The organism is Streptomyces sp. NPDC002640 (assembly GCF_053592575.1).
In genome coordinates this window covers 227,382-322,646 of the sequence record NZ_JBSFVZ010000006.1, presented here as the reverse complement: position 1 = coordinate 322,646, position 95,265 = coordinate 227,382, and the positions used below count along the sequence as shown (strand labels likewise).

Sequence of the window (95,265 nt, the reverse complement as noted above, 5' to 3'; positions counted from 1 at the left end):
GGAAGCTAAGCCTTACAGCGCCGATGGTACTGCAGGGGGGACCCTGTGGGAGAGTAGGACGCCGCCGAACAAATATTGGGAAAGCCCCCGCACCTTTGGTGCGGGGGCTTTCTGTATTTCCGCGGCCTTCCGCTGCCGACAGCTTGCCGCTGTCGGGTCGGGGGTGCCGGCCTCTCTCCGGGCCAATCCTGGACAATTGCGGGCGGAAGAGTACCGCGGCTGTTGGCCGGCCGGCCTGGAGTTGGAATCCGCCCAGGTCGTGGGTTAGTATTCATGTGTCGCCGCGAGGGAAACCTCCGAAACGACAAGGCCCCTATAGCTCAGTCGGTAGAGCGTCTCCATGGTAAGGAGAAGGTCAACGGTTCGATTCCGTTTGGGGGCTCAACGAGAAGAGGTCCCGCCCAGAAATGGGCGGGACCTTTTTCGTATGCCGGCCTGCCATCGACTGCCATCGCCGGCCATGGCCTGGGGGGTGCGTCACGTCCTGGCTAATTCGTTCGCTCCCGCTCCGGTCCGTCCCTAGGATGGAGGGCATGAGTTTCTATACCGCGAAGCCCTGGTTCAGCCGCTGACGGCGGCTGAACCCGACTGATCTCTCGCCGCCGTCCTGGCTTCCCGCCGGGCGGCTCCGCGTGCCGTCCGGCTCCCACGACGAGCTGAGAGACACACGCATGCTTCGCGACGCTTCTTCCTCCCCTGCTCCCTTCCTGTCCCAGAACCTCCCCGCCGGTGCCGTCGCGCACGTGCGCGCCGAGGGCATCGTGGTCCGGCTGGGGGAGCGCACGGTCCTCTCCGGTGCCGATGTCACGATCTCGGCCGGCTCCCGCGTGGCCGTCGTCGGCGAGAACGGCAGGGGCAAGACGACCCTGCTGCACGTCCTGGGCGGCACGCTGACGCCGGACGCCGGCACCGTCTCGCGCACCGGCACGCTCGCGCTGATCGAGCAGACCCTGCACATCGACGACGAGCGCACGGTCGGGGACCTGGTCAAGGCGGCCGTCGGGGAATCACTCACCGCCCTGGACCTGCTCGAGCGCGCTACCGAGGCGCTGGCCCAGGGGACGCCCGGCGCCGAGGACGCCTACGCCCACGCCCTGGAGGTCGCCACGGCACTGGACGCCTGGGACGCCGAACGGCGCATCGACGTCGCGCTGGAAGGCTTGGGCGCCTGCACGGACCGCGGGCGGCGCCTGGCGACGCTGTCGGTCGGGCAGCGCTACCGGGTGCGGCTGGCGGTCGTGCTGGGCTCCAGCACCGATCTGCTGCTGCTGGACGAGCCCACCAACCACCTGGACGCCGACGCGCTCGACTTCCTGGCGCGCAGGCTGCGCGAACATCCGGGGGGCGTGGCCCTGGTCAGCCACGACCGAGCGCTGCTGCGTGATGTCGCCACGGCCTTCCTTGACCTGGACCCGAGCCGCGACGGACTGCCCCGCCTTTACGCGGGCGGCTACGACGGCTGGATCGAGGGCCGCCGGCGTGAACGTGAGCGCTGGGAGCAGGAGCACGCCACCCAGCAGGCAGAGCACGCACAGCTCAGCCGCGCCGCCGAGGAGGCCCGCGGGCGGCTGCAGACCGGCTGGCGCCCGGACAAGGGCACCGGCAAGCACCAGCGCGCCACCCGCGCGGCCGGGGTCGTGCAGGCGTTCAACCGCCGGGTGGAAGAGCTCCAGCGCCACCGCATCACCGTCCCCGAGCCGCCCCGCAGTCTCGCGTGGCCGGAGCTGCCGACCCGGGCGGGGCGACCGGATCTGCACGGGCGGGGCCTCACGGTGCCGGGACGACTGCGGCTGCCGGTGGACGTGACGGTCGGCGGCGGCGAGCGGTTGCTGCTCACCGGGCCCAACGGGGCGGGGAAGTCCACGCTGCTGGGGGTGCTGGCGGGGCAGGTGGTCCCGACCGGCGGCAGCCTGGACGTCCACCACGACGCACGGGTCGTGCTGCTGTCCCGGGAGGTGCCCGCCTGGGATCCGGGGCACACCGCCTACGAGGCGTACCGGGCGCATGTGGACCGGCTCGACCGCGCCGACCTGCGGGAGCGGGCGCCCGCCCTGAGCGGCCTGGGGTTGCTGGACGCGATCACACTGCGCACCCCGGTGGGGCGCATGTCGCAGGGGCAGCAGCGGCGCCTGCACCTGGCGATGTGCCTGGCCGAACGGCCCGACCTGCTGATGCTCGACGAGCCGACCAACCATCTGTCCGCCACCCTGGTCGACGAGCTCACCCAGGCGCTGACCGGCACGCCCTGCGCGGTCGTGGTCGCCACCCACGACCGGCAGATGCTGAGGGACCTGGCCGGCTGGCCCCGTCTGGAACTCCCCGGGCCGCAGCCGGGATGACGCCGGCTCCGCAGGGGCGGGACGGGCGGCGGGCCCGGTCGGATTCCACCGGCCGGGCCCGCTGACCCGGACGTGCCGGGGCCGGGGGTCACTCCGCCTGTCACTCCGCCTGGAGGCCCGGTACCCGCATCGCGAGGATGGCCATGTCGTCCGACGGCGGCTCGGAGGCGAAACGCTCCACGGCGCGCAGGACGCGGGCGGCGACCGCTCCCGCGGTCAGGCCCGTGCAGGTGGTCAGGACATCGGCCAGGCCGTCGTCGCCGAGCATGCGCATGCCCTCGCGGCGTTCGGTGACGCCGTCCGTGACGCAGAGGAGGACGTCGCCCGGGTCGAGGACGCGGGTCTCCTCGTAGAGCTCCAGGTCCTCCATCACGCCGAGCAGCGGCTGCGGCTCGGCGGCGGCCTCGACCGTGCCGTCCTGGCGGAGGCGGAGGGGGAGCGGGTGGCCGGCGCACACCACCTTCAGCAGGGCGCTGCCGTCCTCCTGCGGCCACAGCTCGCCGTAGAGGAGCGTGAGGAAGCGGCTGCGGGCGCCCTCGTCGATGATCGCGGCGTTGAGGCGCTCGAGCACCGCAGGGCCGCTGAGGCCCTCCCTGGCGAGCAGGCGCAGGGCGTGCCGGGCCAGACCGGTGACGGCGGCGGCGTTGGGGCCGGTGCCGCAGACGTCGCCGATGGCGAAGCCGTAGGCGCCGTCGCGGATCGGGAAGAGGTCGTAGAAGTCGCCGCCGACCTCGTTGCCCTCGCCGGCGGCCTGGTAGATGACCTCGACCTCGACGCCCTCGATCTGCGGCAGCTCCGGCGGCAGGAGGCTGCGCTGGAGGGACTGGCTGATGGCCGTGCGCTCCGAGTACAGGCGGGCGTTGTCGAGGGCCAGGGCGGCCCGGCGGCTGAGGTCCTCGGCCAGCTCCAGGGACTCCTGGCGGAAGTGCTCGTCGGTGGGCTTGCCCAGCGTGAGCATGCCGATGACGCGGTTGCGGGCCACCAGCGGCAGGACGACCGTCTCGCCGCCGACCGCCGAGGCGGTGGCGAGGGTGGGGCCGATGCCGGAGGAGACGGTGGTCGGCTCGCCCAGCCCCAGGCTGCGCATGGAACTGCGCAGGGCGGCTTCGTGGGCCGCTTCGAACGGGGCCGTCCAGACACGGGCGCCGGGCGTCGGCACCGGGTCGGGCGGCGAGATCTTGGAGAGCAGGGCCTTGAGGCCGTCGATGCGGTCCTCGTCCTCGTGCAGCACGTACGACAGGTACGGCTCGGAGGAGGGGTCGTTGATGGTGTAGACGGCGCACCAGGTCGCCAGGGTGGGCACGGTCATCTGCGCCATCAGGGCGAGGGTCTGGTCGCGGTCCAGGGTGCCGGCCAGCAGGTCGGAGGCCTCGACGAGGAAGCTCAGCGAGCCGCGGCGGAGCCGCTCCAGCTCGCCCAGGCGGGCCGACTCGACGGCCAGGGCGATACGGTCCGCGGCGAACTGCAGGCGCAGGGCCTCCTCGTTCGAATAGCGGCCGGGGGCCTCCGCGGCGACGCCGAGGGAGCCGGTGAGGCGGCCCTCGACCTTGAGGGGCACGGTCACCACGGAGCGCATGCCGGTGCCGCCGAGGAGCGGGATGGCGCCCGGGGCCGAGGCCAGGTCGTCGTGGACGGCGGGCATGCGGGCCGAGCCGTAGCGGCCGGGACCGGCCTCGACGGGGACGCGGGCGAAGCGCTGGCGGGCCGACGGCAGGCCGGTCGACGCGCGTACCTCCAGCTCCGTCTCGTCGTCGGTGGCCAGCAGCAGGAAGGCGGCGTCGGCGTCCAGCATGTCGCGGGCGCGTTCCACGGTGCGCTGGAGGAGGCCGTCCAGGTCGTCGGGGGCGGGGGAGCCGATGAAGACCTCGAACGGGTCGGAGTCCCGGCCGTCGTGGTGGTGGGCGGTGTCGCCGCCGGAGCCGCGGGAGGGGCTCTGCAGGACGGCGCGCTCCTCGTTGCGGACCAGCAGACAGACCGTGGAGGGCTCACCCTCGGGGTCGCGGACCCGCAGGTGGGAGGCGTAGACGGGGACGACGCGGCCCTCGGCGTCGCGGATGCCGTAGCTGCCCTCCCAGCGGGAGAGCTGCAGGGCCTCGACGATGCCCGTGCTGGTGCCGGGCGTGTGCGGCCAGGCGGCCAGGTCGGTGAGGGGCTTGCCGGTGACGGTGGCGGCCGGGTAGCCGAAGAGTTCCTCGGCGTCCTCGTTCCACGAGCCGACCATGCCGTCGCGGTCGATCTGGACGACGGCGACCCGGACCCGGCCGGCGGCGGCCGGGAGCATCTCGACGGGGAGGGCCGGGCCTGCGGAGCGGGTGCCGACGGCGCGCTCCGGCAGGTCGAGCTGGAACCAGACCTGCTTGCGGGTGGCCGTGTAGTCGACGCCCCACCGGGTGGCGAGGGCCGCGCACAGCTGGAGGCCGCGGCCGCCCTCCTGGTCGGGGCTGCTCACGGTCAGGGCGGCGGACTGGAGCGGGACCTCGCGCTCGGGGTAGCGGTCGGCGACCTCGATGCGGACGCCCTCGTCGGTGCGCAGGCAGACGACGTCGGCGGCGGTGCCCGCGTGGACGACCGCGTTGGTGACCAGCTCGCTGGTGAGGACGACGGCGTCGTCGACGATGTCGGCGAAACCCCAGCCCTGGAGGGTGTCGCGGACGAAGGAGCGGGCCGTGGCGACCGAGCGTCCCACTGGCTCGAAGCTGGCGGCCGCCCGCGCGGTGATCACAGAACTCCTCGTGCGGTCTTGGGCTGGGGGCGGCCCCGGCGGGCCGGTGTCCGGCGCCTGCCGCTGCTGTGCGGGAAACGCGTCCGTCGGCCCGATGTGCTCCGGGGGCTGCTCCCCCGAGATCAGTCCGGTCGTCATGTTCTCCGCGGCCGCCCCTCCGGTGCCCAGATGTTTCGTCTTGCCACCGCCCGGGCCGGACGGGAACGCTCGGCCGGACAGCCTCCTGCAAGGTTACTTACCTTCGGGGTCCGCGCGGATGCCGGTTGACGCCGATTACGTCCGCAGGGTGTGCGGACGGTGTGCGGGCTTGCCGAACAGTTATGGCCTGGTTGGGGCGAGGTGAAACACTGGGCAGGCTTGACGAAAACGCCCATGACACGTGGTGTGGATGAGCGGGCGACGTGAGCGGGCCCCTGTTGGCGGGCACGCGAGCGGCAGTGGTTGGTCGATCCCTGCGGGAGGGACACAGTGGAGTCTGGCGCGGCGACGCGGGGTACGAGGACGCGTGCGAAGGGCGGAGGCACCACGCAGGTGGACACGGCCGCGCTGAACAGGCTGCTGTCCGGTCTGGTGGCGATGCGCGACGGGAACTTCCGCAAGCGCCTCACGGTCTCCGGCGACGACGTCATGTCGGAGATCGCCGCCGTGTTCAACCAGGTCGCGGACCGGAACCTGCACCTGACGGGCGAGCTGGCCCGGGTGCGGCGGATGGTCGGACGTGAGGGAAAACTCACGGAGCGGCTGGAGACCGGGGCCTGCGAGGGGTCCTGGGCGGCGGCGATCGACGCGTCCAACGCGCTGGTGGACGACCTGGTGCGGCCCGTCTCCGAGGTGGGCCGGGTGCTCTCCGCGGTGGCGGAGGGTGACCTGTCGCCGCGGATGGAGCTGCGGACACGGATCGCCGACGGCGGCGGGCATCCGCTGCGCGGCGAGTTCCTGAAGGTGGCGCGGACCGTCAACAACCTGGTCGACCAGCTGTCCCGGTTCACCGACGAGGTGACCCGGGTGGCCAGCGAGGTCGGCACCGAGGGCAAGCTGGGCGGCCAGGCGCAGGTGCGCGGCATGTCCGGCTCCTGGAAGGACCTCACCGAGTCCGTCAACACGATGGCGCACAGGCTCACCCTGCAGGTGAGGGACATCGCGCTCGTCACGACCGCCGTGGCCAACGGTGACCTGTCCCGCAAGGTCACCGTGCACGTCGAGGGCGAGATGCTCGAGCTGAAGAACACCGTCAACACGATGGTGGACCAGCTCTCCGCGTTCGCCGCCGAGGTGACGCGGGTGGCCCGTGAGGTGGGCACCGAGGGCGAGCTGGGCGGTCAGGCGCAGGTGCCGGGCGTGGCCGGCGTGTGGAAGGACCTGACCGACTCCGTCAACCTGATGGCGGGCAACCTCACCGCCCAGGTGCGCGGGATCGCCGAGGTCACCACGGCGGTGGCCAACGGCGACCTGTCGCGGAAGGTGACGGTGAGCGCGCGCGGCGAGGTGGCGCAGCTCGCGGACACGATCAACCAGATGACCGAGACGCTGCGGATCTTCGCGGACGAGGTCACCCGGGTCGCCAACGAGGTCGGCGCCGAGGGCCGGCTGGGCGGCCAGGCGAACGTGCCGGGCGCGGCGGGGACGTGGAAGGACCTCACCGACTCGGTGAACACGGTCTTCCGGAACCTGACGACGCAGGTGCGGGACATCGCCGCGGTGACGACGGCGGTGGCCAACGGAGACCTGTCGCAGAAGGTCACGGTGGACGTGGCCGGCGAGATGCTGGAGCTGAAGAACACCGTCAACGGGATGGTGGACCAGCTCTCCGCGTTCGGCGCCGAGGTGACGCGCGTCGCGCGCGAGGTCGGTGTCGAGGGTGAGCTGGGCGGTCAGGCGCAGGTGCCCGGGGCGGCCGGCACCTGGAAGGACCTCACGGACTCCGTCAACACGGCGTTCCGGAACCTCACCGGTCAGGTGCGGAACATCGCGCAGGTGACGACGGCGGTGGCCAACGGCGACCTGTCGCAGAAGGTCACCGTGGACGTCTCCGGCGAGATGCTCCAGCTGAAGAACACCGTGAACCGGATGGTGGACCAGCTGTCCAGCTTCGCGGACCAGGTGACGCGGATGGCGCGGGACGTGGGCACCGAGGGCCGGCTCGGCGGTCAGGCCCGGGTGGACGGGGTGTCGGGCACCTGGAAGGAGCTCACCGACTCCGTCAACAGCATGGCCGGCAACCTCACCTCGCAGGTGCGCAACATCGCGCAGGTGACGACGGCGGTGGCGCGCGGTGACCTGTCGCAGAAGATCGACGTGGACGCGCGGGGCGAGATCCTGGAGCTGAAGAACACCATCAACACGATGGTCGACCAGCTCTCCGCCTTCGCCGACCAGGTGACCCGGGTGGCCCGTGAGGTGGGCACCGAGGGCCGCCTCGGCGGTCAGGCGCAGGTGCCGGGTGTGGCCGGTGTGTGGCGTGACCTGACGGACTCGGTGAACGGCATGGCCGGGAACCTGACGGCGCAGGTGCGCAACATCGCGCAGGTCGCGACGGCGGTGGCGCGCGGTGACCTGTCGCAGAAGATCGACGTGGACGCGCGGGGCGAGATCCTGGAGCTGAAGAACACCCTCAACACGATGGTGGACCAGCTCTCGAACTTCGCCGAGCAGGTGACGCGGGTGGCCCGTGAGGTGGGCACCGAGGGCATCCTGGGCGGTCAGGCCGAGGTGCAGGGGGTCTCCGGCACCTGGAAGGACCTGACGCAGTCGGTGAACTTCATGGCGAACAACCTCACCATCCAGGTGCGGAACATCGCCGAGGTCACCACGGCGGTCGCCAAGGGCGACCTGTCGAAGAAGATCACCGTCGACGCCAAGGGCGAGATCCTCGAGCTGGTGACCACCGTGAACACGATGGTGGACCAGCTGTCGTCGTTCGCCGAGCAGGTGACGCGGGTGGCCCGCGAGGTGGGCACCGAGGGCATCCTCGGTGGTCAGGCGCACGTGCCGGGCGTCACCGGCATCTGGAAGGACCTCAGCGACAACGTCAACCTGATGGCGAAGAACCTCACCACGCAGGTGCGGAACATCTCGCAGGTGGCGTCCGCGGTCGCCAACGGCGACCTGACGCGGCAGGTGACCATCGAGGCACGCGGCGAGGTCGCGCAGCTCGGCGACACGATCAACATCATGGTGAAGACGCTGTCGTCGTTCGCCGAGCAGGTCACCAAGGTGGCCCGCGAGGTGGGCACGGACGGCATCCTGGGCGGTCAGGCCCATGTGCCCGGTGTGGCCGGCACCTGGAAGGACCTCACCGAGTCGGTGAACCAGATGGCGTCGAACCTCACCGGTCAGGTGCGGAACATCGCGATGGTGACGACGGCGATCGCCAAGGGTGATCTGACCAAGAAGATCGACATCGACGCCCGGGGCGAGATCCTCGAGCTGAAGACGACCATCAACACGATGGTCGACCAGCTGTCCTCGTTCGCCGAGGAGGTGACGCGCGTCGCCCGCGAGGTGGGGACCGAGGGCCGGCTGGGCGGCCAGGCCCGGGTGCGGGACGTCGACGGCACCTGGCGGGACCTGACGGAGTCGGTGAACGAGATGGCCGGGAACCTGACCCGGCAGGTGCGGGCCATCGCCCGGGTCGCCACCGCGGTGACCCGGGGCGACCTCAACCTGAAGATCGACGTCGACTCATCCGGCGAGATCCAGGAACTGCAGGACAACATCAACAAGATGATCGCCAACCTGCGCGACACCACCATCGCCAACAAGGAACAGGACTGGCTGAAGGGCAACCTGGCCCGGATCTCGGCCCTGATGCAGGGCCGCCGGGACCTGGACGACGTGGCGTCGCTGGTGATGAGCGAGCTGACGCCGGTGGTGTCGGCGCAGCACGGGGCGTTCTTCCTGGCCATCCCGCCGGGCGACTCGCAGGAGGTCGGCGCGGTCGACGGGGACGCCTACGAGCTGCGCATGTTCGGCAGCTACGGCTACTCGATGGGCTCGATGCCGACCTCGTTCCGGCCCGGTGAGGGGCTGGTGGGCACGGCGGCGAAGGAGCGGCGCGCGATCCTGGTGGAGAACGCGCCCAGCGGCTACCTGAAGATCGCCTCCGGTCTGGGGGAGGCGCCGCCGGCGCAGGTGATCGTGCTGCCGGTGCTCTTCGAGGGCACGGTGCTGGGTGTGATCGAGCTGGCGTCGTTCACGGCGTTCACGCAGATCCAGAAGGACTTCCTCAACCAGATCGCCGAGATGATCTCGACGAGCGTCAACACCATCTCGGTGAACAGCAGGACCGAGGTGCTGCTGAAGCAGTCGCAGGAGCTGACCGAGCAACTGCGGGAGCGCTCGGCGGAGTTGGAGCAGCGGCAGATGGCGCTGCAGGCGTCGAACGCCGAACTGGAGGAGAAGGCCGAGCTGCTGGCGCGGCAGAACCGCGACATCGAGGTGAAGAACACCGAGATCGAGGAGGCGCGGCAGGTCCTGGAGGAGCGTGCCGAGCAACTGGCCGTCTCCATGCGGTACAAGAGCGAGTTCCTCGCCAACATGTCGCACGAGCTGCGGACTCCGCTGAACTCGCTGCTGATCCTGGCGAAGCTGCTCGCGGACAACGCGGACGGCAATCTCTCCCCGAAGCAGGTGGAGTTCGCGGAGACGATCCACGGCGCGGGTTCGGACCTGCTGCAGCTGATCAACGACATCCTGGACCTGTCGAAGGTCGAGGCGGGCAAGATGGACGTCTCGCCGACGCGGATCGCGCTGGTGCAGCTGGTGGACTACGTGGAGGCGACGTTCCGGCCGCTGACCGCGGAGAAGGGGCTCGACTTCTCGGTGCGGGTGTCGCCGGAGCTGCCGGCGACGCTGCACACCGACGAGCAGCGGCTGCTGCAGGTGCTGCGCAACCTGCTGTCGAACGCGGTGAAGTTCACCGACAGCGGGGCCGTGGAGCTGGTGATCCGGCAGGCCGGGGCGGACGTTCCGTCGGCGATCCGGGAGCAGTTGCTGGAGTCCGGTGCGCTGAGCGGGCCGAACGCCGAGATGATCGCCTTCTCGGTGACCGACACCGGTATCGGCATCGCGGCGAGCAAGATGCGGGTGATCTTCGAGGCGTTCAAGCAGGCCGACGGCACCACCAGCCGCAAGTACGGCGGCACGGGGCTCGGGCTGTCGATCTCGCGGGAGATCGCCCGGCTGCTCGGCGGTGAGATCCACGCCCAGTCCGAGCCGGGCCGCGGCTCCACCTTCACGCTGTACCTGCCGCTGCACCCGAACCAGGCGCCGCCGCAGGGCGCGGGGGAGCACGAGGCGCTGGAGGCCCCGGAGGCGCGGGCGGAGCTGCCGGCGGGCGGTGAGACGCCGGCCGAGGTCAACTCCTACCGGGAGACGCAGAACGGACCGGCGGCCCTGTTCCGGCGCCGCCGTCGCGAGGAGCACGCGCCGGCGCCGCTGCCCGAGGAGCCGTCCGGTCAGGGCGCCGGGGAGGCGGAGCGGGCGTCGGCGCCCGCGGCGGGGTCGCGTCCGGGGGCGCGGTTCCGCGGCGAGAAGGTGCTGATCGTCGACGACGACATCCGCAACGTCTTCGCGCTCACCAGCGTGCTCGAACAGCACGGGGTGTCGGTGCTGTACGCGGAGAACGGCCGTGAGGGCATCGAGGTGCTGGAGCAGCACGAGGACGTGACGATCGTCCTGATGGACATCATGATGCCCGAGATGGACGGTTACGCGACGACGACGGCGATCCGGCGGATGCCGCAGTTCGCCGGACTGCCGATCATCGCGCTCACCGCGAAGGCGATGAAGGGGGACCGGGACAAGGCGATCGAGTCGGGTGCGTCCGACTACGTCACCAAGCCGGTGGACCCTGATCACCTGCTGTCGGTGATGGAGGACTGGATGGACCGGAAGTGATGTGGAAGTGATGCGGAAGTGATCCGTATCCGGAGGTGAGAAGCCGCCGTTCGGGGGTAGGTGGGCTACGGAGGGTGGCCGAGGCCGCGTGGCGTCCGGTGGGCGAATGGCACTACCGGGAACCATTTGGTCTCGCGCCGCGTTTCTGCTGCATGCACAGTGACATCGCAGTGACAGGGTGTGGCGGCGCCCGGGGTGCGGCTACGATGACCGGCACAAGGACGGACGGCGCAAGGGAGTCGTCCTCAAGGGCGGTGTCCCAGGACGCCGCTCCGAGTCCTGCGAACAGGGGCGGCCCCAAGCCGGGGCGAGGAGGACGGGCCATGGTGCAGAAGGCCAAGATCCTCCTGGTCGATGACCGGCCGGAGAATCTGCTGGCGCTGGAGGCCATCCTCTCCGCGCTCGATCAGACGCTGGTCCGGGCATCGTCCGGGGAGGAAGCGCTCAAGGCGCTGCTGACGGACGACTTCGCGGTCATCCTGCTCGACGTCCAGATGCCGGGCATGGACGGTTTCGAGACCGCCGCCCACATCAAGCGACGGGAACGCACGCGGGACATCCCGATCATCTTCCTCACGGCCATCAACCACGGGCCGCACCACACCTTCCGCGGTTACGCGGCGGGCGCGGTGGACTACATCTCCAAGCCGTTCGACCCGTGGGTGCTGCGCGCGAAGGTGTCCGTCTTCGTCGACCTCTACATGAAGAACTGCCAGCTCAAGGAGCAGGCGGCGCTGCTGCGCCTGCAGTTGGAGGGCGGCGAGAGGTCCGAGGGCGAGGCTCCCAAGGAAGGCGCGGCGGGCTCCGGCCTGCTGGCCGAGCTGTCGGCGCGGCTGGCGGCGGTCGAGGAGCAGGCCGAGGCGCTCTCCAAGCAACTGACCGACGAGGCGGCCGACGCGGCCGCGGTGGCGACCGCCGCGCACCTGGAGCGCAAGCTCAACGGGCTGCGCCGCGCCCTGGACGCCCTGGAGCCGGGCACCGCCGCTCCGACCCTGCCGCAGCAGGGCTGACGGCGCTTCCGCGCCCGGCGATGAGCGGACGTCAGCCCGCTGCCGTCATGGTTCCGTTGACCCGCCGGGCGACACGAACGGGTGAAGGCCCGCGCAGGCGTGTCCCCGGGCGCCTCCCCCGGTAACCTCACTCTCATGGCCTCACGACCCTCCGCAGCCAAGAAGCCGCCCGCTCCAGCGAAGGCGTCCTCGGCTTCTAAGGGGCCGAGGACGGCCAAACCGGGCGGGACCGGCAAGCCGGCGGCCAGGAAGGCCCCGGCGAAGAAGGCGCCCGCGAAGAAGACCGCCAAGCCCGCGCCGAAGCCGGCCCCGAGCCCGACCAACGGCGTGTACCGGCTGGTGCGCGCCCTGTGGCTGGGGGTCGCCCACGCCGTCGGCGCGGTCCTGCGCGGCATAGGGACCGGCGCCAGGAACCTCGACCCCGCACACCGCAAGGACGGCATCGCCCTCCTGCTGATCGCGCTCTCCCTGGTGGTGGCGGCCGGTACCTGGGCCGACCTCCAGGGGCCGGTGGGCGAACTGGTGGAGATCCTGGTGACCGGGGCCTTCGGCCGCCTCGACCTGCTGGTGCCGATCCTGCTCGCCGTGGTCGCCGCCCGGTTCGTGCGCCACCCGGAGCAGCAGGAGGCCAACGGACGGATCGTCATCGGCCTGTCCGCGCTGGCGATCGGCGTGCTCGGACAGGTCCACATCGCCTGCGGCTCGCCCGCCCGCAGCGGCGGCATGCAGGAGATAAGGGACGCCGGCGGGCTCATCGGCTGGGCGGCCGCGACCCCGCTGATCTATGCGACCGGCGCCGCGCTGGCCGTCGCGCTCCTGCTGCTGCTCACCGTCTTCGGCCTGCTGGTGGTCACCGCCACCCCCGTCAACGCCATCCCGCAGCGGCTGCGGGCCCTCGGCGTCCGGCTCGGCCTCGTCCAGCCGCCCGTGGAGGCGCCCGGGTACGCCGGGGGCGTGCCGGTGGGGGAGGACGACGAGCGGTACGAGGAGCAGTGGCGCGAGGCGCTGCCGCGCTCCCGGAGCAGGCGGGCGCTGCCCGCGGCCGAGGACGGGACCGACGCGGCCGAGGCGGCGGGCCTGGACACGCCCACCGACGGCCGGGGCCGCTCGCGGCGTGCACGAAGCCGGCGGCCCGACCCGAACCGCCCGCTGGACGCCGTCGACGTCGCCGCCGAGGCCGCCGCCGCGCTGGACGGGGCGATCATGAACGGGCTGCCGCCGTCGCCGCTGGTCGCCGGGCTCACCCAGGGCGTCACCGACCGGGGCGGCCGGGGCGGGACGGAGGACACCGAGCGGTCCGAGCGGTCCGAGGCGTCCGTGCCGACCGCGCGGCCCGAGCCGAAGAACCTGCCCGTTCCCGCGCCCGAGCGCCTCCCGGCCACCTCGGAGACCGTCCCCGACCTCACCAAGGCGCCGCCCACCCGCGAGCACGACCTGCCGCCCCGCGCCGAGCAGTTGCAGCTCGCCGGCGACATCACCTACGCGCTGCCCTCGCTCGACCTGCTGCACCGCGGCGGGCCCGGCAAGTCCCGCACCGCCGCCAACGACGCCGTCGCCGCCGCGCTGGGCAACGTCTTCAAGGAGTTCAAGGTCGACGCCGCGGTCACCGGCTTCACCCGCGGTCCGACGGTCACCCGCTACGAGGTCGAACTGGGACCGGCGGTGAAGGTCGAGCGGATCACCGCGCTCACCAAGAACATCGCCTACTCGGTGGCCAGCCCCGACGTGCGGATCATCAGCCCCATCCCCGGCAAGTCCGCGGTCGGCATCGAGATCCCCAACACCGACCGCGAGATGGTCAACGTCGGCGACGTGCTGCGCCTCGCGGACGCCGCCGAGGACGACCACCCGATGCTGGTGGCGCTGGGCAAGGACGTCGAGGGCGGCTACGTGATGGCCAACCTGGCCCACATGCCGCACGTCCTGGTGGCCGGCGCGACCGGCTCCGGCAAGTCGTCCTGCATCAACTGCCTGATCACCTCGATCATGATGCGGGCCACGCCGGAGGACGTCCGGATGGTGCTGGTCGACCCCAAGCGGGTCGAGCTCACCGCCTACGAGGGCATCCCGCACCTGATCACGCCCATCATCACCAACCCCAAGCGGGCCGCGGAGGCCCTGCAGTGGGTGGTGCGCGAGATGGACCTGCGCTACGACGACCTCGCGGCCTTCGGCTACCGGCACATCGACGACTTCAACGAGGCGGTGCGCAGCGGGAAGCTGCAGACCCCGCCCGGCAGCGAGCGCGAGCTGCAGCCCTACCCGTACCTGCTGGTGATCGTGGACGAGCTCGCGGACCTGATGATGGTCGCGCCGCGCGACGTCGAGGACGCCATCGTCCGCATCACCCAGTTGGCCCGCGCGGCCGGCATCCACCTGGTGCTGGCCACGCAGCGGCCCTCGGTGGACGTGGTCACCGGCCTGATCAAGGCGAACGTGCCGTCCCGGCTGGCCTTCGCGACCTCCTCGCTGGCCGACAGCCGCGTCATCCTCGACCAGCCCGGCGCCGAGAAGCTCATCGGCAAGGGCGACGGCCTGTTCCTGCCGATGGGCGCCAACAAGCCGGTCCGCATGCAGGGCGCCTTCGTCGCCGAGGACGAGATCCATGCCGTCGTCGAGCACTGCAAGGCGCAGATGGCGCCGGTGTTCCGGGACGACGTCGTGGTGGGCACGCAGCAGAAGAAGGAGATCGACGAGGAGATCGGCGACGACCTGGACCTGCTCTGCCAGGCGGCCGAACTGGTCGTCACCACCCAGTTCGGGTCCACCTCGATGCTCCAGCGCAAGCTGCGCGTCGGCTTCGCCAAGGCCGGCCGGCTGATGGACCTGATGGAGTCCCGTCAGATCGTGGGCCCCAGCGAGGGGTCCAAGGCCCGCGACGTCCTGGTGAAGGCGGACGAACTCGACGAGGCGCTCGCCCGGATCCGCGGCGAGTCGCCCGGGGAGTAGAGGACCCGCAGGAGCGCCCGGGACGGCGGGAGACGTGCGGCAACCGAGCGCCCTTCGGGTGGTTTGACCCGAGCCGGACGTGGAACGCAACCGGGATGAGGGATCATCCAGTCGGAGGTCCCGCCGGGCCCGCCCGGCACACCGGTTCTTCGTGACCCTCCTGTGACTGGGGACGGGCAACCGTTCCCCGTCCGCGCACGTCGAACCGGGCAGAGGCGGGAGCCCACCGGCGGCCTACAAACCGCCGTCGCCCGCTTGCCCCACCCTTTCGCACCCCCCCTAGACTGAACCTCCAGCACAGGTGGCCACACCCTCGAAAGGCGCCCCCGTGTCCCTCGGCAACCCCCCTGAAGACGAGCGTCCGTTCGAGGACGAGTCCGGCAAGGACCGCGCAGACCTGCCGCAGATCGGCGACGCCCTGAAGCGGGCGCGCACCGCGGCCGGACTCTCGGTCGACGACATCAGCAACGCCACCCGGGTGCGCGTCGCCATCGTGCAGGCCATCGAGGAGGACGACTTCGGTCCCTGCGGCGGTGACGTCTACGCCCGCGGTCACATCCGCACCCTGGCGCGCGCGGTGGGGCTGGATCCGGCTCCGCTCGTCGCCTCCTACGACGAGAAGCACGGCGGGCGGCCCGCGCCCACCCCCGCGGCGCCGCTGTTCGAGGCGGAACGCCTCCGTCCCGAACGCCGCGGGCCGAACTGGACCGCCGCGATGGTCGCCGCCATCGTCGCCGTGATCGGCTTCGTCGGGTTCACCGCCTTCGGCGGGGACAGCGAGGGCACCGACCGGGCCCAGGTCGCCGAGGGACCCGAGCCGAGCGTCTCGGTGACCGGCAAGGCCGCGCCGGAGCCCGCCGCGCCCGAGCCCACCGAGAGCGCCATCGCCGCCGCGCCGCGCGACAAGGTCGTGGTGAAGGTGAGCGCCCCCGAGGGACGCAGCTGGATCTCCGCGAAGGACCACAACGGGCGCGTCCTGTGGGACGGCGTCCTCGAGGAGGGCGACTCCCGCACCTTCCAGGACGGCACCCGCGTCGACCTGGTCCTCGGCAACGCCGGCGCCCTCGAGCTGCACGTCAACGGCGAGAAGATCGAGGACGACTTCCGCGACGGCCAGGTGGAGCGCCTCTCCTACACCAAGGGCGACCCGGCGGCCGGATGAGGCCGCCGGACGGGGGAAGCGGGGACGCGCGCACACGGGGTCGGCCCGACCGGGCCAACCCCGTCGGCGTGGGACGCCGGTGGAACGAAGTAGTCTAGAGCCCATGCCTGAACGCCGTACCGTCGCACTCGTCACCCTTGGCTGCGCCCGTAACGAGGTGGACTCGGAGGAGCTCGCAGGCCGCTTGGAGGCGGACGGCTGGCACCTCGTGGAGAACGCCGAGGACGCGGACGTCGCCGTCGTCAACACCTGCGGCTTCGTCGAAGCCGCCAAGAAGGACTCGGTCGACGCCCTCCTCGAGGCCAACGATCTCAAGGGTCACGGCAGGACCCAGGCCGTCGTGGCCGTGGGCTGCATGGCCGAGCGGTACGGCAAGGACCTCGCCGAGGCGCTCCCCGAGGCCGACGGCGTGCTCGGCTTCGACGACTACGCCGACATCTCCGACCGGCTGCAGACCATCCTGTCCGGCGGCATCCACGCCGCCCACACGCCGCGCGACCGGCGCAAGCTGCTGCCCATCAGCCCCGCGGAGCGCCAGTCGGCCACCGACGTCGCCCTGCCCGGGCACGGCGACGCCGCCGACGCCCAGCCGGCCCCGGCGGACCTGCCCGACGGCCTGGCCCCGGCCTCCGGCCCGCGGGCGCCGCTGCGCCGCAGGCTGGACACCTCCCCGGTGGCGTCCGTGAAGCTGGCCTCGGGCTGCGACCGGCGCTGCTCCTTCTGCGCAATCCCCTCGTTCCGCGGGTCCTTCATCTCCCGCCGCCCCTCCGACGTGCTCAACGAGACCCGCTGGCTCGCCGAGCAGGGCGTCAAGGAGGTCATGCTGGTCTCCGAGAACAACACCTCGTACGGCAAGGACCTGGGCGACATCCGCCTGCTGGAGTCCCTGCTGCCCGAGCTCGCCGAGGTCGACGGCATCGAGCGGGTGCGGGTCAGCTACCTGCAGCCCGCCGAGATGCGCCCCGGCCTCATCGACGTGCTGACGTCCACCCCGGGCGTCGTGCCCTACTTCGACCTGTCCTTCCAGCACTCCGCGCCCTCCGTGCTGCGGTCCATGCGCCGCTTCGGCGACACCGACCGGTTCCTGGAGCTGCTGGACACCATCCGCGCCAAGGCGCCGGAGGCCGGCGTGCGGTCCAACTTCATCGTCGGCTTCCCCGGCGAGAGCGAGGCGGACCTCGCCGAGCTGGAGCGTTTCCTCAACCACGCCCGCCTCGACGCCATCGGTGTTTTCGGGTACTCGGACGAGGAGGGCACCGAGGCCGCCGGATACGACGGCAAGCTCGACGAGGACGTGGTCGCCGAGCGTCTCGCCCGGGTCTCCCGGCTGGCCGAGGAACTCGTCTCGCAGCGCGCCGAGGAGCGCGTGGGCGAGACGGTCCGGGTGCTGGTGGAGTCCGTCGACGAGGAGGACGGCGTGTACGGGCGTGGGGCGCACCAGGCGCCGGAGACCGACGGCCAGGTCCGGCTGACCGACGCCGTCGGCCTGGAGGTGGGACGGTTCGTCGACGCGAAGGTGGTCGCGACCGAGGGCGTCGACCTGGTCGCCGAGCCGGTGACCGGTCTGCTGCCCGGCGCCCGGACCGCCTCCGCGGACCGGGCGGAGGCGATCGGATGACCGGCGTACCCGCGTCCGCGGCGGGCGCCTCGCCCGAGACGGAGGTCCTGATGGAGGAGCCCGTCGAGCCGCTGGGCGCCAGGCCGACCGCCCGGGGCGGGAAGATCGCGGCCGCCGCGGTGAACGAGGCCAGCCTGTGGAACGTGGCCAATCTGCTGACCATGTTCCGGCTGGTCCTGGTGCCCGGTTTCGTGCTGCTGATGCTCGCCGAGGGCGGGTACGACCCGGCGTGGCGCTCCTTCGCCTGGGCCGCCTTCGCGGTGGCCATGTTCACCGACCTGTTCGACGGGCACCTGGCTCGCACCTACAACCTGGTCACCGACTTCGGCAAGATCGCCGACCCGATCGCCGACAAGGCGATCATGGGCGCGGCGCTGATCTGCCTGTCCTGGCTGGACGAGCTTCCGTGGTGGGTGACCGCGGTCATCCTCGGCCGGGAACTCGGCGTCACCGTGATCCGTTTCCTGGTCATCAGGTACGGAGTCATCCCGGCCAGCCGGGGCGGCAAGCTGAAGACGCTCACCCAGGGCATCGCGGTCGGCATGTACATCCTGGCGCTGACGGGCCCGCTGGCCTCGCTGCGCTGGTGGGTGATGGCGGTGGCGGTGGCGCTCACCGTGGTCACCGGTCTGGACTACGTCCGGCAGGCGGTCGTGCTGCGGCGGCGGGGAATCGCCGAGCGCCGCGCCGCGTTGAGGGGGAGCAAGGCATGACACCCGCGGCCGCCGAGGCCGTCCTGATGCTCACCCACCGCGGGGAGACCGTCGCCGTCGCCGAGTCGCTCACCGGAGGACTGGTCGCGGCCGAGCTGACGGACGTCCCCGGGGCCTCCAAGGCGTTCGTGGGCTCGGTGACGGCGTACGCCACCGAGCTGAAGCACCGGCTGCTGGGCGTCGACGAGCGGCTGCTGGCGGAGCACGGGGCGGTCGACGCACGGGTCGCGGAGCAGATGGCCGACGGCGTGCGGCGGGCGCTGTGCGCCGACTGGGGCATCGCCACCACCGGGGTGGCCGGCCCCGAGCCTCAGGACGGGCAGCCGGTCGGCACCGTCTTCGTCGCCGTCGCGCGAGGTGCGACGGATGGGGAGGACGGGTCCGCGGGCGGGAAAGTCCGCGCTCTGCGGTTGAACGGCACACGGGCGGAAATTCGTATGGAGAGTGTACGGAGCGTACTCGCGCTGCTGATGGAAGAGCTCCTTGACGCCCAGGGAGCGGGGCAGGCGGGCCGACGGCAAGGAAACGAGCGGGCACAGGATACGGAACAGAACGGGGGGATCTGATGTTTGCAGCCCTGAGTGAACACGACATCGCTCCCCGCACGGCCGCGGCGCGAGGCGGTACGGTGGGGCGAGAAGGAAGCGGCTACGCGGTCCGAGGAGGGAGCCACCGATGATTCTGCTCCGTCGCCTGCTGGGTGACGTGCTGCGTCGGCAGCGGCAGCGCCAGGGCCGTACTCTGCGCGAGGTCTCTTCGTCCGCCCGGGTCTCCCTCGGTTATCTCTCCGAGGTGGAGCGGGGGCAGAAGGAGGCGTCCTCCGAGCTGCTCGCCGCCATCTGCGACGCTCTGGACGTGCGGATGTCCGAACTGATGAGGGAAGTGAGCGACGAGCTCGCCCTGGCCGAGCTGGCCCAGTCCGCGGCAGCCACCGACTCGTCCTCCGTGCCGGCTCCGGTGCGCCCGATGCTGGGGTCCGTCTCGGTGACGGGCGTCTCCCCGGAGCGGGTCACCATCAAGGCGCCCGCGGAGGCCGTCGACGTGGTCGCCGCCTGAGTCCCACACGAACGAACCGGTAACGGGGCGTATGCGCACACCGTGCGTGTACGCCCCGTTTGCCGTGCGCGCGGGGTGCGGTCATCGTGGAGGAGCAAGCGGGAGGGACGCGTCGGCTGACGAGGAGCAACGCATGTATGTCGTGAAGAGCCCCCTGCCGGACGAGGACCTCACGGTCGTCCACGGAGCGCTGCAGGGCGCCCTGGTCGACCTGGTGGACCTCTCGCTGGTCGCCAAGCAGGTCCACTGGAACGTCGTGGGCCCCCGGTTCCGGTCGCTGCACCTGCAGCTCGACGACGTGGTGACCAGCGCGCGGGCGCACTCCGACTCGGTCGCGGAACGCGCCTCGGCCCTCGGCGTCTCCCCGGACGGACGGGCCGCCACGGTGGCCTCCGGGTCGGGTGTCTCGACGGTGTCCGACGGCTGGATCAAGGACGGCGACGCGGTAAGGACCATGGTCGACGCGCTGGGCGCGGTCATCGGCCGGATGCGGTCGCGGGTAGAGGAGACCGAGAAGCCGGACCCGATCACGCAGGACCTGCTCATCGGGATCACCGCCGACCTCGAGAAGCACCACTGGATGTTCCAGGCGGAGAACGGGTAGGCCTCCGGGGCGTGAACCGCCGTCCGGGCGGAGCGGGAGGTGCGCCATGGGCGCCATCGGCATGGCGGTGAGAGCGGCCGTCGGACTGGTGTGGTGGTGGGCGGTGCTGCGGCTGGCCCTCGCCCCGCGGGCGTCCGGAGCGGTGGAGGCGGGTGTGGCGCTGGCCGGGTGGAGCGTGAGCCTGCTGCCGGTCCACTGCGTCGCCAAGGAGCGGGCGACGGGGGTCGTCGTCGCCACGGGACGGTGGGTCCGGGTGCTGCGGGGGCGGGGCGCGGGTGGGGGCGGGGTCTGAGGGCCTGAGGGGCGTCGGACGTACGAGTCGGGCGGCGCGGGCGGGGGAGCGGGCCGGTGAACGCCGCGTTCACGGCGTGGGGCCGGCCTGGCAGCGGGGGCACCAGGAGGTGGGACGCCCGTCCTGGTCGGCGACACGGACGGGCGTGCCGCAGCGCAGGCACGGACGGGGCGCGCGCCCGTAGACGTACAGGTTCTGGTTCTGCGCGGCGGTCCGCCCCGTCGTCCGCCGCTGGTGCCGGTCCCGGTTGGCGGCCAGCAGCCGCCGTGCCATCTCCGGCAACGCCTCCGCCCTGTCCTCGGGCAGCAGCCGGAACGGCAGCCACGGCGTCACGCCCAGCAGGAAGCACAGCTCGCACTTGTACACGTTGCCGATCCCGGCCAGGTTGCGCTGGTCCAGCAGCGCCTCGCCGAGCGGGCGGTCCGGGTCACGGGCGAGGTTGGCGAGGGCGACGTCCGGGTCCCAGTCGGGCCCCAGCAGGTCCGGCCCCAGGTGCCCCACGACCTGGTCCTCCTCGGTGGTGCGCAGCAGTTCGAGCACGGGCAGCCGGTAGCCCACCGCCGTGTTCTCGGCCGTGCCCAGCACCGCGCGGATCTGGTGCTGCGGCCCGGGCAGCCGGACGCCGGGGCCGCCGCCGGGCAGGATCTTCCAGGCGCCGTCCATCCGCAGGTGCGAATGGAGGGTGAGGCCGCCGTCCATTCGGGTCATCAGGTGCTTGCCGCGGGGGACGACCTCCAGCACGGCCCGTCCGGTCAGGTCCGCCGTCGCGAACCGCGGGACCCGCAGGTCGCTGCGGAGCAGCACCCGGCCCGCGAGGGCCGTGTGCAGCTTCTTCGCGGTGAGCCATACGGTGTCGCCTTCGGGCATGCCTCAAGGGTGCCCCAGGGGAGGCGCGGCAAGGGTCCCCATGAGCCGCCGGGGCACGGACGGGCTCACGGACGGGCTCACGGACGAGCGGAGCCGCCGGGGCGTCCTCCGCGAGCCGCCGTCACGGACGACCCGGCGGAGGTCAGGCGCGCAGGCGCAGCCCGCGGGGCGTGGCGACGAAACCGGCGGTCTCCAGCACCGTCCCCTGCGGTGCGCCCAGTGCGGGCTCGCCGTTGATCCGCTCCACCGTGACCGTGCCCAGCGAGCCGGACCGGGCGGCTTCGGCGAGCGCCTGGGCGGCCTCCCCCAGCCGGGGGTCGCGGTCGGCCGGGAGATCGGGCTCGGCGGGCCAGGCGAGGAGGGTCTTGCCGCCGCGCTCCATGTAGAGCACCAGTTCGCCGTCGACCAGGACCACCAGGGAGCCCGCCTTGCGGCCCGGTTTGTGTCCCGCGCCGCCGGGCGGTTCGGGCCAGCCGAGGGCCGCCCCGTAGGTGTTGGCGGGGTCGGCGGCGGCCAGGACCACGGCACGGGAGGCGCCGACGTCCCGGCGGCCGCCGCCGAACCGGTCGGCGGGACGGCCGCCGTACCGGCCGGGGCCCCCGGAGGGATCGGCGATCGGGGCGGGGCCCCAGGGTTCGGGCATGCCGTCCTCGCCGCCCGGCGCGCCCCCCGGTGTGCCGCCGCTCCACGGGTCGGCGGGGGCCGGGGCCGCCTCGCCGCGTTCGCGGGCGTTGGCCGTCGCCCGCAGGCGGTCCACGGCGCCCTCCATGGCGAACTGGGCGGCCCCGAGCCCTTCGACCACGTAGCCGCGCCGGGCCTGGCCGACCTCCTCGAGCGCGGCCAGCACCCGGTAGACGGCGGAGAAGCCGCCCTCGACGCCTTCCGCGCCGACCGCTCCCCGGGTCACCACGCCGTGCCGGTCCAGGAGGGTGCGGGCCAGGGCGGTGGAGCGCACCGTGGGGTCGCCCTCCCGGTCCGGCAGCAGCGACCAGCGGCCGGCCACCGTGGGCGGGCCGGTGCGCGAGGCGGTCCGGGCCGCGGCGGTGAGGGAGCCGTACCGCCCGCGGGGCACCGACCGCCGGGCGCGGTGGGCGGTGGACCCGGCCGTGCGGCCGGAGCCGAGCAGGGAGCGCATGGGGGCGAGGGTGTCGTTGGTGAGCCGCCCGGACCAGGCCAGGTCCCAGAGGGCGTCGGCGAGCTGCGGGTCCGTGGCGTCCGGGTGGGTGGTGGCCCGGACCTGGTCGGCGATCTGCCGGAAGAACAGGCCGTAACCGCCGGAGAGCGTCGTCAGCACCGACTCGTGGAGGGCGGTCAGCTCCAGCGGATGCGCGGGCGGGAGCAGCAGGGGTGCGGCGTCGGCGAGGTAGAGGGAGACCCAGCCGTCCTTGCCGGGCAGCGATCCGGCGCCCGCCCAGACGACCTCGCCGGCGGCGGTGAGCTCGTCGAGCATCGCCGGGGTGTAGCCCATGACACGGGACGGCAGGACCAGCTTCTCCAGCGCGGAGGCGGGCACCGAGGCGCCCTGGAGCTGTTCGACCGCCCGGACGAGACCGTCGATGCCGCGCAGGGAGTGGCCCTTGCCGATGTGCTGCCACTGGGGGAGGAACTGGGCGAGCGCGGCGGGCGGGGCCGGCTCGAGCTCCTGCCGCAACGCGGCCAGGGAGCGGCGCCGCAGCCGGCGCAGGACCGTGGCGTCGCACCACTCCTGGCCGATGCCGGCCGGGTGGAACTCGCCCTCGACGACCCGGCCGCCGGCGGCCAGCCGGCGCAGGGCGCCCTCGGTGACGGCCACGCCCAGACCGAGGCGGGCGGCGGCCGCGGCGGAGGTGAAGGGGCCGTGGGTGCGCGCGTAACGGGCGAGCAGGTCGCCCAGCGGATCCTTCACGGGTTCGGTGAAGGCCTCCGGGACACCCACCGGGAGGGCGGTGCCGAGGGCGTCCCTCAGCCGGCCCGCGTCCTCCACGGCGGCCCAGTGGTCGGCCCCGGCGATCCGCACCCGGATGGCGCGGCGGGCGGAGGCGAGTTCGTCCGCCCAGCCGGGCTCGGCGCCGCGTTCGGTCAGCTCGGCGTCGGTGAGGGGGCCCAGCAGCCGCAGGATGTCGGCCACGCCCTCGGGGTCCTTCACCCGCCGGTCCTCGGTCAGCCACTGCAGCTCGCGCTCCAGCTCGGTGAGGACCTCGGCGTCGAGCAGTTCGCGCAGCTCGGCCTGGCCGAGGAGCTCGGCCAGCAGCCGGGAGTCCAGCGACAGCGCGGCGGCCCGCCGCTCGGCGAGCGGCGAGTCGCCCTCGTACAGGAACTGGGCGACGTATCCGAAGAGCAGGGAGCGGGCGAACGGGGAGGGCTCGGGAGTGGTCACCTCGACGAGGCGGACCTTGCGGGACTCGATGTCGCCCATCAGCTCGGTCAGCCCGGGGACGTCGAACACGTCCTGCAGGCATTCGCGGATCGCCTCCAGGACGATCGGGAACGAACCGAACTCGCTCGCCACAGAGAGCAGTTGGGCAGCGCGCTGGCGCTGCTGCCAGAGCGGGGTGCGCTTGCCGGGGTTGCGGCGGGGCAGCAGCAGGGCACGGGCGGCGCACTCGCGGAACCGGGAGGCGAACAGGGCGGAGCCGCCGACCTGGTCGGTGACCAGCCCGCTCACCTCGCCCTTGTCGAAGGCGACGTCCCCGGCGCCCACCGGCGCCTGCTCGCCGTCCCACTCCCGGCCCGCCCGGCCGGGTTCCTGGTCCGTCAGGTCCAGGCCCATCAGGTCCGCGTCGGGCAGGCGCAGCACGATGCCGTCGTCGGCGTGCATCACCTGGGCGTCCATGCCGTACCGCTCGGACAGGCGAGCGGAGAGGGCCAGCGCCCAGGGGGCGTGCACCTGCGCGCCGAACGGGGAGTGCACGACGACCCGCCAGTCCCCGAGCTCGTCCCGGAAGCGCTCCACCACGATCGTGCGGTCGTCCGGGACGTGGCCGCAGGCCTCACGCTGCTCGGTCAGGTACGCGATGACGTTGTCCGCGGCCCAGGCGTCCAGCCCCGCCGCGAGCAGCCGGAGCCGGGCGTCCTCCTCCGACAGGGAGCCGACCTCGCGGAGGAACGCCCCGACCGCCCGGCCGAGCTCCAGCGGACGGCCCAGCTGGTCGCCCTTCCAGAACGGCAGCCGCCCGGGGACGCCCGGCGCGGGGGAGACCAGCACCCGGTCCCGGGTGATGTCCTCGATGCGCCAGGAGCTGGTGCCGAGGGTGAAGACGTCGCCCACCCGGGACTCGTAGACCATCTCCTCGTCGAGCTCACCGACCCGGCCTCCACCCTTTTTGGGGTCCGAGCCCGCGAGGAACACGCCGAACAGGCCGCGGTCCGGGATGGTGCCGCCCGAGGTGACGGCCAGCCGCTGGGCGCCGGGACGGCCGGTGACCGTGCCGTGCACCCGGTCCCACACCAGCCGGGGCCGCAGCTCCGCGAAGGCGTCGGAGGGGTAGCGGCCGGCCAGCATGTCGAGGACGCCGCTGAACGCCGACTCCGGCAGCGAGGCGAACGGCGCCGCCCTGCGCACCATGGCCAGCAGCTCCTCGACCTGCCAGGTGTCGACGGAGGTCATCGCCACGATCTGCTGCGCCAGCACGTCCAGCGGGTTGGCCGGGACGCGCAGCGACTCGATCGCGCCGGTCCGCATCCGCTCCGTCACCACGGCGGCCTGCACCAGGTCGCCGCGGTACTTGGGGAAGACCACGCCCGTGGAGACGGCGCCCACCTGGTGGCCGGCGCGGCCCACGCGCTGCAGGCCGGAGGCGACCGACGGGGGCGACTCGACCTGCACCACCAGGTCCACCGCGCCCATGTCGATGCCCAGTTCCAGGCTGGAGGTGGCGACCACCGCGGGCAGCCGCCCCGCCTTGAGGTCCTCCTCGACCTGGGCGCGCTGCTCCTTGGAGACCGAGCCGTGGTGGGCGCGCGCGATGACCGGGGGCGCGCCCTGGGCGGCGCCGGAGCCGCCCATGAGTTCCGCCGGGGCGTGCTGCTCCGGCATCGCCTCGCCGGTGGCGCGTTCGTAGGCGATCTCGTTGAGCCGGTTGCAGAGCCGCTCCGCCAGACGGCGGGAGTTGGCGAAGACGATGGTGGACCGGTGCGACTGGACCAGGTCCGCGATGCGTTCCTCCACCGAGGGCCAGATCGACGGCCGTTCCCCGTCCTTGCCGGCGTCGGAGGCGGGGGACCCGCCCAGTTCGCCCATGTCCTCCACGGGGACGACCACCGAGAGGTCGAACTCCTTGCCGGACGGCGGCTGGACGATCTCCACCCGGCGCTGCGGGGAGAGGTAGCGGGCCACCTCGTCGACCGGGCGGACGGTGGCCGACAGGCCGATGCGCCGCGCCGGGCGGGGCAGCAGCTCGTCCAGCCGCTCCAGGGAGAGCGCCAGGTGGGCGCCGCGCTTGGTGCCCGCCACCGCGTGCACCTCGTCGAGGATCACCGTCTCCACACCGGCCAGCGCGTCCCGCGTGGCGGAGGTCAGCATCAGGAAGAGGGACTCGGGCGTGGTGATCAGGATGTCCGGGGGCCGGTTGGCCAGCGCGCGGCGCTCGGCGGGCGGCGTGTCGCCGGAGCGGATGCCCACCCGGACCTCCGGCTCGGGCAGGCCGAGGCGGACCGCCTCCTGCCGGATGCCGGTCAGCGGGCTGCGCAGATTGCGCTCGACGTCCACCGCGAGGGCCTTCAGCGGGGAGACGTAGAGCACCCGGCAGCGCTTCTTCGGTTCGGCGGGCGGCGGTGTGGACGTCAGCTGGTCCAGCGCGGCGAGGAACGCGGCCAGCGTCTTGCCGGAGCCGGTGGGCGCCACCACCAGGACGTCCGACCCCTCGCCGATGGCCCGCCAGGCGCCGGCCTGGGCGGACGTGGGCGCGGTGAAGGCGCCCGTGAACCAGCCGCGGGTCGCGGGGGAGAAGCCTGCCAGTGCGGGGTGGGGGGTGCCGGCCATGGATCCATCCTGCACCTCGCCACCGACAGTCGCCCGGGGCTCCGTCCGGGCCGGGCCCGGAGCGCCTTCGGCCGGCCTGCCCGAATATCGAACACGATGAACGGCCGACGAGCGCTTTTCCTAAGGTGCGTGTGTGGCACACGAAACAGCACACGCGGCCTCCTCGGGCCGGCCGGAACCGGATGACGCCAAGCCCGACGCGGCGGTGGTCAGGGACGCCCTCGGGGTCGGCGTCGCCGTGGGGCTCTCCGGTTTCGCCTTCGGGGTGACCTCCGCGGGCGCCGGACTGACCCTGCTGCAGACCTGTCTCACCAGCCTGTTGATCTTCACCGGCGCGTCCCAGTTCGCTCTGGTGGGCGCTCTCGCCGCGGGCGGCAACCCCTTCACGGCCGCGGCCGGCGCGTTCTTCCTCGGGGTGCGCAACGCCTTCTACGGGCTGCGGTTGTCGCAGCTCCTGGCCCTGCGGCGGTCGGTGCGGCCCGCGGCGGCGCAATGGGTGATCGACGAGACCACGGCGGTGGCGCTCGCCCAGCCGACCCGGCGGGCGGCGCGGATCGGGTTCACGGTCACCGGCGTCACCCTCTACGTGCTGTGGAACCTGACGACGCTGCTGGGCGCGCTGGGCGCCGAGGCCATCGGGGACACCGACGCCTGGGGGCTGGACGCCGCCGGGCCCGCGGTCTTCCTGGCCCTGCTGGCGCCCATGCTGCGCGGCGCGGAGGAGCGGTGGGTGGCCGCCGTCGCGGTGGTGCTCGGACTGGGGCTGCTGCCGGTGCTGCCGGCGGGCGTGCCGGTCCTGGTGGCGGCGCTGGCGGCACCGGTGGTGCTGTACGTGCGGGGCCGACGGCGCCCCGGCGCGGAGGGCCCGGCCCACGACAGGGGCGAGGACCGCGCCGAGGGCGGGCTTCGTGACCGTGCCGAGGGTGGGCCCCGTGACCGTGCCGAGGGCGGGGCCGAGGACGAGGAGGGGCGGCCGTGAACGTCTGGATCGCGATCGGGCTGACGGCGGTCGGCTGCTACGCCGTGAAGCTGGCGGGCCTGCTGGTACCCGGTGAGGTGCTGGAGCGGCCGCTGGTGCGGCGGCTGGCCGCGCTGCTGCCCGTGGCCCTGCTGGCGGCGCTCACCGCGCAGCAGACCTTCGCCGACGGGCGGGAGCTGGTGCTGGACGCCAGGGTGGTGGGCGTGGGGGCCGCCGGGATCGCCCTGGCGCTGCGGGCGCCGTTCCTCGTGGTGGTCGGCGTCGCGGTGGCGGTGACCGCGGGGGTCCGGGCACTGATGTGAACTGATGTGACCCGTGAGGGCGGATACTGGACGCATGCGGTTGACGGTCTTCTGGCAGCGGATGGCGGATCACTTCGGTCCGGGGTACGCCGACTCCTTCGCGCGCGACCATGTGATGACGGAGCTCGGCGGACGCACCGTCCACCAGGCGCTCGACGCCGGCTGGGAGGCGAAGGACGTGTGGCGGGCGGTCTGCACCGCGATGAACGTCCCGCCGGAAAAGCGCTGAATCGCCGAGAAGTGTCCGAACACCCGCGAGGTGGGCGAGACTTGGCCCGTGACAGGGCCTGAGGGGACAGCGAGCAGCAAGGAGACGGACGCGCCGGCGGAGACCGCGGGCGCGGGGGTGCCACCGCAGCGGGACGCGGCCGGAGCCCCGCCCGCCGCTCCCCCTCCGCCCACCGCCTCCGCCTCGTCGGCCGCCCGGATGCCGCGCTGGCTGCCGCGCGCCATGGTCCTCGCGCTCTCCCTGGTCGCCGTCTTCCAGCTCGGCAGCTGGGCCTTCCACCGGCTGACCGGGCTGCTGATCAACGTGCTGATCGCCTTCTTCCTGGCGCTCGCCATCGAGCCCGCGGTCAGCTGGATGGCCTCCCGCGGGATCCGGCGGGGCGTGGCCGCCTGTCTGGTCTTCCTCGGCGTGCTGATCGGGGCGGCCGGCTTCGTCACCCTGATGAGCTCGATGCTCGCCGACCAGATCATCCAGATCATCGACGACTTCCCGCACTACCTGGACTCGGTGATCAACTGGATCAACGCCCACTTCGACACCGAACTGCGCCGGGTCGACGTCCAGGAGAGCCTGCTCAGCTCGGACTGGCTGCACAGCTACGTCGAGGACAGTGCCAGCGGCGTGCTCGACGTGTCCGCCCAGGTCCTCGGCGGCCTGTTCCAGCTCCTCACGGTCACGCTGTTCTCGTTCTACTTCGCCGCCGACGGCCCCCGGCTGCGGCGCGCCCTGTGCTCGGTGCTGCCCCCGGCCCGGCAGGCGGAGGTGCTGCGGGCCTGGGAGATCGCCGTCGACAAGACCGGCGGCTACATCTACTCGCGCGGTCTGATGGCGCTGTTCTCGGGCCTGGCGCACTACGTGCTGCTGCAGTCGCTCGACGTGCCCTACGCGCCGGTGCTGGCGGTCTGGGTGGGGCTGGTGTCGCAGTTCATCCCCACCATCGGCACCTACCTGGCGGGCGCGCTGCCCATGCTGATCGCCTTCACGGTCAACCCCTGGTACGCGCTGTGGATCCTGGTCTTCGTGGTGGTGTACCAGCAGTTCGAGAACTACCTGCTGCAGCCCAAGCTGACCGCGCGGACCGTGGACATCCACCCGGCGGTGGCCTTCGGGTCGGTGATCGCCGGCACCGCCCTGCTGGGAGCGGTGGGCGCGCTGATCGCCATCCCGGCGGTCGCCACCCTGCAGGCGTTCCTCGGCGCCTACGTGAAGCGGTACGACGTCACGGACGACCCGCGGGTGCACGGTCACCGGCGGAGGACGGCGGACGAGGCCGCCCGGGGGCTCTTCCGCAGGGCGCGCCGGCTCTGGCGGCGTTCCCGGGTGTGAACTTGACACAAAAATCGAACAGGCATTCTTATGGGGCTACCGGTGACAGTCGGGCACCCGTCTTCCAGCGGTACTTCTGTACGGTTTGAGGAGAAATGCGCCCGAGTTGTCCACAGGGCAGGCGGGCGTCGGGGCGCGTTGTCAGTGGCAGGCGTTAGCGTCTTTGACGTGAAGCGATCGACTCAAGCAAACCGGGTGGAACCCATGGCAGGAACCGACCGCGAGAAGGCGCTGGAAACAGCTCTCGCGCAGATTGAACGGCAATTCGGCAAGGGCGCGGTCATGCGCATGGGTGACCGCACCCAGGAGCCCATCGAGGTCATCCCGACCGGCTCGACCGCCCTGGACGTGGCGCTCGGCGTCGGCGGCCTGCCGCGCGGCCGAGTGGTGGAGATCTACGGCCCGGAGTCCTCCGGCAAGACCACGCTGACCCTGCACGCGGTGGCCAACGCGCAGAAGGCCGGCGGCCAGGTCGCGTTCGTGGACGCGGAGCACGCGCTCGACCCCGAGTACGCGCGCAAGCTGGGCGTGGACGTCGACAACCTGATCCTCTCGCAGCCCGACAACGGCGAGCAGGCGCTGGAGATCGTGGACATGCTGGTCCGCTCCGGCGCGCTCGACCTGATCGTCATCGACTCCGTCGCGGCGCTGGTCCCGCGCGCGGAGATCGAGGGCGAGATGGGTGACAGCCACGTGGGTCTGCAGGCCCGCCTGATGAGCCAGGCGCTGCGGAAGATCACCAGCGCGCTCAACCAGTCCAAGACCACGGCGATCTTCATCAACCAGCTCCGCGAGAAGATCGGCGTCATGTTCGGCTCCCCGGAGACGACGACCGGTGGCCGCGCGCTGAAGTTCTACGCCTCGGTGCGCATCGACATCCGCCGCATCGAGACCCTGAAGGACGGCACGGACGCGGTCGGCAACCGCACCCGCTGCAAGGTGGTCAAGAACAAGGTGGCCCCGCCCTTCAAGCAGGCCGAGTTCGACATCCTCTACGGCCAGGGCATCAGCCGTGAGGGCGGCCTGATCGACATGGGCGTGGAGCACGGCTTCGTCCGCAAGGCCGGCGCCTGGTACACGTACGAGGGCGACCAGCTCGGCCAGGGCAAGGAGAACGCCCGCAACTTCCTCAAGGACAACCCCGCCCTGGCGGAGGAGATCGAGCGGAAGATCAAGACCAAGCTGGGCGTCATCAAGCCGACCGAGGAGGAGGCCGCCAAGGACGCGGCCGCCGAGCCGGCCGGCGCCGAGGGTGCGGACGCCGCCAAGGCGGTCCCGGCTCCCGCGGCCCGGACCACCAAGGCGAAGGCCGCGGCGGCCAAGAGCTGACCCGATGACACGCCGAGCCGAATGGGCCGCCGAGCCGGCCGGCCCCGACGACGGGTCCGGCCCGCCCGGTCCGGCCCGTCGTCCCGGTCGCGGCAGTCGTCAGGGCCGCGGGACACGCGGCGAGCAGGTCGATCGCATCGCTCACGACGGTGACCGCGGGGATCCGGCCGAGCGGGCGCGGGGCATCTGCCTGCGCCTGCTCACCGGGTCCCCGCGGACCCGGAAGCAGCTTGCCGACGCCCTGCGCAAGCGGGAGATCCCGGACGACGTCGCCGAGGAGGTCCTCAGCCGCTTCGAGGAGGTGGGCCTGATCGACGACGGCGCCTTCGCCGACGCCTGGGTGGAGTCCCGCCACCACGGCCGGGGCCTGGCCCGCCGCGCCCTCGCCCGTGAGCTGCGGACCAAGGGCGTCGACTCCTCGCTGATCGACGAAGCGGTCTCCCAGCTCGACAGCGACCAGGAGGCGGCCACCGCCCGGGAGCTGGTCGACCGGAAGCTGCGGTCCACACGGGGGTTGGACCGCGACCGGCGCATACGCCGCCTCGCCGGGATGCTGGCCCGCAAGGGCTATCCCGAGGGCATGGCCCTGCGGGTCGTCCGCGAGGCGCTCGAGGCGGAAGGTGAGGACACCGACCTCGACGAGCTCTCCGGGTATCCGGGGGACGACGTCGACTGAGTACGCACGCCCGGTTGATAGGCAAGTGATGGCTTGCCTATCATGAGGGTGTGGCCGACGACCTTTTCAAAGCCTTGGCCGACCCCACGCGCCGCACCATCCTCGACGAACTCACCGAGAAGTCCGGCCAGACGCTGTTCGAGCTCTGCTCCCGGCTGAGCATGAAGCACCGGCTCGGCATCTCGCGTCAGGCCGTCTCGCAGCACCTCGCTCTGCTGGAGGCCGCCGGGCTCGTCGAGACCAGGCGTGAGGGCCGCTACAAGTTCCACGACCTGAACACGGCCCCGCTGCGGCAGATCGCCGAGCGGTGGCCGCTGCCCGACACCTCCGCACCCGGGAAGAGCGACTCCTCATGAAGATCCACCTCACCAGCGTTTTCGTCGACGACCAGGCCAAGGCCGAGCGCTTCTACACGGAGGTCCTCGGCTTCGTGAAGAAGCACGACGTCCCGGTGGGCGAGAAGGACCGGTGGCTGACCGTCGTCTCGCCCGACGAGCCCGGCGGCACGGAGTTGCTGCTCGAGCCCGCCGGCCACCCGGCCGTCAAGCCCTACCGCGACGCGCTCGTGGCGGACGGCATCCCGCTCGCCCAGTTCGCCGTCGCGGACGTCACCGCGGAGTACGAGCGCCTGACCGGCCTCGGCGTCCGCTTCACGCAGGAGCCGCTGGAGATGGGGCCGGTGACCACGGCCGTCTTCGACGACACCTGCGGCAACCTCATCCAGATCGCTACCGAACCGAAGTAGTCGGCCCGACCGAAGTAGTCAACCCGACCGAAGTAGCCGCCCGACCGAAGTGGTCGGCCCGACCGAAGTGGCCGCCAAGCTGCAGATGCGTTCGGCCGAGAGCGGCCGACCCGCACGACAGCAGCCGACCGCAGGCATCCGGTCGACGCCGGCCGGGCGAGACAGTGGCCGAGGCGGCCGGCAGGGCGGCCTGAGGCAAGGCAGTCGAGCCGGGCCGGGCGGCGTGGCTCGCCCCCTGCGGCAACGGCGGAGGCGAGGCCGTCGGCGGCACAGGCCGGGTGCCGGCGGCCCGCGGTCAGCGTGCTGCCGCCTGCTCGGCGGGGTCGGGCTCCGGTGCCGCAGGGGAGGGGAGCGCCGGTCCCGCTCCCGTCGCCGCCTCCGCCGCGGCGCGCAACTCGGCCGGGCGGACGCCGCCGAGGGCGGTGACCAGGCGGCCGTCCGGGCGGATCAGCAGCACCGTGTGCGCGGGCGCGCCCGGATACGCCTCGGTGACCAGCAGTTCCGCCGGAGCCGGAAGGGTCCGGACCGCCTCGGCCAGCGCCGGCATGATCCCGGCCCCCGCCCAGTGCCGCCTGTCCCACACCCCGGTGCCGGGCGCCACCAGCACCACCGGGAAGGCGCCCCGCCCCAACCGCTCCCACAGCCCGGTGGAGGTGCCGTCCTCCGCGGTGACCCGCACGTCCGCGGCCAGTTCGCCGGGCAGAGTGTCCACCACGACGTCCGCCTCCGTCGGCGCGGGGAGCAGCGGCGAGGAGCCGTACCCGCCCGGCCCGCCGAGCGAGCCCCGCCCGAGGTGACCGTCGACCAGCAGGGCGTCCTGGGCACGCGCCGTCCCCGGTACGTAGGCCCGCAGCCCGCCGCCGCGCAGTATGGGCAGCGCCTGGTCGGCGGCGCGCAGCCGGGCGGCGACCACCGACCGGCGCTCGGTCTGATAGGTGTCCAGCAGCGACTCGGGCGCCCGGTGCCGCAGCACGAAGGCCAGCTTCCACGCCAGGTTCTCGGCGTCCCGCAGACCCTCCTCCAGCCCCTGGCCACCCAGCGATCCCAGCAGGTGGGCGGCGTCGCCCGCCAGGAAAACCCTGCCCCTGCGCCAGCGCCGGGCCAGCCGGTGGTGGACCGTGTGGACCCCGGTGTCGAGCAGTTCGTACCGCGGCGGCAGGTCGGCGCCCTCCCAGCCGGCCAGCGTCTCGCGCACCAGCGCCACCAGCACGTCCGGCGTGACCAGGTGGACCGCGGGATCACGCGGCGGCGGCATCAGCCAGTCCAGCCGCCACGCCCCGTCCGGCAGCGGGCGCGCGACCACCTCGCCGGAGAACGGCACCGAGGACCGCCACGGCGGGCTCCGGTGCAGCAGGCCCTCACCGGCCCACGGCAGGCCGGCGCGCAGGGTCGCCACCGCGTGACGCTCGACGGCGGTGCGGCCGGGGAAGCGGATGTCCAGCAGCTTGCGGACCGTGGACCGGGCGCCGTCGCAGCCCACCAGATGGCTGCCGCGCCACCAGGTTCCGGCGGCCCGGGCGCGCACCTCGGAGCCGTCCTGTTCCAGCGAGTCCAGCCGGTTCGCCGGCGCCAGGGTGACCAGGTGTTCCCGCTCGGCGGCGGCACGCAGGGTGCCGGTCAGCGCGTGCTGCGGAAGATGCAGGGGGGCGTCGTCGCCGAAGTCCGTCTCGAACGCCGTCCGGCGGCCGCGCAGCGCGCGCCAGCCGCTCCAGCGCAGACCCAGCCGGCCGAGGCCGCCGCCGGTGACGCGGGTGATCAGCGCCGCGGTGTCCGGATGCAGCACGGCGGTGCGGGCCGGACGCAGCTCCGCGCCGCCCTGACCCTCGCCGAGGACCACCGAGGGGACCTCCTGCCGCGCGAGCGCGAGCGCGAGGGTGAGCCCCACCGGACCCGCGCCCACGACGAGCACAGGAGCGGAGGAGGGTGGAGCGGAGTGCGCGATCACATGGTTATGCAACCCATTGCAGGTGTCCGCGTCAAGCGACGGAGGCAGTGGCGAGCCCGCCACTGCCTCCGTCGGATGCTTCCCGTGTCACCAGGGACGTCGTGGGACCGACGTGGTGTCAGGTCCGTTTCGGCGCCGGCTCGATCACAGAGTCTTCTTGACGTCCTGCTGCTCGCCCGGCGTCGACAGCTCGGCCACCGAGTCGGCGGCGACGACGGCGCCGGTGGACTTCTTGCCCCGGCGCAGACGCTTCTCCAGCCAGCCGGCGAAGGAGGTGAGGGCGAAGTTCACCAGGATGAAGATGATCGCCGCCACCGTGAGGGACGGGATGATGTTCGCCCCGTAGTACGAGCTCATCGTGGTGGCGTTGGACAGCAGCTCGGGGAAGGTCATCATGGCGCCGCCCAGCGCGGTGTCCTTCACGATCACCACGAGCTGGCTGACGATGGCGGGCAGCATCGCGGTGACCGCCTGCGGCAGCAGCACGATCCGCATCATCTGGTTCTTGCGCAGGCCGATGGCCATGGCGGCCTCGGACTGTCCCTTGGGCAGGGACTGGATACCGGCGCGCACGATCTCCGCGAGCACCGAGGCGTTGTAGAGCACCAGACCGGTGACCACCGCGTACATCGGTCGCGAGTCGACGCTCACGCCGGTGTACAGGTAGTAGAACTGCAGGCAGAAGACCATCAGGATCAGCACCGGGATGGCGCGGAAGAACTCCACGACCACCGTGGCCGGCACCCGGATCCAGGCGTGGTCCGACATCCGCGCGATGCCGAGGACGGCACCGAGCGGCAGGGCTATCACCAGCGCCAGCGCCGCGGCCAGCAGGGTGTTCTTCAGGCCCGGCAGCAGGTAGGTGGTCCACGCCTCGGTCGTGAAGAACGGCGACCACAGGGCCCACTCCAGCTGGCCCTTCTCCTTCAGGGCGCCGTAGACCCACCACAGCAGCAGCGCCACGGCGACCAGGAAGACGACCGTGTAGACGACGTTCCGGGCCTTGGCACGGGGCCCCTGGGCCTCGTAGAGAACCGACGCGCTCATCGCTTCACCGCCACCTTCTTGCCCAGCAGCCCCATCAGCAGGCCGGTGGGCAGCGTCAGGCACACGAAGCCGAAGGCGAACACCGCGCCGATCAGCACCAGCTGCGCCTCGTTCTCGATCATTTCCTTCATCAGCAGCGAGGCCTCGGCCACGCCGATGACCGCCGCCACCGTGGTGTTCTTGGTCAGGGCGATCAGCACGTTGGCCATCGGGCCCACCGACGAACGGAAGGCCTGCGGGAGCACGATCGTGCTCAGCACCTGGCCGAAGTTGAGGCCGAGGGCGCGTGCCGCCTCCGCCTGTCCGACCGGCACGGTGTTGATGCCCGAACGCAGCGCCTCGCAGACGAACGCCGAGGTGTAGAGGATCAGGCCGAGCACCGCCAGGCGGAAGTTGACGACGTCGATGACGCCGTCGCCCCAGAGCTCGATCCGCAGCGTCTGGTTGAGTCCCAGCGAGCTGAACAGGATCACCACGGTGAGCGGGATGTTGCGTACGAAGTTCACGTACGCGGTGCCGAAGGCGCGCATCAGCGGCACCGGACCCACCCGCATGCCGGCCAGCAGGGTTCCCCACACCAGGGAGCCGATGGCCGAGAAGACGGTGAGCTGCACCGTCAGCCAGAAGGCTCCCAGCAGGTCGTAACCTTCAAGAAAGTCGAACACGATCTCCCGCGCTTCCGCGTGTCGGTTGGCTCAGGGCAGGCGGCCCGTCCTCCCGGCCGGAGCCGGGAGGACGAGGACCGCCGTGGTGAAGCCGCTGGACGTTACTTCTTGATGTCGCCGATCTTCGGCGCGGGCTCGTTCTCGTAGTTCGCGGGGCCGAAGTTGGCCTCGACCGCCTTGTCCCACGAACCGTCGGAGACCATCTTCTCCAGGGCGGAGTTGATCTTCGCCTTGAGGTCGCTGCCCTCCTTGACGCCGATGCCGTAGTTCTCGTTCGACAGCTCGAGGCCGGCGAGCTTGAACTTGCCCTTGTGCGCGTCCTGCGCGGCGTAGCCGGCGAGGATCGAGTCGTCCGTGGTCAGCGCGTCGACGGCGCCGTTCTGCAGACCGGTCAGGCAGGCGGAGTAGGTCGGGTACTCCTGCAGCTGGGCCTTGGGGGCCAGGCTCTCCTTGACGTTCTGCGCGGAGGTCGAACCGGTCACCGAGCAGAGCTTCTTGCTGTTCAGGTCCTCGGCCGACTTGATGGAGTCGTCGTCGGCGCGGACCAGCAGGTCCTGGTGGGCGAGGAGGTACGGGCCGGCGAAGTCGACCTTCTGCTCGCGCTCGTCGTTGATCGAGTAGGTGGCGGCGATGAAGTCGACGTCACCGCGCGCGAGCATGTTCTCGCGGTCGGCGCTCTTCGACTCCTTGAACTCGATCTGGTCCTCGGAGTAACCGAGCTCCTTGGCCACGTACTTCGCGACGTCGACGTCGAAACCGGCGTAGCCCTGCGGGGTCTTCTGGCCCAGGCCCGGCTGGTCGAACTTGATGCCGATCGTGATCGAGCCCTTGCCGCCCTCGGAGCCGCCCTTGGCGTCCTTCTCGGCGGCGCCCTCACCACAGGCGGTGGCGGTCAGGGCCAGGGCGAGCACGGCCGCGGAGGCGGCGGTGACCTTACGAAGCTGCATGGTGAACATCCTTTGCGTGATGAGGAGAGGTACGACCCATCCCCGGACGAACCCGGGTGACGGGAGGCGGCGCGGGTGCCGGAGCGGTGGGTGCCCCCGGCGGATTGCCTCAGTGGTGCAGGATCTTGGACAGGAAGTCCTTGGCCCGGTCGCTGCGCGGGTTGCTGAAGAACTGCTCCGGAGCGGCCTCTTCGACGATCCGCCCGTCCGCCATGAAGACCACCCGGTTCGCGGCCGACCGGGCGAAGCCCATCTCATGCGTGACGACGATCATGGTCATGCCGTCGCGGGCGAGCTGCTGCATGACCTCGAGGACCTCGTTGATCATCTCGGGGTCCAGGGCCGAGGTGGGCTCGTCGAAGAGCATCACCTTCGGCTCCATGGCCAGCGCCCGCGCGATGGCGACACGCTGCTGCTGGCCGCCGGAGAGCTGGGCCGGGTACTTGTCCGCCTGCGCGCCGACGCCGACCCGGTCGAGCAGGGCCCGCGCCTTCTCCTCGGCCACCTTCTTGTCGGTCTTGCGGACCTTGACCTGGCCCAGGGTGACGTTCTCGAGGATCGTCTTGTGGGCGAACAGGTTGAACGACTGGAAGACCATGCCGACGTCGGCCCGCAGGCGGGCCAGTTCCTTGCCCTCGGCGGGCAGCGGCTTGCCGTCGATCGTGATCGACCCGGAGTCGATGGTCTCGAGCCGGTTGATGGTGCGGCACAGAGTGGACTTGCCGGACCCGGAAGGCCCGATCACCACGACAACCTCACCGCGGGCGATGGTCAGGTCGATGTCCTGGAGCACGTGCAAAGCGCCGAAGTGCTTGTTGACGTCCTTCAGGACCACGAGATCGCCGACCGGGGCCGCATCGTCCTTGGCCACCGTTACATCGGTCATCGTTTGCTGGCTCCGTCCTCCTCGGTTTCCGGTGGACCTTAATAACCCGGTCCTACCAGCGCATTACTTCTGAGCGGAAATTGAGCATCACGATCGGATAGCAAACGGACACAAGCCGTAGTTGGGACGTCCTGCTCCGTACCGGGTGGGTAACGAAACCCTCCCCGTAGCTCCTAAACCTGTTCAGCGGGTGGTACCCGATAGGAAGCCCGGACGTAACGCGCGTAGGGGCGGGACGGCCGAAGGGAGGGCCGAACGACATGAGACTGCTGCTCGTCGAGGACGACAACCACGTGGCGGCGGCCCTGACGGCGGTCCTCGCCCGCCACGGGTTCACCGTCACCCACGCCCGCAACGGCGAGGAGGCGCTGCGCGCGCTCGTGCCGGGCGGGCCCGCCTTCGCCGTCGTCCTCCTCGACCTCGGCCTGCCCGACCAGGACGGTTTCGAGGTCTGCGGGCGGATACGCAAGCGGACCAGCACCCCGGTGATCATGGTGACCGCCCGGGCCGACGTCCGCTCCCGCATCCACGGCCTCAACCTCGGGGCCGACGACTACGTGGTCAAGCCCTACGACACCGGGGAACTGCTCGCCCGCATCCACGCGGTCAGCCGCCGCCGCGCCTCCGAGGACAACGCGCCCGACGCCGACACCACCGTGATCGAACTGGGCACCGTACGGATCGAGCTCTCCACCCGGCAGGTCACGGTCGACGGGGCCGCGGTGGCCCTGACCCGCAAGGAGTTCGACCTGCTCGCCCTGCTCGCCCAGCGCCCCGGCGTGGTCTTCCGGCGCGAGCAGATCATCAGCGAGGTGTGGCGTACCAGCTGGGAGGGGACCGGGCGTACTCTCGAGGTGCACGTCGCCTCGCTCCGCTCCAAGTTGCGCCGGCCGACGCTGATAGAGACCGTTCGCGGCGTCGGGTACCGACTCGTCGCCCCGGCCGCCTAGGGGACGGGTGCGCACCAGGCTTCTTCCGCTGCTGATCGTCCTGATGGCAGCCGTGCTGCTGGCCCTGGGCGTGCCCCTGGCGATCAGCGTGGCCGCCGCCGAGCAGCAGCGCGTGGTGGTCGACCGCATCGACGACACCGCCCGCTTCGCCGCCCTGTCCCAGTTCGTCGGCACCCTGGCGCCCGGTGACGTCACCGAGGACGCGGCGGGGGAGCGCGGCGCCAAGCTGGAACGCGAACTCGACAGCTACCACGCCGTCTACGGCATCCGGGCGGGCGTCTTCCTGCGCAACGACGAGGTGCTGACCTCGTCGCCCGGCGACTGGCGGCTACCCGCCGGGGGCGAGGTGCGCGCCGCCTTCGCCGAGGCGCTGCTGAGCCGCCGCAGCCACGACCCGGCGCAGGTGTGGCCCTGGCAGGACCGGCGGCTGGTGGTCGCCTCGCCGGTGATCCGGGACGGTGACGTGGTCGCCGTGGTGGTCACCGACTCGCCCACCGGCGGGATGCGGGACCGCACCCTGCGGGGCTGGCTGGTGATCGCCGCCGGGGAACTCGCCGCCATGCTGGTCGCCGTGGGCGCCGCGCTCCGCCTCACCCACTGGGTGCTGCGGCCGGTCCGGATCCTGGACGCGACCACCCACGACATCGCCACCGGCCGCCTCAAGTCCCGGGTAGCCGCGGCCGGCGGGCCCCCCGAACTGCAGCGGCTGGCGCGGTCGTTCAACGAGATGGCGGACCACGTCGAGGACGTGCTGGAACAGCAGCGCGCCTTCGTGGCCGACGCCTCCCACCAACTGCGCAACCCCCTCTCCGCGTTGCTGCTGAGGATCGAACTCCTCGCGCTGGAACTGCCCGAGGGCAACGAGGAGATCGCCTCGGTGCGCACCGAGGGCAAGCGGCTGGCGCACGTCCTCGACGACCTGCTCGACCTGGCGCTCGCCGAACACGCGGAGCCCGACCTGGGCCTCACCGACATCGGGGCGCTCACCGGGGAACGGGTCGCCGCCTGGGCGCCCGCGGCCGAGGCCAAGGGCGTCCGGCTCACCGGCGAGTGCCCCGCCACCACCGCCTGGGCGGACCCGGTGACCCTCTCCAGCGCCTTGGACGCGGTGATCGACAACGCGGTCAAGTTCACGCCCGCGGGCGGCCAGGTGCGGGTGACGGTGACCGCGAACGGCCGGACCGTCCGGGTCCAGGTCACCGACGAGGGACCGGGCCTCACCGACGACGAACTCGCCCGCGTCGGGGACCGGTTCTGGCGCAGCGGACGCCACCAGAACATCCAGGGCTCCGGACTGGGGCTGTCCATCTCCAAGGCGCTGCTTGCCGCGGCGGGCGGTTCGCTGGACTTCGCCCACCACGAGCCGCGGGGGCTGCGGGCGACGGTGAGCGTGCCCCGCTCCGGCCCTACGGCTTGACCGACCGGTAGTAGCGCAGCGCCCCCGCGTGCAGCGACACCGGGTGGGTGTCGATCGCCGTGCGCACGTCGACCAGCTGGGCCGAGTGCACCACCTCGCCTATCTCGTCCCGGCTGTCGATCACCGTGCGGGTCACCCACTCGGTGAGCTCGGGATCCACGTCGTCGCGGGTGATGAGCAGGTTGGGGACGGCCAGGGTCTCCACCGGTCTGCCGTTCATCGCCTTCCGGTAGGCCGACTCCGGCAGGGTGGTGGTCCGGTAGTGGTCGAGCGAGTGGTCCTGGCGGTGCAGGTCGGCGACCAGGCGGCTGTCGATGGGCACGAAGCGGTAGTCGAAGTCCTCGGCCAGGTCCACCAGGCCCCGGGTGGGGATGCCGCCCGACCAGAAGAACGCGTCGAGCCGGCCCTTCCTGAGCTGGTCGGGGCCTTCGTCGATGCCGTGGCGGTGCGGCACGATGTCGTGCTCCGGGTCCAGGCCGGCCGCCTCCAGGACACGCTCGGCGATCAGCCGCACGCCGGAGTTCTCCGGGCCCGTGCCGACCCGGAGCCCCTCGAGGTCGGCGACCCGCCGGACGTTCGAGCCGACGGGCACGACGAGGTGGACGTAGTCGTCGTAGAGGCGCACCACACCGCGCAGCTGCCGCGCGCCCTTCAGGTCACGGCGCTTGTAGTCCTCCACCGCGTCCGCCGCGGCGACGGCGAACTGCACCTGGCCGGTGGCGACCATGGCCACGTTCTGTCCGGACCCCCGGCTCTCCACCAGGTCCACCGCGAGATCCGGCATGTCGACGGCCAGCTTGTCCTTCAGGTGCTCGCCGTACACCTGGTACACGCCCGCCTTGGTGCCGGTCCCGAAGCTGATCTGCCCGCTCGGCGGCGTCCTGCCCAGCGGCTGAAGCCACCACAGCAGCACGGCCAGCACCACGAGGGCGACGGCCGAGCCCGTGAGGGCGCGCCGTCCGCCGATGCGGGTCAGTGCCGTGAACATGCCCGCGATCCTGCCAGCGCGCGCCCGCCGCCGGTAGGCCGGGGATCACGTCGCGGCCCAGCCGTGATGTGGAACCGGTCACCGCCCGCGGCGCCGCCCGCGTCAGGACCGTTGACCTGCGCGGGAGCGGGTGGTGGGATCCGCGTTGTGTCCGATCACCACGCGCCCTCCGCCCCCGCCCTGCTGATCGAGGGCGGTGCGCGCCGCTTCGGCCGGCTCGCCGCCCGGCCGGTCCGCGTCAACCCGCTCGACGAGTTCAGCGGGCCCGCCCGGCTGCTGCGGCGGCTGCGGCTGAAGGAGTGGGCCGGTTTCACGCTGCTCCACCCGGACGTCTGGTCCTCCCTGATCATCCAGGACGCGCAGTACCTGGCCAGCAGCGAGATCTACGCCCACGACCGGCGCACCGGCATCCTCCACCAGCACGCGGCCAACGCCCGCGGCGGCTCCGCCGCCCTCCCGGCGGACCTGCTGGACGGCGGGCACTGCGCCTTCGGCGGGAGCGGCCACCGCATCGCCTACGACTTCGCCGAGCGCGAGGGACGGCACACGATCCACGTCGACGTCGCCGCCACCGCGACCGCCCCCGCCTTCGAGGCGGAGCTGACCCTCGACGCGCGGGCCGCGAGCGCGCCCCTGTCGGTCTCCTCCCGGCTGCCGGGCAACGGCCGGATGTACACGCACAAGGCGGTGTTCCCCGTCGCCGGCGTGCTCAAGGTCGGCTCCACCGAGTACGTCTTCGACCCGGCGCGCGACCTCGCCCTGCTGGACGAGCACCGCTCGTTCCTGCCCTACCGGACCCGCTGGCTGTGGGGGACCTTCGCGCTGCCCACCGCCGACGGCCCGGTCGGCGCCAACTTCGCCGACCGTCCCGAGCTGCCCGGCGAACCCGAGGAATCGGCGATCTGGGCGCCCGGAGCGTGCGAACCGCTCGGTGAGATCTCCTTCACGCCCGAGCGGCCCGGCGACCCGTCCGCCCCGTGGACGATCGCCTCCCGCGACGGACAGCTGGACGTCGTCTTCGAGCCGGAGGGCCGCAAGGAGGTCCGCCACCAGTTCGGCCTCCTCGCCATCGACTACTTCCAGATGTACGGCCGTTATCGGGGCGTGCTGACGGCGGGCGGCTTCGAGCACCGGCTCGACGGCGTGCACGGCGTCTGCGAGTCGATGAGCGCCCGCCTGTGAGGGACGGCCTCCGGCGGGAGGCGTGCGGGGGCGCTCCGGCGCCCCCTTACCCTTGTGTCCTATGAGCAGCATGGACCGGAGCGACGCGGTGAACGGGGCGGTGGACACGGCAGTCGTCGGCACGACGACGGCCGACACCTCGGTGGCCGACACGACGGCGGCCGACATGACGGTGGCCGATACGACGACGGTGAAGACCGTCGGCACCACGACGGTGAAGACCTACGAGGTGCGCACCTACGGGTGCCAGATGAACGTCCACGACTCCGAGCGGCTCTCCGGGCTGCTGGAGGGCGCCGGCTACGTCCGCGCCCCCGAAGGGTCGGACGGCGACGCGGACGTCGTCGTCTTCAACACCTGCGCGGTCCGCGAGAACGCCGACAACCGCCTCTACGGCAACCTCGGCCGCCTCGCCCCCCGCAAGGCCTCGCGCCCCGGCATGCAGATCGCCGTCGGCGGCTGCCTCGCCCAGAAGGACCGCGAGACGATCGTCAAGAAGGCGCCCTGGGTGGACGTCGTCTTCGGCACGCACAACATCGGCAAGCTGCCGGTCCTGCTGGAGCGCGCCCGCGTCCAGGAGGAGGCGCAGGTCGAGATCGCCGAGTCGCTCGAGGCCTTCCCCTCCACGCTGCCCACCCGCCGCGAGAGCGCCTACGCGGCCTGGGTGTCGATCTCCGTCGGCTGCAACAACACCTGCACCTTCTGCATCGTCCCGGCGCTGCGCGGCAAGGAGAAGGACCGCCGCACCGGCGACATCCTCGCCGAGATCGAGGCCTTGGTCGCCGAAGGCGTCTCCGAGATCACGCTGCTCGGCCAGAACGTCAACGCCTACGGCTCCGACATCGGAGACCGCGAGGCGTTCAGCAAGCTGCTGCGCGCCTGCGGGAAGATCGAGGGCCTGGAGCGGGTCCGCTTCACCTCCCCGCACCCGCGGGACTTCACCGACGACGTGATCGCCGCGATGGCCGAGACGCCGAACGTGATGCCCCAGCTCCACATGCCGCTGCAGTCCGGCTCCGACCCGATTCTCAAGGCGATGCGGCGCTCCTACCGTCAGGAGCGGTTCCTGGGGATCATCGAGAAGGTGCGGGCCGCCATCCCGCACGCGGCGATCACCACCGACATCATCGTGGGCTTCCCCGGCGAGACCGAGGAGGACTTCGAGCAGACCCTGCACGTGGTCCGCGAGGCGCGGTTCGCGCAGGCCTTCACCTTCCAGTACTCGAAGCGGCCCGGCACGCCCGCGGCCACGATGGACGGGCAGATCCCCAAGGAGGTCGTCCAGGCGCGCTACGAGCGGCTGGTCGCCCTGCAGGAGGAGATCTCCTGGGACGAGAACAAGAGGCAGGTCGGCCGGACGCTGGAGCTCATGGTCGCCGAGGGTGAGGGCCGCAAGGACGGCGCGACGCGGCGGCTGTCCGGGCGCGCGCCGGACAACCGGCTCGTCCACTTCACCAAGCCGGAGGAGGAGGTGCGGCCGGGTGACGTGGTGACCGTCGAGGTCACGTACGCGGCGCCGCACCACCTGCTGGCGGAGGGGCCGGTGCTGGCCGTGCGCCGTACGCGGGCGGGGGACGCGTGGGCGAGGCGGAACGCGGCGGAGGCGGCGAAGCCGGCGGGAGTCATGCTGGGGCTCCCCACGGTCGGCGCTCCCGCCCCGGCCCCGGCCCCGGCCCCGGCCGGCGCCTGCGGCTGCGACTGACCCGGACACCTGCGGGCGGCGGCGGCCGGGGCGCGGGACCGGAGGGGCGGTTACGCTGCGGGTATGGTTGTCGCCGCTGCCGTGTGTCCGTGCCCCCCGCTGCTCGTGCCCGAGGTCGCCCAAGGCGCCGCCGCCGAGCTGGAGCCGCTGCGCGCGGCGTGCGACGAGGCCGTGCGGGCGCTCGTCGACGCGAAGCCGGACCTGATCGTGGTCGTCGGCCCCGGCCCCCGCGACGCCGTGCACAAGCCCGGCGCGACGGGATCCTTCCGCGGCCACGGCGTGCCCCTGGACGTCACCCTGGGCGACGGCACCACCACCGCGGACGCCACTCCACTCCCGCTGTCGCTGACCGTCGGCGCCTGGCTGCTCGCCCGCTCCGGCTGGACCGGCCCGGTCCGTGCCGTGGAGGCGGCCGAGGACGGCGACCCGCACACCCACCGTGCCCGCGGTGCGGAGATCGCCGGCTGGGCCGACCGTGTCGCCCTCCTGGTGACGGGCGACGGCAGCGCCCGCCGCGACGTGAAGGCCCCCGGATACCTGGACGAGCGGGCCGCCCCGCTGGACGCCCGGATCGCCGCCGCCCTCGCCTCCGGGGACGCGGACGGCTTCCTGGCCGGGCTCGACGCGGACACCGCGCGCGCCCTGATGGTCTCCGGCCGCCCCGCCTGGCAGGTGCTCATCGGCGCCGGCGCCGGCAGTGGTACCGGCGACGACAGCGGGACCGGCGCCGGCGGGCTCGGCCGTCACCGGCTGCTGCACGAGGCCGCCCCCTACGGCGTGGGCTACTTCGTCGCGTCCTGGACCTGAGCCGGCCGCGGGACGGTCAGTGCCCCGGCGGCGGCGAGGACGGCGGAGTCGTGCCCTCGTCCCCGCGATCCGGGCGGCGGACCGGACCGGGACCCTCGTCCCCGGTCATGCCCGTGCCGTGACCGTGCGTGCCGCCCCGCTCCTCGGCCAGCCGGGCCGCGGCGTCCTTGGCCTTGCCGGTGCCGCGCTCGATCTTGTCGGAGTACTTGCCCTTGGTCCGCTCGTCGGCCATCCGCGCGGCCTTGTCGATGCCCTGCTGGATCTTGTCCTGGTTCCGCGAGGCGAGGTCGCCGACCTTCTCCTTAGCGGGACCGAGCTTGTTCTTCAGGTTGTCGAGGAAACCGCTCATGGTCCGCCTTCCGTGGTGTCCGTACACACCTGTCCGTTCCACACCGTACGTATGCGGGACGGAACCGGCCGGATGCGCGCGTCCGACCGAGGCAGCACCGGGGTCCGGAGCACCCCGGTCATTTGGGAGACTGGGGCCGTGAGCAGTACTCGTCCCACCCCGCGCGTCATCGCCGTCGTCGGCCCCACCGCCGCCGGCAAGTCCGACCTGGGCGTCGTCCTCGCCCAGCGGCTCGGCGGCGAGGTGATCAACGCCGACTCCATGCAGCTCTACCGGGGCATGGACATCGGCACCGCCAAGCTGACCCCCGAGGAGCGCGGCGGCGTCCCGCACCACCTGCTCGACATCTGGGACGTCACCGTCGCCGCGAGCGTCGCGGAGTACCAGAAACTGGCTCGCGCCCGCATCGACGCGCTGCTCGCCGAGGGCCGGTGGCCGGTGCTGGTCGGCGGCTCCGGGCTGTACGTGCGGGGCGCGGTCGACCGAATGGAGTTCCCCGGCACCGACCCCGAGGTCCGGGCCCGCCTGGAGGAGGAACTCGAACGGCACGGCCCCGGCGTCCTGCACGCGCGGCTGGCCGCGGCCGATCCCGAGGCGGGCGCCGCGATCCTGCCGTCCAACGGCCGCCGCATCGTGCGCGCGCTGGAGGTCGTGGAGATCACCGGCAAGCCCTTCACCGCCAACCTGCCCGGCCACGAGTCGGTGTACGACACCGTGCAGATCGGCGTCGACGTGCCCCGGCCGGAGCTGGACGAGCGCATCGCCCGCCGGGTCGACCGCATGTGGGAGGCCGGTCTGGTCGAGGAGGTCAGGGCACTGGAGGCACAGGGGTTGCGCGAGGGGCGCACGGCGTCCCGGGCGCTCGGCTACCAGCAGATCCTCGCGGCGCTCGCCGGGGAGTGCACCGACGACGAGGCGCGCGCGGAGACGGTCCGCGCGACCAAACGCTTCGCGCGCCGCCAGGATTCGTGGTTCAGGCGGGACCCGCGGGTGCATTGGCTCAGTGGGGCCGCGGACGCCGCCGCCGCGATGCCCGAGCGTGCGCTCGCCCTGCTCGAACGGCCGGTTACAGCCTGATCACGTGATGGCATCGGGTCGCTCCGGGCGTCATTGCGGCCCCGGGCGGCGTGCCATCATCGTGATCCGATCGACCAGTGGAGTCCCAGTCAGGAGGGCGCGTGGCGATGGAGGCCGGCCCTCGCGACACCGCACACGGGAGGCAGGTCGCCGAGGGCGACAGGGGGCACGACGACGCCCCGGCGCCCGACGCGGCCGAGCCGCCCCGCGTCCCCTCGGCGCGCACCGGGGACGAGGCGTTCACCGAACCGCAGACCGGCCGGGACACCGACCCGGACCCGCACCAGGACCCGCACGCGGACCCGCACCCGGGCTTCCACCCGCACGTCGACCCGGAGCTTTCCGGCACCCCCGCCACCGGGCAGGACCCCCTGCTCGACGGGGAACCGGAGGACCCCGGCGCCGACGGCCGGCCGGAGGCCGACGACGAGGTCGTGGACGGCGTGAGCGACGACGGCCCGCCGCCCGACGAGATGTACACCGGCCCCGAGGTCGAGGTCGAGCTCCGTCCCCGGCGCCGGCTGAGCGCCTGGCACCTCGCCCCCGTGGTGGGGCTCGCCGCCGCGGGCTCCCTGATGTTCGCCTTCCCGCTCGCCTTCGACTTCGGCGACAGCGGTGCGGTCATCGCCATGCTGGGCGTGCTGATCTGCTCCTGCGCCGCCGGCTGGGGCCTGGTGGCGGCCCGCAGGGTCGGCCAGAACTGGCCCGGCCTGCCCCCGCGCGGCTCCGGCCGCCGCCCCGACTGGCGGATCATGCTGGCCTACGCGGTGACGGTGATCGCCGTCGTGCTGCTCGCCGTGTGGCGCGTCGCCCGACTGCGATGAGCCGCCGCGCCGGAGCAGCGCCGGCCTGCGCCCCGGACGGCCCTTCGCCGTCGTCCGCTCCGGCAAGGTCGTACGATCGAGGGATGAGCACGCGGATCGCCTTCCTCAAGGGCCACGGCACCGAGAACGACTTCGTGATCGTGCCCGACCCCGAGAACGCCGTGGACCTGCCCCCCGCCGCCGTCGCCGCGCTCTGCGACCGCCGGGCCGGGATCGGCGGCGACGGACTGCTGCACGTGGTGCGCTCGGCCGCCCACCCGGAGGCCCGCGCGATGGCCGGCGAGGCCGAGTGGTTCATGGACTACCGTAACGGCGACGGCTCGGTCGCCGAGATGTGCGGCAACGGCGTCCGCGTCTTCGCCCGCTACCTGCAGCACGCCGGCCACGTCACCGCCGGTGACCTGGCCGTGGCCACCCGGGGCGGCGTGAAGACCGTGCACCTGGCCAAGGACGGCGACGTCACCGTCCGCATGGGCCGCGCGATCCTCCCCGGGGACGGCGTGACGGTCACCGTCGGCGGCCGCAGCTGGCCCGCCCGCAACGTCAACATGGGCAACCCGCACGCCGTCGCCTTCGTGGAGGACCTGGCGCACGCCGGGACCCTGCACGAGCCGCCGCCGTTCGCACCCGCCGCCGTCTACCCGGACGGGGTGAACGTCGAGTTCGTCGTCGACCGCGGCCCGCGCCACGTGGCCATGCGGGTGCACGAACGCGGCTCCGGCGAGACCCGCTCCTGCGGCACCGGAGCCTGCGCCGTGGCCGTCGCCGCGGCCCGCCGGGACGACGCGGACCCCGCGGCCACCGGCACCCCCGTGACGTACACCGTGGACCTGCCCGGCGGGCGGCTGCTGATCACCGAGCACCCGGACGGCGAGATCGAGATGACCGGCCCGGCGGAGATCGTCGCCGAGGGCGAGCTCGAACCCGAGTGGTTCGCGCGCGCCACCGCCACGAGGAACGCCGCCCTCCCCACCGCGGCGGTACGCACCGTATGAGACCGGCGGGAGAGGGAAGCGCGAGGGCCCTGGGGCCCTCCGCGGCGCGCGGGCACGGCAGGACGGACCACCACGCCGCGAAGCCCCTCTCCTTCCCTCGAACGGGTGATCCCGTTCACGCTCGGCGAGAGGCGGTGAACGGCACGTGATGGGCTCGATAGCATCAAGCACCGGTCCGGACGGGGGATCGACACCGCATCCCCGGCCGTGTCGCCTCTCGGGATCCCCGTCCGCCGGTCGACGCAGCCGGAGGTGCCGATGAGCGCGGAGGCCACGAACGCCGCGACCCCGGGGGCCGTGACGCCCGTCCCCCAGAGCCCGCCTGCCCCGCGCCGGCGCTCCCGGTCCAGACTGGACCTGAGGCGTCTGGGCCGGGCCGCCCTGCTCGGCCCGACCGGCCGCGACCGGCTGCCGGACGCGATCGGCCACGTCGTCGAGGCCCACCGCGCCCACTTCCCGGACGCCGACCTCGAACCCCTGCGCCACGCCTACGTGCTGGCCGAGTCCTCGCACCGCGGCCAGATGCGCAAGAGCGGCGAGCCGTACATCACGCACCCCCTCGCGGTCACCCTGATCCTCGCCGAACTCGGTGCGGAGACCACGACCTTGACCGCCTCCCTGCTGCACGACACCGTCGAGGACACCGCCGTCACGCTGGAGCAGGTGCGCGCCGGTTTCGGCGAGGAGGTCGCCTACCTGGTCGACGGCGTCACCAAGCTGGAGAAGGTCGACTACGGCGCCGCCGCCGAGCCGGAGACCTTCCGCAAGATGCTGGTCGCCACCGGCAACGACGTCCGCGTGATGTCGATTAAACTCGCCGACCGGCTGCACAACATGCGCACCCTCGGGGTGATGCGCCGCGAGAAACAGGAACGCATCGCCAAGGTCACGCACGAGGTGCTGATCCCGCTCGCCGAACGGCTCGGCGTGCAGATGCTCAAGACCGAACTGGAGGACCTGGTCTTCGCCGTCCTCCACCCCGAGGACCACGCCCGCACCCAGGAACTCATCGAGGGCAACGCGGCCTCCGGGGAAGACCCGTTGGGCGAGACCGCCGAAGCGGTCCGCGGAGTGCTCCGCGAGGCGGGCATCCCCGCCGAGGTCGTCGTCCGGCCACGGCACTCGGTCTCGGTCCACCGGGTCTCCCTGAAACGCGGGCAGTTGAGAGGCACGGACTTCGGCCGGCTGCTGGTCCTGGTCAACGAGGACGCCGACTGCTACGGCGTCCTGGGCGAACTCCACACCTGTTTCACGCCGGTCGTCTCGGAGTTCAAGGACTTCATCGCCGTCCCCAAGTTCAACCTCTACCAGTCGCTGCACACCGCGGTCGCCCGCGAGGACGGCCAGGTCACCGAAATCCTCATCCGCACCCACCGCATGCACAAGGTCGCCGAGGCGGGCGTGATCGCCCTCGGCAACCCCCATGTGGCGCAGCCCGGTTCGGACGAGCAGGGCGAGGGCGAGCGGGCGGACGGCGAGCGCTCGGACGGCGAGCGGGACGGTGAGCGCGCCGACCCGACCCGGCCCGGCTGGCTCTCCCGCCTGCTGACCTGGCAGGCCGCGGCCCCCGACACCGACATGTTCTGGACCACCCTGCGCGAGGACCTCGCCCAGGACCGCGAGATCACCGTCTTCCGCGCCGACGGCGGGGCGCTGGGCCTCCCCGAGGGCGCCACCTGCGTGGACGCTGCCTACGCCCAGTACGGCGAGGACGCCCACTCCTGTATCGGCGCCCGGGTCAACGGCCGCCTCGCCGCGCTCGGCACGGTGCTGCGCGACGGTGACCGGGTGCAGCTGCTGATGGGTCAGGACCCGGCCTCCGAGCCCTCCCGGGAATGGCTCGACCACGCCACCACGCCGACCGCCCGGATCGCCATCCAGCGGCGGCTCGCCGCCCGCGCCGCCGAGGCCCCGGCCGGGGAGGCCGCCGCCGACGGGCGCGCCGAGGAGGAGATCCGCGAGGCCGCGTCCGCCCCCGAGCCGTCCTTCGAGCCCGACGCGTCGTTCCGCGGACCCGGGGTCGTCTCCGACCGGCAGGGCGCCCCGGTCCGCCTCGCGGGCTGCTGCACGCCCGTGCCGGGCGACGAGATCGTCGGGTTCACCGTGCGCGGCGGCGCGGTCGCCGCGCACCGGACCGACTGCGCCACCGCCGTGCGGATGCTCGCGGCGGGGCGTGAGCGGGTCGGCGTCCGCTGGGGCGAGACCACCGCCTGCCGGGTCACCCTGGTCGCCGAGTCCTTCGGGCGGCCGCACCTGCTGGCCGACCTCACCGAGGTGATCGCCGCCGAGGGCGGCGACATCGTCTCCGCCACCGTGGAACCGCCGGTCCGCCAGCGCGTCCGGCACACCTACACGCTCCACCTGCCCGACGCCGCGCACCTCCCCGCCCTGATGCGGGCCATGCGGGACGTGCCGGGCGTCTTCGACGTCAACCGGGCGGCCTCCGCGGCGCAGTGAGCTCCCCCCCCGGGGCCCCGGCCCCCCGGCCCCCGGCTCCTCGGCGGGAGTTCGCGGGACTACCCGTTCGGGTGGAGAGGGTGCGAGTCGCCCTCGTGGTGGCCGCCCGTCCTGGTAGCCGTGGGGGATGCTCTCGCACCGCCCCCGCCGCCGCGCCGTCCGCGGCGCCCTGCTGGCCTCCGCCGTGTCCGTCTGTCTGGTGGCGGCCGCCGCCCCGGACCCCACGCCCGCCGCCCCCCTCGGCGTCGGCGACCGGCTCTTCCCGCACCTGGGGAACCCCGGGTACGACGTCCGCACCTACGACCTCCGCTTCGCCTACCCGGGCTCCAACACCCGCCCGATGAAGGCCGTCACCACCATCGAGGCCAAGGCCACCCGGCGCCTGGAGCGGCTCAACCTGGACTTCGCGCACGGCACGGTCTCCTCGGTCACGGTGGACGGCGCGAAGGCCGCGTTCACCAGCGCCGGGGAGGACCTGGTGATCACCCCCCGCACGGCGCCCGAGGCCGGCGACACCACCCGGATCGTCGTCCGGCACACCAGCGACCCGCGCCCGCCCGAGGGACAGCAGCACGGCTGGGTGGTGACCAAGGACGGCCTGGCCATGGCCAACCAGGCCGACGCCGCCCACCTGGTCTTCCCGTGCAACGACCACCCGTCCGACAAGGCGCTCTACACCATCACCGTCACGGCCCCCGCCGAACTGACCGCCGTCGCCAACGGCCTCCCCACCGGCGACGAGGCCGGCCGCGGCGCCGCCGGTACCCGCACCTGGACCTACCGCAGCAAGCACCCCATGGCCACCGAGCTGGTGCAGGTCTCCGTCGGCCGCTCCGCGGTGGTCCGCCGCCAGGGACCGCACGGTCTCCCGCTGCGGGACGTCGTCCCGGCCGCCGACCGGCAGAAGCTGGAGCCGTGGCTCGCCAGGACGGCCGGACAGATCGACTGGATGGAGCGCAAGGTCGGGCCGTACCCGTTCGAGACGTACGGCATCCTGATCGCCGACACCACCACCGGGTTCGAGCTGGAGACCCAGACGCTCTCCCTCTTCGAACGCTTCCTTTTCACCGAGCCCGCCATCCCCGCCTGGATGGTCGAGTCGATCATGGTGCACGAGCTGGCCCACCAGTGGTTCGGCGACAGCGTCACCCCGGCGACCTGGTCCGACGTCTGGCTCAACGAGGGGCACGCCACCTGGTACGAGGCGCTCTACGCCGACGAGACCGGCCACCGCACCCTCGAGGAACGGATGAAGGCCGCCTACGCCTCCTCCGACAGGTGGCGCGCCGCCGGTGGCCCGCCCGCCGCCCCCAAGGCGCCGAAGGAGGGCCAGAAGATCGGCATCTTCCGCCCCGTGATCTACGACGGCTCCGCGCTGGTGCTCTACGCGCTGCGCCAGGAGATCGGCCGGCACGCCTTCGAGCAGGTGGAACGCACCTGGGTCGACCGCCACCGGGACGGGACCGCCACCACGGCCGACTTCGTCCGGCTGGCCTCCGAGGTCGCCGGGCGTGACCTGGAGGGCTTCTTCCGCCCCTGGCTCCACGGGAAGAAGACCCCGCCGATGCCCGGCCACCCCGACTGGCGGTCCGAGGCTCCCACCGCCGCGGGGAAGCCGGCCGCCGGCCGCACGGTCGTCCCGGCCCCCGGCCTCGGCCACCACGGACACCACCCTCACGTCCACGGTGGCCCCGGCGCTCCGCAGGAGCACCACGCGCACGGTCACCACGCCCACTAGACCGGACGCACCGGGACCGGGCGCACCGGGACCGGACGCACCAGGACCGGACGCGGCCGGACCGGACACGGCCGGACCCGGCGGTGGCGGGCGCGTGCCCGGGGCCGCCGCGCCCGGCCCCCGGCGCACCCGGGTGACGGCCGCGCGGGTGCACCGGCGGCCCGTCGCGGCGGATAACCCGGTGACGGGGCGGCGGCGCCGTGGGAGCATCGAGGGGTGCCGGCGGGTTGCCCGGGAATCACTCGGGGCATTCGGACGTTGAGCACAGTGATGGACCACACGGCCCGTCTTCCACCATTCGACGTAAGGACCCAATGACCTCCTCTTCATCCACTTCCCAGGACTCCGAGCGATTCGCGCACGCCCTTCGGGCCGATGCCCTGATGGAAGAGGACGTCGCCTGGAGCCACGAGATCGACGGCGATCGGGACGGCGACCAGTTCGACCGCTCCGAGCGCGCGGCCCTGCGACGCGTCGCGGGTCTGTCCACCGAGCTCGAGGACGTCACCGAGGTCGAGTACCGGCAACTCCGTCTGGAGCGGGTCGTGCTCGTCGGGGTGTGGACCTCGGGCACGGCGAAGGACGCCGAGAACTCGCTCGCCGAGCTGGCCGCCCTCGCGGAGACGGCGGGCGCGCTGGTGCTGGACGGTGTGGTCCAGCGGCGCGACAAGCCCGACGCGGCCACCTACATCGGATCCGGCAAGGCCAACGAGCTGCGGGACCTCGTCATCGAGACCGGCGCCGACACCGTGATCTGTGACGGTGAGCTGAGCCCCGGCCAGCTCATCCACCTCGAGGACGTCGTCAAGGTCAAGGTCATCGACCGGACGGCGCTGATCCTCGACATCTTCGCCCAGCACGCCAAGTCCCGCGAGGGCAAGGCGCAGGTCGCGCTGGCGCAGATGCAGTACATGCTGCCGCGACTGCGCGGTTGGGGTCAGTCCCTGTCCCGTCAGATGGGCGGCGGCAAGGGCGGCGGCCTCGCCACCCGTGGTCCCGGTGAGACCAAGATCGAGACGGACCGGCGGCGGATCCGCGAGAAGATGGCGAAGATGCGCCGGGAGATCGCGGAGATGAAGACCGGCCGCGAGGTGAAGCGTCAGGAACGGCGCCGCAACAAGGTGCCCTCGGTCGCGATCGCCGGTTACACCAACGCCGGCAAGTCCTCGCTGCTCAACCGCCTGACCGGCGCGGGCGTCCTGGTCGAGAACGCGCTGTTCGCGACCCTGGACCCGACCGTGCGCCGTGCCGAGACGCCCAGCGGGCGGGTGTACACGCTGGCCGACACCGTCGGCTTCGTGCGCCACCTTCCGCACCACCTGGTCGAGGCGTTCCGTTCCACCATGGAGGAGGTCGGCGACTCCGACCTGATCCTGCACGTGGTGGACGGCTCGCACCCGAACCCGGAGGAGCAGCTCGCCGCGGTGCGCGAGGTGATCCGCGACGTCGGCGCCACCGGCGTGCCGGAGATCGTCGTGATCAACAAGGCGGACGCGGCGGACCCGCTGGAGCTCCAGCGGCTGCTGCGGCTCGAGAAGCGCTCCATCGCCGTGTCGGCCCGCACCGGGCTGGGCATCGACGAGCTGCTGGCGCTGATCGACGCGGAGCTGCCCCGACCGGCCGTCGAGGTCGAGGCGCTGGTGCCGTACACGCACGGCAAGCTGGTGGCGCGGGCCCACACCGAGGGCGAGGTGATCTCCGAGGAGCACACCGCGGAGGGCACCCTGATCAAGGTGCGGGTGCACGAGGAACTGGCCGCGGAGCTCGCTCCGTACACGCCGGCCGCCGCCTGACCGAGCACCGAACGAACGAGGGCCCGCCCTCCCGGTACCGACCGGGAGGGCGGGCCCTCGTCTTCGCCGCGAGAGGCGAAGCGGTGACTACTGGGCGCCGACGGCCTCGTAGAGCTTCTCGGCCTGCTCGTCGAGGCGCGGCCCGGCCAGCCAGCCCGCGGAGATCGGGCCGATGGAGGTGTTGGACACCAGCGCGGGCTTGCCGTCCGAGCCTTCCGCGACCCAGCCGCCGCCGGAGGACCCGGCCGTCATGGAGCAGCCGATCCGGTACATGGTCGGGTCGGCGGCCACGATGGACAGCCGGCCCGGCTCGTCCTGGCACTGGAACATCCGCTCACCGTCGTACGGGGCCGCGGCGGGGTAGCCGGTGGCGGTGATGCTGTCGATCTCCGGCACCGCCGGGGCGTCGAACTCCACGGGCAGGGCGGTGCCGACCGTCTCCTCCAGCGACTTGCCGCCGCCGTTCTCCGGAGTCACCTTGAGCACCGCGTAGTCGAACGGCGCACCGTTGCCGCCGGTCTGGCCGCCCTGCTCGATCCACTGGTCGGAGGTCATCGCGACCTGCGCCCACCACAGGCCGTGCGGGGCGATCTTCTCCGGAGCGGCGCCCGCCAGGTCCTGCCCGGTCAGCGCCTGGTCGTTGTAGGACGGCACGAAGGCGATGTTGCGGTACCAGCCGCCCTCCTTGCCCGCGTGGACGCAGTGCCCGGCCGTCCACACCAGGTTGGACCTGCCCGGGTTGGCCGGGTCCTCCACCACGGTCGCCGAGCAGACCATGGTGCCCTTCGGACCGTCGAAGAAGAGCTTGCCCGAGGCGGGCGCCGCGTCGCTGTACGGCGCGGACACCTCGGCGGCCTGCACGGGTGCGGGGGTCGGGTCGGTCACGCCCTGGTCGCCGGAGATGTCGTTCTCGTCGACCGTGCTGTCCGGCTCCTCGGCCTCACGCATCCGGTCGGGGTTCCAGAGGTCCTCGATGATCGGGTTGATGAACTGGTCGGCCTCGCGCAGCCAGTCGTCCTTGTCCCAGTTCTTCCAGGCGCCGCCCCGCCACTCGTCGAGGTCGATCCCGTACTCCTTGAGCTTGTCGGTCAGCTCCTGCGGGATCTCGATCTTGCCGTCGCCGAGGTCCGGGACGTTCACCGCCGGCTTGTCGGAGGCCTGCGTGCCCTCCGGGCTGCAGGCGCCCGCGGTCAGCGCGAGGGCCGACGCCAGGGCCACGGCGGCGAACGGACGGAAGGCCGTGCGCCGGCTGCCCGGCGTCCGGCCCGCGCTCCGTCCCCGGCCGGTCGGGAAGGGCGGGCGTATGGGTCGCATGTTCGGAACTCCCCCTGATGTGAGTGCGCTCGGGACTGCCGGGACCGGTCACCCACGGTGCCCGATCGGCCACCGCCACCCTAGGCGGTCGCTGTGGGCGGCTGCCGACGGATCGGCAACGGTTCCGTCACGAGGGGGAGCCGGGTCCTTCCGCTGCTTTCCCGGAACTCGCGTTTCACCCGTGTCCCGGCCGGAGCCGCGGCCGTTGTAGCGGTGAGGGGACGGCTGTCCAGGTCCGGCCCCGATGTCGTGAGACAGCGGGAGGACCGAGGGTGGCCTTGACCGAGACCGTGCGCAGACAGCCGGCGCGGGACGCGTCGGCGCGGACCTACGCGCGCGCCCTGCCGATCGTGCCGGTGCGGGCGCGGGGGATGACGATCGAGGGCGCGGACGGGCGGCGTTACCTCGACTGCCTGTCCGGCGACGGGGCGCTGGTGCTCGGCCACAACCACCCCGTGGTGCTGGCCGCGGTGCGCGAGGTGCTGGACTCCGGCGCGCCCATCGGCGTGCTGGACCTGACCACGCCGGTGGAGGAGCGGTTCGTCGCCGAGCTGCTGGCCACGCTGCCGCCGGGGCTGGCGCGCGGCGCGCGGGTCCGGTTCTGCGGCCCCACGGCGGCGGACGCTGCGGCGGTGGCCTCCGGCCTGCTCCGGGGAGCGGCCGGAGTGGCCGGAGCGGCCCGAGGGGTCGTCGAACCGGTCGTCGAACCGGTCTGCGACGAGCGCCTGCGGCGGCTGCGGGAGACCACGCGGGAGCAGGGCGTGCCGCTGATCGTCGACGAGACGGTCACCGGCGTGGGCCGGACCGGCGCCTTCTGGGCCGTGGAGCACAGCGGCGTGACGCCCGACGCGATGGTGCTGGCCGAGGCGATCGGGGGCAGCCTCCCGCTGGCCGTGGTGGTGCACCGGGCGGACCTGGACACGGTGGAGCCGACGGCCGCGCCGCGCGGCAACCAGCTCGCCATGGCGGCCGGGGCCGCCACCCTCGCCCACGTCCGCGAGCACCGGCTGGCCGAGCGTGCCGCGGTGGTGGGCGGCCGACTGGGCCGAGGACTGCGTGAGTTGGCCGCCCGGTTCCCGGCGGTCGCGGAGGTCCAGGGGCGGGGGCTGATGCTCGGGCTGCGGTTCGCGGCAGACGGGTTCGGCGGGCCTGGCCTTTCCGGAGCCGGTCTTCCCGGGGCCGGCCTTCCTGCGGCCGGCCTCCCGGCGTCCACCTTCGCCGGGGCGGTGCGGCGGGAGTGCCTGCGGCGCGGGCTGATCGTCGGCCTCGGTGGACCGAACGCCGAAGTGGTGCGGCTGCTGCCGCCGTTGACGGTCAGCGACGAGCAGGCGGACGCCGTGCTGCAGCGGCTCGCCGACGCGGTGGAAGCGGTGGCAGGCGTCGCCCGCCGATCGTGAACGACCCTCAGAACGACTTGAGTAAGGGCAAGGACCCAGTTGAACGTCGCACCGATCCCCGCACCGTCCGCCGCCCCGGCCGCGGGGGACACCCCCGCCGGCATTCCCGCCGACACCGCCGTCGCCCCGGGGGCGCCGCTCGACCCTCGCGCCGCGGACGGGGGAGGGGAGTGGCGGGCTCCGTGCGGTGAGGGCGTCGCGGGGGCGGATCCGCTGGAGGGGGTGGACCCTCGGGCGGTGGCCGAGGCCGTGACCGTGGAGAACCTGCTGCGCTGCTGGGTACGGGAGCGCAACCTGCCCGCCCCTCCGGCCGGCGGGGCACTCCACGTGCCGCTGCCGGCCGGCGCCACCGAGTTGGTCGTCCCGGTCCTGCACTGGTCGCCCACCGGACTGCACCGCTTCGGCCCCGCCCGCCAGGCGGGTGCCCCCGCGTCCGCGCCGCCGGTCGGCCCCGCCCTGCTGGCCGCGCTGCTCGCCCGGGAGACGGCGGCCGAGGCGGCGGACCACGGCCTCGACCTGGTGGCCAGGGTGATCGACTCGGCCCGCCGGACCGCCGCGTTCCTCACGGACCGGGCCTGCCGCCCGGATCCCACGCCCGACGCCTTCCTCGACGCCGAGCAGGCTCTCCTCCTCGGCCACCCCCTCCACCCGACGCCCAAGAGCCGCGAGGGCATGACCGACGAGGAACTGCTCCGCCTCTCCCCGGAGACCCGCGGCTCCTTCCCCCTGCACCGGATCGCCGTCGCCCCTCAGGTCCTCGCCGCCGACTCGGCCTGGAAGGAGCGCGGCAGGACCGTCCCCGCACCGGACCTCACCGCCCGCCTCCTCGGCCCCGCGCCCGCCGACGTTCCCGCGGGTCACGCGCTGCTCCCCGTGCACCCCTGGCAGTGGCGGCGCCTGCGGGAGGACGACCGGGTGGCGGCCCTGCTCGACGCCGGGCTGCTGACCGACCTCGGCGCGCACGGGGCGCCGTGGAGCCCCACCTCCTCCGTCCGCACCCTGTACCGCACCGGCGCGCCCGCCATGCTCAAGCTCTCGCTGGGCCTGCGCATCACCAACTCCCGCCGCGAGAACCTCCGCAAGGAACTCCACCGGGGCGTCGAGGTCCACCGGCTGCTCGGCGGCGACCTCGGCAGGGCCTGGCACGCCGCCCACCCCGATTTCGACGTCGTCCGCGACCCCGCCTGGCTGGCCGTGGACCACCCGGACGGCAGCCCGGTGCGCGGCCTGGACGCGGTGATCCGGCACAACCCGTTCGGTCCGTCCGACGACGTCACCTGCGTGGCCGCGCTCTGCGCGCCCCGGCCGGCCTGCGTCCGCCGCCCCGGCGAGCCCGTCTCCCGGCTGGCCGGTCTGGTCACCCGGATCGCCACGGCGACCGGCCGGCCCGCGGCCGCCGTGGCGGCGGAGTGGTTCCTGCGGTACCTGCACGCCGTGGTGCGCCCCGTGCTCTGGCTGGACGGCGAGGCCGGCGTGGCCCTGGAGGCGCACCAGCAGAACACGCTGGTCCTGCTGGACGCCGACGGCTGGCCGGCCGGCGGCCGCTGCCGCGACAACCAGGGCTACTACTTCCGCGCGTCCCACCGTGCCGCGCTGGAGGCGCGACTGCCCGGCATCGGCGACCGCAGCGACACCTTCGTCGACGACGCCGTCGCCGACGAACGGTTCGCCTACTACCTGGGCGTCAACAACGTCCTCGGCCTGATCGGCGCGTTCGGCTCGCAAGGTCTCGCCGACGAGAGGCTGCTGCTGGCCGCGTTCCGCGGCTTCCTCGCCGCAGCGGCCACCGGCCCGCACCGCACCCGCTCCACCCTCCCGGCCCGGCTGCTGGAGGAACCCCTGCTGCGCTGCAAGGCCAACCTGCTCACCCGGCTGCGGGGCATGGACGAACTGGTCGGCCCGGTCGACACCCAGTCCGTGTACGTCACCCTCGCCAACCCGGTGTACGCGGCGTGAACGGCTCCGCCACCGCGCCCGCGACGGCACCCGCGACCGCGCCCGCCGACGCACCCGCGACCGCACCCGCGACCGCGCCCGCCGACGTCCGGGCCGGCACCCGGGCGGACCTCCTGGACGACGTCGGCGCCTGGGGTCCCGTCGCCACCCGGGCCGGCCGGTTCCGGCTGCGCCCCGTGACGGACCGGTGCGCGGACCGGCGCGAGGACCTGGAGCTGATCACCCGCTGGATGAACGACCCCGTGGTCGCGGCCTTCTGGGAACTCGCCGGGCCGCCCCACCGCACCGAGGCCCACCTGCGCGCGCAGACCGAGGGCGACGGCCGCAGCGTGCCCTGCCTCGGGCTGCTCGACGGACGGCCGACGAGCTACTGGGAGATCTACCGCGCCGACCTGGACCCGCTCGCGGCGCACTACCCCGCGCGCCCCCACGACACCGGCGTGCATCTGCTGATCGGCGAGGCAGCCGACCGCGGCAGAGGCCTGGGCGGCCTGCTGCTGGACGCGGTGGCCCGGCTGGTGCTCGACCGGCGCCCGGCCTGCCCCCGCGTGGTCGCGGAGCCCGACGTCCGCAACCACGCCTCCCTCGGCGCCTTCCGCAGGGCCGGCTTCCGGCGGACCACCACCCTGGAACTCCCCGGCAAGCGCGCCGCCCTCCTGATCCGGCGGCGGAGCGTTGTCGGAGGGACGCACTAGGGTGGGTGGGGCTATGACGAAGCCCTCACTCCCCGAACTCCTGCACGCCGCAGTCGCGGCCGTCGGCGGCACGGAGCGTCCCGGCCAGGTGGCCATGGCCGAAGCCGTCGCGGAGGCCATCGACGACAACACCCACCTCCTGGTCCAGGCCGGCACCGGTACCGGAAAGTCGCTCGGCTACCTGGTGCCCGCCCTGGCGCACGGGGAGCGGGTGGTCGTCGCCACCGCCACCCTGGCCCTCCAGCGGCAGCTCATCGAACGCGACCTGCCGCGCACGGTGGACGCCCTCCACCCGCTGCTGCGCCGCCGGCCCGAATTCGCGACGCTCAAGGGCCGCTCCAACTACCTGTGCCTGCACCGGCTCCACGAGGGCGTGCCGCAGGACGAGGACGAGGGACTCTTCGACCAGTTCGAGGCCGCCGCCCCCACCAGCAAGCTCGGCCAGGACCTGCTCCGGCTGCGCGACTGGGCCGACGAGACGGAGAGCGGGGACCGGGACGACCTCACCCCGGGCGTCTCCGACCGCGCCTGGCAGCAGGTGTCGGTGTCCTCCCGGGAATGCCTCGGCGCCTCCAAGTGCGCCTACGGCGCGGAGTGCTTCGCCGAGGCCGCCCGGGAGCGGGCCAAGCTGGCCGAGGTCATCGTCACCAACCACGCGCTGCTGGCCATCGACGCCATCGAGGGCGCGCCCGTGGTCCCGCAGCACGAGGTGCTGATCGTCGACGAGGCCCACGAACTGGTCTCCCGGGTCACCGGCGTCGCCACGGGCGAACTCACGCCCGGCCAGGTCAACCGCGCGGTGCGCCGCGCCGCCAAGCTGGTCGACGAGAAGTTCGCCGACCAGCTCCAGACCGCCTCCGAGGGCTTCGAGCGCGTGATGGAGCTGGCGCTGCCGGGCCGCCTCGAGGAGATCCCCGAGGACCTGGGCTACGCCCTGACCGCGCTGCGGGACGCCTGCCGGTCGGTGATCTCCGCCATCGGCAACACCCGCGACAAGTCCGTCCAGGACGAGGACGCCGTCCGCAAGCAGGCCCTGGCCTCCGTGGAGAACGTCCACGCGGTGGCCGAGCGGATCACCCACGGGGGAGAGTACGACGTCGTCTGGTACGAGCGGCACGACCGGTTCGGCGCCTCGCTGCGGGTGGCGCCGATGTCGGTGTCCGGGCTGCTGCGGGAGAAGCTGTTCACGGAGCGCAGCGTCGTGCTGGCCTCCGCCACGCTCAAGCTGGGCGGGGACTTCAACGGCGTCGCCGGATCGCTGGGCCTCGGCCCCGAGGGCGTGGAGGGCGACGACCTGCCGACCTGGCGGGGCATCGACGTCGGCTCGCCGTTCGACTACCCCAAACAGGGCATCCTCTACGTCGCCAAGCACCTGGCCCGGCCCGCCCGGGACGGCGACCGGGCGGACATGCTGGACGAGCTCGCCGAGCTGATCCAGTCCGCCGGCGGGCGCACCCTCGGACTGTTCTCCTCCATGCGGGCCGCCCAGCTCGCCGCGGAGGAGCTCCGCGAGCGGATCCCCGAGTTCCCCGTCCTCCTGCAGGGCGAGGAGACGCTCGGCGAACTCATCAAGAACTTCGCCGCCGACCCCAGGACCTGCCTGTTCGGCACGCTCTCCCTCTGGCAGGGCGTGGACGTGCCGGGGCCGAGCTGCCAGCTCGTGGTGATGGACAAGATCCCGTTCCCCCGGCCCGACGACCCGCTGATGAGCGCCCGGCAGAAGGCCGTGGAGGAAGGCGGCGGGAACGGCTTCATGGCCGTCGCCGCCACCCACGCAGCTCTGCTGATGGCGCAGGGCGCCGGACGGCTGGTCCGCGCCACCGGAGACCGCGGCGTGGTCGCGGTCCTCGACCAGCGGCTGGCCACGGCACGGTACGGGAGCTTCCTCAAAGCCTCCATGCCCGACTTCTGGTACACCACCGACCGCAACCAGGTACGGCGGTCGCTCGCCGCGATCGACGCGGCCGCTCAGGCGGAAGGGCGGTAGCCGGCCTTCCGCCTGAGCGGCATGGCCTCCACCCGGGCGGCTCCGCCCGGGTCAAGCGGGCACAGCAGGGCCCCGGAACCGGCGCAGAGGTTCCGGGGCCCGGTCGGACGCGGCCGGGAGGCCGCCGGCCTCAGACGCGGCGCAGAACCGCGACCACCTTGCCCAGGATGGTGGCGTCGTCACCCGGGATGGGCTCGTAGGCGGCGTTGTGCGGGAGCAGCCAGACGTGTCCGTCCTCGCGCTTGAAGCGCTTCACGGTGGCCTCGCCGTCCAGCATGGCCGCCACGATGTCGCCGTTCTCCGCGACGGGCTGACGGCGGACCGTGACCCAGTCGCCGTCGCAGATCGCGGCCTCGATCATCGAGTCGCCGACGACCTTCAGCACGAAGAGCTCACCGTCGCCCACGAGCTGTCGGGGGAGCGGGAAGACGTCCTCGACCGACTCCTCGGCCAGGATCGGCCCACCGGCGGCGATGCGGCCCACCAGGGGCACGTAGGAGGCCGCGGGCTTGCCCGCCGTGTCGGTGGGCTGCACGGGTGCCGCCTGGTCCGAGCCGCGGACCTCGTAGGCGCGGGGTCGGTGCGGGTCCCGGCGCAGGAAGCCCTTGCGCTCGAGCGCCATCAGCTGGTGCGCCACGGAGGAGGTGCTGGAGAGGCCGACGGCCTGCCCGATCTCCCGCATGGACGGCGGGTAGCCCCGGCGCTGCACCGAATCCCGGATCACCTCGATGACGCGCCGCTGGCGGTCGGTGAGGCCCGAGCTGTCCGCCCGGATGCCGGGAGGTCGGCCCGGGAGGGAGCGCTTTGGTCCCTCGGGATGCGCGGCTTCGTTCATCGCGGTGTTGATCCCGGCCGCGTTGTTCACCGCGTGTGGCGGCTCGAGGCGCCCCTGGGAGCGGTCCTGGGCGGTGATGGTGGCACTGTCTGCGGTGGTGGTCACGTCGGCCCCTCTCGATGGTCTCCCTGCTGCACAACGGTAGAGGCTTTCGAAAGGTTGCGCCAAACACACGTTCGAGTGAAAAATGCCGATCCCTCTGACACGTGTCCGTGTTCGGGTATAAGGCCCCCACACCACCCCGAGTCGGGGCGAAACCGGGCAACGAGATAGGCTTCAGCGGTTCGCGCACCGGGCGGTCCGGTCCGGTCGGAGGCTCAGTCTGCCATCCGGTACCCCGTCGGGCCGACCCCATGGCCCCCTTCGGCCCGGCATCCGCGCAGGAGCCGCGCGCCGTGTGCGCGGGGTGCTCACGCTACCTCCCCAAGCGTTGACGGCCGCGCGCCGGGGTACCCGGCCGGAGTCCGGCAGGGGGCTCGCCACGGGCCTCGCCACGGGACTCGCCATGGGGCGCCCGGCGGGCTCCCGCGGGCGCCGCACGGGCCGTCGCGGCCCGCCTCGCCAAGACACGCGCGGCTGAGGTGCGTGAATCCCCAATTTCCGGGCCTGATCCCACATCTAGTGGTTGTATGTGCGGCGCGACCCAGAAGTTGTGGTGGGTGTGGTCTTCGAGCCTCAGGTCATCGCCTATGCTGGTGCTCGCTTCGAAGGGCCCACGGGGTCCGACGAGGCTGTTGAGTCTGCTTGCGAGGAGGGTTGGAACGCCATGCACTGCCCCTTCTGCAGGCACCCCGACAGCCGTGTCGTCGACAGTCGTACGACCGACGACGGCACGTCGATCCGCAGGCGCCGGCAGTGCCCGGAGTGCACCCGTCGGTTCACCACCGTCGAGACGTGCTCGCTGATGGTGATCAAGCGGTCCGGGGTCACCGAGCCGTTCAGCCGGACCAAGGTCATCAACGGCGTGCGCAAGGCCTGCCAGGGCCGGCCGGTCACCGAGGACGCGCTGGCGAAGCTGGGCCAGCGGGTCGAGGAGGCGCTGCGCGCCACCGGCAGCGCCGAGCTCACCACGCACGACGTGGGGCTGGCCATACTCGGCCCGCTGCAGGAGCTCGATCTGGTGGCCTACCTGCGCTTCGCGTCCGTGTACCGGGCGTTCGAGTCCCTGGAGGACTTCGAGGGCGCGATCGCGGAGCTGAGGGAAGCCGAGCCGCGGCCCGCCGACGGCGAGACGGAGCCGGGCGAGGGCGCTTCGGGTGATCGGGCCCGGGAAGACGACCGCGGGCAGGTGGAGCAGAAGGCTCCCGTGCCCGTGAGCGCCGCCGACTGACGAGCGGGCCGGCACCGGGGGCAGGGCTCCGGGCCGGCGGGTCGGCGGTGGACGCGAGACAGGTCGCGGGCGACGGTGCGAGGACGTCCCGCGACGGAGAAGACAGATCCGTGCCACGGGAAGAACGAGGCACTTCAGGGCGTTTTGCCCGATACAGGGAGGCGGCATGACAGAGACGGCGAGCGGTCCGGCACGAGGGTCCCGGGCCAAGGGTTCCAAGGCTGCTGCGGCCCGGCAGGGACTGCGCATCGAGCGCATCCACACCACCCCCGGCGTGCACCCGTACGACGAGGTGGCCTGGGAGCGCCGTGACGTCGTCATGACCAACTGGCGCGACGGCTCGATCAACTTCGAGCAGCGTGGCGTCGAGTTCCCCGACTTCTGGTCGGTGAACGCGGTCAACATCGTCACCAGCAAGTACTTCCGCGGCGCGGTGGGCACGCCGCAGCGGGAGACCGGCCTCCGGCAGCTCATCGACCGGATCGTGAAGACGTACCGCAAGGCCGGCGAGGACAACAAGTACTTCGCCTCGCCCGCGGACGCCGAGATCTTCGAGCACGAGCTGGCCTACGCCCTGCTGCACCAGATCTTCAGCTTCAACAGCCCGGTCTGGTTCAACGTCGGCACGCCCCAGCCCCAGCAGGTCTCCGCCTGCTTCATCCTCTCCGTCGACGACTCCATGGAGTCGATCCTGGAGTGGTACAAGGAAGAGGGCATGATCTTCAAGGGCGGTTCCGGCGCCGGCCTGAACCTGTCCCGCATCCGCTCCTCCAAGGAGCTCCTCTCCTCCGGCGGCAACGCCTCCGGCCCGGTCTCCTTCATGCGCGGCGCCGACGCCTCCGCGGGAACCATCAAGTCGGGCGGCGCCACCCGCCGCGCCGCCAAGATGGTCATCCTCGACGTCGACCACCCCGACGTGGAGAACTTCATCGAGACCAAGGTGAAGGAGGAGGAGAAGATCCGCGCCCTGCGCGACGCGGGCTTCGACATGGACCTGGGCGGCGACGACATCACGTCCGTCCAGTACCAGAACGCCAACAACTCGGTCCGCGTGAACGACGAGTTCATGAAGGCCGTGGAGTCCGGCGGCCGGTTCGGGCTGCGCGCCCGGATGACCGGCGAGGTCATCGAGGAGGTCGACGCCAAGTCGCTCTTCCGCAAGATGGCCGAGGCCGCCTGGGCCTGCGCCGACCCGGGCATCCAGTACGACGACGTCATCAACCACTGGCACACCTGCCCGGAGTCCGGCCGGATCAACGGCTCGAACCCCTGCAGCGAGTACATGCACCTGGACAACACGTCCTGCAACCTCGCCTCGCTGAACCTGATGAAGTTCCTGAAGGACGACAACAAGGGCAACCAGTCCTTCGACGTCGAGCGCTTCCAGAAGGTCGTCGAGCTGGTCATCACCGCGATGGACATCTCGATCTGCTTCGCGGACTTCCCCACCGAGAAGATCGGTGAGAACACCCGCGCCTTCCGCGAGCTGGGCATCGGCTACGCCAACCTCGGCGCCCTGCTGATGGCCACCGGCCACGCCTACGACTCCGAGGGCGGCCGGGCCCTGGCCGGCTCCATCACCTCCCTGATGACCGGCACCGCCTACCGCCGCTCCGCCGAGCTGGCCGCCGTGGTCGGCCCGTACGACGGCTACGCCCGCAACGCCGAGCCGCACAAGCGCGTGATGAAGCAGCACGCCGACGCCAACGCCGTGGCCGTCCGCATGGACGACCTCGACACCCCGGTGTGGGCCGCCGCGACCGAGGCCTGGCAGGACGTCCAGCGCCTCGGCGAGCAGCACGGCTTCCGCAACTCCCAGGCGTCCGTCCTGGCCCCGACCGGCACCATCGGTCTGGCCATGGGCTGCGACACCACGGGCGTCGAGCCGGACCTGGCCCTGGTCAAGTTCAAGAAGCTCGTCGGCGGCGGCTCGATGCAGATCGTCAACGGCACCGTCCCGCAGGCCCTGCGCCGCCTGGGTTACCAGGAGGAGCAGATCGAGGCGATCGTCGCCCACATCGCCGAGCACGGCAACGTGATCGACGCGCCGAGCCTCAAGCCGGAGCACTACGAGGTCTTCGACTGCGCCATGGGCGAGCGCGCCATCTCCCCGATGGGCCACGTCCGCATGATGGCCGCGATCCAGCCGTGGATCTCGGGCGCCATCTCCAAGACGGTCAACATGCCGGAGACGGCGACCGTCGAGGAGGTCGAGGAGATCTACTTCGAGGCGTGGAAGCTGGGCGTCAAGGCGCTCGCCATCTACCGCGACAACTGCAAGGTCGGCCAGCCCCTCTCCGCCAAGAAGAAGGAGGAGGAGAAGAAGCCCGCCGCCGAGACCCCGGTCGCCGAGGCCCCGGCCAAGGTCGAGAAGGTCGTCGAGTACCGCCCGGTGCGCAAGCGCCTGCCGAAGGGACGGCCCGGGATCACCACCTCCTTCACCGTCGGCGGCGCCGAGGGCTACATGACCGCCAACTCCTACCCGGACGACGGTCTCGGCGAGGTCTTCCTGAAGATGTCGAAGCAGGGCTCGACCCTCGCCGGCATGATGGACGCCTTCTCCATCGCCGTCTCGGTGGGCCTGCAGTACGGCGTGCCGCTGGAGACCTACGTCTCGAAGTTCACCAACATGCGCTTCGAGCCGGCCGGCATGACGGACGACCCGGACGTGCGGATGGCGCAGTCGATCGTCGACTACATCTTCCGCCGCCTGGCGCTGGACTTCCTGCCCTTCGAGACGCGGTCCGCGCTCGGCATCCACACCGCCGAGGAGCGTCAGCGCCACCTGGAGACCGGTTCCTACGAGCCGATCTTCGAGGAGGACGACCTGGACACCGAGACCCTCGCCCAGTCGGCGCCCGTGGTGACGCCGAAGGCCGAGGCCCCGGCGGCCAAGCCGGCGCCGCGTGAGTCGCACACCAACGCGGAGCTGGTAGAGATGCAGCTGGGCATCCAGGCCGACGCCCCGCTGTGCTTCTCCTGCGGCACCAAGATGCAGCGGGCCGGTTCCTGCTACGTCTGCGAGGGCTGCGGCTCCACCAGCGGCTGCAGCTGACCGTCGCATTGCCGAAGGCCCCGGTGCGCGCGCACGTCGCGCGCACCGGGGCCTTCGGGCCGGTGCCCGGCCGGTGCCCGCCCGATGGCGGGCCGGTGGTGGGCCGGCGGTGCGATCAGCCGTTGCGGGCGGATCCCATCACCAGCGGGAAGCCCTCCGCGTCCGCGAACCCGCGGAGCGCCGGACGGAACTCCCAGCGGTTCCCCTCCCGGACGAACTCGCACAGCGTGGCCGCCCGGGCCTCCCCGACCCGCGCGAAGTCCGCCTCGGCGAGCTCCGTGTAGCCCTCGGCCACCCGGTACCTGGCCTGCGGGACCCCGGAGAACGCGCGCTCACCGGTGCGCTGCTGCACCACCGCGCCGACCACCACACGGCCGTAGCCGGCGGCGAGGCGGCCGAGTTCCAGCGTCATCACCTCGTCCCAGCCGAACCCCTTGCCGTCGCGGCTGTCCCGGTGGAGGGTGATCGTCCCGTCGGGGGAGCGGCTGTCGAAGTGCACCACGTACGCCGGAGCGCCGTGCGGGTCGTCGTGCCGGTAGACCCCCGCCACCAGGTCGAGGTCGATGGCCGGTTGCCCCATCGGGCTGGGGTCCCACTTCAGTGACACCTCGACCTTCGCGATCCCCTTGCCGATGCCGGAAACGCTGCCGGACATGGTCTCCCCTTCCCTGGTCTGCTGGGTGTGCTGGGTGTGCTGGGTGTGCTGGGTGTGCTGGGTCTGAGTCCGTGCGGTCTCCGGACAGCCGTATCGATGGGGTGAGTTGGTCACCTCACAGGTCCAACCGGACGGCTCGGAAGGCCGGTTGTCCATCCTGCCACGCGTGTGCGAGTCATCACCGGTGAGTGCGCCGGTAGTTCGCGCCCTCCAGCGGCGCGCCTCGGGGCCGTACGATGGCGCGGTGCTGGTCAAGTGGATTCGCTGCACCGTCACGGACCCCCGCGGGTTCGAGCAGGGGCAGCGGAAATGGGCGGGTCTGCGCGGCGAGTCCGGTTTCCAGGGGCAGGGTGGAGGCTGGAGCCGGGTGCGGCCGGGTGTGGTGCACCTCTTCTCCTTCTGGGAGAGCCGGGTGCTCTACGACTCGTTCATGGCGCTCTCCCACGACCGGCTGGCCACCGCCCAGGCCGGCACCTTCCGCGACCCCCGGGTCCGGCTCTTCACCCACCGGTTCGACGTGAAGACCGGCTTCCGGCCGCGTTTCGCGGAGGCGGACCTGGTGCGGGTCGCGCACTGCCGGGTGCGGGAGGAGCGTGCGGAGCACTTCGCGCTGATGCAGGAGAAGGTCTGGAACCCCGCCATGGCCGGCTCGCCCGGCATGGTGCGGGGACTCTTCGCCGAGGCGCCCGGACCGGAGTTCATGATCCTCTCCATGTGGCAGTCGGCCGCGGAGCGGGCCAAGTACCGCGCCGAACGCGTGGAACGGCTCGCCCTGCGCGCGCAGCTCGAGGCGGACGTCGCCGACCTCGACGGCGACATAGTCGACCTGGAGCCCACCTGGACGGTGGTACCCGCCGAACGACCCTGAAGCGGGGCTCGGGCGGCCCGGGGGTGACGCGTCGGCCAGGTTCGGGGATGCGATGCCGCGTCGGCCGGGCCGGGGGATGCGATGCCGCGTCGGCCGGGCCCGGGGCGCCGGACCAGGGGCGGTACGACGTCGCGGACGCTCCCGATCTAGGGTTCCTGTATGGCCCGACCACGCCGCATCGTCCTTGTCCGGCACGGCGAGTCCGCGGGGAACGCCGACGACTCCATCTACGAACGCACCCCGGACCATGCCCTGCCCCTCACCGAGCGGGGCTGGCAGCAGGCCGAGGAGACCGGCCGCAGACTGCGCTCCGTCTTCGGGTCCGAGCGCGTCAGCGTCTACGTGTCCCCTTACCGGCGCACCCACGAGACCTTCCAGGCGCTCGGCCTGGACCCGGCGCGCGTCCGCGTCCGCGAGGAACCCCGGCTGCGCGAGCAGGACTGGGGCAACTGGCAGGACCCCGACGACGTGGCACGCCAGAAGGCCAACCGCGACGCCTACGGCCACTTCTTCTACCGCTTCGCCCAGGGCGAGTCCGGTGCCGACGTCTACGACCGCGTCGGCGGCTTCCTGGAGAGCCTCTTCCGCAGCTTCGAGGACTCCGGCCACCCGCCGAACGTGCTGCTGGTCACCCACGGCCTGGCGATGCGGCTGTTCTGCATGCGCTGGTTCCACTGGACGGTGGACGAGTTCGAGTCCCTCTCCAATCCGGGGAACGGCGAGACGCGCATGCTCGTTCTCGGGGAGAACGGCAAGTACACCCTGGACCGTCCCTTCGAGCGCTGGCGCGAACCGGAGCCGAAAGCCCCTGGCCGGCGACAGGGCCCACCAGGAGGATGGCAGAGTGACGACCTCGACCGCTGACCCTTCCCCATCCCCGGGAGCCCGCCTGGACCGTGCTCTCGCCTCCCTGACCGGCCTCACCGTGGGCGACGCCCTCGGCTCGCAGTTCTTCGTCCCCGCCAACGGCCCGCTGCTGCGCCGGGGCGACCTTCCGCCCGGCCCGTGGGGCTGGACCGACGACGCGGAGATGGCCTGCTCCGTGGTGGCCGTCCTCACCGCCCACGGCGCCGTCGAGCAGGACGAGCTGGCCGCGGCCTTCGCCCGGCACCACGACTTCGACCGCGGCTACGGCCCCGCCGTCAACCGGATGCTGCGCCTGGTGCGCGAGGGCGGGGACTGGCGGGAGCTCTCCGCCGCCCTCTTCGACGGCCAGGGGTCCTGGGGCAACGGCGCGGCGATGCGGGTCGCCCCGCTGGGGGCGTGGTTCGCCGACGACCCCGAGCGCGCGGTCCGCGAGGCCACCCTCTCCGCCGTCGTCACCCACCGCCACCCCGAGGGAGTGGCGGGGGCCCAGGCCGTCGCCGCGGCCGCCGCGCTGTCGGCCCGGTCCGCCGGCGCCCACCGGCCGGAGGAGCTGATCGACGGCGTCCTGGCGCTGCTGCCCGCCCGGAGCATGGTCGGGCTCGGCCTGGAGCGGGTCCGCACCCTGCTCGACTACGAGGACCCCGCTACCGTCGCCGCCGTCGTCGGCTGCGGCCGGCGCAGCACCGCCCAGGACACCGTGCCCTTCGCCCTGTGGTCCGCCTCGCGTTCCGCGGGCGACTACCGGACGGCCTTCTGGACCACCGCACGGGCCGGCGGTGACGTCGACACCACCTGCGCCGTGGTCGGAGGCGTCGTCGCGGCGGGCGGCGCGGTCGCCGCACCGCCCGCGGAGTGGGTGGAACGGACGGAGCCGCTGCCGGAGTGGGCGGTGTGGACCGAGCCGCTGCCGGAGCGGGCGAAGCGGACCGAGCCGCAGCCGGAGCGGGCGGAGCGGACCGAGCCGCTGCCGGAGCGGGCGCCGGGGTCGCGGGCACCGGGCGCTCCGGTCGCCTGAAGCGGGCAAGCGGGCCCTTACCCCCTCGGTCCGCCTCCCGCACCCGTCGTGTGTCACAGACATGCCACAGGCTTGCCACAGGCCTCCTCCGGTCCGGGGTTCCCCCGTGGGCCCGGGGCTAGCCTGAGCGCCCGTGCCGCCTGGTGATCACGCGGTTCCACGACGACACATCGCACCGAGACCCCTCCCGCGCCCCGTCGGCGCCGGCTTCGTCGGGGTCGCCGGGCACCGCCCGCGGTCGGTGGGGGAGGGGTCGGTTTGTCCGACATACCAGTGCAGGGGGACGCACAGGGGAGACCGGACGGGGAGGAGCCGGACGCCCAGAGCGCGGGTCCCGCCGGAGCGCCCGACGCCGCGGGGGAGCGGCAGCGGGCGCCGGAGGCCTCCGCAGCGGAGCACGCCCACCGGCAGCCGTCCGGTACCTCCGGGTCGGCGCAGGCACGACAGCGGACCTCCGGAACGGAGGGCTTCGGCTGGCCCGCGCCTCCGGCCGGCACCGCCGTGCGACCCCCGCAACCCGGCTGGTTCGACAAGGTCAGGGCCGCCACCCCGGCCCCGGTGACCACCGTGACGCTCTGGGCCGCCCTCGCCAGTGGACTCGTCGCCGCACTGGTGCTGGCCGACGGACTCGGGGTGAACCTGCTGCTCGTCGCCCTGCCCGCCGCCGTGGCCGCCTGGGCCGCCGCCCGTCGTGCGAAGCGCGGCCCGCGCCCCTGGACGGTCGTCTGGGCGGTGGCCGGGCTCGCCCTGCTGGCCGTGCCCGCGCTGAGGGACGCCGGCTGGCCGGTGTTCCTCGCCGTAGCCGGAGCCTTGGCCATGGGGGCGCTCGCCCTCAACGGAGGGCGCTCCTGGGCCGCCGTCCTGTTCGCCCCGCTCGGGCTGTTCGCGGGGCTGGCCGAGGGCCTGATCTGGGGGGTGCGCGGCGTCCGGGAGCGGACCGCCGGTTCCTCGGGCCGCCTGGGGCCGGTGCTGCGCGGAGCCGCGGTGGCGGTGGTGCTGCTCGTCGTCTTCGGCGCGCTGTTCGCCGGGGCCGACGCCGCCTTCGCGGACCTGCTCGGCAACCTCGTCCCCGACCTGGACGAGCCCGTGGACGGGCCGCTGCGCCTGCTGATGTTCGCCCTCGGGGTGATGGGCGCCCTGGCCGCGGCGCGCGCCGCCGCCGCCCCCGTCCCGTGGGACCGCACCCGCGTCCCGGCCGGACGTCCGCGCGGCCGCACCGAGTGGGCGATGCCGCTGGTCGTGCTGACCCTGCTGTTCGCCGCCTTCAACGCGGTGCAGCTCACGGTGCTGTTCGGCGGCTACGACGCGGTCCTGAGGAGGACCGGCCTGAGCTACGCCGAGTACGCGCGTCAGGGCTTCTGGCAGCTGCTGCTCGTGACCCTGCTGTTCCTGGTCGTGGTCGTCGTCGCCGCCCGCACCGCGCCCCGCTCCGGCCCGAGCGACCGCCTCCTCGTGCGCGGTGTCCTCGGCGTCCTCTGCGCGCTCGCGCTGGTCGTCGTGGCCTCCGCGGTCACCCGCATGAACATGTACGTCGACGCCTACGGGCTGACCCGCCTGCGGATCTCGGTGCTGACCATGGAGTTCTGGCTCGGGCTCGTGATCGTGCTGATCATGGTGGCGGGAATCCGGGGCTCCCGGTGGCTGCCGCGCGCGGTCGCCGTCTCGGCCGCCGCGGGCGTCCTGACGTTCGGCCTGATGTCCCCGGACGCGCTGATCGCCGAGCACAACGTCGCGCGGTACACGGAGGACGGCGACCTGGACCGGATGTACCTCGAGGGACTGTCGGTCGACGCCGTGCCGGCCCTCGACCGCCTCAGGGAGCCGATGCGGAGCTGCCTGCTCGCCGAGTACACAGGTGAACTGGACGAGGACACCCCGTGGTACGCCACCAGCTGGAGCGAGCGGCAGGCGCGGTCGGTCCTGGCCGAGCGGCCGGTCGACGTCGACCCGACCTCGTGTGTTGGTCCGCGGGAACGGTGGGAGTCGGAGCTGTACGAGTAGTCGCCGCGAGGTGACCGCGGGGGGCGGTGGGGGCGGCTTCGGAGCTGCCCCCGCCGTGCTGCGTGCAGGGTCCCCCGTTGTTCACCTACGCGAAGTTTTGGGCGGGTTGCGCGGTGTCGGGCAGGGAGGGGGCGAGCGTGGTCGGTGTCGCTCCCGGGGCTCGAAGCGGCGCTGATATCGGAGGTCCCGGGATCGGCTCGGGTGGGTGAGCCCTGGCCGGTCGCCGTGTTTCGGGGCGGGCGGTGTGCTGGTGGGCGGCGTGTGCGGAAGTGAATGAGGCGGGTGATGCCGGGCCGGGGGTCACACCCGGCCGGGGGCGGCGTAGTCTAAGAACGTCATGCCCTACGAACCACCCACGCACACCGTCGAGCGCTCCCTTCGCGCCACGACCGGAGCCAAGGTCGTCGCCGGTGTCGACGAGGTGGGCCGCGGAGCATGGGCCGGCCCCGTCACCGTCTGCGCGGCGATCACGGGCCTGCGTCGCCCGCCCGACGGCCTCACCGACTCGAAGCTGCTGACCCTGAAGCGGCGCAACGAACTCGCCGGTCAGCTCCGCGACTGGGTCACCGCCTACGCGCTGGGCCACGCCTCCCCCGAGGAGATCGACGACCTGGGCATGACCGCCGCGCTGCGGCTCGCCGCGGTGCGCGCCCTGGAAGGACTTCCGGTCCGGCCGGACGCGGTGATCCTCGACGGCAAGCACGACTACCTCGGTGCCCCCTGGCAGGTACGCACGGTGATCAAGGGGGACCGGAGCTGCGTTGCCGTGGCCGCCGCCTCGGTGATAGCCAAGGTGGAGCGGGACGCCATGATGGCGGAACTCGGTGTGGACCACACGGACTTCGCCTTCGCCGCCAACGCGGGCTATCCGTCGCCCGTCCACCGGGCCGCACTGGAGGAAAGGGGACCCACTCCTCACCATCGGTTGTCGTGGGCGTATCTTGATGCGCTGCCACGGTGGCGTCACCTGAAGAAGGTCCGCACCTGGGCGGAGGCGAACGTTCCGGAGATCGAGGGCCAACTGGGCTTCGACTTCTGACCGGTCCGCCTGCCGAGGTACCACCTTCCGACCTGCCCCGCCCCCGTGGGGCGCACCGACATTTGATAGACATCAGCCATGCCTCTCAGTCCCGAGGAGCCCCAGATTCCCGAGAGCGCCCAGGGTCCCCGCACCGCTCCGGCCCCCAGCCGCAGCATGCCGACCCCCCGCCCCGTCCCCGGTCCGCGCCCCGCGGCCGCCGCGCGTCCCGGCCGACCCGGCCCGCGTCCGGTCCCGCCGGGGCAGCGCACCGCACCCAAGCCCGGACCCCAGGCCGCCCCGGCGGCCACCGGCACCCCGCAGATCCAGACCATCCCGGCACCGGTGGACGGTGCGCTGGACGCCGCCGAGGAGGCCGTGGACCTGCTGCTCGACTCCGGACGCGCCCCGGGCGAGGTGCTGGTGATCACCACCGGCGACCCGCACCCCTGGGCCGCCCACGAGCTGTCCTTCGGCGACGCGTCCTACTGGGCGCAGCACGACGCCGGTGACGACGTGTTCTACGCCGACGCCACCGCCCTGGACCGCCTCGCCACGCGTCCGGTCGCCGTGGTCGCTGTCAACGGCGGCAGCGACAGTGTGCTGGCCGAGGCGCTGCCCGCGGCACTGCGTCGGGCGGGCACCCTGCTGATCGTCTGCGGCGAGCCGCAGCGCGTCAACGCGGTGCTGGGCGCCGGGGTCTGAGCCCGGGCCGCCCGCACCGCGGGCCGGTCCGGCCACCCCGCGCGCCCCGGTGGGGCCTCGGGTCCAGTGGTGTCGTGGGGCCGGTCGAGCTGTGGGGCCGGTCGAGCCGCCATGGGTCCGGTGTTCCGCGCGACCGGTGGAGCCGTGCTGCGCGGTGTCGTGCGGTGCCGTTCAGCGGGCCGCCGCGCGCCGGAGAATCTCGGACGCGGCCCCGCCCGTGCGGGGCAGCGGTATGGGTGCCGCGCCGCCGAACAGTTCGGGCGGCGCGCCCAGGTGGGGACGACGGCCGCCGCGGCCCTCGCCCTGTACCTGCCAGCCGTCCCCGGTCAGCGTGATGTAGGCGCCGCAGCGCAGCCCGTGCAGCGTGCACGCGTCGCGCAGGCCCCACATCCAGGCACCGTCCTCCTCCGTCCAGCGGTTGTCGCCCTCGCGGCAGTGGAGCAGCACGGCCGTACGCACCGGGCTCCGGCGGCGCAGGTCGTGAGGGATCACCCGGCGCAGCTGCGCCAGCAGCGCGTTGCGGAACATCCAGCCGTCCGCGGGAGTACCCGGCCGACGGGTGAACGAGGCGCTGGCGCGCAGCCGTTCGTCCGGGTCGAGGACGGCCACCACGGCGGTCTGCGGCGTGGGCAGATGCCTGGAGTGCAGGCCGTTGACGACCTCGCGCGGGTTGCGGAGCAGCGGCACGCCGGCGGCGCTCCACTCCGCGGGCTCGAGCAGGCGACTGGTCGACGCGGCGGTTGGGTCGGCGGACGTCGACACGGCAGCCGCGGAGGACGGGGCGAATCCGAAGGTCACGGTCCTCCCTTCGGCAGTACGCCCACTGCGGGCGGGATCGGATTCGGGGGAGCGCGCACCACGAGGTGCCCGGCCGTTCGACGGCGGGTCAGCGCGAGGGCGGAGCTCAATTCTTGCCCCCGAACTGAACCTCGGCAACGAGCAATTGGGGTCGCTGACCGCTTTCTGGCGTTCCGTTCCTAATATCCCCACCGCCCGGACCCGCCAACCAGGCGCACGGCCTGAACGGGTATCCCGCGTTCCGTACGCGCCTGGTGACCGTGTGTCCGACCGCCCGGGAGCGGGGCCGCCGGAAGCGTGGCCGCCGGAGCGGAGACGCCGTTGGCGGGGCCGCCGGAAGCAGTTACCCACCCTCCGTAGGGGATGCCACCGGGGCCACCCGCCCCCGGACACTCAGGCCTGGACGGCGAGCACCAGCGGCAGCACCCCTGGCGCCCCCGCACGGCGCAGGAGACGCGCCGCGACCGCCAGCGTCCATCCCGTTTCCGTCCAGTCGTCCACGAGCAGCACCGGCCCGGGGGCCGAGGTCAACGCCGCGGCCAGGCCGGACGACACCGTCAGCGAGTCGTGCAGCGCCTTGAGCCGCTGAGCGCTGTTGCTCCGGTGCGGCGGCGGCGCCTCCTGCGTGTACTCGACCGTTCCGAGCAGCGGGAGCCGGCCCACCTCCGAGATCCGGGCCCCCAGGGAGCCCACCAACTGCGGACGGGACCGGGAGGCCACCGTCACCACGCCCACGGGCCGCGCCTGGGCCCGCTCCACCCCGGGTGCCCAGCCACCAGGCCCCTTGGCCCAGTCGGCGAGCACCTCCACCACCGCACGCGCCACGTCGTCCGGCACCGGCACGTCCGGGGCCTGCGGCGCCAACAGGGGGCGTAGCCGGTTGCCCCAGCCGATGTCCGACAACCTGCCGAGGGCCCGCCCTTCAGAGGCCTGCTCGGGCGCCGGGATGCGCCCCTTCAGATCGACGCCTACGGCCACCATCCCGGTGGGCCACATCTTGCGGGGCTCCACCTCCACGCCCGCCCGGCCGAGGTCCGAGCGCGCGGCGTCCAGCGAGCCCGAGGACGTGTCGGCGGTGAAGCGCGGCCCCGCGCAGTTGTCGCAGCGGCCGCAGCGTGCCGCCTCCTCGTCGTCCAGCTGGCGCCGCAGGAACTCCATGCGGCAGCCCGCGGTCGTGGCGTAGGCGCGCATCGCCTCCTGCTCCGCCTCGCGCTGCCGGGCCACCCAGGCGTACCGCTCGCCGTCGTAGCTCCACGGCATCCCCGTGGCGACCCAGCCGCCCTTCACCCGGCGTACCGCACCGTCCACGTCCAGCACCTTGAGCATGGTCTCCAGCCGCGACCGGCGGAGCTCCACCAGGGGCTCCAGGGCGGGCAGCGACAGGGGCCGGTCCGAGCGGGCCAGGACGTCGAGGGTGCGTCGCACCGTCTCCTCGGGCGGGAAGGCGAGCGAGGCGAAGTAGCGCCAGATCGCCTCGTCCTCCTTGCCCGGCAGCAGCAGCACCTCCGCGTGTTCCACACCGCGGCCGGCACGGCCGACCTGCTGGTAGTAGGCGATCGGGGAGGAGGGCGAGCCCAGGTGAACCACGAAACCGAGGTCGGGCTTGTCGAAGCCCATCCCGAGGGCGGAGGTGGCGATCAGCGCCTTGACCTTGTTGTGCAGCAGATCGTCCTCCGCCTGCTGGCGCTCCGCGTTCTCCGTCTTCCCGGTGTAGGAGGCCACGGTGTGCCCACGGCGGCGGAGGAAGGCCGTGACCTCCTCGGCCGCCGCCACGGTCAGCGTGTAGACGATGCCCGAGCCTGGCAGGTCGTCGAGGTGGTCGGCCAGCCAGGCGAGGCGGTGGGCTGCGTCGGGGAGTTCCAGGACGCTCAGGCTCAGGCTCTCCCGGTCCAGCGGGCCGCGCAGCACCAGGGCGTCGGAGTCCGCCGCACCCGTACCGAGCTGCTCGGCGACATCGGCCGTCACCCGGGCGTTGGCGGTGGCCGTGGTCGCCAGCACGGGCACCCCGGCGGGCAGCTCCTGGAGCATCGTGCGCAGACGGCGGTAGTCGGGACGGAAGTCGTGCCCCCAGTCCGAGATGCAGTGGGCCTCGTCCACCACCAGCAGACCGGTCGTCGCGGCGAGGGACGGCAGCACGTTGTCGCGGAAGTCCGGGTTGTTCAACCGCTCGGGGCTGACCAGCAGCACGTCCACCGAGCCCGTCGCGATCTCGGCCTGGACCGTCTGCCAGTCCTCCTGGTTGGCCGAGTTGATCGTCCTCGCCCGGATGCCGGCCTTGGCGGCCGACTCCACCTGGTTGCGCATCAGCGCCAGCAGCGGCGAGACGATGACCGTCGGGCCGCTGCCGCGGGCGCGCAGCAGCGAGGTCGCCACGAAGTACACCGCCGACTTGCCCCAGCCCGTGCGCTGCACCACCAGGGCGCGGCGGCGGTGCGCGACCAGTGCCTCGACGGCCCGCCACTGGTCCTCGCGCAGGCGCGCCCGGCCGCTGGGGTCGCCGACGAGCCGGGCGAGGACGGTGTCGGCCTCGGTCCGCAGTTCCGTGGTGTCGTGGTGCTGGTCCATGGGTCCCATCAAACAGGACGGCGGCGACAGGCGCGGTTTGTCCACAGGCCGGCTGTCCACAGCCGAACGGGTGAGTGGGTTGCGGTGTCGCGCTGTAACTCCCATCGTCACGGCATGACACATCGCGAAGAAAACACCACTTCCTCCGGTTCCTCCGCTTCTTCCGGCACTTCCGGCGCTTCCGGCTCCTCCGGTTCCTCCGCCTTCTCCGCGGGCGGAACCCATGACGCCACCCGCATCGGGACGCCGGGCCCCGACTTCGGGCCGGTCACCCTGCGGAGCGCCGGGGAGTTGGCCGACGCCCTGCCCTACCTGCTCGGCCACCGGCCGGAGGACTGCATGGTGCTGGTGGCCCTGCACGACTCCGGGGACCACGGGCGCTTCGGCGGCAGGGCGCGGCTGGGCATCCCGACCGATCCCGCCGGCTGGCAGGCCGCCGCCGGACAGCTCGCGCTGGGCCTGGTGACCGGCAGCGCCCGCCGGGGCCCCGCGGTCAGCAGCATGGTGGCCTACGTGTGCCAGGAACCCGGACCGGGCGAGTCCGGACGGGCCGTGATGGAGCGCCTGCGGCCGCTGGCACAGTTCCTGCGCACCGAGTGCGGAAAGCTCGACGTCCCGGTGATCGAGGCGCTGTGCCTTTCCGACGGCCGGTACTGGAGCTACTGCTGCTCGGACGACACCTGCTGCCCCGCCGACGGCAGACCCGTGGGCCTGCCCGGCACCTCGGTGCTCGCCGCCGCCGCTGCCTTCGCGGGGCTGCGGGTGCGCGGATCGCTGGCCGAGGTCCGGGCACGGCTGCGGCCCTGGGAGGGGACCGCGGCGGTCGCGGCTCAGGAGGCCGCGCTGGACGCGACGGCCGCCGAGCTGCTGCCGCGCCTGGTGGAGGACGACAACCGCGCGGAGGTGGCGGAGGAGACGATGGAACTGGCTGCGCGGGTCCATCACCGGTTCGCCGCCGAACCGTCGCGGCCCGACGCGCCGGACGCGGACCTCAGGGACGACGAACTGCTCTCCCACGACGAGGCGGCGGCACTGATCCTGGGCCTGCAGGACCGCACCACCCGGGACCGGGCCGCGGAGTGGATGGAGGGCGAGGAGGCAGCCCCGGCCCTCCGGCTCTGGCGAGCGCTGTCCCGCCGCTGCGTCGGTTCCTACGGCGAGCACGCGGCACCGACCCTGACCCTGGCGGGCTGGGTGGCCTGGTCCACCGGCGACGACTTGGAGGCGCGCGAGGCGCTGGCGATGGCGCTGGCCGCCGACCCGGACCACCTCTTCGCCCGCCTGCTCCACCGGGCCGTCGACGAGGGGCTGGACCCGGAGTCCGTCCGCACCTGCCTGCGCGGGGAGCGGGCACGCCGGGCGGCCGCTGCCGGGCCGCCGCCGGGGTGTGGCGGCGCCGGGCCCGGCGAGCCCGCGCACGCTCGCTCCGCCGGTGAGGGGAGCGCGTCGGCGGACGTCGGGCCAGGGACCGCCCCCGCGCCGGGCCGGAGCCCCGACGAGGACGACCCCCGTTCGCAGCGCGAGGGCGAGGGCGAGGGCGAGGGCGGTGGGGACGGTGTGCCGTCGGCCGATGCGGAGCCCGCAGGGCCGGAGCCGGCGGACGGGATGCCGCCGATCGCCGCCGGCGGTGCCAGGAGCCGCCCGGCGTCCTGCCGCGTACCGGTGCGAGCCCGGACCACCGGCGGTGGGCGCGGTCCCGGCCGCGCCGACGCCCGGCTCAGCCGTCCCCGAGGACGAGGCGGCCCGTCCGGTCCGGGGATGCCGGCCCGCCTCCGACGCGGAAGGAGGCGGGAGGGCATGTGAGCGGAGGCAGGTCGGAGGGAGGCAGACGGGAGTGGAGACAGGCCGGGGGGAGGCGGATGGGAGCGGAGGCAGAGGGCAGCGGCAGACGGGTCCGCCGTGATCATCCGCGGAGGCCCGGTGCGTCCGAAGCGGTGATTATCGTCAGGCAGACGACTATGATCGCGTCATGCCCTACGACCCGTCAGTCTTTCCGCCCTTCGCCGTCACCGTGGACCTGGTGGTGCTGACCGTGCGCCGCCACTCGCTGTGCGCACTGGCGGTCCGCCGTGGCGAGCCCCCCTTCCAGGGCCGCTGGGCCCTGCCCGGTGGCTTCGTGCGCGAGGACGAGGACCTGACCCAGGCCGCGGCACGCGAACTGCTCGAGGAGACCGGTCTGCGGGCCCACGACCCCTCCGCCCCGACGGAACCCCCGCAGGACAACGGCGCCCACCTCGAGCAGCTCGCCACCTACGGGGACCCGAAGCGGGACCCGCGCATGCGGGTGGTCAGCGTCGCCCACCTCGCCCTGGCCCCGGACCTCCCCGCGCCTCGTCCCGGCGGCGACGCCGGAGACGCCCGCTGGGCTGCCGTGGAGGAACTCCTCCAGCCCTCCGGGACCGGCGAGGACTCCGCCCCGCTCGCCTTCGACCACGCGCACATCCTGGCCGACGGGGTGGAACGAGCCCGCTCGAAGATCGAGTACTCCTCGCTGGCGACGGCGTTCTGTCCGCCCGAATTCACCGTGGGGGAACTGCGCCGCGTCTACGAGGCGGTGTGGGGCGTCGCCCTCGACCCGCGGAACTTCCACCGCAAGGTCACCGGCACGCCCGGCTTCCTGGTGCCCACCGGCGGCACCACCACCCGCCAAGGCGGCCGCCCGGCCCAGTTGTTCCGTGCCGGTGGAGCGACGCTGCTCAACCCGCCCATGCTGCGTCCCGAGGTCTGACCCGATGCGCGCGGAGCCGGACCGACCACTGCAGATCAAAACCGGCGAAACGTAAGGAGATAGCGCGTATCGCGCTATCTTGCTTCGGGTGATCAAGGCCATCGGACTCACCAGCGCCCCCCGCAAGGAGCTCCCGCCCCTCGTCGACGACGTCTCCTTCGAGGCGCTGCCCGGCCGGGTCACCGCACTCCTCGGAGCCCAGGGGGCGGGCAGGACCACGGTCCTCCAACTCATGCTGGGTCTACGGCGAGGCCGCGGCGTCACCCACTTCCGCGGTCGCCCCCTGCACGAGTCCCCCGCCCCGCTGCGCGAGGTCGGCGTGCTCCTCGGGGACGTGCCGGGCCACCCCGCCCGGACGGTCCGCGGTCACCTCCGCATGCTCTGCGCCGCCGTGGGGACGCCCGCCGCCCGCGCCGACGAACTCCTGGAGTCCACCGGCCTGACCGAGTGGCGCGACCGGCGCCTCGACGCCCTCTCCCGGGGCGCCGACCGCCGGCTCGGCATGGCCTGCGCCCTGCTGGCCGCCCCGCACGCCCTCGTGCTCGACGAGCCCGCCGCAGGGCTCGCCCCCGGCGACCTGCGCTGGCTGCACACCACCCTGCGCCGGTACGCGGAGCACGGTGGCGCGGTGCTGTTCACCACCGCCGACCCCAAGGAGGCCGCCCGGATCGCCGATCAGGTGGTCACCCTGGAACGCGGGCGGGTGGTGGCCGACCAGTCCGTCGAGGAGTTCACGGCGACCCGGCTCCGCCGCCGTGTCGCCGTCCGCACTCCGCACGCCGAACGCCTCGCGGACCTGCTGGCCAAGGAGGGCCGGATCGCCCGTCGTCCCGTGGAAGTGGTCCGCGAGGGCGGGGCCCTGCTGTCGGTCTACGGCAGCACCTGCGCCGAGATCGGCGAAACCGCCTACCGGCACCGCATCCCGGTCCACCAACTCGCCGAGGAAACAGGTGACATGGGTCCGGGCGCGGGTGCCGGGCCCCTGTCGACGCTCTCCGGGCGGCCCACCTCGGACGCGCACGACCGCCCTGATCCGGACGCCCCGGAGGGCCTGAAGGACTTCCAGGACCGGGGGGACCTGGACGCCCCGGAGGACCGGCCGGCGCCGCGGGAGGGTGCCGAGACACACCGCCCGTCGCCCTCGTCGCCCCGGTCGCCCTCGTCGGTTCCGTCGCTCCCGTCGATCCGGGTGCGGCGCCCCTTCTCCCCGCTGCGACCGCTGCGTTACGAGGTCCGGCGGACCCTCGGCACCGGCGTCCTGGCCCGCACCTCGGCCGCCGTCGTCCTGGTCTCCGCCCTGCTCACGCTGCTGTTGTCCCAGATCGGCCACACCCCGCACGCCCGGCTGCTGGCGGCCTGGCCCGCCCAACTGCCGCTTCCCCCCGCCGCGCTGGGCGCCGCACTGATCGGCGCGCTCTCCTCCGGGCAGGAGTTCCGGCACCCCGCCCTCGCCGTCGACCGGGGCACCGTTCCCCGCAGGCTGGGGCTGCTCGCCGCCAAGCTGCTGGTGTCGGCGCTCGCGGCAGCCGTCCCCGCCCTCGCCGCCGTGACGGTCGACGCGGGGCTGCTCCGGCTGCTGCTGGGCGACGAATACGCCGCGCCGCCCCCGCAGTGGCCCGCGCTCGCAGTCGCCTGGCTGGCCCTCGTGGCGGCCTGCGCCTGGGCGGGCGTCCTGGCCGCCGGTCTCTTCCGCTCCGTCGCCGGCGGACTGGCCGCGGTGCTCGCCGTCCCAGTGGTCGCGGCCCCGCTGGCCGACCGGGCCGCGGCGTTCCTGGCACCCGCCGCCGGGCCGCGCGGTTCACACCTGGTGGGTGGTGAACTGATCGAACGATGGGCCTGGGACCGGGGCGACGTGGTCGCCGAGGTGCTCCGGCTCCTGGGGCAACCCGTCGGTGTCGCCATGACCTTGGCGCTGGCCGTCCTCATGGGTGCTTACGCCGTTACCGCGTTGCGCAGGGCGGTTCGTTGATGAGCGGATCGAGTCGAAGAATGATCGATTGCTTCCGTTGGTGACCTCTTGGTGACCTCGAAGTGCCCAACTCGCCTTGGAACGTCACAATTCTTTCCGATAAGGCGTCAATTGAGACGGGGTGAGCGATCACCCTTTCGTGTGCTTTTCACCAAAGCCCTCAAGGGAGTTGGCGCCAGCGCCGACAAAAGAGGGTGTGAGTACCCTTGCGCACACCATGATGACCGCCGCCCGCTCCGCCGAATCCGGCCTGGCCGGCGCGGGTGAACTCGACCGCTACCCCTACGCGGAAGGCCCCACGGCCGACCGGGTCGGCGCGCCCGTCTGGGAGTCGGACCCCGAGCTGGGGCGGGTCGGCAGCCGCCGTGCCGCCGGGAGCCGGGGCCGCGGGCTGCACGGCCAACTCGTTCAGCAGCTGGGACAGATGATCGTCTCCGGCGACCTCGGGGCGGACCGGCCGCTCGTACCCGAGGAGATCGGCCAGCGGTTCGAGGTCTCCCGCACCGTCGTCCGCGAGTCCCTCCGCGTGCTGGAGGCCAAGGGTCTGGTCAGCGCCCGGCCCAACGTGGGCACCCGGGTGCGGCCGGTCAGCGACTGGAACCTGCTCGACCCCGACATCATCGAGTGGCGGGCCTTCGGCCCCCAGCGCGACCACCAGCGCCGGGAGCTGACCGAGCTCCGCTGGACCATCGAGCCGCTCGCCGCCCGCCTCGCCGCCGGGCACGGCCGGGAGGACGTCCAGCAGCGCCTCGCCGACATGGTGGAGATCATGAACCACTCGGTCGCCCAGGGGGACGCGCTGACGTTCTCGCGGGCCGACGCGGAGTTCCACCACCTGCTGATCCAGGTCGCCGGCAACCGCATGCTGGAGCACCTCTCCGGCATCGTCTCGTCCGCGCTCCAGGTGTCCGGCGGCCCGGTCACCGGCTGTGACCGTCCGAACGAGGCCTCCCTGGGGCACCACGCCCGGATCCTGGACGCCCTGGCGGGCGGCGACGGTGCGGCGGCCGAGGCGGCGATGCGGCAGCTGCTGAGCGTCCACCCCGAGGCGATGCACTCCGAGCCGATGCACCCGGAGAGCCTGCACCCGGAGATGGAGCGCGTGGTTCCCGCGCCGCGCGAACACTGACAGGAGGGCGCAGGCGCCGCCGGGGCGGGACTCCGGCGGCCCCTCCCTTCGCCGTCCCGGGCGGGCAGGGGGCGTGCGGAGTGTCCTGCATCACGGCATCTGCGAACAACCGTCGCTCCGTGACCGGTGATGACCGACTATCTTCGGTATTGCACCGATTCGCGGTGTGACTCGGGCCACGCAGATTAGGCGTAACGCTCGGCGGAGCAGCGCGATGACCTAAGAGGTGACAGCCGAGGAAGGAATACGGACGCCGTACGCGGCGCTTGTTCCTCCCGGCCCGAGCCCGCGCCGTCGGCTCATCCCCAGGTCGGCGGTCGTCGGCTCCTGTCCTCGCGGACGGGGCCGGAAGCCGTTTTCCAACGTTCCGAGAGGTTGTTCGTGTCGGCCAGCACATCCCGTACGCTCCCGCCGGAGATCGCCGAGTCCGTCTCTCTCATGGCGCTCATCGAGCGTGGGAAGGCTGAGGGGCAGATCGGCGGCGATGACGTGCGTCGCGCTTTCGAAGCCGACCAGATTCCGGCCACTCAGTGGAAGAACGTCCTCCGCAGCCTCAACCAGATCCTCGAAGAAGAGGGCGTGACGTTGATGGTGAACGCGGCGGAGCCCAAGCGCGCCCGCAAGAGCGTCGCCGCCAAGGCCACGGCCAAGCGCACCACGACCCGCTCGGTCGCCGCGAAGACGGTGACCAAGAAGGCCGCCGCCGCTCCGGCGGCGCCCGCCGAGGAGGGCGAGGAGCCGGAGGCCGGCGCGCCCGCGAAGAAGGCCGCGGCGAAGAAGACCACCGCCAAGAAGACGGTGGCCAAGAAGACCACCGCCAAGAAGACCGCGGCGAAGAAGACGACGGCCAAGAAGGACGACCCGGAACTCGTCGAGGAAGAGCTCGAGGAGACCCCGGGCAAGGCCGCCGACGAGCCGGAGGGTGCCGAGAGCGCGGGCTTCGTCCTGTCCGACGAGGACGAGGACGACGCCCCCGCGCAGCAGGTCGCGGCGGCCGGCGCCACCGCCGACCCGGTCAAGGACTACCTGAAGCAGATCGGCAAGGTCCCGCTGCTCAACGCCGAGCAGGAGGTCGAGCTCGCCAAGCGCATCGAGGCCGGTCTGTTCGCCGAGGACAAGCTGGCCAACTCCGACAAGATCGCGCCCAAGCTCAAGCGCGAGCTGGAGATCATCGCCGAGGACGGCCGCCGCGCCAAGAACCACCTGCTGGAGGCCAACCTCCGTCTGGTGGTCTCGCTGGCCAAGCGGTACACCGGCCGCGGCATGCTCTTCCTGGACCTGATCCAGGAGGGCAACCTCGGTCTGATCCGCGCGGTCGAGAAGTTCGACTACACCAAGGGCTACAAGTTCTCCACGTACGCCACCTGGTGGATCCGTCAGGCCATCACCCGCGCCATGGCCGACCAGGCCCGCACCATCCGCATCCCGGTGCACATGGTCGAGGTCATCAACAAGCTGGCCCGCGTCCAGCGCCAGATGCTCCAGGACCTGGGCCGCGAGCCCACCCCGGAGGAGCTGGCCAAGGAACTCGACATGACCCCCGAGAAGGTCATCGAGGTCCAGAAGTACGGTCGCGAGCCCATCTCGCTGCACACCCCGCTGGGCGAGGACGGCGACAGCGAGTTCGGTGACCTGATCGAGGACTCCGAGGCGGTCGTCCCGGCCGACGCGGTCAGCTTCACCCTGCTCCAGGAGCAGCTGCACTCCGTCCTGGACACGCTGTCCGAGCGTGAGGCGGGCGTCGTCTCGATGCGCTTCGGCCTGACCGACGGCCAGCCGAAGACCCTCGACGAGATCGGCAAGGTCTACGGCGTGACGCGCGAGCGCATCCGCCAGATCGAGTCGAAGACCATGTCGAAGCTGCGCCACCCGTCGCGTTCGCAGGTCCTGCGCGACTACCTCGACTGACCGGACCGGCACCACCGGTCGGAAAACGGCACGAAAACGGCACGAAGGCCCGGTTCCTCTCCCGAGGAGCCGGGCCTTCGCGTCGTCGGACCTGTGGCGGGAGGCTCTGCTGGATTACTTTGGGTCGACACATGGTCGACCCGGAGTGAGGGATGTTATGCGTTTTCTCCCAGCCGTGGGGGTCGCGGCGGTGACGTCGTCGCTGGCGGCGGTGGCGGCACTGGTGCCGGCCACCCCGGCGGCGGCCGAGGCGGGGTCCGCCCGCGGCGGCGCCTCGCGTGTGGTCGTGGGCGGCTTCCCGGTGCAGGTGGAGCAGGCCCCCTGGACGGTGGCGCTCGCCAGCCGGGAGCTGTTCGGCGACAGCAGAGCCGGCCACTTCTGCGGCGGCGCGGTGATCGGCGCCAGGACCGTCCTGACCGCCGCGCACTGCCTGGGCCAGGAGGTGCTGGGCAGGCCGGTCGAGCAGGTCCCCGACCTCACGGTGATCGCCGGGCGCTCCACACTGACCGGTGAGGGAGGCCAGGAGGTGGAGGTGCGGGAGACCTGGGTGAACCCGGAGTACGACACCGCCACCAACGCCGGCGACTTCGCCGTGCTCACCCTGGCCGAGCCGCTGCCGCGCGGCTCCGTCGTCAAGGCGGCCGCCGCCGGGGACAGCGCCTACCGCGCCGGCACGCCCGCCATGGTCTACGGCTGGGGCGACGTCACGGGTGCGGGGGCCTACTTCCGGACCCTCCGGGCGGCGCAATTGCACGTGCTGGAGGACGGGTGGTGCCAGGAGGCCTATCCGGGCGGCTCGGACGGCGCCTACACGCCTGAGGTGATGCTCTGCGCCGGAGAGCCCGAGGGGGGCCCTGACGCCTGTCAGGGGGACAGCGGAGGCCCTCTGGTGGCCAAGGGCAGGCTCGTCGGACTGGTGTCCTGGGGCAGCGGCTGCGGCCAGGCGAGGAAGCCGGGGGTGTACACCCGGGTGTCCGAGGTCGTGCGCACGCTGGCGGGCGACCGCTAGCGGAGACAGGCCCACCGGGTCCGGCACCGTGGGCCGGACGGGTGACAGGTGGGCGGAAACGAGCAGAGGCGGTCGCCCTCCCTCAGCGAGGGAGGCGACCGCCCTTGTCACCCGGCCTGTGCCGGACTAGCTCGTCGTGGATGGGAGCGCCGGCGCCTAACGGTCCCCGTCCGGGTCGGCCGGGGCCGCACCCGAGGACGTCAGCCGCTCCGTCTCGTCCTGTATCTCGGCGGCGATCTTCTTGAGTTCCGGCTCGAACTTGCGGCCGTGGTGGGCGCAGAAGAGCAGTTCTCCGCCGCTCAGCAGGACGACGCGCAGGTATGCCTGGGCGCCGCAGCGGTCGCAGCGATCGGCGGCCGTCAGCGGGCTCGCGGGGGTCAGAACAGTAGTCACGTCGCCTCTTCTCTAGCTCGACGAGCTGTCGTACCAGGGTCAACATCCAACCAGGCCGAAAACGTTCCCGCTCGCGGCTTTTCCTCGAAAGATTTCTCGGCGAGGCGGCTGTCTGCTGGCGGTTGGCGGCGAATGTGCCGTAGTGCGTGTCTTCGTGCCGTACGGGTTCGCGCTTCTTCCAGTGTCGGTCCTCCGGCGACCGAACGCCGCTTGTTGAGGAGGACGTGCCCGGAGCCTAAAGGGTTCATGCCTGCTGTGGAACGTGATGTGTGCTTCACTCCTCCGGGGTATCGAACGTCCATACGAATGCGGCCTAGGGTTGGATCGCCGGTGAGGGTGGCGTTACACCGGTCCCATCAGGCATCGGTACTCTCTGGAGCGGCACCGAGCCGTGGCGCGTCCCCCAGTGGCGCCGAGACATGCCCAGAAAAATTCAGCGAGGAGCGAACCGCGTGACCGCCGACACGACCGTGCCGTCCACAGCTTTGCTGACCGGAGCAGATCGGGACGGTTCCAACTACACCGCGCGGCACCTGCTCGTCCTGGAGGGACTCGAGGCCGTCCGCAAGCGTCCCGGCATGTACATCGGGTCCACGGACAGCCGTGGCCTGATGCACTGCCTCTGGGAGATCATCGACAACTCCGTCGACGAGGCCCTGGGCGGGTACTGCGACCACATCGAGGTCATCCTGCACGACGACGCCTCCGTCGAGGTCAGGGACAACGGCCGGGGCATCCCGGTCGACGTCGAGCCCAAGACCGGCCTCTCCGGCGTCGAGGTCGTGATGACCAAGCTGCACGCGGGCGGCAAGTTCGGCGGCGGCTCCTACGCCGCCTCCGGCGGTCTGCACGGCGTCGGCGCCTCCGTGGTGAACGCCCTCTCCGCCCGGCTGGACGTCGAGGTCGACCGCGGCGGGCACACCCACGCCATCAGCTTCCGGCGCGGGGTCCCCGGCGAGTTCACCGGCCGGGGCGAGAGCGCGAAGTTCCAGCCCGGCAGCGGCCTGCGCAAGGCCCGGAAGATCCCCAAGAGCCGCTCCGGCACCCGGGTCCGCTACTGGGCGGACCGCCAGATCTTCCTGAAGGACGCCAAGCTCTCGCTGGACAACCTGCACCAGCGGGCCCGGCAGACCGCCTTCCTCGTCCCCGGGCTCACCATCGTCGTGCGGGACGAGTTCGGTCTCGGTGACGGCGGCAGCAAGGGCGAGGAGTCCTTCCGCTACGACGGGGGCATCAGCGAGTTCTGCGAGTACCTCGCCGCCGACCGGCCGATCTGCGACGTCCTGCGCTTCTCCGGGCAGGGCACCTTCAAGGAGACGGTCCCCGTCCTCGACGAGCACGGGCAGATGACCCCGACCGAGGTCACCCGGGAGCTCGGCGTGGACGTCGCGCTGCGCTGGGGCACCGGCTACGACACCACGCTGCGCTCGTTCGTCAACATCATCGCCACGCCCAAGGGCGGCACCCACGTCGCCGGCTTCGAGCAGGCGATCGCGCGGACGATGAACGAGGTGCTGCGCACCAAGAAGATGCTGCGCGTCGCCGAGGACGACATCGTCAAGGACGACGCCATAGAGGGCATGACCGCGGTCGTCACGGTCCGCCTCGCCGAGCCGCAGTTCGAGGGCCAGACCAAGGAGGTGCTCGGCACCTCGGCGGCCCGCAGGGTCGTGAACCAGGTCGTCTCCAAGGAGCTCAAGGCGTTCCTGACCTCGGCCAGGCGGGACGCCGCCCAGCAGGCGCGCGCGGTCCTGGAGAAGGCCGTGGCCGCCGCCCGGACCCGGATCGCGGCCCGCCAGCACAAGGACGCCCAGCGCCGCAAGACGGCGCTGGAGTCCTCCTCGCTCCCCGCCAAGCTGGCCGACTGCCGCAGCGACGACGTCGACCGCAGCGAGCTCTTCATCGTGGAGGGCGACTCCGCGCTGGGCACGGCGAAGCTGGCCCGCAACTCCGAGTTCCAGGCGCTGCTGCCGATCCGCGGCAAGATCCTCAACGTGCAGAAGTCGTCGGTCAGCGACATGCTGAAGAACGCCGAGTGCGGGGCGATCATCCAGGTCATAGGCGCGGGGTCGGGTCGCACCTTCGACATCGACGCGGCCCGCTACGGCAAGATCATCATGATGACCGACGCCGACGTGGACGGCTCGCACATCCGCTGCCTCCTGCTGACCCTGTTCCAGCGCTACATGCGGCCCATGGTCGAGGCCGGCCGGGTCTTCGCGGCCGTGCCCCCGCTGCACCGCATCGAGCTGGTCCAGCCCAAGCGCGGCCAGGACAAGTACATGTACACGTACTCCGACCGCGAGCTGCGCGAGACGCTGCTGGAGTTCGAGCGCAAGGGCGTGCGCTACAAGGACGCCATCCAGCGCTACAAGGGCCTCGGCGAGATGGACGCCGACCAGCTGGCCGAGACGACCATGGACCCGCGCCACCGGACCCTGCGCCGGATCAACCTCTCCGACCTGGAGGCGGCCGAGCAGGTGTTCGACCTGCTGATGGGCAACGACGTGGCGCCCCGCAAGGAGTTCATCTCCAGCTCCGCGGCGACGCTGGACCGCTCCCGGATCGACGCCTGAGGCCCCGGACCGCCGCCCGGGGCGCGGCGGTCCCCCTCGGCCCCGCCCGTGACGTCCGGACGTCACGGGCGGGGCCGCTGTATATCACCCGTGCGGGAGGTGCGTCCGGAACCGTTGACTTTTCGGTCACCTGATGGGGTGAGAGACCTGCCGAAAGAGTCCAGGATGTTCACGGTCTGTCCATCATTGTTCCTACGGCCGAATGGCGCCGTGGGACAAGGAGATTTCGGTGAACAAGCACGACGGTCGCGACACCGGAGAGGTGCGGTTCGACGACCCCTGGTACGACGCACTCGCCTTCGGCTGGGGCGAGACGGACGGCACGGGAGAGCAGGCTCCCACCGTGCCGGCCGCGCGCCAGGCGCAGGAGGAGATCGATGACCGGGCGGCCGCCGACGTCTACCTGGAGGTGCAGCGCAGCGCGGCCTTCCAGGAGGTGCGCAGCCGCTACCGCAAGTTCGTGGTCCCCGCCTTCATCTCCTTCTTCCTCTGGTACGTCGCCTACGTCGTGACGGCCACCACCGCGACCGAGTTCATGGCGACCCCGGTGGCCGGCTCGGTGAACGTGGCGATGCTCGCCGGCCTCGGCCAGTTCCTCACCACCTTCCTCCTGACCTGGGCCTACGCCCGCCATGCCCGGCTCCGCCGGGACCGTGCCGCACTCCAGCTCCGCTGGGACACCCAGGAGCTCACGCGCGGCGCCCGCGGGGGTGCCGCGTGACGGGCGACCACCAGTTCCTGGTCCTCATCCTGTTCAGCGCCTTCGTGGCGGTGACCCTCGGCATCACGACCTGGGCCGGCCGCAACCGGCACGGGTCCGCCGAGGAGTTCTACACGGGCAGCCGGCTCTTCTCCCCGATGGAGAACGGCCTCGCCATCGCCGGCGACTACATGTCGGCGGCCTCGTTCCTCGGCATCTCCGGCCTGATCGCCCTCTTCGGCTACGACGGGATGCTCTACTCGGTCGGCTTCCTGGTCGCCTGGCTGGTGGTGCTGCTGCTGGTCGCCGAACTCGTGCGCAACTGCGGCCGGTTCACCCTCGCCGACGTGCTGGCGGCGCGGATGCGGGAGCGTCCGGTGCGGATCGCGGCCGGCACGTCCTCGGTGATCGTCTCGGTGCTGTACCTGGTCGCCCAGATGGTCGGCGCCGGCAGTCTGGTCGCGCTGCTGCTGGGCGGCACGGGCGGCGCGGCCCAGACCTGGACGGTCATCGGTGTGGGCGCGCTGATGGTCGTCTACGTCTCCCTCGGCGGCATGCGGGCGACCACCTGGATCCAGATCGTGAAGGCCGTGCTGCTGCTGGCGGGCACGCTGGTGCTGGGCGTTCTGGTGATGGTCCGCTTCGGCGGCGACTTCAACGAGCTGCTGACCTCGGCCGCCGACAACAGCGGCTTCGGCGACGCCTTCCTCGCGCCCGGCCTGGAGTACGGCGGAAGCTGGACGGACCGGCTGGACTTCATCAGCCTCGGTCTCGCCCTGGTCCTGGGCACGGCGGGCCTGCCGCACATCCTCTCGCGCTTCTACACGGTGCCCACGGCCCGTGCCGCGCGCCGGTCGGTGGTGTGGGCGATCGGCCTCATCGGCGGCTTCTACCTGATGACCATCCTGCTGGGCTTCGGCGCCGCGGCGATCGTCGGCAGCGACGAGGTGCGGAAGTCCAACGAGGCCGGCAACACGGCGGTGCCGCTGCTCGCCCTCGACCTCGGCGGCGGCGCCGACTCCACGGGCGGGCCGGTGCTCTTCGCGGTGGTGGCGGCGGTCGCCTTCGCCACCATCCTCGCCGTGGTCGCCGGAGTGACCCTCTCCTCGTCGGCCTCGGTCGCCCACGACCTGTACGCCTCGTTCCGCAAGGCGGGCGCCAAGCCGCGCAGCGAGGTGGCGGTGGCCCGGGTCGCCGCCGTGGGGATCGGCGTCGTCGCCATCGGGCTCAGCCTGCTGTCGGGCGGCCTGAACGTCGCCTTCCTGGTCGGCCTGGCCTTCGCGGTGGCGGCCTCGGCCAATCTTCCGGTGCTGCTGTTCACGCTCTTCTGGCGCCGCTTCACCACGCGGGGCGCGGTCTGGTCGGTCTACGGCGGCCTGGTCCCGGCCGTGGCGCTGGTGGTCTTCTCGCCGGTGGTCTCCGGCCGGCCGACCTCGATGTTCCCCGGCGCGGACTTCGCCTTCTTTCCGCTGGAGAACCCGGGCCTGATCTCGATCCCGCTGGGCTTCCTGGCGGGCTGGATCGGCACGCTGCTGTCCTCGGAGGAACCGGACGAGGCGAAGCACGCGGAGACCGAGGTGCGGTCCCTCACCGGAGCGGGAGCGGTCTGACCGCCCTCGCCCCCAGGATCACGCGGGTCACGCAGGATCACGCCGGGCCGCCCCGACGCACTCCGTGTGCGTGGGGCGGCCCGGCGTTCGCGTGCCTGCTGGACGCGCCTCTCAGGCCCGGCGGCGGAGCTCGAGCACGTCCATCCGGGCCGGGGAGCCGAGGGGTGCGCCGCAGCTCTCCGGGCGGGGCGGCCCGGCGGGTGTCTGCGCGACGACCACGCGCCACCGGCGACCGTCGGTGTGCGCGACGGTGACCTCCCAGGACGGCGGCGCGGCCTCGGCGCCGGCACCGGCCGGGAGCGGGCTCACCTCCGTGACGTCGAGGGCGTCGGCCGAGGTCACCCGGGTCCTGGACCGGACGGCCAGCTCGGCGGCCTGCCCGGGCCGCGGCCAGGCGGAGCGGCCCCGGCAGTGCTCGGTGGCCACCTGGCCCTCGCGGGCCCGGTGGAGGATCTCCTTCACCGCAGGGGCGTCCACGCGGCCGTACGCGTAGCCGTGGGGGAGCACCAGCAGGGTCGGCGAGAAGCGGTGTCCGCCGAGGTGGGTGACCTCCCAGGTGCCGGGCACCCCCGAGGCCTCCAGCTCGGCGGCGAGCGGGCGGCCCAGCAGGGCGCAGCAGCGGTCCCGGCGGCCGTTGGTGCAGACGAAGGCGAGCGGGTGGCGGGTGTGCGGCGCGGCGCCGGGCAGGGCGGCGTCGAAGGCGGCGGACCGGCCGCGGCCGAGCGCCGCGAAGTCGATGTCCAGCAGCCGTTCCGGCTCGGTGGTGACGGCGCCGTGGACCCAGTCGTCGCCGGGGGCGGTGTGGGCGGCGTACACCTGCCGCACCGGGGGAGCGCCGTGGTCGGCGTGACGGCCGGGCCGCCGGATCAGCGCGATCCGTACGCCGCTGCCCTCCGCGGCCTCCTCGAGGGCGCGCCCCAGCGCGGGGTCCAGGCGGCTCCCGGTGAGCGCCTTCGGCCCCCAGGGCCCGGGCTGCTCCAGCAGCAGCCACGTCCGCGCGTGCACGGCGGTCCCGGCGATGGGCTCGTCCAGGACCCGTGACACGGTTGCGCACCTACTCACACAGGTGAGCCTAACCTGACTGGTGGGGCCCGCGCGGCTCGACGACGCGCGTTCGGGGGACCCGCACACGAACGAGGGCGCCCCGGCGCCACCTCACGCCGGGGCCGCCCCGCGTCGGCGGCCGACCGGTCAGGCGTCGGGGATGTCCGCCTTGGCCCGCACCAGGGTGTCCCGGCTGATGATCACGATGCGTTCGTACTCCGCCCGGGCCGCGTCCGAGGGGAGGTGCCGGTCGAGCTCCGCCGTGGCCTCGGTGCCGATGACGGCGAAGTTGCCGTCCTCCAGCTCGAAGATGTCGGGGCATGTCGCACCGGTGGCACTGCCTCTTTCGCGCGGAGAGGCGCCAATGCGGCGGAGGATCTTGCTCACTGTTGGGTTTCCCTTTCGGACCGTGGCAGACATCGGGCGCGCACGGGCCGGGAAGGAACCCTCGACCCTCTTGGGGTGCGGACGGTGTCGGTGCGACGCGTTGACCGTCTTGTGGAGCGGTGCCACGCGATCGCCCACGGGCGGCCCATGGCGTCTTGACAACGAGGAGAGTACTGGTCCGGCTTCCCCCCGACAGGGTGAAGGCGCGGACGGTGAAGGCGCGGACGCTCCCCGGCGCGCACGGCCGGTACGCCGGCGCCGGGACCGTGGGGGAGGAGCACACCCACGCCGGTGGCCTGTGTGCGCGTGCCACATCGCCCTCGTTCTCGAACCACCCGCTCTGCACCCGGTCGAGCGGTAGGGTGCGGGGGTGCGTTGATCTCCACGGCGGCAGCCCCGCGCTGCCGCGGACGGTGCAGGGCGCCCCGCCACGGGGCCGCCCCGGCAGGCATACCCGTCGTCACTCCACCGGAGATCCCCACCCGTGAATGCTCAGCAGCCGCTCACCTACGCGGCGTTCGGACGGCCTGCCGCTCGCCGCCCGCCTCGACGCGGCCGACAGCATGCGATGCCTCCTCGAACTGCTCTTCGCGCTCCACCGCCGCCCACGCCCCTACAACAAGTACCTGGAGTGGGAGCTGGCCCGTCACCCGCTGCCCGGCTGGGACACCGAGGCGCTGCTGCGTGCGGTGGACCGCATCTCGGCCACGGGTGAACCGGGCCCGCAGCGACGGCTGTTCGCGCTCGTCGAGAAGGCCGTGCGAGAGGCCGGACACGGTGCGGTGCTGGACGCCTGGGGCGACGACCTCGCCCTCATGCGTCCCGGAGCCGCGGACGACGCTCCGGCGTGAGCCCCCTCGCCCCCACCGCCCCACCGCCCCACCGCCCCCAAGGCACCACCAGCCGTGGGAGCCCCCCCCGTACCGGACGCGGCGGACGCCTACGTCCCGGCCTCCGGCTCCCGTGGGGGCTCGACCACCCACCAGTCCTCCTCGGCGTCCTCCAGCTCGCCGAGGAGCCCGTCGGCCCGGCGGCCGAGCCGCGCCTCGTCGGAGCGCGGTGGCAGGCTGTCCCGGTGGTGCGTGGTGCGCGACCAGTACTCCCGCATCAAGGGGTTCTGCAGGCTTCCCCGCAGGTGGCCGATGAACTCGTCCTCGGTGAGGTTGCCGAGCCGGTGGTAGAAGACCAGGTTGGTGTAGAGCGCGTTGGCGAACAGGTACTGGCGCCGCTTGCGCGGGGAGACGGGCGGGCCCTCGTAGACGTCCAGGACTTCGGCGAGGTCGGGGTCGTCGATGGCCTTGCTGAGCAGTGCCCAGTGCTGGCGCTGCTGCGTCGTGAGGTTGGTCTCGCGCTGCATGGCGCGGATCTGGGTCAGGTGCTGGTCCAGGGCCGAGCGGAGTTCGCCCAGGGCGCGGCGTTGGACCGCGGTGGCGGTGATCGCGCCGGCGGCGGCGCCCACGCACGCCGCGAGGGCGGAGCGCAAGAACTGTGTGGCCATGTCAATCCCCCGAATCGGACGACCGAGCGCCGGTCGGGTCGGTGAGGGGCGACGCGGGCGGGGACCGGCGAGCGGTGGCGCTGCTTCGTGCTGCCGCTCCCAGGGTGCCGAGCGGCTCTGATCGGCGGGAGGCGGAGAGGGAGGCGCACGGAGGGACGTGCGGGTCACCCGGACCGGCGCCATGGTGAAACGTTTGCCCAGCGGAAGGCGTGAACAATCGTTCACCCATGGCCGTTACACAGTCCCCATATCCTGACGGCGGCATTCGAGGACGAGCAGCGTGCGCCGGGCGCGCGGTGCGGTGAGGAAGGGCGCGTGATGAGCGGCGAGACCCCGCAGATTCCGGTCGTCGTACTGGCGGGGTTCCTGGGGGCGGGGAAGACGACCCTGCTGAACCACCTGCTGCACCACAGCGGCGGAAGCCGCATCGGGGCGGTGGTGAACGACTTCGGCGCGATCGAGATCGACGCGCTGGCGGTGGCCGGCGCGCTCGGCGACTCCACCGTGTCGCTGGGCAACGGGTGCCTGTGCTGCGCCGTGGACGTCGGGGAGCTGGACGAGTACCTGGGCAGGCTCGCCCGGCCCTCCGCCGGCATCGACGTGATCGTCATCGAGGCCAGCGGGCTGGCGGAACCGCAGGAACTGGTGCGGATGGTGCTGGCCAGCGAGCAGCCCGAGGTGGTCTACGGCGGGCTGGTGGAGGTCGTGGACGCGGCCGAGTTCGACGCGACCCGCGAACGGCACCCGGAGGTCGACCGGCACCTGGCGCTGGCGGACCTGGTGGTGGTCAACAAGATCGACCGTGCCGCGGACCGGGCGGCGGTGCTGCGCACGGTCGGGGAACTGGCCGACGGGGCCGCGGTGGTGCCGGCGGCCTACGGACGGATCGACCCGGAGTTCCTGTTCGACTGCCGGCCCGCCGAGGAGCGTGTCGGGCAGCTGACCTTCGACGACCTCCACCCGCACGAGGAGGGGGCGGGCCACGGCGGGCACCTGCACGCCGGCTACGACAGCGTGTCGTTCGCGTCGCCGGAGCCGATGGACCCGCGGCGGCTGATGCGGTTCCTCGACGAGCGGCCGGAGGGCCTGTACCGGATCAAGGGGTGGGTCGACTTCGGGGCGTACGACCCGCGGAACCGGTACCTGGTGCACGCGGTGGGCCGGTTCCTGCGGTTCTACCCGGAGCCGTGGGGCCCGCGGGAGCGCCGGGGGACGGGGCTGGTGCTGATCGGCTCCGGGATCGACGCGGAGGGGCTGGAGAAGGAGCTGGCCGCCTGTGTGAACACGGCGCCCGGGGAGCCCGACGAGCACGGCATGTGGGGCGTGCTGCGCTACGTGCGGGGGGACGACGACGCGGACCTCGACGCCGAGAGCGCCGAGCTCGTCGAGCACGCCGAACTCGTCGAGCACGCCGAGGGCGCCGACAACGCCGAGGACGCGGCCGGACCGGCGGCGTCCGGAGCCGCCGGGCCGCGCGCGGAGGCGCCGGAGGCCGAGTGACCGCGCCGCGCCCCCCGGAGAGTCCCGAGGGGGCCGCGGCGCGGGCTGTGGCCGTCGTCGGCGCGGCACGGCGCCGGGCCGCGGCACGGCGCCGGGCCGCGCCGCGGGACGGGTCAGGCCGGGCCGGTGACGACGGCGACCGTCTTCGGCAGGCCCACGCCCGAGCCGTCGCGCCGCGGGTCGATCTCGGGCAGCTCGGCGGGCATGC

72 protein-coding genes, 1 tRNA gene, 1 rRNA gene and 1 pseudogene (1 of these 75 cut by a window edge) are annotated in these 95,265 nt (G+C 72.8%); 55 read left to right on the top strand and 20 right to left on the bottom strand.

Annotation, left to right across the window (positions count from 1 at the left end; all coding sequences use genetic code 11):
• From rrf to ACWD3O_RS11315, 3 genes are all read left to right on the top strand, one after another.
• Window positions 1-70: ribosomal RNA gene (rrf, locus tag ACWD3O_RS11325) — 5S ribosomal RNA — on the top strand; the annotation flags it as partial.
• Window positions 71-309: 239 nt separating this feature from the next.
• Window positions 310-382, top strand: a tRNA-Thr gene (locus ACWD3O_RS11320).
• Window positions 383-671: 289 nt separating this feature from the next.
• Window positions 672-2,339 (top strand): ABC-F family ATP-binding cassette domain-containing protein, encoded by a 1,668-nt coding sequence (locus ACWD3O_RS11315; protein WP_451415695.1) that lies wholly within the window; start codon window positions 672-674, stop codon window positions 2,337-2,339.
• A gap of 100 nt (window positions 2,340-2,439) precedes the next feature.
• Here ACWD3O_RS11315 and ACWD3O_RS11310 read toward each other — a convergent pair whose 3' ends face one another.
• On the bottom strand, window positions 2,440-5,199 hold the full coding sequence (locus tag ACWD3O_RS11310; protein WP_451415694.1) for a SpoIIE family protein phosphatase: 2,760 nt from the start codon (window positions 5,197-5,199) through the stop codon (window positions 2,440-2,442).
• A 330-nt stretch (window positions 5,200-5,529) separates the two neighbouring features.
• On the opposite strand from ACWD3O_RS11310, the gene ACWD3O_RS11305 reads away from it, so the two are divergent.
• From ACWD3O_RS11305 to ACWD3O_RS11260, 10 genes are all read left to right on the top strand, one after another.
• Window positions 5,530-10,959, top strand: a complete 5,430-nt coding sequence (locus tag ACWD3O_RS11305) for a HAMP domain-containing protein (RefSeq protein WP_451415693.1) — start codon at window positions 5,530-5,532, stop codon at window positions 10,957-10,959.
• 323 nt (window positions 10,960-11,282) lie between these two features.
• Complete coding sequence (locus tag ACWD3O_RS11300) at window positions 11,283-11,969, top strand: response regulator (protein WP_451409057.1); 687 nt, start codon at window positions 11,283-11,285, stop codon at window positions 11,967-11,969.
• A 99-nt stretch (window positions 11,970-12,068) separates the two neighbouring features.
• Window positions 12,069-14,918, top strand: a complete 2,850-nt coding sequence (locus ACWD3O_RS11295) for a DNA translocase FtsK (RefSeq protein ID WP_451415692.1) — start codon at window positions 12,069-12,071, stop codon at window positions 14,916-14,918.
• Between the two features lie 328 nt (window positions 14,919-15,246).
• Window positions 15,247-16,080, top strand: a complete 834-nt coding sequence (locus tag ACWD3O_RS11290; protein ID WP_451409059.1) for a helix-turn-helix domain-containing protein — start codon at window positions 15,247-15,249, stop codon at window positions 16,078-16,080.
• Window positions 16,081-16,183: 103 nt separating this feature from the next.
• Window positions 16,184-17,698, top strand: a complete 1,515-nt coding sequence (rimO, locus tag ACWD3O_RS11285; protein ID WP_451415691.1) for a 30S ribosomal protein S12 methylthiotransferase RimO — start codon at window positions 16,184-16,186, stop codon at window positions 17,696-17,698.
• 50 nt (window positions 17,699-17,748) lie between these two features.
• On the top strand, window positions 17,749-18,411 hold the full coding sequence (gene pgsA / locus ACWD3O_RS11280; RefSeq protein WP_451415710.1) for a CDP-diacylglycerol--glycerol-3-phosphate 3-phosphatidyltransferase: 663 nt from the start codon (window positions 17,749-17,751) through the stop codon (window positions 18,409-18,411).
• On the top strand, window positions 18,408-18,977 hold the full coding sequence (locus tag ACWD3O_RS11275; protein ID WP_451415690.1) for a CinA family protein: 570 nt from the start codon (window positions 18,408-18,410) through the stop codon (window positions 18,975-18,977). The genes pgsA and ACWD3O_RS11275 overlap by 4 nt, the downstream gene beginning before the upstream one ends.
• A 109-nt stretch (window positions 18,978-19,086) precedes the next feature.
• The gene (locus tag ACWD3O_RS11270; protein ID WP_356133827.1) at window positions 19,087-19,467 is read left to right on the top strand and encodes a helix-turn-helix domain-containing protein; all 381 of its coding nucleotides are present in this window, start codon (window positions 19,087-19,089) and stop codon (window positions 19,465-19,467) included.
• A gap of 133 nt (window positions 19,468-19,600) precedes the next feature.
• On the top strand, window positions 19,601-20,071 hold the full coding sequence (locus tag ACWD3O_RS11265; RefSeq protein WP_451415689.1) for a Dps family protein: 471 nt from the start codon (window positions 19,601-19,603) through the stop codon (window positions 20,069-20,071).
• A 46-nt stretch (window positions 20,072-20,117) separates the two neighbouring features.
• Entirely contained in the window at window positions 20,118-20,363 is a 246-nt protein-coding gene (locus tag ACWD3O_RS11260) for a hypothetical protein (protein ID WP_451415688.1), read from the top strand.
• 69 nt (window positions 20,364-20,432) lie between these two features.
• Here ACWD3O_RS11260 and ACWD3O_RS11255 read toward each other — a convergent pair whose 3' ends face one another.
• Complete coding sequence (locus ACWD3O_RS11255; RefSeq protein ID WP_451415687.1) at window positions 20,433-21,230, bottom strand: Fpg/Nei family DNA glycosylase; 798 nt, start codon at window positions 21,228-21,230, stop codon at window positions 20,433-20,435.
• A gap of 142 nt (window positions 21,231-21,372) precedes the next feature.
• Complete coding sequence (locus ACWD3O_RS11250) at window positions 21,373-26,190, bottom strand: ATP-dependent helicase (protein WP_451415686.1); 4,818 nt, start codon at window positions 26,188-26,190, stop codon at window positions 21,373-21,375.
• A gap of 133 nt (window positions 26,191-26,323) precedes the next feature.
• Between ACWD3O_RS11250 and ACWD3O_RS11245 the strand changes: the two genes are divergently transcribed.
• The 8 genes from ACWD3O_RS11245 (at window position 26,324) to ACWD3O_RS11210 (ending at window position 31,776) form a co-directional block, all read left to right on the top strand.
• Complete coding sequence (locus ACWD3O_RS11245; protein WP_451415685.1) at window positions 26,324-27,169, top strand: AzlC family ABC transporter permease; 846 nt, start codon at window positions 26,324-26,326, stop codon at window positions 27,167-27,169.
• Window positions 27,166-27,471, top strand: a complete 306-nt coding sequence (locus tag ACWD3O_RS11240) for an AzlD domain-containing protein (protein ID WP_451415684.1) — start codon at window positions 27,166-27,168, stop codon at window positions 27,469-27,471. The genes ACWD3O_RS11245 and ACWD3O_RS11240 overlap by 4 nt, the downstream gene beginning before the upstream one ends.
• A 34-nt stretch (window positions 27,472-27,505) precedes the next feature.
• Complete coding sequence (locus ACWD3O_RS11235) at window positions 27,506-27,700, top strand: DUF3046 domain-containing protein (RefSeq protein ID WP_451409068.1); 195 nt, start codon at window positions 27,506-27,508, stop codon at window positions 27,698-27,700.
• Between the two features lie 198 nt (window positions 27,701-27,898).
• Window positions 27,899-29,026, top strand: coding sequence for an AI-2E family transporter (locus ACWD3O_RS11230; protein WP_451415709.1), 1,128 nt, complete (start codon window positions 27,899-27,901; stop codon window positions 29,024-29,026).
• A gap of 204 nt (window positions 29,027-29,230) precedes the next feature.
• Complete coding sequence (gene recA, locus ACWD3O_RS11225) at window positions 29,231-30,355, top strand: recombinase RecA (RefSeq protein WP_451409069.1); 1,125 nt, start codon at window positions 29,231-29,233, stop codon at window positions 30,353-30,355.
• A 4-nt stretch (window positions 30,356-30,359) separates the two neighbouring features.
• Window positions 30,360-31,031 carry a recombination regulator RecX gene (gene recX, locus ACWD3O_RS11220; protein ID WP_451415683.1) on the top strand — a complete coding sequence of 224 codons (672 nt, stop codon included), beginning with the start codon at window positions 30,360-30,362 and terminating at the stop codon, window positions 31,029-31,031.
• A gap of 50 nt (window positions 31,032-31,081) precedes the next feature.
• Window positions 31,082-31,387: an ArsR/SmtB family transcription factor gene (locus tag ACWD3O_RS11215; protein WP_451409071.1), complete on the top strand. Its 306-nt coding sequence runs from the start codon at window positions 31,082-31,084 to the stop codon at window positions 31,385-31,387.
• Window positions 31,384-31,776 carry a VOC family protein gene (locus tag ACWD3O_RS11210; protein WP_451409072.1) on the top strand — a complete coding sequence of 131 codons (393 nt, stop codon included), beginning with the start codon at window positions 31,384-31,386 and terminating at the stop codon, window positions 31,774-31,776. Before ACWD3O_RS11215 ends, ACWD3O_RS11210 begins: the two co-directional genes overlap by 4 nt.
• A 295-nt stretch (window positions 31,777-32,071) precedes the next feature.
• Here ACWD3O_RS11210 and ACWD3O_RS11205 read toward each other — a convergent pair whose 3' ends face one another.
• From ACWD3O_RS11205 to ACWD3O_RS11185, 5 genes are all read right to left on the bottom strand, one after another.
• Window positions 32,072-33,721, bottom strand: coding sequence for an FAD-dependent monooxygenase (locus tag ACWD3O_RS11205; RefSeq protein ID WP_451415682.1), 1,650 nt, complete (start codon window positions 33,719-33,721; stop codon window positions 32,072-32,074).
• A gap of 144 nt (window positions 33,722-33,865) precedes the next feature.
• Window positions 33,866-34,768, bottom strand: a complete 903-nt coding sequence (locus ACWD3O_RS11200) for an amino acid ABC transporter permease (RefSeq protein WP_451409074.1) — start codon at window positions 34,766-34,768, stop codon at window positions 33,866-33,868.
• Entirely contained in the window at window positions 34,765-35,433 is a 669-nt protein-coding gene (locus ACWD3O_RS11195) for an amino acid ABC transporter permease (protein ID WP_451409075.1), read from the bottom strand. Before ACWD3O_RS11195 ends, ACWD3O_RS11200 begins: the two co-directional genes overlap by 4 nt.
• Window positions 35,434-35,534: 101 nt before the next feature.
• Window positions 35,535-36,380, bottom strand: coding sequence for a glutamate ABC transporter substrate-binding protein (locus ACWD3O_RS11190; protein ID WP_451415681.1), 846 nt, complete (start codon window positions 36,378-36,380; stop codon window positions 35,535-35,537).
• A 109-nt stretch (window positions 36,381-36,489) separates the two neighbouring features.
• Window positions 36,490-37,266 (bottom strand): amino acid ABC transporter ATP-binding protein, encoded by a 777-nt coding sequence (locus tag ACWD3O_RS11185; protein WP_356133797.1) that lies wholly within the window; start codon window positions 37,264-37,266, stop codon window positions 36,490-36,492.
• Between the two features lie 260 nt (window positions 37,267-37,526).
• On the opposite strand from ACWD3O_RS11185, the gene ACWD3O_RS11180 reads away from it, so the two are divergent.
• Both ACWD3O_RS11180 and ACWD3O_RS11175 read left to right on the top strand, forming a co-directional pair.
• Window positions 37,527-38,216 carry a response regulator transcription factor gene (locus ACWD3O_RS11180; protein ID WP_451409078.1) on the top strand — a complete coding sequence of 230 codons (690 nt, stop codon included), beginning with the start codon at window positions 37,527-37,529 and terminating at the stop codon, window positions 38,214-38,216.
• A gap of 7 nt (window positions 38,217-38,223) precedes the next feature.
• Entirely contained in the window at window positions 38,224-39,633 is a 1,410-nt protein-coding gene (locus tag ACWD3O_RS11175) for an ATP-binding protein (protein WP_451415680.1), read from the top strand.
• Here ACWD3O_RS11175 and ACWD3O_RS11170 read toward each other — a convergent pair.
• A complete protein-coding gene (locus ACWD3O_RS11170) occupies window positions 39,623-40,621 on the bottom strand; it encodes a TAXI family TRAP transporter solute-binding subunit (protein ID WP_451415679.1) in 999 nt (332 codons plus the stop codon). The two genes, ACWD3O_RS11175 and ACWD3O_RS11170, sit on opposite strands and share 11 nt — an antisense overlap.
• Window positions 40,622-40,768: 147 nt before the next feature.
• Here ACWD3O_RS11170 and ACWD3O_RS11165 point away from each other — a divergent pair, with 147 nt between their 5' ends.
• The 3 genes from ACWD3O_RS11165 (at window position 40,769) to ACWD3O_RS11155 (ending at window position 44,312) form a co-directional block, all read left to right on the top strand.
• Window positions 40,769-41,803, top strand: coding sequence for a DUF2804 family protein (locus ACWD3O_RS11165; RefSeq protein ID WP_451415678.1), 1,035 nt, complete (start codon window positions 40,769-40,771; stop codon window positions 41,801-41,803).
• A gap of 166 nt (window positions 41,804-41,969) precedes the next feature.
• Window positions 41,970-43,505 carry a tRNA (N6-isopentenyl adenosine(37)-C2)-methylthiotransferase MiaB gene (miaB, locus tag ACWD3O_RS11160; protein WP_451415708.1) on the top strand — a complete coding sequence of 512 codons (1,536 nt, stop codon included), beginning with the start codon at window positions 41,970-41,972 and terminating at the stop codon, window positions 43,503-43,505.
• A gap of 63 nt (window positions 43,506-43,568) precedes the next feature.
• On the top strand, window positions 43,569-44,312 hold the full coding sequence (locus ACWD3O_RS11155) for a class III extradiol dioxygenase subunit B-like domain-containing protein (RefSeq protein WP_451415677.1): 744 nt from the start codon (window positions 43,569-43,571) through the stop codon (window positions 44,310-44,312).
• A gap of 16 nt (window positions 44,313-44,328) precedes the next feature.
• On the opposite strand, the gene ACWD3O_RS11150 is transcribed toward ACWD3O_RS11155, so the two are convergent.
• The gene (locus ACWD3O_RS11150) at window positions 44,329-44,661 is read right to left on the bottom strand and encodes an antitoxin (RefSeq protein WP_451409083.1); all 333 of its coding nucleotides are present in this window, start codon (window positions 44,659-44,661) and stop codon (window positions 44,329-44,331) included.
• 138 nt (window positions 44,662-44,799) lie between these two features.
• Between ACWD3O_RS11150 and miaA the strand changes: the two genes are divergently transcribed.
• From miaA to hflX, 6 genes are all read left to right on the top strand, one after another.
• The gene (gene miaA / locus ACWD3O_RS11145) at window positions 44,800-45,738 is read left to right on the top strand and encodes a tRNA (adenosine(37)-N6)-dimethylallyltransferase MiaA (protein ID WP_451415676.1); all 939 of its coding nucleotides are present in this window, start codon (window positions 44,800-44,802) and stop codon (window positions 45,736-45,738) included.
• A 371-nt stretch (window positions 45,739-46,109) separates the two neighbouring features.
• Window positions 46,110-46,562 (top strand): hypothetical protein, encoded by a 453-nt coding sequence (locus ACWD3O_RS11140; protein ID WP_451409533.1) that lies wholly within the window; start codon window positions 46,110-46,112, stop codon window positions 46,560-46,562.
• Between the two features lie 83 nt (window positions 46,563-46,645).
• Window positions 46,646-47,557, top strand: a complete 912-nt coding sequence (gene dapF / locus ACWD3O_RS11135; RefSeq protein WP_451415675.1) for a diaminopimelate epimerase — start codon at window positions 46,646-46,648, stop codon at window positions 47,555-47,557.
• Window positions 47,558-47,815: 258 nt separating this feature from the next.
• On the top strand, window positions 47,816-50,014 hold the full coding sequence (locus ACWD3O_RS11130; protein WP_451415674.1) for a RelA/SpoT family protein: 2,199 nt from the start codon (window positions 47,816-47,818) through the stop codon (window positions 50,012-50,014).
• Window positions 50,015-50,141: 127 nt separating this feature from the next.
• A complete protein-coding gene (locus ACWD3O_RS11125) occupies window positions 50,142-51,752 on the top strand; it encodes a M1 family metallopeptidase (protein WP_451415673.1) in 1,611 nt (536 codons plus the stop codon).
• 314 nt (window positions 51,753-52,066) lie between these two features.
• Complete coding sequence (gene hflX, locus ACWD3O_RS11120; RefSeq protein ID WP_451409088.1) at window positions 52,067-53,545, top strand: GTPase HflX; 1,479 nt, start codon at window positions 52,067-52,069, stop codon at window positions 53,543-53,545.
• Between the two features lie 87 nt (window positions 53,546-53,632).
• Here the strand turns inward: hflX and ACWD3O_RS11115 are convergent, their stop codons facing one another.
• A complete protein-coding gene (locus ACWD3O_RS11115; protein WP_451415672.1) occupies window positions 53,633-54,859 on the bottom strand; it encodes a trypsin-like serine peptidase in 1,227 nt (408 codons plus the stop codon).
• A 278-nt stretch (window positions 54,860-55,137) separates the two neighbouring features.
• On the opposite strand from ACWD3O_RS11115, the gene ACWD3O_RS11110 reads away from it, so the two are divergent.
• Genes ACWD3O_RS11110 through ACWD3O_RS11095 form a run of 4 tightly spaced genes read left to right on the top strand, consistent with a single transcriptional unit; the run spans window position 55,138 to window position 60,894 of the window.
• Window positions 55,138-56,256 carry an aminotransferase class III-fold pyridoxal phosphate-dependent enzyme gene (locus tag ACWD3O_RS11110; RefSeq protein WP_451415671.1) on the top strand — a complete coding sequence of 373 codons (1,119 nt, stop codon included), beginning with the start codon at window positions 55,138-55,140 and terminating at the stop codon, window positions 56,254-56,256.
• A gap of 39 nt (window positions 56,257-56,295) precedes the next feature.
• The gene (locus ACWD3O_RS11105; protein ID WP_451415670.1) at window positions 56,296-58,212 is read left to right on the top strand and encodes an IucA/IucC family protein; all 1,917 of its coding nucleotides are present in this window, start codon (window positions 56,296-56,298) and stop codon (window positions 58,210-58,212) included.
• Window positions 58,104-58,907: a GNAT family N-acetyltransferase gene (locus ACWD3O_RS11100; RefSeq protein ID WP_451415707.1), complete on the top strand. Its 804-nt coding sequence runs from the start codon at window positions 58,104-58,106 to the stop codon at window positions 58,905-58,907. Before ACWD3O_RS11105 ends, ACWD3O_RS11100 begins: the two co-directional genes overlap by 109 nt.
• Window positions 58,908-58,920: 13 nt before the next feature.
• Complete coding sequence (locus ACWD3O_RS11095) at window positions 58,921-60,894, top strand: ATP-dependent DNA helicase (protein ID WP_451409093.1); 1,974 nt, start codon at window positions 58,921-58,923, stop codon at window positions 60,892-60,894.
• A 130-nt stretch (window positions 60,895-61,024) separates the two neighbouring features.
• On the opposite strand, the gene lexA is transcribed toward ACWD3O_RS11095, so the two are convergent.
• The gene (gene lexA / locus ACWD3O_RS11090) at window positions 61,025-61,834 is read right to left on the bottom strand and encodes a transcriptional repressor LexA (RefSeq protein WP_451409094.1); all 810 of its coding nucleotides are present in this window, start codon (window positions 61,832-61,834) and stop codon (window positions 61,025-61,027) included.
• A 661-nt stretch (window positions 61,835-62,495) separates the two neighbouring features.
• Between lexA and nrdR the strand changes: the two genes are divergently transcribed.
• Together nrdR and ACWD3O_RS11080 are read left to right on the top strand one after the other, a co-directional pair.
• Window positions 62,496-63,059: a transcriptional regulator NrdR gene (gene nrdR, locus ACWD3O_RS11085; protein ID WP_451409095.1), complete on the top strand. Its 564-nt coding sequence runs from the start codon at window positions 62,496-62,498 to the stop codon at window positions 63,057-63,059.
• 166 nt (window positions 63,060-63,225) lie between these two features.
• Window positions 63,226-66,114: a vitamin B12-dependent ribonucleotide reductase gene (locus tag ACWD3O_RS11080; RefSeq protein ID WP_451415669.1), complete on the top strand. Its 2,889-nt coding sequence runs from the start codon at window positions 63,226-63,228 to the stop codon at window positions 66,112-66,114.
• A 115-nt stretch (window positions 66,115-66,229) separates the two neighbouring features.
• Here the strand turns inward: ACWD3O_RS11080 and ACWD3O_RS11075 are convergent, their stop codons facing one another.
• Window positions 66,230-66,769, bottom strand: a complete 540-nt coding sequence (locus ACWD3O_RS11075; protein WP_451415706.1) for a TerD family protein — start codon at window positions 66,767-66,769, stop codon at window positions 66,230-66,232.
• Between the two features lie 244 nt (window positions 66,770-67,013).
• Between ACWD3O_RS11075 and ACWD3O_RS11070 the strand changes: the two genes are divergently transcribed.
• The 6 genes from ACWD3O_RS11070 (at window position 67,014) to ACWD3O_RS11045 (ending at window position 73,243) form a co-directional block, all read left to right on the top strand.
• Window positions 67,014-67,637, top strand: coding sequence for a YdbC family protein (locus ACWD3O_RS11070; RefSeq protein WP_451409098.1), 624 nt, complete (start codon window positions 67,014-67,016; stop codon window positions 67,635-67,637).
• Between the two features lie 159 nt (window positions 67,638-67,796).
• Window positions 67,797-68,501, top strand: a complete 705-nt coding sequence (locus ACWD3O_RS11065) for a histidine phosphatase family protein (RefSeq protein WP_451409099.1) — start codon at window positions 67,797-67,799, stop codon at window positions 68,499-68,501.
• Entirely contained in the window at window positions 68,482-69,519 is a 1,038-nt protein-coding gene (locus ACWD3O_RS11060) for an ADP-ribosylglycohydrolase family protein (protein WP_451415668.1), read from the top strand. Before ACWD3O_RS11065 ends, ACWD3O_RS11060 begins: the two co-directional genes overlap by 20 nt.
• Before the next feature lie 258 nt (window positions 69,520-69,777).
• Window positions 69,778-71,520 carry a DUF4153 domain-containing protein gene (locus ACWD3O_RS11055; protein WP_451415667.1) on the top strand — a complete coding sequence of 581 codons (1,743 nt, stop codon included), beginning with the start codon at window positions 69,778-69,780 and terminating at the stop codon, window positions 71,518-71,520.
• 337 nt (window positions 71,521-71,857) lie between these two features.
• Complete coding sequence (locus tag ACWD3O_RS11050; RefSeq protein WP_451415666.1) at window positions 71,858-72,559, top strand: ribonuclease HII; 702 nt, start codon at window positions 71,858-71,860, stop codon at window positions 72,557-72,559.
• A 78-nt stretch (window positions 72,560-72,637) separates the two neighbouring features.
• A complete protein-coding gene (locus ACWD3O_RS11045) occupies window positions 72,638-73,243 on the top strand; it encodes a hypothetical protein (protein WP_451415665.1) in 606 nt (201 codons plus the stop codon).
• A 171-nt stretch (window positions 73,244-73,414) separates the two neighbouring features.
• On the opposite strand, the gene ACWD3O_RS11040 is transcribed toward ACWD3O_RS11045, so the two are convergent.
• Both ACWD3O_RS11040 and ACWD3O_RS11035 read right to left on the bottom strand, forming a co-directional pair.
• Window positions 73,415-74,041, bottom strand: a complete 627-nt coding sequence (locus ACWD3O_RS11040) for a hypothetical protein (protein WP_451409104.1) — start codon at window positions 74,039-74,041, stop codon at window positions 73,415-73,417.
• A 393-nt stretch (window positions 74,042-74,434) separates the two neighbouring features.
• Window positions 74,435-76,606 carry a RecQ family ATP-dependent DNA helicase gene (locus tag ACWD3O_RS11035; protein WP_451415664.1) on the bottom strand — a complete coding sequence of 724 codons (2,172 nt, stop codon included), beginning with the start codon at window positions 76,604-76,606 and terminating at the stop codon, window positions 74,435-74,437.
• Between the two features lie 114 nt (window positions 76,607-76,720).
• Here ACWD3O_RS11035 and ACWD3O_RS11030 point away from each other — a divergent pair, with 114 nt between their 5' ends.
• From ACWD3O_RS11030 to ACWD3O_RS11005, 6 genes are all read left to right on the top strand, one after another.
• Complete coding sequence (locus ACWD3O_RS11030) at window positions 76,721-78,409, top strand: DUF4192 domain-containing protein (protein ID WP_451415663.1); 1,689 nt, start codon at window positions 76,721-76,723, stop codon at window positions 78,407-78,409.
• Window positions 78,410-78,575: 166 nt separating this feature from the next.
• Window positions 78,576-79,334: an NUDIX hydrolase gene (locus tag ACWD3O_RS11025; RefSeq protein WP_451415662.1), complete on the top strand. Its 759-nt coding sequence runs from the start codon at window positions 78,576-78,578 to the stop codon at window positions 79,332-79,334.
• Window positions 79,335-79,422: 88 nt separating this feature from the next.
• Window positions 79,423-81,303: an ABC transporter ATP-binding protein gene (locus tag ACWD3O_RS11020; protein WP_451415661.1), complete on the top strand. Its 1,881-nt coding sequence runs from the start codon at window positions 79,423-79,425 to the stop codon at window positions 81,301-81,303.
• Between the two features lie 196 nt (window positions 81,304-81,499).
• Window positions 81,500-82,432 (top strand): FadR/GntR family transcriptional regulator, encoded by a 933-nt coding sequence (locus ACWD3O_RS11015; RefSeq protein WP_451415660.1) that lies wholly within the window; start codon window positions 81,500-81,502, stop codon window positions 82,430-82,432.
• A 381-nt stretch (window positions 82,433-82,813) separates the two neighbouring features.
• Window positions 82,814-84,340, top strand: coding sequence for an RNA polymerase sigma factor (locus ACWD3O_RS11010; protein ID WP_451415659.1), 1,527 nt, complete (start codon window positions 82,814-82,816; stop codon window positions 84,338-84,340).
• Between the two features lie 157 nt (window positions 84,341-84,497).
• Window positions 84,498-85,349 carry a S1 family serine peptidase gene (locus tag ACWD3O_RS11005; protein ID WP_451415658.1) on the top strand — a complete coding sequence of 284 codons (852 nt, stop codon included), beginning with the start codon at window positions 84,498-84,500 and terminating at the stop codon, window positions 85,347-85,349.
• A 156-nt stretch (window positions 85,350-85,505) separates the two neighbouring features.
• Here ACWD3O_RS11005 and ACWD3O_RS11000 read toward each other — a convergent pair whose 3' ends face one another.
• On the bottom strand, window positions 85,506-85,742 hold the full coding sequence (locus tag ACWD3O_RS11000) for a DUF7455 domain-containing protein (protein WP_451409112.1): 237 nt from the start codon (window positions 85,740-85,742) through the stop codon (window positions 85,506-85,508).
• A gap of 452 nt (window positions 85,743-86,194) precedes the next feature.
• On the opposite strand from ACWD3O_RS11000, the gene ACWD3O_RS10995 reads away from it, so the two are divergent.
• The 3 genes from ACWD3O_RS10995 to ACWD3O_RS10985 all read left to right on the top strand — a co-directional run bounded on the left by ACWD3O_RS10995 (window position 86,195) and on the right by ACWD3O_RS10985 (window position 90,628).
• Window positions 86,195-88,318 carry a DNA gyrase/topoisomerase IV subunit B gene (locus tag ACWD3O_RS10995; RefSeq protein WP_451415657.1) on the top strand — a complete coding sequence of 708 codons (2,124 nt, stop codon included), beginning with the start codon at window positions 86,195-86,197 and terminating at the stop codon, window positions 88,316-88,318.
• 202 nt (window positions 88,319-88,520) lie between these two features.
• Window positions 88,521-89,039 (top strand): DUF485 domain-containing protein, encoded by a 519-nt coding sequence (locus ACWD3O_RS10990; protein ID WP_451409114.1) that lies wholly within the window; start codon window positions 88,521-88,523, stop codon window positions 89,037-89,039.
• Window positions 89,036-90,628: a solute symporter family protein gene (locus ACWD3O_RS10985; RefSeq protein ID WP_451409115.1), complete on the top strand. Its 1,593-nt coding sequence runs from the start codon at window positions 89,036-89,038 to the stop codon at window positions 90,626-90,628. The genes ACWD3O_RS10990 and ACWD3O_RS10985 overlap by 4 nt, the downstream gene beginning before the upstream one ends.
• A gap of 111 nt (window positions 90,629-90,739) precedes the next feature.
• Here the strand turns inward: ACWD3O_RS10985 and ACWD3O_RS10980 are convergent, their stop codons facing one another.
• On the bottom strand, window positions 90,740-91,690 hold the full coding sequence (locus ACWD3O_RS10980) for a sucrase ferredoxin (protein WP_451415656.1): 951 nt from the start codon (window positions 91,688-91,690) through the stop codon (window positions 90,740-90,742).
• 129 nt (window positions 91,691-91,819) lie between these two features.
• Window positions 91,820-92,059 carry a hypothetical protein gene (locus ACWD3O_RS10975; RefSeq protein WP_356133727.1) on the bottom strand — a complete coding sequence of 80 codons (240 nt, stop codon included), beginning with the start codon at window positions 92,057-92,059 and terminating at the stop codon, window positions 91,820-91,822.
• A gap of 521 nt (window positions 92,060-92,580) precedes the next feature.
• Between ACWD3O_RS10975 and ACWD3O_RS10970 the strand changes: the two are divergent.
• Window positions 92,581-92,910: pseudogene (locus ACWD3O_RS10970) on the top strand (hypothetical protein); the annotation flags it as partial.
• Window positions 92,911-92,999: 89 nt separating this feature from the next.
• Here ACWD3O_RS10970 and ACWD3O_RS10965 read toward each other — a convergent pair.
• Window positions 93,000-93,557 (bottom strand): DUF6082 family protein, encoded by a 558-nt coding sequence (locus tag ACWD3O_RS10965; RefSeq protein WP_451409118.1) that lies wholly within the window; start codon window positions 93,555-93,557, stop codon window positions 93,000-93,002.
• A gap of 318 nt (window positions 93,558-93,875) precedes the next feature.
• On the opposite strand from ACWD3O_RS10965, the gene ACWD3O_RS10960 reads away from it, so the two are divergent.
• The gene (locus ACWD3O_RS10960; protein WP_451415655.1) at window positions 93,876-95,057 is read left to right on the top strand and encodes a CobW family GTP-binding protein; all 1,182 of its coding nucleotides are present in this window, start codon (window positions 93,876-93,878) and stop codon (window positions 95,055-95,057) included.
• A gap of 113 nt (window positions 95,058-95,170) precedes the next feature.
• Here ACWD3O_RS10960 and ACWD3O_RS10955 read toward each other — a convergent pair whose 3' ends face one another.
• Window positions 95,171-95,265, bottom strand: partial view of a DNA gyrase/topoisomerase IV subunit A gene (locus tag ACWD3O_RS10955; protein WP_451409120.1) — the end only. 2,362 nt of this gene lie beyond the right edge of the window; the window shows 95 of its 2,457 coding nt (coding positions 2,363-2,457); its start codon lies beyond the right edge, outside the window — the gene reads right to left on this strand; it ends in the stop codon at window positions 95,171-95,173.

What these genes read in the sequence shown, in the direction of transcription:
- ACWD3O_RS11315 (WP_451415695.1), top strand. Translation starts at nt 672, where the DNA reads ATGCTTCGCGACGCTTCTTCCTCCCCTGCTCCCTTCCTGTCCCAGAAC.
- ACWD3O_RS11310 (WP_451415694.1), bottom strand. Translation starts at nt 5,199, where the DNA reads ATGACGACCGGACTGATCTCGGGGGAGCAGCCCCCGGAGCACATCGGG.
- ACWD3O_RS11300 (WP_451409057.1), top strand. Translation starts at nt 11,283, where the DNA reads ATGGTGCAGAAGGCCAAGATCCTCCTGGTCGATGACCGGCCGGAGAAT.
- rimO (WP_451415691.1), top strand. Translation starts at nt 16,184, where the DNA reads ATGCCTGAACGCCGTACCGTCGCACTCGTCACCCTTGGCTGCGCCCGT.
- pgsA (WP_451415710.1), top strand. Translation starts at nt 17,749, where the DNA reads ATGGAGGAGCCCGTCGAGCCGCTGGGCGCCAGGCCGACCGCCCGGGGC.
- ACWD3O_RS11275 (WP_451415690.1), top strand. Translation starts at nt 18,408, where the DNA reads ATGACACCCGCGGCCGCCGAGGCCGTCCTGATGCTCACCCACCGCGGG.
- ACWD3O_RS11270 (WP_356133827.1), top strand. Translation starts at nt 19,087, where the DNA reads ATGATTCTGCTCCGTCGCCTGCTGGGTGACGTGCTGCGTCGGCAGCGG.
- ACWD3O_RS11265 (WP_451415689.1), top strand. Translation starts at nt 19,601, where the DNA reads ATGTATGTCGTGAAGAGCCCCCTGCCGGACGAGGACCTCACGGTCGTC.
- ACWD3O_RS11260 (WP_451415688.1), top strand. Translation starts at nt 20,118, where the DNA reads ATGGGCGCCATCGGCATGGCGGTGAGAGCGGCCGTCGGACTGGTGTGG.
- ACWD3O_RS11255 (WP_451415687.1), bottom strand. Translation starts at nt 21,230, where the DNA reads ATGCCCGAAGGCGACACCGTATGGCTCACCGCGAAGAAGCTGCACACG.
- ACWD3O_RS11250 (WP_451415686.1), bottom strand. Translation starts at nt 26,190, where the DNA reads ATGGCCGGCACCCCCCACCCCGCACTGGCAGGCTTCTCCCCCGCGACC.
- ACWD3O_RS11235 (WP_451409068.1), top strand. Translation starts at nt 27,506, where the DNA reads ATGCGGTTGACGGTCTTCTGGCAGCGGATGGCGGATCACTTCGGTCCG.
- ACWD3O_RS11230 (WP_451415709.1), top strand. Translation starts at nt 27,899, where the DNA reads ATGCCGCGCTGGCTGCCGCGCGCCATGGTCCTCGCGCTCTCCCTGGTC.
- recA (WP_451409069.1), top strand. Translation starts at nt 29,231, where the DNA reads ATGGCAGGAACCGACCGCGAGAAGGCGCTGGAAACAGCTCTCGCGCAG.
- recX (WP_451415683.1), top strand. Translation starts at nt 30,360, where the DNA reads ATGACACGCCGAGCCGAATGGGCCGCCGAGCCGGCCGGCCCCGACGAC.
- ACWD3O_RS11210 (WP_451409072.1), top strand. Translation starts at nt 31,384, where the DNA reads ATGAAGATCCACCTCACCAGCGTTTTCGTCGACGACCAGGCCAAGGCC.
- ACWD3O_RS11200 (WP_451409074.1), bottom strand. Translation starts at nt 34,768, where the DNA reads ATGAGCGCGTCGGTTCTCTACGAGGCCCAGGGGCCCCGTGCCAAGGCC.
- ACWD3O_RS11190 (WP_451415681.1), bottom strand. Translation starts at nt 36,380, where the DNA reads ATGCAGCTTCGTAAGGTCACCGCCGCCTCCGCGGCCGTGCTCGCCCTG.
- ACWD3O_RS11185 (WP_356133797.1), bottom strand. Translation starts at nt 37,266, where the DNA reads ATGACCGATGTAACGGTGGCCAAGGACGATGCGGCCCCGGTCGGCGAT.
- ACWD3O_RS11180 (WP_451409078.1), top strand. Translation starts at nt 37,527, where the DNA reads ATGAGACTGCTGCTCGTCGAGGACGACAACCACGTGGCGGCGGCCCTG.
- ACWD3O_RS11170 (WP_451415679.1), bottom strand. Translation starts at nt 40,621, where the DNA reads ATGTTCACGGCACTGACCCGCATCGGCGGACGGCGCGCCCTCACGGGC.
- miaB (WP_451415708.1), top strand. Translation starts at nt 41,970, where the DNA reads ATGACGGTGGCCGATACGACGACGGTGAAGACCGTCGGCACCACGACG.
- ACWD3O_RS11155 (WP_451415677.1), top strand. Translation starts at nt 43,569, where the DNA reads ATGGTTGTCGCCGCTGCCGTGTGTCCGTGCCCCCCGCTGCTCGTGCCC.
- ACWD3O_RS11150 (WP_451409083.1), bottom strand. Translation starts at nt 44,661, where the DNA reads ATGAGCGGTTTCCTCGACAACCTGAAGAACAAGCTCGGTCCCGCTAAG.
- dapF (WP_451415675.1), top strand. Translation starts at nt 46,646, where the DNA reads ATGAGCACGCGGATCGCCTTCCTCAAGGGCCACGGCACCGAGAACGAC.
- ACWD3O_RS11130 (WP_451415674.1), top strand. Translation starts at nt 47,816, where the DNA reads ATGAGCGCGGAGGCCACGAACGCCGCGACCCCGGGGGCCGTGACGCCC.
- ACWD3O_RS11125 (WP_451415673.1), top strand. Translation starts at nt 50,142, where the DNA reads ATGCTCTCGCACCGCCCCCGCCGCCGCGCCGTCCGCGGCGCCCTGCTG.
- hflX (WP_451409088.1), top strand. Translation starts at nt 52,067, where the DNA reads ATGACCTCCTCTTCATCCACTTCCCAGGACTCCGAGCGATTCGCGCAC.
- ACWD3O_RS11115 (WP_451415672.1), bottom strand. Translation starts at nt 54,859, where the DNA reads ATGCGACCCATACGCCCGCCCTTCCCGACCGGCCGGGGACGGAGCGCG.
- ACWD3O_RS11095 (WP_451409093.1), top strand. Translation starts at nt 58,921, where the DNA reads ATGACGAAGCCCTCACTCCCCGAACTCCTGCACGCCGCAGTCGCGGCC.
- nrdR (WP_451409095.1), top strand. Translation starts at nt 62,496, where the DNA reads ATGCACTGCCCCTTCTGCAGGCACCCCGACAGCCGTGTCGTCGACAGT.
- ACWD3O_RS11080 (WP_451415669.1), top strand. Translation starts at nt 63,226, where the DNA reads ATGACAGAGACGGCGAGCGGTCCGGCACGAGGGTCCCGGGCCAAGGGT.
- ACWD3O_RS11075 (WP_451415706.1), bottom strand. Translation starts at nt 66,769, where the DNA reads ATGTCCGGCAGCGTTTCCGGCATCGGCAAGGGGATCGCGAAGGTCGAG.
- ACWD3O_RS11065 (WP_451409099.1), top strand. Translation starts at nt 67,797, where the DNA reads ATGGCCCGACCACGCCGCATCGTCCTTGTCCGGCACGGCGAGTCCGCG.
- ACWD3O_RS11050 (WP_451415666.1), top strand. Translation starts at nt 71,858, where the DNA reads ATGCCCTACGAACCACCCACGCACACCGTCGAGCGCTCCCTTCGCGCC.
- ACWD3O_RS11045 (WP_451415665.1), top strand. Translation starts at nt 72,638, where the DNA reads ATGCCTCTCAGTCCCGAGGAGCCCCAGATTCCCGAGAGCGCCCAGGGT.
- ACWD3O_RS11035 (WP_451415664.1), bottom strand. Translation starts at nt 76,606, where the DNA reads ATGGACCAGCACCACGACACCACGGAACTGCGGACCGAGGCCGACACC.
- ACWD3O_RS11030 (WP_451415663.1), top strand. Translation starts at nt 76,721, where the DNA reads ATGACACATCGCGAAGAAAACACCACTTCCTCCGGTTCCTCCGCTTCT.
- ACWD3O_RS11025 (WP_451415662.1), top strand. Translation starts at nt 78,576, where the DNA reads ATGCCCTACGACCCGTCAGTCTTTCCGCCCTTCGCCGTCACCGTGGAC.
- ACWD3O_RS11005 (WP_451415658.1), top strand. Translation starts at nt 84,498, where the DNA reads ATGCGTTTTCTCCCAGCCGTGGGGGTCGCGGCGGTGACGTCGTCGCTG.
- ACWD3O_RS10990 (WP_451409114.1), top strand. Translation starts at nt 88,521, where the DNA reads ATGGCGCCGTGGGACAAGGAGATTTCGGTGAACAAGCACGACGGTCGC.
- ACWD3O_RS10965 (WP_451409118.1), bottom strand. Translation starts at nt 93,557, where the DNA reads ATGGCCACACAGTTCTTGCGCTCCGCCCTCGCGGCGTGCGTGGGCGCC.
- ACWD3O_RS10960 (WP_451415655.1), top strand. Translation starts at nt 93,876, where the DNA reads ATGAGCGGCGAGACCCCGCAGATTCCGGTCGTCGTACTGGCGGGGTTC.